Annotated in this window: 106 protein-coding genes, 1 rRNA gene and 2 other annotated features (1 of these 109 running past the window's edge); of the genes, 36 read left to right on the top strand and 71 right to left on the bottom strand. The window is 44.5% G+C overall.

What is annotated here, in order from left to right:
• Both A5870_RS14045 and A5870_RS14040 read right to left on the bottom strand, forming a co-directional pair.
• Nucleotides 1–1205, bottom strand: partial view of a flavocytochrome c gene (locus A5870_RS14045; protein WP_086293539.1) — the 5' portion only. The gene continues 1222 nt to the left of window position 1, outside the view; the window shows 1205 of its 2427 coding nt (coding positions 1–1205); the start codon lies at nucleotides 1203–1205; the stop codon falls past the left edge of the window.
• An 18-nt stretch (nucleotides 1206–1223) separates the two neighbouring features.
• The gene (locus A5870_RS14040) at nucleotides 1224–1829 is read right to left on the bottom strand and encodes an NADPH-dependent FMN reductase (RefSeq protein ID WP_086293537.1); all 606 of its coding nucleotides are present in this window, start codon (nucleotides 1827–1829) and stop codon (nucleotides 1224–1226) included.
• Between the two features lie 263 nt (nucleotides 1830–2092).
• Between A5870_RS14040 and A5870_RS14035 the strand changes: the two genes are divergently transcribed.
• On the top strand, nucleotides 2093–3007 hold the full coding sequence (locus A5870_RS14035) for a LysR family transcriptional regulator (protein WP_086293536.1): 915 nt from the start codon (nucleotides 2093–2095) through the stop codon (nucleotides 3005–3007).
• Nucleotides 3008–3070: 63 nt separating this feature from the next.
• Here the strand turns inward: A5870_RS14035 and A5870_RS14030 are convergent, their stop codons facing one another.
• The 3 genes from A5870_RS14030 to A5870_RS14020 form a co-directional block, all read right to left on the bottom strand.
• Nucleotides 3071–4012: an FAD:protein FMN transferase gene (locus tag A5870_RS14030; protein WP_086293535.1), complete on the bottom strand. Its 942-nt coding sequence runs from the start codon at nucleotides 4010–4012 to the stop codon at nucleotides 3071–3073.
• Between the two features lie 136 nt (nucleotides 4013–4148).
• On the bottom strand, nucleotides 4149–5357 hold the full coding sequence (locus tag A5870_RS14025) for an NAD(P)/FAD-dependent oxidoreductase (protein ID WP_086293534.1): 1209 nt from the start codon (nucleotides 5355–5357) through the stop codon (nucleotides 4149–4151).
• Between the two features lie 31 nt (nucleotides 5358–5388).
• A complete protein-coding gene (locus tag A5870_RS14020) occupies nucleotides 5389–6291 on the bottom strand; it encodes a prenyltransferase (protein ID WP_086293533.1) in 903 nt (300 codons plus the stop codon).
• Between the two features lie 93 nt (nucleotides 6292–6384).
• On the opposite strand from A5870_RS14020, the gene A5870_RS14015 reads away from it, so the two are divergent.
• Complete coding sequence (locus tag A5870_RS14015) at nucleotides 6385–7365, top strand: polyprenyl synthetase family protein (protein ID WP_086293530.1); 981 nt, start codon at nucleotides 6385–6387, stop codon at nucleotides 7363–7365.
• Nucleotides 7366–7419: 54 nt separating this feature from the next.
• Here the strand turns inward: A5870_RS14015 and cydC are convergent, their stop codons facing one another.
• The 5 genes from cydC to A5870_RS13990 all read right to left on the bottom strand — a co-directional run bounded on the left by cydC (nucleotide 7420) and on the right by A5870_RS13990 (nucleotide 14482).
• Nucleotides 7420–9177, bottom strand: a complete 1758-nt coding sequence (cydC, locus tag A5870_RS14010; protein ID WP_086293528.1) for a thiol reductant ABC exporter subunit CydC — start codon at nucleotides 9175–9177, stop codon at nucleotides 7420–7422.
• Nucleotides 9170–10891 carry a thiol reductant ABC exporter subunit CydD gene (cydD, locus tag A5870_RS14005; RefSeq protein ID WP_086293526.1) on the bottom strand — a complete coding sequence of 574 codons (1722 nt, stop codon included), beginning with the start codon at nucleotides 10889–10891 and terminating at the stop codon, nucleotides 9170–9172. Before cydD ends, cydC begins: the two co-directional genes overlap by 8 nt.
• Nucleotides 10888–11907 (bottom strand): cytochrome d ubiquinol oxidase subunit II, encoded by a 1020-nt coding sequence (gene cydB, locus A5870_RS14000; RefSeq protein WP_016619517.1) that lies wholly within the window; start codon nucleotides 11905–11907, stop codon nucleotides 10888–10890. The genes cydD and cydB overlap by 4 nt, the downstream gene beginning before the upstream one ends.
• Entirely contained in the window at nucleotides 11904–13334 is a 1431-nt protein-coding gene (locus A5870_RS13995) for a cytochrome ubiquinol oxidase subunit I (protein WP_005232838.1), read from the bottom strand. The genes cydB and A5870_RS13995 overlap by 4 nt, the downstream gene beginning before the upstream one ends.
• A gap of 182 nt (nucleotides 13335–13516) precedes the next feature.
• Nucleotides 13517–14482, bottom strand: a complete 966-nt coding sequence (locus tag A5870_RS13990; protein ID WP_086293524.1) for a helix-turn-helix domain-containing protein — start codon at nucleotides 14480–14482, stop codon at nucleotides 13517–13519.
• A 95-nt stretch (nucleotides 14483–14577) separates the two neighbouring features.
• On the opposite strand from A5870_RS13990, the gene A5870_RS13985 reads away from it, so the two are divergent.
• From A5870_RS13985 to A5870_RS13975, 3 genes are read left to right on the top strand one after another with little or no spacing between them, the layout of a single operon-like run.
• Complete coding sequence (locus tag A5870_RS13985; protein WP_086293522.1) at nucleotides 14578–15519, top strand: ABC transporter ATP-binding protein; 942 nt, start codon at nucleotides 14578–14580, stop codon at nucleotides 15517–15519.
• Entirely contained in the window at nucleotides 15516–16268 is a 753-nt protein-coding gene (locus A5870_RS13980; RefSeq protein WP_086293521.1) for an ABC transporter permease, read from the top strand. Before A5870_RS13985 ends, A5870_RS13980 begins: the two co-directional genes overlap by 4 nt.
• Before the next feature lie 60 nt (nucleotides 16269–16328).
• Nucleotides 16329–16685: an MmcQ/YjbR family DNA-binding protein gene (locus tag A5870_RS13975; protein WP_086293519.1), complete on the top strand. Its 357-nt coding sequence runs from the start codon at nucleotides 16329–16331 to the stop codon at nucleotides 16683–16685.
• 107 nt (nucleotides 16686–16792) lie between these two features.
• Here the strand turns inward: A5870_RS13975 and A5870_RS13970 are convergent, their stop codons facing one another.
• The 12 genes from A5870_RS13970 to A5870_RS13915 form a co-directional block, all read right to left on the bottom strand.
• Nucleotides 16793–18235 carry a glycoside hydrolase family 1 protein gene (locus A5870_RS13970; protein ID WP_005226517.1) on the bottom strand — a complete coding sequence of 481 codons (1443 nt, stop codon included), beginning with the start codon at nucleotides 18233–18235 and terminating at the stop codon, nucleotides 16793–16795.
• A gap of 221 nt (nucleotides 18236–18456) precedes the next feature.
• The gene (locus A5870_RS13965; protein ID WP_086293517.1) at nucleotides 18457–19770 is read right to left on the bottom strand and encodes a PTS sugar transporter subunit IIC; all 1314 of its coding nucleotides are present in this window, start codon (nucleotides 19768–19770) and stop codon (nucleotides 18457–18459) included.
• Nucleotides 19771–19775: 5 nt separating this feature from the next.
• The gene (locus A5870_RS13960) at nucleotides 19776–21056 is read right to left on the bottom strand and encodes an apiosidase-like domain-containing protein (RefSeq protein WP_086293515.1); all 1281 of its coding nucleotides are present in this window, start codon (nucleotides 21054–21056) and stop codon (nucleotides 19776–19778) included.
• A gap of 46 nt (nucleotides 21057–21102) precedes the next feature.
• Nucleotides 21103–21960, bottom strand: coding sequence for an alpha/beta hydrolase (locus tag A5870_RS13955; protein ID WP_086293513.1), 858 nt, complete (start codon nucleotides 21958–21960; stop codon nucleotides 21103–21105).
• 12 nt (nucleotides 21961–21972) lie between these two features.
• Complete coding sequence (locus tag A5870_RS13950) at nucleotides 21973–23421, bottom strand: FGGY-family carbohydrate kinase (protein ID WP_086293512.1); 1449 nt, start codon at nucleotides 23419–23421, stop codon at nucleotides 21973–21975.
• A 1-nt stretch (nucleotide 23422) separates the two neighbouring features.
• On the bottom strand, nucleotides 23423–24364 hold the full coding sequence (locus tag A5870_RS13945; protein ID WP_086293510.1) for a transketolase family protein: 942 nt from the start codon (nucleotides 24362–24364) through the stop codon (nucleotides 23423–23425).
• Nucleotides 24351–25187, bottom strand: coding sequence for a transketolase (locus A5870_RS13940; RefSeq protein ID WP_086293508.1), 837 nt, complete (start codon nucleotides 25185–25187; stop codon nucleotides 24351–24353). The genes A5870_RS13945 and A5870_RS13940 overlap by 14 nt, the downstream gene beginning before the upstream one ends.
• Nucleotides 25178–26596, bottom strand: coding sequence for an L-fucose/L-arabinose isomerase family protein (locus A5870_RS13935; RefSeq protein WP_060791682.1), 1419 nt, complete (start codon nucleotides 26594–26596; stop codon nucleotides 25178–25180). Before A5870_RS13935 ends, A5870_RS13940 begins: the two co-directional genes overlap by 10 nt.
• A 31-nt stretch (nucleotides 26597–26627) precedes the next feature.
• Entirely contained in the window at nucleotides 26628–26915 is a 288-nt protein-coding gene (locus tag A5870_RS13930) for a PTS cellbiose transporter subunit IIB (protein WP_086293506.1), read from the bottom strand.
• A 156-nt stretch (nucleotides 26916–27071) separates the two neighbouring features.
• Complete coding sequence (locus A5870_RS13925) at nucleotides 27072–28079, bottom strand: LacI family DNA-binding transcriptional regulator (RefSeq protein ID WP_086293504.1); 1008 nt, start codon at nucleotides 28077–28079, stop codon at nucleotides 27072–27074.
• A 117-nt stretch (nucleotides 28080–28196) separates the two neighbouring features.
• Nucleotides 28197–30218, bottom strand: a complete 2022-nt coding sequence (gene pulA, locus A5870_RS13920; RefSeq protein ID WP_086293502.1) for a type I pullulanase — start codon at nucleotides 30216–30218, stop codon at nucleotides 28197–28199.
• A 345-nt stretch (nucleotides 30219–30563) separates the two neighbouring features.
• Entirely contained in the window at nucleotides 30564–31178 is a 615-nt protein-coding gene (locus A5870_RS13915) for a TetR/AcrR family transcriptional regulator (RefSeq protein ID WP_170924053.1), read from the bottom strand.
• A gap of 319 nt (nucleotides 31179–31497) precedes the next feature.
• Here A5870_RS13915 and A5870_RS13910 point away from each other — a divergent pair, with 319 nt between their 5' ends.
• From A5870_RS13910 to A5870_RS17415, 3 genes are read left to right on the top strand one after another with little or no spacing between them, the layout of a single operon-like run.
• Nucleotides 31498–31824 carry a PadR family transcriptional regulator gene (locus tag A5870_RS13910; protein WP_086293498.1) on the top strand — a complete coding sequence of 109 codons (327 nt, stop codon included), beginning with the start codon at nucleotides 31498–31500 and terminating at the stop codon, nucleotides 31822–31824.
• A complete protein-coding gene (locus A5870_RS13905; protein WP_081117611.1) occupies nucleotides 31811–32401 on the top strand; it encodes a DUF1700 domain-containing protein in 591 nt (196 codons plus the stop codon). Before A5870_RS13910 ends, A5870_RS13905 begins: the two co-directional genes overlap by 14 nt.
• Nucleotides 32398–32562: a hypothetical protein gene (locus tag A5870_RS17415; protein ID WP_167822213.1), complete on the top strand. Its 165-nt coding sequence runs from the start codon at nucleotides 32398–32400 to the stop codon at nucleotides 32560–32562. The genes A5870_RS13905 and A5870_RS17415 overlap by 4 nt, the downstream gene beginning before the upstream one ends.
• A 292-nt stretch (nucleotides 32563–32854) precedes the next feature.
• Here the strand turns inward: A5870_RS17415 and A5870_RS13900 are convergent, their stop codons facing one another.
• Nucleotides 32855–33340: a DUF2798 domain-containing protein gene (locus A5870_RS13900; RefSeq protein WP_086293497.1), complete on the bottom strand. Its 486-nt coding sequence runs from the start codon at nucleotides 33338–33340 to the stop codon at nucleotides 32855–32857.
• A gap of 258 nt (nucleotides 33341–33598) precedes the next feature.
• Between A5870_RS13900 and A5870_RS13895 the strand changes: the two genes are divergently transcribed.
• Nucleotides 33599–34972 (top strand): MFS transporter, encoded by a 1374-nt coding sequence (locus tag A5870_RS13895; protein WP_077453203.1) that lies wholly within the window; start codon nucleotides 33599–33601, stop codon nucleotides 34970–34972.
• A 121-nt stretch (nucleotides 34973–35093) separates the two neighbouring features.
• Here A5870_RS13895 and treP read toward each other — a convergent pair whose 3' ends face one another.
• A complete protein-coding gene (gene treP, locus A5870_RS13890) occupies nucleotides 35094–37073 on the bottom strand; it encodes a PTS system trehalose-specific EIIBC component (protein WP_086293495.1) in 1980 nt (659 codons plus the stop codon).
• Between the two features lie 335 nt (nucleotides 37074–37408).
• On the opposite strand from treP, the gene A5870_RS13885 reads away from it, so the two are divergent.
• The 3 genes from A5870_RS13885 to treR are packed head-to-tail and all read left to right on the top strand — an operon-like array spanning nucleotide 37409 to nucleotide 41472.
• Complete coding sequence (locus A5870_RS13885; RefSeq protein WP_086293493.1) at nucleotides 37409–40036, top strand: glycoside hydrolase family 65 protein; 2628 nt, start codon at nucleotides 37409–37411, stop codon at nucleotides 40034–40036.
• A gap of 14 nt (nucleotides 40037–40050) precedes the next feature.
• Nucleotides 40051–40701: a beta-phosphoglucomutase gene (gene pgmB, locus A5870_RS13880; protein WP_086293491.1), complete on the top strand. Its 651-nt coding sequence runs from the start codon at nucleotides 40051–40053 to the stop codon at nucleotides 40699–40701.
• A gap of 54 nt (nucleotides 40702–40755) precedes the next feature.
• Nucleotides 40756–41472, top strand: a complete 717-nt coding sequence (gene treR / locus A5870_RS13875; protein WP_005226457.1) for a trehalose operon repressor — start codon at nucleotides 40756–40758, stop codon at nucleotides 41470–41472.
• Between the two features lie 301 nt (nucleotides 41473–41773).
• Here the strand turns inward: treR and rny are convergent, their stop codons facing one another.
• The 7 genes from rny to yfmF form a co-directional block, all read right to left on the bottom strand.
• Nucleotides 41774–43348 (bottom strand): ribonuclease Y, encoded by a 1575-nt coding sequence (rny, locus tag A5870_RS13870; protein WP_005232891.1) that lies wholly within the window; start codon nucleotides 43346–43348, stop codon nucleotides 41774–41776.
• Nucleotides 43349–43590: 242 nt separating this feature from the next.
• A complete protein-coding gene (gene recA, locus A5870_RS13865) occupies nucleotides 43591–44634 on the bottom strand; it encodes a recombinase RecA (RefSeq protein WP_005226448.1) in 1044 nt (347 codons plus the stop codon).
• A gap of 102 nt (nucleotides 44635–44736) precedes the next feature.
• Entirely contained in the window at nucleotides 44737–45975 is a 1239-nt protein-coding gene (locus tag A5870_RS13860; protein ID WP_086293489.1) for a competence/damage-inducible protein A, read from the bottom strand.
• 127 nt (nucleotides 45976–46102) lie between these two features.
• Nucleotides 46103–46684: a CDP-diacylglycerol--glycerol-3-phosphate 3-phosphatidyltransferase gene (gene pgsA / locus A5870_RS13855; protein ID WP_005226440.1), complete on the bottom strand. Its 582-nt coding sequence runs from the start codon at nucleotides 46682–46684 to the stop codon at nucleotides 46103–46105.
• 132 nt (nucleotides 46685–46816) lie between these two features.
• The gene (locus A5870_RS13850; RefSeq protein ID WP_016608952.1) at nucleotides 46817–47719 is read right to left on the bottom strand and encodes a helix-turn-helix domain-containing protein; all 903 of its coding nucleotides are present in this window, start codon (nucleotides 47717–47719) and stop codon (nucleotides 46817–46819) included.
• A 465-nt stretch (nucleotides 47720–48184) separates the two neighbouring features.
• A complete protein-coding gene (gene yfmH, locus A5870_RS13845; RefSeq protein ID WP_005226432.1) occupies nucleotides 48185–49483 on the bottom strand; it encodes an EF-P 5-aminopentanol modification-associated protein YfmH in 1299 nt (432 codons plus the stop codon).
• Nucleotides 49476–50744, bottom strand: coding sequence for an EF-P 5-aminopentanol modification-associated protein YfmF (yfmF, locus tag A5870_RS13840; protein WP_086293487.1), 1269 nt, complete (start codon nucleotides 50742–50744; stop codon nucleotides 49476–49478). Before yfmF ends, yfmH begins: the two co-directional genes overlap by 8 nt.
• A 161-nt stretch (nucleotides 50745–50905) precedes the next feature.
• Here yfmF and mscL point away from each other — a divergent pair, with 161 nt between their 5' ends.
• Complete coding sequence (gene mscL, locus A5870_RS13835) at nucleotides 50906–51352, top strand: large conductance mechanosensitive channel protein MscL (protein ID WP_005226421.1); 447 nt, start codon at nucleotides 50906–50908, stop codon at nucleotides 51350–51352.
• A gap of 95 nt (nucleotides 51353–51447) precedes the next feature.
• Here the strand turns inward: mscL and A5870_RS13830 are convergent, their stop codons facing one another.
• The 13 genes from A5870_RS13830 to A5870_RS13775 all read right to left on the bottom strand — a co-directional run bounded on the left by A5870_RS13830 (nucleotide 51448) and on the right by A5870_RS13775 (nucleotide 61754).
• Nucleotides 51448–51900, bottom strand: a complete 453-nt coding sequence (locus A5870_RS13830; RefSeq protein ID WP_010748489.1) for a GNAT family N-acetyltransferase — start codon at nucleotides 51898–51900, stop codon at nucleotides 51448–51450.
• Nucleotides 51901–51961: 61 nt separating this feature from the next.
• Nucleotides 51962–52207: a Veg family protein gene (locus tag A5870_RS13825; protein WP_005226417.1), complete on the bottom strand. Its 246-nt coding sequence runs from the start codon at nucleotides 52205–52207 to the stop codon at nucleotides 51962–51964.
• A gap of 87 nt (nucleotides 52208–52294) precedes the next feature.
• Nucleotides 52295–52858 carry a sigma-70 family RNA polymerase sigma factor gene (locus tag A5870_RS13820; RefSeq protein WP_015508689.1) on the bottom strand — a complete coding sequence of 188 codons (564 nt, stop codon included), beginning with the start codon at nucleotides 52856–52858 and terminating at the stop codon, nucleotides 52295–52297.
• Between the two features lie 95 nt (nucleotides 52859–52953).
• A complete protein-coding gene (locus A5870_RS13815) occupies nucleotides 52954–53472 on the bottom strand; it encodes an NYN domain-containing protein (RefSeq protein WP_010748486.1) in 519 nt (172 codons plus the stop codon).
• Entirely contained in the window at nucleotides 53469–54308 is an 840-nt protein-coding gene (gene rlmB, locus A5870_RS13810) for a 23S rRNA (guanosine(2251)-2'-O)-methyltransferase RlmB (RefSeq protein ID WP_010748485.1), read from the bottom strand. The genes A5870_RS13815 and rlmB overlap by 4 nt, the downstream gene beginning before the upstream one ends.
• Nucleotides 54274–54696, bottom strand: coding sequence for a Mini-ribonuclease 3 (locus A5870_RS13805; RefSeq protein WP_005226405.1), 423 nt, complete (start codon nucleotides 54694–54696; stop codon nucleotides 54274–54276). Before A5870_RS13805 ends, rlmB begins: the two co-directional genes overlap by 35 nt.
• Nucleotides 54693–56105 carry a cysteine--tRNA ligase gene (cysS, locus tag A5870_RS13800; protein ID WP_015508686.1) on the bottom strand — a complete coding sequence of 471 codons (1413 nt, stop codon included), beginning with the start codon at nucleotides 56103–56105 and terminating at the stop codon, nucleotides 54693–54695. The genes A5870_RS13805 and cysS overlap by 4 nt, the downstream gene beginning before the upstream one ends.
• Nucleotides 56098–56634, bottom strand: coding sequence for a serine O-acetyltransferase EpsC (gene epsC / locus A5870_RS13795; protein ID WP_026008130.1), 537 nt, complete (start codon nucleotides 56632–56634; stop codon nucleotides 56098–56100). Before epsC ends, cysS begins: the two co-directional genes overlap by 8 nt.
• 65 nt (nucleotides 56635–56699) lie before the next feature.
• Nucleotides 56700–56898 (bottom strand) — a binding site (T-box leader).
• Nucleotides 56895–58352 carry a glutamate--tRNA ligase gene (gltX, locus tag A5870_RS13790; RefSeq protein WP_016608945.1) on the bottom strand — a complete coding sequence of 486 codons (1458 nt, stop codon included), beginning with the start codon at nucleotides 58350–58352 and terminating at the stop codon, nucleotides 56895–56897. (Overlaps the previous feature by 4 nt.)
• Nucleotides 58353–58521: 169 nt before the next feature.
• Nucleotides 58522–59661, bottom strand: coding sequence for a PIN/TRAM domain-containing protein (locus A5870_RS13785; protein WP_005226396.1), 1140 nt, complete (start codon nucleotides 59659–59661; stop codon nucleotides 58522–58524).
• A gap of 35 nt (nucleotides 59662–59696) precedes the next feature.
• Nucleotides 59697–59828, bottom strand: coding sequence for a hypothetical protein (locus A5870_RS17685; RefSeq protein WP_254907659.1), 132 nt, complete (start codon nucleotides 59826–59828; stop codon nucleotides 59697–59699).
• Between the two features lies 1 nt (nucleotide 59829).
• Nucleotides 59830–61200: a DNA repair protein RadA gene (gene radA, locus A5870_RS13780; protein ID WP_005226394.1), complete on the bottom strand. Its 1371-nt coding sequence runs from the start codon at nucleotides 61198–61200 to the stop codon at nucleotides 59830–59832.
• Between the two features lie 44 nt (nucleotides 61201–61244).
• A complete protein-coding gene (locus A5870_RS13775) occupies nucleotides 61245–61754 on the bottom strand; it encodes a dUTP diphosphatase (protein WP_086293484.1) in 510 nt (169 codons plus the stop codon).
• Nucleotides 61755–61943: 189 nt separating this feature from the next.
• Here A5870_RS13775 and proB point away from each other — a divergent pair, with 189 nt between their 5' ends.
• Entirely contained in the window at nucleotides 61944–62759 is an 816-nt protein-coding gene (gene proB, locus A5870_RS13770) for a glutamate 5-kinase (protein ID WP_081117600.1), read from the top strand.
• The gene (locus tag A5870_RS13765) at nucleotides 62756–64000 is read left to right on the top strand and encodes a glutamate-5-semialdehyde dehydrogenase (protein ID WP_086293481.1); all 1245 of its coding nucleotides are present in this window, start codon (nucleotides 62756–62758) and stop codon (nucleotides 63998–64000) included. The genes proB and A5870_RS13765 overlap by 4 nt, the downstream gene beginning before the upstream one ends.
• Before the next feature lie 103 nt (nucleotides 64001–64103).
• On the opposite strand, the gene A5870_RS13760 is transcribed toward A5870_RS13765, so the two are convergent.
• Nucleotides 64104–64505, bottom strand: a complete 402-nt coding sequence (locus A5870_RS13760) for a DUF4809 family protein (RefSeq protein WP_086293479.1) — start codon at nucleotides 64503–64505, stop codon at nucleotides 64104–64106.
• Between the two features lie 150 nt (nucleotides 64506–64655).
• Here A5870_RS13760 and A5870_RS13755 point away from each other — a divergent pair, with 150 nt between their 5' ends.
• Entirely contained in the window at nucleotides 64656–64859 is a 204-nt protein-coding gene (locus A5870_RS13755; RefSeq protein ID WP_008376766.1) for a hypothetical protein, read from the top strand.
• A gap of 55 nt (nucleotides 64860–64914) precedes the next feature.
• Here A5870_RS13755 and A5870_RS13750 read toward each other — a convergent pair whose 3' ends face one another.
• Nucleotides 64915–65733, bottom strand: coding sequence for a ZIP family metal transporter (locus A5870_RS13750; protein ID WP_081117597.1), 819 nt, complete (start codon nucleotides 65731–65733; stop codon nucleotides 64915–64917).
• 208 nt (nucleotides 65734–65941) lie between these two features.
• Here A5870_RS13750 and A5870_RS13745 point away from each other — a divergent pair, with 208 nt between their 5' ends.
• A complete protein-coding gene (locus A5870_RS13745) occupies nucleotides 65942–67564 on the top strand; it encodes an ABC-F family ATP-binding cassette domain-containing protein (RefSeq protein WP_081117596.1) in 1623 nt (540 codons plus the stop codon).
• Between the two features lie 98 nt (nucleotides 67565–67662).
• On the opposite strand, the gene A5870_RS13740 is transcribed toward A5870_RS13745, so the two are convergent.
• The 14 genes from A5870_RS13740 to dnaA form a co-directional block, all read right to left on the bottom strand.
• The gene (locus tag A5870_RS13740) at nucleotides 67663–68538 is read right to left on the bottom strand and encodes a DegV family protein (protein ID WP_086293477.1); all 876 of its coding nucleotides are present in this window, start codon (nucleotides 68536–68538) and stop codon (nucleotides 67663–67665) included.
• A gap of 140 nt (nucleotides 68539–68678) precedes the next feature.
• Complete coding sequence (locus A5870_RS13735) at nucleotides 68679–69971, bottom strand: adenylosuccinate synthase (RefSeq protein ID WP_005226376.1); 1293 nt, start codon at nucleotides 69969–69971, stop codon at nucleotides 68679–68681.
• Between the two features lie 248 nt (nucleotides 69972–70219).
• A complete protein-coding gene (gene dnaB / locus A5870_RS13730; RefSeq protein ID WP_005226374.1) occupies nucleotides 70220–71590 on the bottom strand; it encodes a replicative DNA helicase in 1371 nt (456 codons plus the stop codon).
• 107 nt (nucleotides 71591–71697) lie between these two features.
• Nucleotides 71698–72150: a 50S ribosomal protein L9 gene (gene rplI, locus A5870_RS13725; protein WP_005226371.1), complete on the bottom strand. Its 453-nt coding sequence runs from the start codon at nucleotides 72148–72150 to the stop codon at nucleotides 71698–71700.
• A gap of 15 nt (nucleotides 72151–72165) precedes the next feature.
• Nucleotides 72166–73614 (bottom strand): DHH family phosphoesterase, encoded by a 1449-nt coding sequence (locus tag A5870_RS13720; protein ID WP_015508681.1) that lies wholly within the window; start codon nucleotides 73612–73614, stop codon nucleotides 72166–72168.
• A gap of 240 nt (nucleotides 73615–73854) precedes the next feature.
• Nucleotides 73855–74091, bottom strand: a complete 237-nt coding sequence (gene rpsR / locus A5870_RS13715; RefSeq protein WP_005226367.1) for a 30S ribosomal protein S18 — start codon at nucleotides 74089–74091, stop codon at nucleotides 73855–73857.
• A gap of 23 nt (nucleotides 74092–74114) precedes the next feature.
• Entirely contained in the window at nucleotides 74115–74639 is a 525-nt protein-coding gene (gene ssb, locus A5870_RS13710) for a single-stranded DNA-binding protein (protein WP_005226365.1), read from the bottom strand.
• Between the two features lie 43 nt (nucleotides 74640–74682).
• Nucleotides 74683–74982, bottom strand: coding sequence for a 30S ribosomal protein S6 (gene rpsF / locus A5870_RS13705; protein WP_005226363.1), 300 nt, complete (start codon nucleotides 74980–74982; stop codon nucleotides 74683–74685).
• Nucleotides 74983–75246: 264 nt separating this feature from the next.
• Entirely contained in the window at nucleotides 75247–77772 is a 2526-nt protein-coding gene (gene gyrA, locus A5870_RS13700) for a DNA gyrase subunit A (protein ID WP_010748472.1), read from the bottom strand.
• A gap of 23 nt (nucleotides 77773–77795) precedes the next feature.
• A complete protein-coding gene (gyrB, locus tag A5870_RS13695) occupies nucleotides 77796–79745 on the bottom strand; it encodes a DNA topoisomerase (ATP-hydrolyzing) subunit B (RefSeq protein ID WP_005226359.1) in 1950 nt (649 codons plus the stop codon).
• Between the two features lie 5 nt (nucleotides 79746–79750).
• Nucleotides 79751–80863, bottom strand: coding sequence for a DNA replication/repair protein RecF (gene recF / locus A5870_RS13690; protein ID WP_077453246.1), 1113 nt, complete (start codon nucleotides 80861–80863; stop codon nucleotides 79751–79753).
• A complete protein-coding gene (gene yaaA, locus A5870_RS13685; protein ID WP_077453248.1) occupies nucleotides 80850–81089 on the bottom strand; it encodes a S4 domain-containing protein YaaA in 240 nt (79 codons plus the stop codon). The genes recF and yaaA overlap by 14 nt, the downstream gene beginning before the upstream one ends.
• A gap of 222 nt (nucleotides 81090–81311) precedes the next feature.
• Nucleotides 81312–82442, bottom strand: coding sequence for a DNA polymerase III subunit beta (gene dnaN / locus A5870_RS13680; RefSeq protein ID WP_086293475.1), 1131 nt, complete (start codon nucleotides 82440–82442; stop codon nucleotides 81312–81314).
• Nucleotides 82443–82601: 159 nt separating this feature from the next.
• On the bottom strand, nucleotides 82602–83939 hold the full coding sequence (gene dnaA / locus A5870_RS13675) for a chromosomal replication initiator protein DnaA (protein WP_077453250.1): 1338 nt from the start codon (nucleotides 83937–83939) through the stop codon (nucleotides 82602–82604).
• A gap of 511 nt (nucleotides 83940–84450) precedes the next feature.
• Here dnaA and rpmH point away from each other — a divergent pair.
• The 4 genes from rpmH (at nucleotide 84451) to jag (ending at nucleotide 86687) form a co-directional block, all read left to right on the top strand.
• Nucleotides 84451–84585 carry a 50S ribosomal protein L34 gene (gene rpmH / locus A5870_RS13665; RefSeq protein ID WP_002356012.1) on the top strand — a complete coding sequence of 45 codons (135 nt, stop codon included), beginning with the start codon at nucleotides 84451–84453 and terminating at the stop codon, nucleotides 84583–84585.
• A 147-nt stretch (nucleotides 84586–84732) separates the two neighbouring features.
• A complete protein-coding gene (rnpA, locus tag A5870_RS13660) occupies nucleotides 84733–85068 on the top strand; it encodes a ribonuclease P protein component (RefSeq protein ID WP_015510644.1) in 336 nt (111 codons plus the stop codon).
• An 18-nt stretch (nucleotides 85069–85086) separates the two neighbouring features.
• Nucleotides 85087–85911: a YidC/Oxa1 family membrane protein insertase gene (locus A5870_RS13655; protein ID WP_077453252.1), complete on the top strand. Its 825-nt coding sequence runs from the start codon at nucleotides 85087–85089 to the stop codon at nucleotides 85909–85911.
• Nucleotides 85912–85928: 17 nt separating this feature from the next.
• Nucleotides 85929–86687 carry an RNA-binding cell elongation regulator Jag/EloR gene (jag, locus tag A5870_RS13650; protein WP_005232929.1) on the top strand — a complete coding sequence of 253 codons (759 nt, stop codon included), beginning with the start codon at nucleotides 85929–85931 and terminating at the stop codon, nucleotides 86685–86687.
• A gap of 203 nt (nucleotides 86688–86890) precedes the next feature.
• On the opposite strand, the gene A5870_RS13645 is transcribed toward jag, so the two are convergent.
• On the bottom strand, nucleotides 86891–87220 hold the full coding sequence (locus A5870_RS13645; protein WP_005226284.1) for a heavy metal-binding domain-containing protein: 330 nt from the start codon (nucleotides 87218–87220) through the stop codon (nucleotides 86891–86893).
• A 239-nt stretch (nucleotides 87221–87459) separates the two neighbouring features.
• Here A5870_RS13645 and mnmE point away from each other — a divergent pair, with 239 nt between their 5' ends.
• Nucleotides 87460–88857 carry a tRNA uridine-5-carboxymethylaminomethyl(34) synthesis GTPase MnmE gene (mnmE, locus tag A5870_RS13640; RefSeq protein ID WP_086293473.1) on the top strand — a complete coding sequence of 466 codons (1398 nt, stop codon included), beginning with the start codon at nucleotides 87460–87462 and terminating at the stop codon, nucleotides 88855–88857.
• 33 nt (nucleotides 88858–88890) lie between these two features.
• A complete protein-coding gene (gene mnmG, locus A5870_RS13635) occupies nucleotides 88891–90780 on the top strand; it encodes a tRNA uridine-5-carboxymethylaminomethyl(34) synthesis enzyme MnmG (RefSeq protein ID WP_086293471.1) in 1890 nt (629 codons plus the stop codon).
• Nucleotides 90781–90934: 154 nt separating this feature from the next.
• Here the strand turns inward: mnmG and A5870_RS13630 are convergent, their stop codons facing one another.
• The 4 genes from A5870_RS13630 to A5870_RS13615 form a co-directional block, all read right to left on the bottom strand.
• A complete protein-coding gene (locus A5870_RS13630; RefSeq protein ID WP_086292156.1) occupies nucleotides 90935–92230 on the bottom strand; it encodes an ISL3 family transposase in 1296 nt (431 codons plus the stop codon).
• A gap of 177 nt (nucleotides 92231–92407) precedes the next feature.
• Entirely contained in the window at nucleotides 92408–92926 is a 519-nt protein-coding gene (locus A5870_RS13625; protein WP_005226263.1) for a helix-turn-helix domain-containing protein, read from the bottom strand.
• Between the two features lie 16 nt (nucleotides 92927–92942).
• Nucleotides 92943–93410, bottom strand: coding sequence for a DUF5626 family protein (locus tag A5870_RS13620; RefSeq protein ID WP_081117589.1), 468 nt, complete (start codon nucleotides 93408–93410; stop codon nucleotides 92943–92945).
• A gap of 350 nt (nucleotides 93411–93760) precedes the next feature.
• On the bottom strand, nucleotides 93761–94213 hold the full coding sequence (locus A5870_RS13615; protein WP_081117588.1) for a DUF2188 domain-containing protein: 453 nt from the start codon (nucleotides 94211–94213) through the stop codon (nucleotides 93761–93763).
• Nucleotides 94214–94469: 256 nt separating this feature from the next.
• Here A5870_RS13615 and A5870_RS13610 point away from each other — a divergent pair, with 256 nt between their 5' ends.
• The 11 genes from A5870_RS13610 to guaB all read left to right on the top strand — a co-directional run bounded on the left by A5870_RS13610 (nucleotide 94470) and on the right by guaB (nucleotide 103393).
• Nucleotides 94470–95363, top strand: coding sequence for an SDR family oxidoreductase (locus A5870_RS13610; protein ID WP_008376956.1), 894 nt, complete (start codon nucleotides 94470–94472; stop codon nucleotides 95361–95363).
• A gap of 38 nt (nucleotides 95364–95401) precedes the next feature.
• Nucleotides 95402–95971 carry an alkaline shock response membrane anchor protein AmaP gene (gene amaP / locus A5870_RS13605; protein ID WP_086293470.1) on the top strand — a complete coding sequence of 190 codons (570 nt, stop codon included), beginning with the start codon at nucleotides 95402–95404 and terminating at the stop codon, nucleotides 95969–95971.
• 7 nt (nucleotides 95972–95978) lie between these two features.
• Nucleotides 95979–96170, top strand: a complete 192-nt coding sequence (locus A5870_RS13600) for a DUF2273 domain-containing protein (protein ID WP_005226258.1) — start codon at nucleotides 95979–95981, stop codon at nucleotides 96168–96170.
• A 24-nt stretch (nucleotides 96171–96194) separates the two neighbouring features.
• On the top strand, nucleotides 96195–96965 hold the full coding sequence (locus A5870_RS13595; protein WP_086293468.1) for an Asp23/Gls24 family envelope stress response protein: 771 nt from the start codon (nucleotides 96195–96197) through the stop codon (nucleotides 96963–96965).
• Nucleotides 96966–97262: 297 nt separating this feature from the next.
• Nucleotides 97263–97979 (top strand): 16S rRNA (guanine(527)-N(7))-methyltransferase RsmG, encoded by a 717-nt coding sequence (gene rsmG, locus A5870_RS13590; RefSeq protein ID WP_005226256.1) that lies wholly within the window; start codon nucleotides 97263–97265, stop codon nucleotides 97977–97979.
• Between the two features lie 11 nt (nucleotides 97980–97990).
• On the top strand, nucleotides 97991–98755 hold the full coding sequence (locus A5870_RS13585) for a ParA family protein (RefSeq protein ID WP_005226255.1): 765 nt from the start codon (nucleotides 97991–97993) through the stop codon (nucleotides 98753–98755).
• A complete protein-coding gene (locus A5870_RS13580; protein WP_005226254.1) occupies nucleotides 98745–99635 on the top strand; it encodes a ParB/RepB/Spo0J family partition protein in 891 nt (296 codons plus the stop codon). Before A5870_RS13585 ends, A5870_RS13580 begins: the two co-directional genes overlap by 11 nt.
• Nucleotides 99636–99645: 10 nt before the next feature.
• Nucleotides 99646–99834, top strand: a complete 189-nt coding sequence (locus A5870_RS13575) for a DUF951 domain-containing protein (RefSeq protein ID WP_005226253.1) — start codon at nucleotides 99646–99648, stop codon at nucleotides 99832–99834.
• 8 nt (nucleotides 99835–99842) lie between these two features.
• Entirely contained in the window at nucleotides 99843–100943 is a 1101-nt protein-coding gene (gene ychF / locus A5870_RS13570) for a redox-regulated ATPase YchF (RefSeq protein WP_005226252.1), read from the top strand.
• Between the two features lie 71 nt (nucleotides 100944–101014).
• Nucleotides 101015–101707, top strand: a complete 693-nt coding sequence (locus tag A5870_RS13565; protein WP_086293466.1) for a DUF1129 domain-containing protein — start codon at nucleotides 101015–101017, stop codon at nucleotides 101705–101707.
• Nucleotides 101708–101908: 201 nt separating this feature from the next.
• A complete protein-coding gene (gene guaB, locus A5870_RS13560; protein WP_074535545.1) occupies nucleotides 101909–103393 on the top strand; it encodes an IMP dehydrogenase in 1485 nt (494 codons plus the stop codon).
• A 158-nt stretch (nucleotides 103394–103551) separates the two neighbouring features.
• On the opposite strand, the gene A5870_RS13555 is transcribed toward guaB, so the two are convergent.
• Together A5870_RS13555 and A5870_RS13550 are read right to left on the bottom strand one after the other, a co-directional pair.
• Nucleotides 103552–106257 carry an FtsX-like permease family protein gene (locus tag A5870_RS13555; RefSeq protein WP_086293464.1) on the bottom strand — a complete coding sequence of 902 codons (2706 nt, stop codon included), beginning with the start codon at nucleotides 106255–106257 and terminating at the stop codon, nucleotides 103552–103554.
• Between the two features lie 9 nt (nucleotides 106258–106266).
• The gene (locus tag A5870_RS13550; RefSeq protein ID WP_086293462.1) at nucleotides 106267–106968 is read right to left on the bottom strand and encodes an ABC transporter ATP-binding protein; all 702 of its coding nucleotides are present in this window, start codon (nucleotides 106966–106968) and stop codon (nucleotides 106267–106269) included.
• A gap of 85 nt (nucleotides 106969–107053) precedes the next feature.
• Here A5870_RS13550 and A5870_RS13545 point away from each other — a divergent pair, with 85 nt between their 5' ends.
• Complete coding sequence (locus A5870_RS13545; protein WP_086293459.1) at nucleotides 107054–107680, top strand: TetR/AcrR family transcriptional regulator; 627 nt, start codon at nucleotides 107054–107056, stop codon at nucleotides 107678–107680.
• 69 nt (nucleotides 107681–107749) lie between these two features.
• Here the strand turns inward: A5870_RS13545 and A5870_RS13540 are convergent, their stop codons facing one another.
• The 4 genes from A5870_RS13540 to A5870_RS13525 form a co-directional block, all read right to left on the bottom strand.
• Nucleotides 107750–109270, bottom strand: coding sequence for a polysaccharide deacetylase family protein (locus A5870_RS13540; RefSeq protein ID WP_086293458.1), 1521 nt, complete (start codon nucleotides 109268–109270; stop codon nucleotides 107750–107752).
• Between the two features lie 287 nt (nucleotides 109271–109557).
• Entirely contained in the window at nucleotides 109558–110835 is a 1278-nt protein-coding gene (gene serS, locus A5870_RS13535; protein ID WP_086293456.1) for a serine--tRNA ligase, read from the bottom strand.
• Between the two features lie 57 nt (nucleotides 110836–110892).
• Nucleotides 110893–111090: a binding site (T-box leader), on the bottom strand.
• 35 nt (nucleotides 111091–111125) lie between these two features.
• Nucleotides 111126–112334, bottom strand: a complete 1209-nt coding sequence (locus A5870_RS13530) for a sensor histidine kinase (protein WP_005232945.1) — start codon at nucleotides 112332–112334, stop codon at nucleotides 111126–111128.
• A complete protein-coding gene (locus A5870_RS13525; protein ID WP_008376963.1) occupies nucleotides 112324–113013 on the bottom strand; it encodes a response regulator transcription factor in 690 nt (229 codons plus the stop codon). The genes A5870_RS13530 and A5870_RS13525 overlap by 11 nt, the downstream gene beginning before the upstream one ends.
• Nucleotides 113014–113727: 714 nt before the next feature.
• Between A5870_RS13525 and A5870_RS13520 the strand changes: the two genes are divergently transcribed.
• Nucleotides 113728–115287: ribosomal RNA gene (locus A5870_RS13520) — 16S ribosomal RNA — on the top strand.
• Nucleotides 115288–115343: the final 56 nt, after the last annotated feature.

Genomic DNA, 115343 nt, shown 5'->3' with positions numbered 1-115343 from the left:
GGCGTCGTTTCTGAAAGATACGCAGTGATTTGTGCCTTCAAAGCTTTGAAGTCTGGCAAGTATTCTGCATCGATCTCTTGTTCATCGATCGTCAGCACTTCTTCTAAAGCACTGCGTTCGCCAGGCAATGCGGAGAAGCCGTTTTGCCATTTTGGATCCGCGGCATTCATCGGTCCGCCAGTACGTACGGTATTGCCGCCGATCGCTGGGAATTTTTCTACTAAGATCACGTCTTTATTGGCTTGCAGCACACTGGCAGCTGCACTCAGACCCGCGCCGCCACCACCTACGACAACGACATCGGTGGTATACGTTTCATCTTCTGTTTGCAAAGCACTGGCGGCTTTTGGACGTTTGCGCAAGACATCTGGGTTCGCACCAGCCATTTTCACGGCTTTTGCTACCCCATCAACGACACCGTTACTCGTAACGGAAGCACCAGAGATCGCATCGACATTTAAGGTTTGCCCTTCAATGATCTCTTGAGGGATCCGTACGAAAACGACATCAGCGATCCCTTCGGATTCACCAGACGTATCGATATCGATAGCTTCGATCCGTTCTTCGCTCAATTTGACGACCATTGGTAGATCCCCGTTATGTCCTGGTGCTGTGACGGTGTATTCGCCAGGCTCATAAACGACTTCTTCTGGTACGTTCAACAAATTAGCGACTTCCGTAAACCGAACGAACTTGCGGAAACAGCTTTCCAAAAAGTCGATCGTTCGTTGATCTTTTAAATTGCCTTGTTCATCAAAGGCTTGATGCGCACGTCCCAACAAGAACTCATTTCCTGGCATGACTGTTGCATTGACACCCGGTGCATCAAGGATCTGGCGCAAATGCAGCTGTGCTCGCGAAGAGCCTTGTACATCGTAGGATGCACCGACGATCATCACCGGTTTGCCATCAAAGGGATGGAGATTGAAGGAGAGCCATTCCAAGACGCTTTTCAATGCGGAAGGAATCGAATGGTTATGCTCTGGTGTTGCAATGATCACCCCATCGGCTGCTAAAATCTTGCTATTTAACCGTTGGATCACTTCGCTATTGGTTTGATCTTGTGTTTCATTGAACATTGGGACATCCTTGATTTCCAGCAGTTCAATTTCTGCTAGGGCAGCAAATTCCCGCTGCATAAACGCCACTAATTGGCGATTGGTCGATTTTTTGGCGTTCGTTCCGATTAGGCCGACAAATTTCATGACTAGTTCCTCTCTTTCTTATGCTTGTTCCCACGAAAATTTCTTTGCACGTTCTTTAGCCGTTGAATATTCACTGACCAGACGGTTCGTGATTTCGACAAACAAGACAAATTCATTGAAACAATCTTCTAGTTCGGCAACTTTTTCGCTATCGATCAAGTTTCCTTGTTCATCGAAGGCTTGCATGGAGTGCCCTAACAAAAATTCCGCACTCGGCATGATTCTGGCTTTTACTTCAGGCGCATCTAAGATCTGACGCAAGTGGGCTTGGGCTCTCGAAGAACCTAGTGCACCAAGAGAAGCACCTGTGATCATCACTGGTTTATCGATCAAAGGGCGCGTCGTATAAGAAAGCCATTCAATCATGCTTTTTAACACCGCTGGGATCGAGTGATCGTATTCTGGTGTACTGATGATCACCCCATCTGCTGCTTCGATCTTCTCTGACAAGGCTTGAACTGCCGGTGGTGCCGTCCGATCTTCTGGTTCATTAAATGCTGGCAGATCACTGATTTCGCAAAGTTCGATCTCCGCTTGGTCACTAAAATGGCTTTGAATAAATTGCAGTAAGCGACGGTTGGTCGAACGCGTCGAGTTGGTTCCTACGATTCCAATCAATTTCATTATCATCTCTCCTAATTGTGAATAATTTAACATTTAACAATAAATAAAAAGTTTTTGATCATTGGCTTTGATTTCTTTTTTCAATCGTCTCTCAAGTTGGTTTTTACGACCTACTGAGATGAAAGGCTTCTTCCTAAACAAAAAAATCTTCCCCAAGTACCCATTTAGTGTACGACTGAATTCTTTATTTGTGAAATATTTATTTAATTATCCATCGATAACAAATTTGTTATAATAAGAAAAATGACTAGGAGGACCACGCAATGGCACTTAAAGATTCCCATCTGATGTTGCAATACCTCGATACCTTGCTAAAGCATAGCAACTACACCAAAGCCGCCAAAGACCTCTACATTTCACAGCCTTACTTGACGCAAACCGTGAAACGTGCCGAACAAGAGCTGGGAACGCCCATCATCAATCGGCTGCCGGGACATTTTCAACTGACGGAAGCTGGTAAAATCTATTATCAATATCTAGAAACCTTGGAAACAGAATCTGCCAAATTGAAAAGTCGGCTGTCTTGGTATACCGCGACCGAGAAGCGTTCTTTGCGCTTAGGCATCTTGCCGAGCCTTGGTTCCTATCTGCTGCCGCTCTTTTTGCCTGCATATTATGAACACTATCCCAACGTGCACTTTTTCTTGCGGGAAGACCTGCCGAAGCACAATGAAAAACGCCTGCTGAATGGGCAGCTGGACTTTTTTATCGGACAAAATCCTGAGACGATCGCACCGAATCTAACAGTCCACAATACCAATCAAGAACGGTATCTAGCGATCATTCCGCCTTGTTCTCCCCTGTATCAACCAGAGAAGCGGTATTTAGCACCTGATTCATTGTCCGTCAAAGACTTGCTGCAAAGTCCGTTGATTTTGACCGCCAGCGGCTCGGCGATTCGGCGCCAAATCGATCAATTGCTGCAAAAATACAAAGTAGAGGCGAACGTTCTCATAGAAAGCAGCAATATTTATACAGCAGCGGCATTGGCAGAAAACAACCTTGGGATTGCGATCGTACCAGAAAGCGTGCTACAAGCAGCGACCGCGACCCCTTTTAATCTTTATCCGATGCCAGAGGAACTCTTGTCCCTCACCTATTTTATTGCCCATCAAGCCGAACGGGTATTGTCAAACAGCGAAGTCGCCTTGATCGAGTCCTTTTTGCAACACGTCTAGCTTTCCTTTTTTACCAAAAACAAGCAGCCACCACCTATATTCCTAGGTAGTCGCTGCTTGTTTTCATTCTGCTGTTGGCGTTTCGATCGAACGTGCTAATTCTTGCGGATAGATCAGTTCTCCTTGTTTGGTAATAACTAATCCAGTAATCCCTTCTAACGGCGACAGCTCCTGCAAGATGGCTTGTGGCTCTTTGCCGAATAAGCGGGTCGTCCAAATCTCTCCATCAACCGATCTGTCGGATAGAATCGTGACACTGGCAATGGCTGACTCTAACGGATAGCCCGTTTCTCGATCAAAAATATGATGATAGGTCTTGCCCGCTACCTGATAGGTTCGTTCATAGATCCCTGATGTAACAACTGATTGATTGCGCACCTTCAACGCGGCGACAAAATTCCCTCTCGGTAAGAAAGGGTTTTGGATCCCGATCCGCCAATAGCCATCAGCATGGCTCGGGGCATCGCCGTAAGTCACCACATTGCCCCCAAGATCGATCAAAGCGGCTGTGACACCGACCTGCTTGAAATGCGCCATCAACAAATCAGCAAAATATCCTTTTGCCACAGCCCCTAGATCAAGCTTCATGCCGGCAGCTAACCCGACGGTTTGCAACGTTTCATCCAAAATGATCTTGGCAGGATCAGTTTTTGGCAGCAGCTCCGCAATTTTCTCAGGCGTTGGTAGATGGGCATCTTGGAACCCGATCCGCCATTCCTGCACCAAAGGACCGATGGCAATATTTAAGTAGCTATCTTTGGGCAAGCTATGGGTTTTCCCTAGTGCGATCAATTCAAACAATTCCGGTGCGGTGGCGATCGCTCCTTGTCCTTCCTGCTGATTGATCTGCATCAACTCAGACGTCGGGTCATTGGCACTAAATCGCTGTTCAAAGGCCGCAGCTCTTTGAGCAGCTTCCTCTAAGATCACTTCTGGGGTTTCATGCTGCACCCAAATCGTGATCACCGTTCCCATTCCCTGTAACACTCGTTGGCCTTCTGGCATTGTCCTTGCTCCTTTGTCCTCTTCTTTTGGCTATCATAGCAGTTTCTGGGAGAAAAAAGTAGTCTGCGGGATGCCGCCACTGCTTTTTTTGAAAAAAAACTGCGAGGTCTCCCTCGCAGTCTGCTGTTTCTATTGCTCAATGATAAAAGTCGAAGCGGCCTTTCGCCAATACTTCTTTGACCCCACCAGTTTGGTACAAGGAACGGTCCATAATGGCTTTTTTCACCACGGAAGCGGGATAGCCTTTGATGCCCATTTTCCCTACTAAGCCAAAGGCATGGGTATTGCCGATAGACGCCACTGAACCTAATGATTCAAAGTGGAAATCTGCTGGTTTTTCCCCGTTCATTTGACGTAAGATATTTTTACCCGCATGCTGCCCCATCTTCAAAGCGATTTGAGCCGTTGTTGGATACGGGCGATTGGTCGCTGGGTCCATGACTGCTGAAACATCACCGACAACATAGACGTTACTATGATCAGGGTCTGTTAGGTCTTGATTGACCATCACACGACCCCGACGAGCAGAAAAGTCTGATTCAGCCATCACATGGCTGCCGCTAACGCCTGTAGTCCAAACGATGGTTTGGGCTGATAATTCTGCTGTTGCTCCTGTATCGGCATCATCTTGATAGACAACGACACCTGGTTTGATTGCTTTGATGGGTTTACCAGTCAGGAAGTTCACGCCCCATTTAACGAGATTTTTGATCCCATAATCCGATAGTTTTTCATCAAACATCGGTAATAAACGAGTCACTGCTTCGACACAATACAGTTTGATGTCTTCTGGTTTGACGCCTGCTGCTTTCGCAAAGGTTTTACGGTTTTCCACCAATGAACCTAGCAATTCGATTCCGGTGAAACCAGCACCGCAGACAACGATTTTTAGGTAGTCAGGATTTTGTGTTTCTTTGTATGCCTTCATTTGTTTCAACAAATGATGATAGATGTTTTCTGCGGAGTCGACATCCACCATTTCCAACGCATGCTCCTCGACACCAGGGATCCCAAATGATTCTGATTCAAAGCCTAACGCCACGATCAAATAATCATACGTGCACGTGGATTGATCTTTAAAAACGATCACTTGCTGGTTACGATCGATCGACGCCACTTCCTTTTGAACAAAGCTCGTCTTTTGGGGACGAACAACATCATTGATGGGATAGCAAATGCGGTCTCTGGGTTGCGTACCAGCCGCAACTTCATGAAGATCGGTTGCCTCATAATGATAATCGTTTTTGTCGATCAATGTGATGTGAAACGCTTCTTTTGCTCCTTGCAGTACGTGCAATGCTCGCAATCCAGCATACCCTGCTCCTAAAATGACAACTTCCTTCATGTTTCCTTACTTCCTTTCTTTGCTGTAAAAATTATAAAATCAAACCAATCGCAAAACTCAGCACTTGTACGCATGCTCCGACCGCAAGGATCCGAACGGCACAAATGAAGGTCTCTCTTTTGATTTGTTTTTGCATAAATCGTTTTGTCTGTTGCCAGACAAAGGGCGCCGCGAAAAAGGTCAGAACCAGTGACCAAGGCGCAATGTTGAGGGCAACTGAGGCAATGATCGCAACAAACGCCAAGACGTTCATCGCGATAAATAATTTCAACGCACGGGCTTTACCAAGGTAATGCACCAGCGTATAGCGCTCATTTTTTTCATCCTCTTCCAGATCACAAATGTTGTTTGCCAACATCAAGTTGGCGATCCATAATGTGTTGGGTAATGAGATCAAGAAAATACCGCCAATCGTGGCAACGTTCCATTCAAAGGTTTGATAGGCATTAAGGTAGACACAGATCAATGAGATCATAAAGCCCATCGTAAAGCCAGAAAAGAACTCGCCTAAAGGCAAACTAGAAAGCGGCCGTGGACCAGAGGAATAAAAGATCCCGACTAGGTAACAATACAGCCCCATCCAAAAAAGCGGCCAACCAACTACCATTGCCAAGGCGATTCCCATGGCGGCGGAAACGATGATCATGGAGACCATCAACCAAAAAACCAATTTGACAGACAACTGTTCCCGACCAATGATATTGGTCTTTTCTTTGTAATCATGCCCTTCTGTGGCATGATGGTAATCGTTGTAGTTATCTAAAATATCCACCGCCATATTGAAGATCAGCATGGCAATGAAATACAATAGGACATAGCCAAGATGAATCGTTTGATAATTGTACCAGCTGTAGCAGACACCAATGAAAAATGGCAAAATACTGGCAGTTTTTGCTTTAAATTCGACAAGTTCTAAAAATACAGGTAGCGTCACAACTTCACCTCCTTTAGTGAGTGCATTAAACTAGTCAATCACGCCCCTTTACGCTAGAATAAGGGCTGAATGACTGTTAGAAAGGGTTATACTATGTTTGACTTTTGGATCGATTATCCGACGATCGAACAACGATTGAAAACCGTATGTTCCATCATTGAAGAACACGTTACTGTTCGTAACAAAGAGATACAAGATGTTTTGATCGACTTTACTTATTCAGGTGGAAAAATGCTGCGGCCAGCGCTCTTTTTTTTGTTTGCTGACTTAGGTGATCCCCATTATAAAAAAACCGACCAATTAACAAAAATTGCTGCTTCTCTAGAAATTTTACACATGGCCACTTTGATCCATGACGACATTATTGACGATTCGCCGCTGCGGCGTAGTCAAGTCACTGTTCAAGCCAAATATGGCAAGGATATCGCGGTCTACACGGGTGATCTTCTGTTCACCCAATTTTTTGAGCTTTTGATCGAAAGCATGAATGGCTCCCCGTTTTTAAAAACCAACGCACAAGCCATGAAACGGCTCCTTTTAGGTGAACTTGATCAAATGCACACGCGCTACAACATCCATGAATCGATTGACGACTATCTGCAAAGCATCAACGGCAAAACCGCTGAACTGTTTTGGCTCGCTTGTCTCGAAGGCGCTCATTTTGGCGGCCTCGATACAGAAAACCAAGAACGGGCGGGTGAGATCGGTCGCAACATCGGGATCGCCTTTCAAGTATTCGACGATATTCTCGACTACACCTCTGATAGCGGCACCTTGAAAAAACCGATTCTAGAAGATTTGGCACAAGGAGTCTATACCTTACCGCTGCTATTTGCCAAAGAACAGGCACCTGCAGCATTCGCTCCTTATTTGAATAAAAAAGCAGCACTCTCCTTGGCAGAAGCCCAAGAAGTTGCGGATCTTGTCGTCCGTTACGGCGGTGTCGAAACAGCGCGCGCTTTCGCGGTCACCTACACGCAAAAAGCCTTAGACGACATCGATCTGCTGCCCGAAGCACCTAGCAAAGCCAAAATTCGTTCATTAACTGAACTGCTCTTGCAGCGCAATTACTGAGCCATACAGCAATGAGAAGAAAAGCGTCCATCACTGATTGATGGACGCTCTTTTTTATCGTCGTCCTTGGTCAATGGCCAATAAGTGTTGAAAATGTTTGTTTTCTGCTGCCAATTCGGCAGGTGTTCCGCTCATGGTCAACTGTCCATCTTCAATAAAGAGCACACGGTCCATCATCGAAATTCCTTGCAAGTGGTGGGTGATCCAAATGATCGTTTTGTTCTCCAGCACTTGGAAAAAGGTTTCGAGCACGCCTTGCTCCGTGATTGGGTCTAAGCCGACGGTTGGCTCATCCAATAAGATGATCGGGGTGTCTTTTAGCAAGATCCGCGCCAATGCCAAACGATGCCGTTCTCCACCAGAAAAACGCAAGCCAGCTTCATCCACCATCGTCGCCAAGCCATTAGGCAAAGCTGCCACCATTTCTTTCAACCCGACTTGCTCCAGTACGCGCCAGACTTCTTCTTCCGAAGCCGACTCATTGCCTAGCCGAATATTATTCAAGACGGTCGTATGGAAAAGATAGGGACTTTGATTGATGACACCGATCAAGTCACTGATCGACTCATTCAATGCCGTCACTGGCACGTCATTTAAGGTGATCGACCCTTGCGTCGGTTGCAGATCGCCTCGCAACAAGGAGGCAAAGGTACTTTTCCCAGAACCGCTGCGACCAAGGATCGCTAGTTTTTGATGTGCAGGAATCGTTAGATCCAACCCATGAAGCACTTCTTTGCCTTCAGGATACTGAAAATGCAAGTCCTTGACTGTGATCGACACGAGGCCCGTCACTTCAGGTATTGACGGTTGCTCCATGGAGACTTGGCGATTTTCTTCTGGCAATGCATTGAAGCGATCGATGGAGTCTTTGTAGCGATTGGTTTCTTGAGCAGCTGACGGTAATGGCGCAAATGCATCAACTAAAGGAAAGACACAAAGGACAAAGGCAGCGATCCAGTTGGCTGCTCCTCCGTGGTTACCTGGAAAGCGAATGCTGGTCCAAAGCAGCAATGCGACAGCGATCACTCCAAAGATGCTTTGTAAAAGAAAATCACGCCGGCGATCAAAGGACAGCATCTGTTCATCCACCGCCCGCAACTGCGTTTCCAGTTCCTTATGGGCAGCCACGTACTCGCTCCCTCTTTGAGAGAAGACCCAATCAGAAACCCCTAATACATTATCCGTCAGTGTCGTATACAAGTTGTTTTTCATGTGTTTTTGCTTTTCTTGCCGCGCGCCGTTGATGATCACCGACCAAAGTGGCAAGACAAAGACGATGATCCCTAATAGCAGCAGCATCACCAAAGCAAACCACCAAGAAAAATAGCCGAGTCCAATGATCAAGAACGCATACAAGATCCAAGCGATCACGGTAGGAAAGATCGTCCGCAAATACAGGTTTTGAATATGGTTGATATCTTCTGCCAATAAGCCCAAGATATCCCCCGTGCGATGCGCTTGCTTAAAGAAGATCGCATCTTTTTCTACTACGTTGTACAGTTTCAATCGTAAATTAGAAGTCATGCGCAAGACCCAGCTATGACTGGTCAACCGTTCCAAATAGCGAAAAACTGGACGGCCGATCCCAAACGCTCGGGTCAGTACGATGGGGATGTAAACCAATAGAATGTTTTCTGGGATCGACGCCGAGCGGCTGATCAGGTACCCCGAATTAAACATCAGTGCCCCACCACAGAAAAAGGTCAAGAAGCCTAGGAATAAGGCCAGCGCCAAAACGTTTTTGTATTTTGACAAGAAAGGCTTGACCCAAGTATCAGTTTTCAATGAGCGCAATAAGCCGATTTTATTCAAGCTGTTCCCTCCTCATTCCATTGACTAGTTCTGTAAAAGCACCTTGCTTTTGCTGCAATTGTGCCAAGGTGCCTTGTTCCACGATTCTTCCTTGATCCATCACGATGATTTCATCCATTTCTTCCATCCAGTGCAAGCGATGGGTTGCAAAAAAGACTAACCGGTTTTCCATCAGCGGCAGCATCCGTTCCTTTAAGGCCACTTCGGTTTCAATATCCAAATGAGCCGTTGGTTCATCAAACAAAAGAATCTTTCGTTGCTGGTCTAAAAAGGCACGGGCTAAAGCGATCCGTTGGGCTTGCCCACCACTTAGATGCCGTTCCCCTTCTCCTAACATCGTGTCCAACCCTTGCGGCAGCTCTGCCAAAAGCTCAGTCAAGCCTGCCACTTCAATGGCTTTCAGTACGGCTTCTTTGGTAGCTGTCGGCTGATAAAACGCGATATTTTCCTGCAAGGTCAACCGATAGATATAAGGATTTTGCGGAATATAGATCAGCTGTTCTTGCCAGCTTGCTTGGCGAAAGGCCGTGGTTTGGGCCCCTCCGAGAGTGATCTCGCCACTGTCTGGCACGAGAAAGCCACTCAAAGTATTGATCAAGGTAGACTTGCCAGAACCGCTCAGACCGATGATCCCGATCTTTTTGAAGCCAGTCACGTTCAAGTTGATATCCGTCAAAGCCGCTTTTTCCTCGTAGGAAAACGCCAGCTGATCGATCGTTAACTGGGCGTCTTCCTGCCAACGAGGCACCGTTACTGCCGGTACTTGGGCTTCCGGCTGATGCAAGATCTCCGTCACCGCAGTCATCGCATTTTTCCCGTCTAAGGTTGCATGATAATCACTGGAAAAGTCGCGGATCGGCAAGAAATATTCTGGTGCTAAAATCAAGATAGTTAACGCCGGAAACAGCAAGATTCCTTCATTGATCAGCCGCAAGCCTAGCAAGACTGCCACGACGGCAATCGATAAGGTCGTGAAAAAGTCTAAGGCGAAGGTCGATAAAATACCGACTTTTAATGAAGCCATCGTCGCTTTCCGAAACCGTTCGCTGGAAGCAAAGATACTTTTGCCATATTTTTTACTGACCCCAAATAATTTCAGCGTGTCAATCCCTCGCAGGGAGTCGATGAAATGATTGGACAGTAATTGAAAGGTTCGGTATTGTTTTTCCGCTTTGCTTTGGGCGGCATAGCCCAAGATGATCATAAAAATGATGATCAAGGGGAACACCAACAGCAAGACCAAGCCCGATTCCCAATCCAGATAAAAAACGAGTGCCAAAATGACCCAAGGAATGATCGACATATTCATGATTTTGGCAAGAATCAATTTCAAGTAGTTTTCGACTTGATTGATCCCTTCCAAGACCATCGTTGTTACATTCCCAGTCCCTTGCTGTTGTGCGATCTGAGGACCGACCCGAAACAATTTCTCCAACAATTGATCCCGCAAATCGGCGGCTTGCTGGTAACTGTAATCATCGAGTCTTTTGGAACGGAAATAGATAACAGCTTGTCGGGCGATAAACGAACAAAAGAACAGCAGAATCCAGCCCCACTGTTCCTCTAATGGTCGTCCTTCCCATAAGCCAGTGATGGCACGTGCCAATCCATACGCCTGCCCAATAATGAAGAGCGCCTGCAGGAACGAAAGTCCCGCAAGCAGCCCTAAAAGTTGTTTCATTCCTGGGAGCTTCATGATTTGTTTATCAATCATTTATACCCCTCCAACGCCTCCGTATGACTGATCCGTTTACGGAAGATATAGTAACTCCAAGCCGTATAGGCCAAGACGAAAGGCAAGATCGTCAGTGAAAGATAACTCATGATCTTCAATGTGTAGCGGCTTGAAGACGCATCAGCGATCAACAGGTCATAGCTTGAATCGATCGAACTGATCAAGACTCTTGGGAATAACCCTGTGAAGATCAATGCCACCAAAGCGATCAACGTCAAGCCGCTCGCAATGAAAGCCATCATTTCTTTGCCTTTAAAGACGCCGATATTTGCAATCAGTGTCAGTGCAACGATCACCAGCAACAAACCAAGCGTTGTCGCAAAATGATTCTCAAAGAAATCCGTTTGGAAGTAAAGCATCACAGCAAAGACGACTAAGCCTGCATATAAGATGCCATAAAAAATACTTGCATAGTTGCGTGCCCGTGCCCGAATCGGACCTTCCGTTTTCAAAGCGATATAGTTTAATCCGTGCAAGTAGCACAACAAGGTCAACGCGATCCCGCCAACGATTGAAAAGGGATTGACGTAATCCGTAAAGGTTGCCGTCATGTTGCCATCTTCACCCAAAGGCATTCCTTGGATCATGCTGACAAACATCAGACCGAAGAAAAACGGTACGATCGTACTGCCGATCGTCAACGTCCAGTTCCAAATGTTTTTGTGTTCTTTCGGGAAGTTCGCTCGAAACTCAAAGGAAACACCGCGAATGATCAACCCGACTAAGATCAATAACAAAATCAAATAAAAACCACTGAACAAAGAAGCATACCAGTATGGAAACGAGGCGAACATCGCTCCGCCAGCGGTCAATAGCCACACTTCATTGCCATCCCAGACAGGCCCGATCGTTTTAACGATCTGGTCTTTTTCCTCTTCATTGTGAGCCAATGTCTGCACAGACATCCCCACACCAAAGTCAAACCCTTCTAAGAAGAAGAATCCGGAAAATAAAAGCCCAATCAACGTGAACCATAGTAATTGCAGACCGGTCATCCTTCAAACGCCTCCTTATCAAATGGGTCTTCGTACCCATCTTGGTTGTCTCCTTGGCTGATTTCACCAAAGGCTTCTTTTTCAGGTCCATGATCCATTTCCCGTTTCACAAGATAGACCATCGTTCCACCTAAGCCAGAGAACAAGAGGAAGTAAACGATGTTTGAGATCAAGAGTGAGGTAACGGAAACGTTTGGTGACACACTATCTTCGATCGTAAACAAGCCGTAAACCGTCCATGGGTAACGTCCTAACTCCGTGATTAACCAACCAGCTGTATTGGCAATAAATGGGGTGAACAAAGTGATCGCCACTACCCAAAGTAACCAGCGTTTTTCAAAGAGCCACGGTTTCTTCTTACGCGTAAAATACAACCCCAGACCAGAAACCAACAGCATCAAGGCACCAAAACCAGCCATGATCCGGAAGCTCCAAAAGAGTGTGTTGACCGGCGGGTAGTAATTACGGTCGCCGTAGGTTTCAATCAATTGCTGATTGACCGTATCCATCCCATCAATGGAGCCGAAGGGTTCATTGAAGGCTAAGATACTCAACATATATGGAATCGAAATACCGAAGACTTGGTGATGTTCCGCTTCATTCGCCCAAGCAACGACAGTCCAAGCCGCAGGACTCCCGGTATCTTCATAAGTGCCTTCCATTGCGGCAAATTTCATTGGTTGTTCTTCAACCAAGTATTTCATTTGTTCATCCCCGGCTAGCAAGACGGTGAATGAACCGAACAATGCCACCGCAAAACCGATCCGCATTGATTTTTTGAAGAAGTCGCGGTCAATGTCTTTGTCTTTCTTCAATAGACGAAAGGCTGATAAGCCAGCAACAATGATTCCTCCCATCGTGATGGCTGCGGTGATCACGTGTAAAAACTCATACCACACTTGTGGATTTGCCAATAATGCACCGAAGTCAGTCATTTCTGCCCGGCCATTGTTCAAGGTATACCCCACTGGATGCTGCATAAAACTATTGGCAGCTAAGATCCAAAACGCCGATAGCATCGAACCCAGCGTCACCAACCAGAAAAAGGTGGCGTGCAGCTTGGGACTGACCCGATCCCATGTAAAGATCCACAATCCTAAGAACGTCGATTCTAAGAAGAACGCCAACAAAGCCTCCAAAGCCAAGGGCGCACCAAAAATATCCCCGACAAAACGAGAATAGTCTGACCAGTTCATCCCAAATTGAAATTCTTGAATGATCCCTGTCACGACCCCGACAGCAAAACTCAATAGAAAAATATTTCCCCAAAACTTCGTCATCCGGCGATATTTTTCATCTTTTTTGATCACATAAAGTGTCTCCATAATTGCAACGACGACACCAGTTCCGATCGAAAACGGTACAAAGAAAAAGTGAAAAATCGTCGTCATCGCAAACTGGATTCGCGCTAGTGTCACAATATCCATCCTACATCCTCCTATTTCATAAAAAAGTGCATTAAAATAATTCTAAAGAAAGAAAAATTCCAACTTCGAATATACTCCTCTAATCAGTAAAAAAGAAGCAAATTGCTTGCATTTACTGATTTTTAATCACTTCCTCTCCGATTCTTAAACATAAGGCGCTTTCATCAGCGGAATATAGCTTTTTAGGGCTCTTCCCAACCGTAGCGCGTTCCCTCAGAAAGCAATGGATCACTCAATAAAATTCCCGGAAACTCTTCCTTCAATACAAATGTGCTTAATGATTGATACATAGCAAACGTATTCTTCATCCCTAAGCTTTCCAGCTGATCTAACGTTTGTTGCATTAAATCCGCCGCTTTTGCCTTATTTTGTTTTAATAGATGCGTCCAGCCTTCAAAAAACGGCATAAAGACCGCTTGTTCAATGTGTTCTTTTTCATAAACATGGGCGCGCCATAAATGAAAGGTTTTTTCCGCATAATCCGCCTCATCAAAAACAGCAAAGACGGAAAACACGGTCTCAAACGTGTTGTATAGAATATCTTTGTTGCCGGGGATTTTTGCAAAGCGCTGGCTCTTTTTGATGGCGATCGTCAAACAGCGCCAAAGCAAAGCTGGCTCCATCGAGACTGCTATCCGGGCAAATAGCCGCAGCTCATAAACGCCCCATGTATCGGTATTCAGCAAGTAATGCTTGGCAGAGTTCAGACAGTAATTGTGTTTCAAGTAAGCCTCTTGGATGGGCCCCCCTTTAAAAAGCTCCTCTTTCATCAAGTAGTCAAAACGGATCAGTTGCAAGAAGTGGTCCAGCTCCAAGGAGTAATGCTGTTGAAAGTAGGCGGTCAGCTTTTGATATTTCTTTTTTAATTTAGGTACTTCATCAATGGATTCGATCCCCATCGAACGGACATAGTCGACCATTAGCTTTTGAGCCTCCGAATGATGCTCCCCCGTATGCAGCAGCTGAAATTCGGCAAAACTCACTTCCAATTTATCTAGCAAGCGATGAAATCGTTCGCAGGAAATCGTCGTTTTGCCATTTTCAAATTGCGATAACAAAGACATCGACAATTGTTCATCCACTAATTCCTTCAACAGTAAGCCTTTGCTTTTGCGAAGCTCTTTCACTGTCGCACCATAATTGTTCATTTTTTCACCTTCTTTTTCAATATATTGAAATAAGCAGTTGCTTTTCCCAAAGATCCTTTATAGTTGAATTATCTTATAGAAACGAGGGAAAAGCTATGGATACCCATTTAAAAAAGAAAATGCTTCACGTGAAACATTTACAAAAAAGTTTCAAAGACAAAACCGTTTTGAAAGAGGTCACTTTTGACGTCATTCCTGGCGAAGTATTTGTCTTACTAGGATCAAACGGTGCTGGAAAAACCACTCTAGTCAAAATTTTGTCCACTATCCTGCCTTTTGACCAAGGAACCGCGCTGATCGATGGGATCGACTTGACCAAAAATCCAGCAGCGATTCGCGAGAAAATCAGTCTGACGGGGCAATTTTCCGCCGTCGATCAAGAACTGACCGGTCGAGAAAACTTGCTGATGATTGCTGCCTTGCGCCATGTCAAAAATAAACCGTTGATCGTCCAACATTTGTTAGAGCGTTTTGATTTGGTGGATGCCAGCAACCGACTAGTCAAAAATTATTCTGGTGGCATGCGACGACGCTTAGACATCGCCATGAGTTTTATCGGCGAACCTGACCTGCTCTTTTTGGATGAACCGACGACCGGGTTAGACCCGCAAAACCGCTTAGCCACATGGCACATGATCAAAGAGATCGCCGCTCAAGGACGAACGATTTTCCTGACGACCCAATACCTAGAAGAAGCTGAATTTTTAGCAGACCAAGTCGCCATCTTGCATGAAGGGAAAATCATCTTGCAAGGAACACCAACGGAAGTCAAAGCACTGCACCCTTCGCAAACGATGGAAATCAGCGTATTGACGAAAGAACACTTGCAGACCGTTCGTCAGCATCTGTCTGATTTTCCGCTGCAAGTCAATGAGTCCAGTCTCTCTCTGACATTTCCCGTCAGTCAAGACTTCCAGCATTCCTTCACGCTGTTGCAGGAACTCAATCAACTACCGATCACCATCACCAGTTTTAATCAAAAGAATGCTTCTTTAGAAGATATTTTTCTAACACTTGTCCAAGGAGGAAACCAATGAAAGCAATTATAGAAACCAACACCTTATTCAAACGCAATCTCTTGCTATCGATTCGCAGTATGGAGACTTTACTAAGTGGAATTTTGACCCCAGCGATTTTAATGATCCTCTTCGTCTATGTTTTTGGGGGAGCCATGAACGTCGGCGATACCTCTTATGTCGATTTTGTCGTTCCTGGTGTTCTCGTCCAATGTATCGCCCAAAGCGCCTCCTCCGTTGGGGTAACGGTGACGGAAGATTTGAAATCCGGCATGGTGGAACGGCTGATGACCTTGAATATTTCTAACTCAGCCTTTTTAAACGGCCATGTCTTCGCCGCGACCCTTCGGAGCTTGATCAGTACCTTGGTCGTGTTGATCGTTGCCATGGTCATCGGTTTTCGCCCTCAAGCCACAGTTACAGGCTGGGGACTCGCCTTCCTATTGATCTTTTGCTTCACCTTCGCCTTCACTTGGGTCTCAGTTCTGGTTGGTCTCATCGCCAAAAGCCCCGAGACAGCTACCTTGTTTACTGTCTTGATCACCCTTTTGCCCTACTTAAGCTCTGGTTTCGTCCCTACGGAAACCATGCCGCGCCCGTTAGCCATTTTTGCTGAATACCAACCAATGTCGCCGATCATCCATTCTTTGCGAGGACTTTTGTTAAACTTGAAAGATACCACCTTGATCAGTGCCTTTAGCTGGTGCGGCGGTATCGTAGTGGTGAGCTGGTTCTTGGCACGAATGCTTTATCAAAAACGGTTACGCTAGGTAAAAGGAATCAGTGGTATAATATAAGTAGTTTTCTATTATAAAAAGGCAGGGATACCCATGGATCTTAAAAACCGTCTGATCGCCTTCGCTAAGACCTTCAATGATGTTCAGGTCGACCATCCGTTTGCAAAGTTTCCTGAGTACCAAGTCTTGCGACACCGCAAAAACGGCAAATGGTTTGGCTTGCTGATGACTGTAGAAAAGCAGAAATTAGGCCTGGAAGGAACAGGAATGATCGAGATTTTAGATGTCAAAGCAGCGCCCGAAATGGTTTCGATCATCAATCAAAGTCGCGGTTATTTACCCGCTTATCACATGAATAAAAACCATTGGCTCACCGCATTACTAGATGACTCTGTATCAGAAAAACAACTCCAATCTTTGTTACGAGACAGCTATGAACGTACCCGTTAAACCAAATATCACCAAAAAACCGATCAACGATGCACCTGTATAGGAGCACCGTCGATCGGTTTTCTTTTATAACGGATCCTGTGTCATCCGTGAGTCTAACGAAACACTTAGGCCAACTCTTCTCCGTTTGTTGCAATGACTTGTTTGTACCAATCAAAGGATTTTTTCTTGGAACGATCCATCGTGCCATTGCCTTCGTCATCAAAGTCAACATAGATGAAGCCATAGCGTTTGCTCATTTCGCCTGTTGAAGCACTGACAAGGTCGATACAGCCCCATGGCGTATAACCGATCAAGTCTACGCCATCAGCAATCGCTTCCCCCATTGCTTCAATGTGGCGGCGCAAGTAATCGATACGATAGTCATCTTCGATCTTACCTTCTTCGTTAAAGGTATCAATGGCTCCTAAGCCGTTTTCCACGATAAACAACGGTTTTTGGTAACGATCATACAGTTCATTCAACGCGATGCGCAGCCCTTCTGGGTCGATTTGCCAGCCCCATTCACTTGCTTCTAAGAATGGATTGCGGACACCACCCAACAAGTTTCCTTGCACTTCATCGGCTTCTTCTGTGGTGATATCCACGGCAGAAGACATGTAGTAGCTGAAGCCAACATAGTCAACAGTATGTTCAGCAATCAAGGCTAAGTCTTCTTCGGTAATCTCAAGATCCTCTTTATTGACGCCGTGTTCTTTGTACAAACGATCCGTAAAAGATGGGTATTTTCCACGTACTTGCACGTCGGCACAGTAGTAGTTGAAGGCTTGATTATGGATCATCGTCGCCACTTGGTTGACCGGGTTCGCATCAATGCTGTAAGTCGTTGCATAAATGATCATACAACCGATCTGTAACTCTGGGTTTAATTCATGGCCGATTTTGACTGCTTTACTGCTGGCAACAAATTGGTTGTGCCACGCTTGGATCACGTTTGTAAAGTCGCTGGCACCCGTGCTGTTGACCATCCCTTGACTCAATGCGGAGAAATGGAAAGCAGAGTTGATCTCATTGAAGGTCATCCAGTATTTGACTTTGCTGTGGAACCGTTCCAAGACAACTTTTGCAAAACGTTCATAGAAATCGATCAATGCTCGGTTTTTCCAGCCACCGTATTCTTTGGCTAAATGCAAGGGCATTTCATAGTGAGAGATCGTAACCACTGGCTCGATCCCGTATTTCAAACATTCATCGATCAGCGCATCGTAAAATGCTAGCCCAGCTTCGTTTGGTGTCGTTTCATCGCCTTTTGGAAAGATACGTGTCCATGCGATAGAAAAACGATAGCTCTTGAAGCCCATTTCTGCAAACAACGCAATGTCTTCTTTGAAACGGTCATAATGGTCGATCCCGCGATGATTTGGGTAGGTGTATTTGTCCTCATCGATCGTCCAATCAAACGTATCACTGCCTAAAATCGCTAAACGCTGTTTGCCGCCAGGCATTGCATCCGCCACTGACAAGCCTTTGCCATCGCGATCGAACGCCCCTTCTAATTGATTCGCTGCGGTCGCGCCGCCCCATAAGAAATTTTCTGGAAATTTTGCCATTTGCTCGTTCTCCTTTTGTTTTCTTTTGATAAACCTACCTAGCTGGTTACTGAAAAATCCCCGATAAAAAACAAAAAACCTAAATAAGAGCCGCTGCTAAAACGAGAAGAGCGCTTTCTTATTTAGGTCTTGCCTGATCGAGTCAGTAACAATCCACGTGGGTTTTCTTTCTTTAACTATAGCACTAACTCGTTGGCTTGTCATCATAAAATCGGTTTCTTTTAAACCGTTTCCCCCGTTGCATCGATACTTTCAGTTTGAACCTCCGCTTGCGCTGCTTCTGCTTCCGTTTTTAATTTTCCTTTATCTAAAACTTTAACAAAAGGAATGTACAGCAAGCAGCCTGCCAAAACGCAAACGACTTGTAGAACTGCGACCTGCCAGCCTCCAGCTAGAAACCCATTTAGAAAAATCGGTGTGCCAAAGGGAACTTGTACGCCACTAAGTCGTGGGACGATCCCACTCCAGATCGCTAGGTATGCTACAAGCACTTGAACCAATGGTGTTAATATGAACGGAATCGCCATGATTGGATTCAAAATCAGCGGTAAGCCAAAAATCACCGGCTCATTAATGGTGAACAATCCAGGAACGGCACTCAAGTTAGCGACTGTCCGTGATTGTTTGGATTTCGCCAACAGCAAAATAACGATAATCAATGACAATGTTCCTCCAGCCCCACCAATACCAGCAAACAAATCATAAAACGACTTGCTCAAAATATTCGGCAGCTCGGAACGCGCAACGCCGCTAGCTAAAGCATCCATATTTTCCACATCCATTGGTAAGTACAAAGCGGTGACAAAGCTACCCACCACCAACGAACCATGGATACCGAAGAACCATAGCACCATTTGGATCAGTACAATAAATAACAACGAACCGACACTAGAAGACAAGCTTTGCAGCGGCATTGCCAAGATTTGATAGATGAAATCTGAGAATGAGCCATAAGAAGTAAAACTGAATGCCCAGCTAATGACGATCGCGGTAAACCCAGAAATAATTGCTGGAATCAAACCGGCGAAGGTATCCGTCACAAATTGCGGCACGCCTGCTGGCATTTTGATGGCGATATTTTTTTCTAAAATAAAGCAGTACAAACGAGCAAAGACTAAGCCACAGATCATAGCGGTAAACAAGCCTTGAGAGCCGAGTTTGCTCATGTCGAGAGTCGTTGTTTCCTCCAAGGTGACCATTGGCGTCATCATCAAAAAGGCAAACAACGAAACGATGCCGGCAGGGACTGCCGACTGCTTAAATTCTGTCGCTAAACGGTGCCCGACAAGAAAGGAAGCGTACACTGAGATAACCCCAACGGTCATACTGTAACCGACGGAAAAATAACCGCCAATATTGATCGAGTTGATAAAATCTGTCCACCCTTGAATCGGCAAAACTGCTAACAACAAGGCGATCGAGCCAATAATGTTGATCGGCAGCGTCGCCATCAACCCGTTTGAAATTGCCTTTAAATACCGATTGTTGGAGATTTTATCTGCAAATACTAACACCTTATCCATATACTTATCCATTTTTTTCACTCCTTTATTTGGATGACGAACAATACATCTTCGTGACAATTGTGGGGATGGAAAACAGTGATACCATCAGTAACTGTCAGTTTTGGTTTCAAGAAACGATTGGTGTTCAAATCGATCAATGTGACGGTCGCTGTAGAAAGATCTCCTTGCAGGCGAACTGTTGTATTGCTTGGCAAGTAAAGCAAGGCATCCTTCCTTCCTGCGATAGCTGCCATACGAATCTGTTCATCTGCATCGATCAAGCGCTCTTGGCAAGGCACAAGCTCCTGAATATTTAATAATTCAAATAATTGCTTGATAAAGCCATAGTCATCTGCCCCAGGAAAAGACAAAGCTTCTGGCCAAATCATCGGACGATCAAATGCTTCCCCGATTTCTTCCGCAAAGGTTGCCGTCGAGGTTTGCCAACTCCAGATGCCGTGAGCACCGTACGTGATCCCAGCCGAGCCGCCGGCTAACAATGATTGCCATGCTGCTTTGCGGACATCTTTTTGACCAAATCGACCGTATACGTGACGGGCATAGCCCATTTGTTCATAGCAAGGTTCTGAGTTGATGATCGGCAGCTGCGGTTGTCTTTGATAAAAACGCTCTGCCAAATAATAAGGCATATTCAAAAAGGCGCTGTTATGACCTGATTGGTATAAAAATAAGTCCAAATGTTCGACGATCGTTGCGGGAATCTCTTCAAAACGTCCCTTGATATGAATCGTTTTCAGGGTATTGGGCGAATGCTTTTCAAAGAAAACAAAGGCTTCTAGATACGTATCGATGGTTGGCTGTGTTGGGAAGTCCGTATCGCCACCAATAAAGTAGATCGGATGGAAGGCATCAAACGTCGCAATCACTTTTTGATAGTAGGCCTGGCGGCAATCCTCCGGCAACACGTTGCGTTCTTTGTCCAACTGGCTAGCCCACGTGCCTGCGACATAGTTTGACCACAAGACGACCAACGCTAAAGTAAACCCTTTCTCATCGGCAATTTTACAAAGACGCTGAGCCCGTTCGAAATAGGCATCCTCCCAAACAGTAAAATCAAAGACGCCCGCATCAAGAGGAAACGGCAAGCAGTCAAATTGACCACGGCTGCGATCCCATTGCGGTAACACATTGATTTGAAGGGTATTGAAGCCCTGCTCTTTGCGTTTGTCTAAGTAGGTGATCCAGTCATTTTCTTGAATACTAGTAAAGGCACTCCAGCAAGTATCGGCTAAATAAAAGAAATGCTGGCCGTCTCGCAATAAGGTGCGTTTATTTTGGCTTACGGTGATTTTCACGGTGGTGTTCTCCTTTCATCGGCACAAGTTGTGCACTGGCGGTTTTTTAATCAATATAACTGCTAAGCCAGCCTTCGCACAGCTCAAACCATTTAGCGACATGAGTATTGAGGTGACTTGGCTTGCGTGCCGTTGTTCGATCCGCTAATGCCAGTCCGTGTTCGCCTTTTTCAAAAATATGCAGTTCAAATGGAATCTCTGCTTCTCTTAATTTGACCGCCAGCTTCAACGAGTGTGCCACATCGACTAAGACGTCTTCCGTCGTATGCCAGAGAAACATCGGAGGTGTCCACTGATCGACATGATGCAAAATGTTCATGGATTGAATGGCTTCTTCCGTCGGTTGTTTACTCCCAAAAAAGCGTTCGTTGGCAGTTAAAGGTGTTTCGATCAGACGAGCGGCAAAGCCTAGCTCATCGATTGGGAAGGCATGCTCTTGATAAACCAATGGGTAGCCAGCGATCGCCAAATTCACTTTCAATAAGTCACTGCTAACGCCCAATGCTTCTGCCAGCTCAGCATCGTGCCAGCGCGTCGCTAACTGCAACGCTAGATGTCCGCCTGCTGAAAAACCGCAAACGATGATTTGCTCTTCATCCACCAACCATTCTTGAGCATGCTCGCGAATGATCTTGACGGTTTGGGCGGCTTCCATCAAGGCATTATGGGGAACGTTTTTCACTTGGTCACCGGTGGTGTACCATAAAACAACGCTATTTAGCCCGATACTATTGAATTTCAAGGCAATGACTTCTGCTTCTCGATCACTGGTAAAGGCGTAGCCGCCGCCTGGACAGACGATCACTAGCGGTCGTTTCTTGCCGACATTGTACTCTTTGGATTGGTGCAATAAATAGGTAGCCACGTAAGCCGTTTGATTCAGTTGAATTCGTTGAATCTCCATATAGTTCCTCCTTTATCCTTCACTAAAAGCAGCTGACTTCTCAATGAACCGTTTCCATTTTTCATATTTCAAACGGATCACGGCCTGTTCGGCTTGCGGAACGATCGTGGTTTGCTGAATAGCTGGTTCATTCATGGTTGGATTGGCAACAAGCATCGTGCCGATGGCTGAAAATTCTTCGACTTCGCTGACGATGACGGGTTTATTGATCAAAGTCGCTAATAAGCTCATCAAGGCGCGGTTTTTCGAAACACCGCCATCGATCATTACCTGATTGATCAGTCGTTCAGCGACTTCTTCCATCACATCGATCACTGCTTTGATTTGAAAAATGATGCTTTCTAAAACGGCTTTCAACAGCTCATGAGTCGTCGTCGTGCGTTTCATGCCGACAAAGCTGGCGGTCATCGTATTATCCCAAAATGGGGCACCCATTCCTTGCAATGCTGGGATAAAATAGATGTCTTCTTGACTGTCACTGGTCAGCACTTCTTGACAGATCTCAGTTACATCTGGCAGCGGAGCCACTTGCTCACTGAACCAGTTGATGGCGTCACCACAGGAACGGATGATGCCTTCTAGCGCAAACGCTGTTTCCTGGCTAGTTTGCCAGCCGACCGTCGTCAAAATGCGGCGATCCCGCAACGTCTGCTCCTGCTGCACTTGCATCATGATCGAACAACCGGTGCCCATCGTGATTTTTACATCCCCAAGGCTTTGACAACCTTCCCCGAATAATGCCGCTTGTGAATCGGCTAAGATTCCTTTGATAGGGATTCCGTGATAGTTACCGAAAACCGTATCAGCAGGTTGGATCGCTGGCAAGTCTGCTAAATGGATGCCAAAAAGTTTGACGAGCTCTGCATCCCAACGGCCCTCTTCAATATTGTAAAACAATGTTCGGCAAGCGTTGCTGGCTTCTGTCGCAAATACTGTCCCTTGCGTTAAATTCCACAGGAGCCAACTGTCCATCGTACCGATCGCCAATTCGCCAGTCCCCGACTTTTCCTTGATGGCCGATAATTCTTGGGCCAACCATTTCACTTTGGTGCCAGAAAAATACGGGTCTAAGCGCAAACCGGTCTTTTGATTGATCGTCCTTTCCCAGCCTTGTGCCGTCAATTCTTCACAAATCGCGGCGCTGCGGTTGCATTGCCACACGATCGCATTGTACAGGGGATTGCCAGTCAATCGATCCCAAGCAACGATCGTTTCTCGCTGATTGGTCAATGACAAGGAAACGATTTGATCTGCAGTGATCGCTTGGTCTTGAAACACTTGTGCCAGCAATTCTTGGACATTTTGCCAAATCTCGAGGGGATCATGTTCGACCCACCCGACTTTTGGATAAATTTGGCGATGTCTTTTATCGTAACGCTGCAGGATTTTCCCTTCTTGAAACAGTAAGAGCTTGGTACCGGATGTACTCTGATCTAAAACAAGCTGATAGGTCTTGTCCATCTTAAGCTCCTAGAAACGCAACCGCTGTTTTCGCTATGGAGGCACCGTCTAATCCATAATGGGCAAACAGTTCTGCCGAAGAACCAGTAATCAAGGCTTCATCCGGAAAAGCAATGATTTTTTGTCGAATGCCCGTTTCTTCTGCCAGCGTTTCCGCCACGGCAGCTCCTAAGCCGTTGTATCGGCTGTGTTCTTCCACAGTGATCACGGTGCCTGTTTCTTTCGCTACTCGTTTGACCGCTTCTGAATCAAAGGGCTTCAAGGAATGAACATTTAAAACGGTAGCAGTGATGCCTTGTTTTTCCAATAGCTCAGCAGCATCCAACGCTTGGCGCACGGTTTCACCGGTGGCGATCAATGCGACATCTTGACCGCTTCTCAGCTCAATGGCTTTGCCGATCTCAAAAGGATAATCTGCAGAATCATAACAATCTTCAACAGGATTGCGACCGAGACGGATATAGGCTGGTTGATTTGATGCCGCTAAGGCTTTAAACATTTGGATCGTTTCAAAGCGATCTGCTGGCAACAGCACTTGCAAATTAGGGATCGCTCGTGCCACTGCGATGTCTTGCAAGGAATGATGACTCATGCCTAATGCCCCATAGCTGACACCGCCGCTGATGCCTATGAGTTTGACATTTTTATTCGAATACGCGACATCGACTTTGATCTGCTCAATACTGCGCATGCTGAGAAAACAAGCAGGGGAGGCAACGAAAGGGCGTTTGCCCATATGGGCTAAGCCGGCCGCAATACTGACGATGTTTTGCTCTGCGATCCCTACTTCCACCAATTGTGTCGGTAATTCCTTGGCAAAAGGTGCTAACGAAGCGGAACCACGAGAATCACTGGTCAACACCGTAATCGCAGGATTCTTTTTTCCTTCTTCAATCAATACGTCACACATCGCTTGGCGATTGGCAATATTATTTTTTCCCATGAGTCAAAACCTCCATTTGCTGATCAAGTTCGGCAATGGCTTGTGCAAGCTCTTCTGCCGTTGGCACTTTATGATGCCATTGCGCTTGATTTTCGGCTGCAGAATAGCCTTTGCCTTTGATGGTTTTGGCAATGATCAGCTTCGGTTGATTGGGCTGATGCGGTTTTTCTAATGCAGCCACCAAGGCAGCCATATCATTGCCATCAACGATATGCACATCCCAACCAAAGGCACGCCATTTTTCATCTAGCGGCTCCACTGCCATCACATCTTCCGAGGCGCCAGTGATCTGCAAGCCGTTGCGATCAATGATGGCGGTCAAATTGTCCAGCTGGTAGTTGGCAGCCGCCATGGCTCCTTCCCATACCGAGCCTTCTGCTAATTCGCCATCTCCCAACAACGTATAGGTTTGATACGTGCGGTGATCCAGTTTGCCTGCCAAGGCGATCCCTACTGCGACAGGTAAGCCGTGACCTAGCGAACCAGTATTCATTTCAACACCAGCTACTTTATTGTTTGGATGACCGATCAGTCGTGAACCAAATTGCGAAAAGGTGGCTAATTCTTCTTTCGGCAAAAAACCTTTGTCCGCTAAAACGGCCCATAGTACTTCTGCCGCATGTCCTTTACTTTGGATATACTGGTCACGATCTTGCTTTTTGGGGTCTTTCGCATCGACATTCATTATCCGATAATACAAGGCCACTAAAATATCGGTACAAGAAAGATCCGAACCAGTATGACCCGTTTTTGCTTGATAGATCAGCTCTAACACGGATTTTCGAATCGTTAAAGCCTTCATTTCCAGCTCGTTTATTTCCATGATTGATCCCCTCTCAAGTATGCTTTGACGTCTTCTTCGATTGGATCATAAAAATCTGGCTGCACACCGATGTATTTGCATGCTTCGTACAAGATCGGCACCACATTTTTTCTGACCGCCGCAACGTGATGAATATAAGGGCCCTCAACGAGTTTGAATTCCAAGCGATTCAAATTCGCAAATTCCAGATAGAGATAGGTCCCTTGATTGTATGGTCCATCAATCCCTTTACCAGTGCCCATCAGCAGTGAGTACTCGCCGTTGTCCCCATCAAAGCGACACAGCGTATACTCGTCTTTGATTGCCCGAAAAGCGACTGATCCTGGATAGTCAAAAACAAAATGTCGTTGCGGCAAGATCGGTTTGGTCTCTGCGGTGGAATAAGCAAAAACCCCTAAGTGCTGCAGCAATTCGCCATTCTCGTTTTCTGGATGGCGGCAGTTGACATCCGCAAAGATTGCTCGGTGTTCCCCCAACGAAGCGGCTTCGACCAACAGTTCCGAGATCGCCCCATGGACATCCGTCTCACAGACAAAAGGTAAGCCTTCTTCTTGTAACAGCGACAAGGAGGCATACGGTAAAATACCGATTTCGTCTTGTAAGGCCGTCCAACACTGGATGACCCCTGCATTGCAGCCGTAGCTTTCACATAAGTTTTGCAAAGCCACTTTGAGGGCTGCCACCATCTCCAAATCTCTCGCCGAAATTTGGACTTCCGTATTGGTTTCAAAATAATCAATGACTGCTTGCAATTTATCTGGCTGCTGTTCTTTGACTTTCTTGATTTCCTGCACCACTTCTTGAATCGGTACTGGTGATAGCGAGATATTGAAACGCTCCAATAGTTCGCCTTCGTTGCAGATCACGGTCCAAAAATCAAAGGGGCGCGGGCCAACTTGCAAGATTCGTGTTTGTTTGAAGGTCTTGACGACATTGCAGACTTTGATAAAGTCTTGCAAGCCGCGGGCAAATTCCGGTGAATCAATATCAGAATTTTTGACATAGGTGAAGGGTACCTTGAAACGGCGTAAGACTTTCCCGATAGCGAAAAGACCGCATTGCGTATCCCGCAAACGTGAACCGTCAGCGGCTGGTGTCTCGTCTTTGGGTCCCCATAGTAAGACGGGAACATCTAGTTTTTTGGCTAAACGAGCGCAGGCATATTCCGTACCAAAGTTTTCATTGGCTAGAAAAAGACCGTCGATCTTTGCTGCTTTGAATTTTTCGGCGATTTTTTCAACCCCTTCATCATCGTATAGTAAGCCGTCTTCATTGATATCTAAAATATCTACATAATCAATGGCGAGTTCGTCCATTTTTTGTCGTGTCAGATTGGCGTACTCAATGGCTGCTTCTGCACTAAACAAATTTCTTCTAGTCGGGGCGAACCCGATGGTTACTTTATCCATAAAACCACCCTTTGCGTTTTAGTATATTTAGCTAAATTTTTATTTCTTCGACGATTCGTGTTACATTTTTGCTCAGAAATTCCTCATCCGTCAGTAAAACGATTTTTTTATCAGGAAAGGCTGTGGCGACTTTCGCTTGATTGAAGCGGGTTTGAGGAGCTAAAATCAAAAAATCATAGTCATTCCCCACCATAAATATTTCTGAAAAAGGCGCGGAATTGACTTGGTAATGCTGATCATCCGCTAGTTGTTCTTTGAGCGCTTTGACGAGCAGTGCGCTGGAGAGCCCAGTTGCACAAAAGAGACCGATCTGTGTCATCTATTCACTTCCTCAAAATGTAATCCCTTACTTTTTACACCTTAAATATAGCACAAGCTAAATATTTTGCAATAGTTTTAGATAAATATTTTTGTTTATTAACTAAAAAAGGACAAAACGCTTGCTAAACGTTTTGTCCTTTTTCTTATTTTTATCTTAATTGATGCTTTCACGTTCGACGATCGTCGTGGCGACCAGCATTTTCAGATGGTTTTCATCTTCATTGGTGATTTTCTCGATCAAGCGTCGCACAGCTTGGCGACCAAGGTACACTTTATCTACTTTGACGGTGGTCAGTGGTGGGTTGCAAAATTCCGCCAAAGGAATATCATCGAACCCAACGATGGTCAACGGATGATCGGGAAACACTTCGCGAATGGCTTTCATGGCACCGATGGCGATATTGTCATTGACCGCAAAAAAGGCGCTTGGTAACGGTCGCTGATCGTCACGCAAGGATTCCAAATAGACCTTCATATCTTGATAGGAACCCTCCAGGGTAGGTTCTACTAAGGCTTCCGTCTCTTCATAATGGATCAGATCATGCTCTTGGATCGCTTGGACGAACCCTTGCTTACGTTCACGGAAGTTGTTGATTTGAAAGGTAGAATTGATGATGCCGATGTCACGGTGGCCTTTTTCGATCATCTTTTCAACGATCTCATAGGCACTGTCACGATTATTAATGGCGACAAAATCAAAGTCCTGCGAATTAAATACCGTATCTAAAATCACTAACGGTACTTCCAAATGGCGAAAGACTGCTAAATCTTGTTTTTCTAATTCCGTTCCTAACAATAGCAAACCATCTACTAATTCTGGGCGGATCTTTTCGATCGGATCTTCCTCTGGCGCCAATGTGATATGGGAAATGACCAGTTCATAGCCTAACGCACTGCACTCCATTTCGATTCCTCGGATCAATTCAGAAAAGAAAGGCGTATCCCCTACGACATTTCCTTGTTTGTTCATTATGACAAATTTGATTTTTTGACTTTCCGTTTTTTTAATTTCTCGCTGATCAAAATACCCCATCTCACGAGCGATCTTCAAGATCGCTTGCCGTTTTTGTTCACTGATCCCCTTACGATTGTTGATCGCATTAGAGACTGTTCCGCTGGAAACGCCAGCTTTTCGGGCAATATCAGAGATCACAACTTTCATTTGCTCACCGCTTTCTGCTTCTCATTCTGTTAAAAGTATAGCAAAAGAATTGTTTTTTTACTACCAAAAAAGCTAAAACAAACTAAAAATTTTAGTTTGTTTTAGCTTCTACTTTGATTAGTTACTTTGTGCCGCCAAAATGCAGAAAGACAATGGATCGAGGGTTATCCCTGACGCTGCTACGCCACGAGAAGTGATCCCAGCTCCTTTGGGGTCAGCAACGATGTGCCAAGAAGCATTTTCTGTTGTCGTCGGTAAGTCAAAGGACCAGCTTTCTTCCGTGCTGTTGAGTATAACGAACAAAGAACGCCATGGATGCTGTTTGTCACGATTGGGTACTTGATACGCCAAGCGATTTTCATCCTTTGTCTCATAAAAGACCATGCTTTCAGCCGTTTGGGTCGTGGCATCTCTCAATGGTGCATAGGACTGCCGCAATGCCCACAAGCCCCGATACAGCTCGCGCAATTCTTTGAAGGTTTTGGCACGTGCCCAATCCAGCTGATTGACTGCCAGTGGCGAACGGAAGGAATTTTCATCGCCTTCTTTGGTACGGCCAAATTCTTCCCCTGCTTGGGTCAGCACGGCTCCTTGGCTAGTAAACAAAATGGCTGCTGCTAGTTTGTTGCGGGCTAAAAGCTCAGGATCAAACTCATAATTTCTTTCCTTCGCTGAAGCCTGCATGGTTGCCACCAGTTTGTCCCATAAGGTCAAATTATCATGGACTGACGCATAGGCGATCACTTGGCGGGGCGATTTTGCCCAGCGCTCGGCGCCTTCTTGCCCAGCAACTTTTGTATTTCCTTGAATCGCCGTTGCCAAATTTGCCGCATAAAAGGTTTGCTTGACTTGCGGTTGACCATTCATTCCTTGAATAAACGCGCCGTCTGTTTCTTCAAAGACATCGCCTTTGATACTGTCTCTTAAATCATTACTAAAAACCGCAACGCCTTCTGACAGGGCCCAAACATTGCTTTTATTGGCTGGGATATTCGGCTGAATGATTTGATTACTACCGGCATCCCATGGCTCGCCGTATAAGATCACATGACTGAAGCCGGCATCATCTAGGCGTTGCCGCAACTGGTTCATGGTTTCCACATCGATCAAGCCCATCAAATCAAAACGAAAGCCGTCAATTTTGTATTCTTGCGCCCAATATAAAACTGAATCAATGATAAATTTACGCATCATTTTCCGTTCAGAAGCCACTTCATTGCCGCAAGCAGAACCGTCCGCAAAATTCCCTGCATCATCTTGACGGTAGTAATAATCAGGCACCGTCAAATTAAACCATGATTCTTCCGTGATCGCAGTGTGATTAAAGACCACATCCATCACAACGCCGATGGCTTCTTCGTGCAGCGATTGGATCATTTGCTTGCATTCACGAATCCGCGCCTTGGGATCACTAGGATCAGAAGCGTATCGTCCTTCAGGTACATTGTAATTTTTCGGATCATAGCCCCAGTTGTAGGCAGACGAAGTTTCATCATTGTCAAAATCGAAGATCGGCAGCAGATGAACATAATTGATCCCCAGCTCTTTTAAATAGGCTATGCCAGTTGGTTGACTTTCATCTCCCACCAGATGGGTCTTTTTTTCAGTGAAGGCTAAATATTTTCCGCGATTTTCTGGTGAAATCCCGCTGTTTTCGGCGCCACTGAAATCTTCGACATGTAATTCCCAAATATAGGCATCTGTGATCGACTGCTGACCGACGCCGTGACTTTCCTGCCAACCTTCAGGATCTGTTTCCTTTAAATCAATGATCGCACCGCGGTTTCCGTTGATCCCTACTGCCTTGGCATAAAGATCCACCGCTTCGATTTTCTGCCCACCTCGTTGAAACTCAAAGGTATAAAACAGCTCCTTGACGTTTTCTTCCGTCGTGACTTGCCAACAGTTGTCTTCTTGAACCATTGGCAGCGTCAGCAGACGATCGTCAGTCCCAGCAACACCGCTTTGATAAATCAATACTGACACGGCCTCTGCTTCTGGTGACCAGCATTTGAACGTGGTTTGCTGTCCTTGAAAAGTCACACCAAGATCATTCCCGTGATACGTATGTTCTTCTAAAAAACCGATCCTGCGATCGATCGCAATCTTTTTTTCTCCATACTGCGTGTTTTGTCCCATCAAAATTCCTCCATTCAACGTTGCTAACTATAAAACCCAGTTACTTTTCTGCTATTTCTACCTTCTCATATTTCTTGAAAATTGCCAACAATAAGCCGCCCCTTCTTCGGCCTAAAAAATAAGCCTTAACACTACAGACAAGACCTTTTCTTATTTTGCTGAACGACTCCCGCCTATTTTTATCAAAAGAAAAACCCCCACTCGTTGAACGGCTCTTAAAGAGTAGCTATTGCTTCTAATCTTTAAGATCACTGCTCCGATGGGGATTTTTGAAAAATAGGAAATCAATAATGGCAACGATAGCTGTCACAATATTCAGAAATCTTTTCCTTTCTTTCACGCTATCTATTGATCACTTACAGCTAGACCTGATTCAAGTAAGGTTTTAGGTAGATCATCTTGATAAAAACCAACTGGTTCATGAAGGACTCGCTGCCAATAATTTTGTGTCTCTTTCAAAAAATCAGCGTTATCTTGAGTATTTCCTTCACGAATAAACAGCAATACCAACCCACTAAAAAAAATCAAGGCTTCTTCATGGTACTTCCTCAGATCGTTTTCTTGCGCACATTGAAAAACAGCTGATTCAGCAATTGCTTCTTGAAAATATGCAAAAGAACGCTCTTTTATGTAAGGACCACAACCAATATCATTTAAAAATAATGCAAAAAAGAGGGCCCGATTGCGACTGGCGAACACGTAATAGTCATGCCAAAAACTGTATAAAGGATCTAGTGTCGCCACTGACTCTTTTTTTGCTTCATGAATATCGCGAAACACATCCTCGACCATCGCCTGCTTGAAATTCTGCATGTTTGAAAAATTCAAATAGATTGGTTGAGTCGATGTTCGTGCGTAATTAGCAATGTCGCGGACAGTGAGTGGTCGATAAAGATACTCCACCAGATATTTTTTTAAGCAATTGATCAAATATTTTTTCGTAATCGTTGCTTTTCTCATAATACCCCTTCCTTTCTGGACGTCACCAATTCTTGCTGACGTTCGTCTCATTCATTTTGACTACTTGCAGCTTTTAGAAACACAACCAACGCCCATTTTCTGACTGAAAGTAATCTATATACTTCTACTTTAACAAAAAAGAGCACGTTAACCTATACTTTCTGCCGATTTTCTTAATTTTATTTTTTATTTTTGACCATTTTGTCGAATGAGCTCTTGTTGTCATATGGTGCTCAGACTTAAGGCTGATTTTGACTGGTGCTGCTTGTGGAATGATACTATGTAATGTATAGTATGAGTATGAACAGGAGGAGAGCCTTTGGATGCCCAATTAAAAAAAGGATTATTGGAAATTTGTGTTTTAGCCTATTTGCAGCATGGTGACTCTTATGGCTATGAATTAGTCAAAAACATATCTCCTATACTGCCAATCTCAGAATCAACGCTCTATCCTATCTTGAAGCGCTTAGAGGCCAGCCGAGCGGTTGAGACTTATAATAAAAGCCATCAAGGACGGACGCGAAAATATTACCGCTTGACCAGACTTGGCAAACAGCGGATCGATGATTTTTTAACCAACGACTGGCCCCAATTGACATTGATCCAGCGATTTATTAAAGGAGGAACATTAGATGAACAGAGTTGATTTTATCAAGGCATTGGCTGCAGAATTATCCGAAAAAGTCAGACCTAGCGAGATTCATCAGCTGATCAACTATTATGACGAGATGATCGAAGATTTGATGGAAGAAGGATACACCGAAGAAGAAGCCGTGGCACGCCTTGGCTCCCCAAAAGAACTGATCCAAGCAGTCACCGAAACGGAAGAGGTCGTAGTAGAGATTCCTCGCCGCTTTCATCCCTTTTTGCTTTTGATCTTAGTGCTAGGCTTCCCATTGTGGGGCAGCTTATTGTTAAGTGCCGCATTGCTGATCCTAAGCTTTTTAATAATCATCTGGTGTGTGCCTTTCACCACTGGCATGATTGGTGTCACTACGTTTATCGGTGGGATCGCCAGCGTTGTCTTAAGTCCCATGCTGATGGCGGATGGTTTCTATCTCTTTTTAAGTCAGTTAGGTGTGGGGATTTTCTTATTTGGTTTAGGGCTGCTTTGCCTGATCGCCACTTATAGTATGAGCCGACCTTTTTCACGCCTTACCCACTCCCTTGTCGTTTGGCCGAAATCATTTGTTCAAAACTATCGAAAGAAGGCAGTCCTATGATCAAAATCAATAAGCGCTTTTTCGTTTTTCTCAGTCTGTTGTTTATTATTATCGGACTGGTCATCACCTTTATCGGTTTTTCAATGTCAGGGTACTCACCTGATGCCTACCATATTGAGCATCGTCGCTGGTATCAACTCGTTGGTTTCTATACGGAATAACAGACGGAAAATAATTATAAGTTGATTTTTTCGTCAGAAAAACAATCGATTTTCAACAATTTCATGTTTTGATGAAAAAATTGAACTTTCCTTTTTGATCTCACCATATTACTATATAGGTACATCCTGTATCCTATTTCATAGGGTAACCAGAAAAACCCATACCATCCTATGGGTTTTTTTGCTGTCTATAAAAGCAAAAAAACGTGCCGCAAGTCCAGTTATCGCCAAGCCAGCTATTTTAGCTAACCTTGGCAGAGCCTGTCTGCAGCACGTTTTTTCTAATGATCGATTATTCCCCTAGTGCTGGCTGTTCTTGCACAGTGCCAATAGGAAACAAGGCGCGAAACACCCGGCGAACGATTGGGCCTGCAATAAACAATTGCAAGGGCAATGCGACGATCACATTTTTCCCAATGTTGCTTAGCCAATTGACGAACACCGAGTGATCAGGGTTTGGGTGCATCAACGCACCAAAAAGTGACATACAGATCACCATGCCGGCGATCATCAATGAAGAAATCAAACCGATTTTTTTCCAAGTAGCTGATTGATGGTCCAAAAATCGAAACGCCAAACCTTTTGCCGGACCAGAAACAATGAACCAATCCAAAATAAAGGCGACAAAAAGGGCTAATGGCAATTCATTCCACGCCAATTGGAATGCCAATGCAGAAACACCGACTTGAAACATGAGGTTATAAACACTCATAAAATACACCATGAAAATACACATAAGTGTCGTATAGATCAAACTTTCTTTTTTGTTGATGGGCATGTAACAACTTCCTTTCTCTTTTTCGTACTCGACTATTCTAGCAGAAGAAAATTTTTCGTGTAAGTAAAAGTTTGAAAACTTTCAAAAAAGTTTTTTGCTATTTTTTTATCCACTTCTCTTGACACTTTCTTATGAAGTCAGTAGAATAGCGATAGATTAAATCGTACAGATAACAAGCGGGTTCGCTTGTCGAGAGAGAGGCGGTTTCTATGAGAATAGAAACGGTCTCTTTTTTTGCGAATTTTTAGAGGTGAGAATATGGAAAACAACAAAAAACTCGTGGGGGCGATCCTCGCAACCGGATTGATGTCATTTGCAGGCGTTCTGATTGAAACAGCTATGAATGTAACGTTTCCGACATTGATCGATCAATTTACGCTTTCAACATCCGATGTGCAATGGGTGACGACCATCTACTTACTGGTCATCTCCATCATTGTCCCAATATCGACCTACCTTTTGAAACGATTCTCATTGAGAACCTTGTTTCTAGCTGCCAACGCCTTCTTCCTTGTTGGCTTGGTGATCGACTTTTTATCGCCGACGTTTGCCATTTTGCTGATTGGCCGCTTTTTCCAAGGTGCCAGCACAGGGATCGCACTGCCTTTGATGTTCCACATCATTTTGACTTACTCCCCCTTTGAAAAACGGGGAGCGGCAATCGGCTTAGGGAATTTGACCACTTCCATCGCTCCAGCGATCGGACCGACATATGGGGGCTTATTGACCGCCCATTGGTCTTGGAATGCGATCTTTCTTTTCTTGATCCCAGTCTTGCTGATCTCCCTAGTACTCGGCCTTTACTCGATCCCTAAAACGGCTGGGGCAAAAGACACTTCCCTGGATTTACTGAGTGTATTAGGAATCGTCTTGATGTTCAGCGGCTTCTTATTGTTCTTGAATCAAGTAGGCACCTTAGCGAGTCTACTGCCGCTGCTTTTCGGTTTCATTGGTGCTGGCTTGTTTTATCAACGCTCAAAAGGCTCGAACCCATTGATTCGTTTGGCTGTTTTGAAAAACCGCAGCTTTAGTTTGTTTCTGTTTGGCTTTCTTGTTTGTCAATTCCTTTTACTGGGCATTTCCTTTGTCTTGCCGAACTTTGTCCAACTCGTCTTGGGAAAAGATGCTTTTACTGCAGGATTAGTTATGCTTCCTGGGGCGGCCATCGGTGCGGTCCTTGCGCCGATCTCTGGTCGGTTGCTGGATAAAGTTGGACCGAAAAAACCGATCCTGTCTGGTTTGACATTGATTGCCATCGGTTGGCTTGCCTTAGCCCTCGTTTTGCGTTCGCCTTTCATTTGGAGCCTAGTTGCTGGACATGTCTTTTACATGATCGGGATCGGCTTAGCCTACAGCAATATGATGACCACCGGCTTAAACAAGCTGACTCCTGCGTTGTACGCGGACGGTAATGCGATCTTTAATACGCTGCAGCAGTTTTCTGGCGCAGTGGCGACGGCTGTGGTGGCGACCATTATCAATTTGGCACAAAATGCGGCGACTGATTACACCCAAGGGACGGTCATCGGCTCTCAAATCGCCTTATTCTTTTTGTGGGCCCTGGTCTTACTGACTTTCCTATTAACGATCAACTACTTCCGCAAAAACACCGACAAAAAAGCTGTCAGCTAACTGTAGATTTGCCCATTGAAAAACAACGAAAAAAAGCCGCTCTCTCTTGAGGGCGGCCATAAAAAATCCGCTTCCGATCCCCCTTCTTAGTCAAGGGCGCTCTCGGAAACGGATTATTTTTTTAGTTTAATTCAGCGGAACCAACCGCTGTTTTGGCTGTCACTGTGCCTGTAGTCGTCAATGAAAGCTGACGCACTTTTTCGGCATTCGTGATGACCGTCAAAACATCGGTCTGTTTGCCAGCTGCGGTAACGGCATCTAGATCCATCACTGCAAGCTTCGTTTCTGGTGTGACCGTATCACCTTCAGAAACAAGGACCTCAAATGGCGCACCATTTAATTCCACAGTATCTAAGCCCATATGAACAAGAACTTCCGCGCCACCAGGGGTTAAAATCCCGATTGCATGCTTTGTTTCAAAAATGCTAGAGATCGTACCTGCAACAGGAGCATAAATCGTTCCATTCGTTGGCTGAACAGCAAAGCCGTCACCCATCATTTTTTGAGAAAAGACAGGATCAGAAACTTCAGTGATGGCAACTACATTCCCATCAGCTGGAGCATAAAGGGTTTCTTCTGAAACTTGTGCTGCTTCTGGGGCTGCAGTTGTCGGTGCAGCAGTCGTTGGTGCAACAGCCGCTGCTGCAGCTGTATCAGCAGCCAATTGCGGTTCTAATTTATTTAAGAAGGTAACTTTTCTAAAGATGATGGTGCAAACAAACGTGATCGCAATCGTCACCGCCATTGAGATGAAGACCATTGGATAGTTTTCAATTTTAAATGATAAGAAGCCAGGTAGTCCCCCTACACCAATACCTAATGCACGGGTATTCGTTGCAGTGATCAGCATACCACCAAAGGCAGAACCTACCATTGCTGCGACAAATGGGTAAACATATTTCAAATTGATCCCGAACATCGCTGGTTCAGTAACCCCCATGTAAGCAGAAATCGTTGCTGGAACAGAGACTTGTTCTTCTTTTTTATTGCCACGGTGAAGGAACCAAATCGCCAATACTGCCGTACCTTGCGCAATATTTGACAGCATGATCATTGGCCAAAGGTTGGTTGTCCCAAAATCCGCTACTAATTGAGAGTCGATCGCCAGCGTTGTATGATGCAATCCGGTAATAACCAAAGGCGCATACAGGCCACCGAAAATGAAACCAAATAACCAGTTTAATGGTGAGGTCAAGCCAGCATTTACGACCCAAGAAATGCCTGATCCGATTTGCCAACCGATTGGACCTAATACCATGTGAGCTGCTAAAATAGTTGGCAGCAATGAGAACAATGGAACGAAGATCATTGAAACCGCTTCTGGAATCCATTTCCGGAAGAATCTTTCAAGATAAACCAATAAGAAACCTGCCAGCATTGCTGGGATTACTTGTGCTTGATACCCAATTTTATCAATAGTGAAGAACCCGAAGTCCCACGTATAATTTTGAGCAATTTCTGCAGCAGAAGTTGAACTTACTGAATAAGCATTTAATAATTGCGGTGAAACCAATGTAATCCCTAAAACAATCCCTAATATTTGCGTGGTTCCCATCTTACGTGTAATACTCCAAGTAATCCCTACTGGTAGAAAGTGAAAGATCGCTTCACAGGGCAGCCATAAAAAGCCATTGACACCGTTCCAAAAAGTAGAAGCTTGCGTAATGGTTTGTCCACCTAGAGCTTCTAGCGGTACACCTTCTAAGAAATTTCTCAGCCCTAGCATCAAACCACCGACAATAATCGCTGGTAATAACGGGGTAAAGATCTCAGCTAACGTAGCGATCGCTCGTTGCACGATATTTTGATTGTTTTTTGCAATCGCTTTACTTTGTTCTTTAGAAACACCTTCTATTCCTGATACATCGGTAAAATCATTGTAAAACGTTGAGACATCATTGCCGATAATGACTTGGAATTGTCCCGCATTGGTAAACATTCCTTTGACACTTGGAATTTCTTCAATTGCCTTTTCGTTTGCTTTTGACTGATCGTTCAAAACAAAACGCATCCGTGTCGCGCAATGTGTTACTGCGGCGATATTTTCTTTGCCGCCAACATATTCCAGCAGCTTCTCAGCATCATCACGATACTTTCCCATAATTAATAAACCCCTTTCACATCCACTTGTATATATATGTTTTGATTACGCACTAATCATAACTTGATAGTTTTGATATTGCAAGCGTTTCAAACCAATTTTTTTCACTTTTCTATAAACAATACAAGTGAATAGAAAATATACCGTATTAAAACCTTGATAAATAAACGTTCTTTAAAATATTTGATTAATATAAAATAATATTGCCAATAACTTTATTTACTGTTTATTTGACAAAAAAGAATAAAAAAACAGGTGAGATAAATTGAAATAGCTTACAACTTACGTTATAATCATCTTGCATGTATAGACAAGTTTAAAGGAGGACAACTACTGTGAATACGATTATATTGTCTAAGGAAGAATGGCTATTAACGGATCAAACTGGTACGACCTATCCGTTTTCTGGGACTGACAGTGAACGAGTTGCCGCACTGACCGCGCAGCTGCAGCAAATGGAAGGTGGCGGGATCATCTCTGAATCGCTGGTGTTTACGAATGAAGAAGGGACTTTTTCACTGGACCAATGGTTGACAGAAAAATTGAATCGTCCCTTTGTTTGCACCACGAAAGAACAGTATGAAGAAAAAAGTGCTGAAATTCCTTGGACCCTCGAATACTATGGCTACACCCCTGGTAAAGATGAATACTCGGTGGAGTCACTTTTAACCGTCGGCAACGGCTATCTAGGGCTGCGAGGCACGACGCCTGAGATGACCATTTGTGAAGCGAACTATCCAGGGCTGTATTTAGCAAGTCTTTACAATACGGTAGAATCGGATGTTTCTGGTCATACCATCAGCAATGAAGACTTCGTCAATGCACCGAATCTGCAAAAAATGTACGTGAAGATCGATGATGAAGTGATCGACATCGCCAACAATCAGCTCCTTTCCTTTAAACGGACATTGGATCTGAAGACCGGCTTGTTCCAATCAGTGGCAGAAATTGAAACCAAAAAACAAAAGCGTCTGCGAATCGAAACGAAGAAAATCGCCAATATGCAAGACGTTCACCAATACAGCTTGGTCTATCAGTTTACCCCACTGAACTTTTCCGGCACCGTTACTTTCGTTAGTGAAGCCGACGGATCGGTTTATAACTATAACGTCGCTCGTTACCGTAGCTTAACCAACCAGCATTTGACCGTGAAAGAGGCAGCAGCTGAACAAAACAAAGCGCATTTAGTGGTCACCACTAACCAATCACAGATTACCGTTGTCCAATCCTCTGAACTGTTTTCACAGGACCTGCCATTGGCTGAGCTGCACGCTGAAACAAACGACCAGCTCGTCCGTCAGCAAGTAGCCCTTGAGGTGACGGAAGGCCAAACTTATCGGGTCGAAAAATCAGTCACTGTTGCCGCTTATCGCCAAGAAGAGCCGCAACCGGCATTTACGTTTTCTTCCTTAGCATTACCTGATTTTGCGACGATGTATACCGCCTCAAAACAAGCCTGGGATGAATTATGGGCGAAAGCGGCCATCGAAGTCACTGGTGACTTGATGTCACAAAAAATGCTGAATCTGCATACGTATCATCTGCTAGTCTCCGCAGCACCGAATGCTTATCAGGAGTCCTTAGATGCCAGTATCACTGCCCGTGGCCTACATGGCGAAGCCTATCGCGGTCATATTTTCTGGGATGAACTGTTTATCTTACCGTTTTACATTCTACATTTTCCTGACACCGCCAAAGAAATTTTGCTGTATCGCTACCGCCGCTTAGCTGCTGCCAAAAAAGACGCCCAAAAAGCCGGCTACCAAGGCGCCATGTTCCCATGGCAATCTGGATTGGATGGCAGTGAGCAATCCCAAGAACTGCATTTGAACCCTATCAGCGGCGAATGGAAAGAAGACCACAGTCGCTTGCAGCGCCACGTCTCCTTAGCGATCGCTTATAACATTTGGCAATACTGGCACAACACGCAAGATCGGGTCTTCATGGAACAATATGGGTTAGAATTGATGTTAGAAGTCGCCCATTTCTGGCAAAGTGCTGCCACCTGGGATGATGCTACTCAACGTTACTTTATCGATAAAGTCATGGGACCAGATGAATTTCATGAAAGCTACCCAAATAGTGAACAAGGTGGCTTGAAAAACAACGCCTATACCAATATGATGGTAGTATGGTTGTTTGAAGAGATCGAGAACCTCCAACAACAACTATCAGCAGAGAGCTTCCAAGCAGTATTGGAGAAAACGGCTTTAACCCCAGCGGATATTGCTGCTATGGCAGATATTCGTACCAAATTAGGCTTAGAGATCGATCAAGAAGGTATCATCGCACAGTTTGAAGGGTACTTCCAGTTGGAAGATCTGGATTGGGCCCATTATAAAGAGAAATATGGCAACATCTATCGGATGGACCGCATCTTGAACGCTGAAGGCAAGAGTGCTGACAGCTACAAAGTCGCGAAACAAGCCGATAGTCTGATGATTTTCTACAATTTCTCAAAAGAGCAAGTCAATCAGATTTTGGCAGATCTTTCTTACCAACTGCCAACAGACTATATTGAAAAAAATCTCCATTATTATTTGGCTCGCACCTCCCACGGCTCGACTTTGTCGCGGATCGTTCACGCTCAGTTAGCGGCAATGGTGGATGATCAGGAATTGGCTTGGTCGTTATACCAAGAAGCGCTCTCTTCTGATTACCGTGATATCCAAGGCGGAACCACGGCAGAAGGCATTCACGCCGGTGTCATGGCCGCTACGTTGTTTATTCCGTTAACCACTTTTGCTGGGATCGATATTCGAGAAGAGCAGTTGCAGATCACACCGAACTTGCCAAAAGCCTGGGACAGCTTAGCCTTCCAGCTAGAAGTTCGCGGCACCCACTTTGCAATGAATGTTACACATGAAACATTGACGATCACTGCTGATCAGCCAGTCACGATCTTAGTGAATGGGCAGCAAGTTTCGTTAGAAGCAAACAAAGAAGCAACGATTACTTACTAAAAGGAGTGTTCCACATGAAAAAAGGTTTTGTTTTTGATTTAGACGGCGTTATCACAGATACAGCTAAATACCACTACATTGCATGGAAAGAATTAGCTGCGGAGATCGGGATCGAGATCGATTTGAAATTCAATGAGCAGTTAAAAGGCATTAGCCGCATGGACTCTTTAGAGCGAATCTTAACCCTAGGCAATAAAAATGATGCCTACACAGAAGTCGAAAAAGAAGCCTTAGCGACGAAGAAAAATACCCACTATGTACAATTGTTACAAAGCTTGACTTCTGATGATCTATTGCCAGGGGTGAAGACATTCCTTGATGAAGCCAAAGCAAAAAACATTACTTGTGCCATCGCTTCGGCGTCCAAGAATGCGCCGTTTATTTTGGACAAACTAGGTGTCATGCAAGACTTTGATACGATCGTTGACCCAGCAACCTTGAAAAAAGGCAAACCAGATCCAGAAATCTTTATCCAAGCAGCGCTGGCACTAAGCATTGAACCGGCAGAAGCAGTTGGCTTTGAAGATGCTCAAGCAGGGATCGACGGCATCAAAGCTGCTGGTATGTATGCGGTAGGCGTTTATTCAGGAGAAGAACTACACGGTGCAGATGTGATCGTTGAAAAATTGACGGACCTAAACATTGACGAACTTTTGGCGAAATAGTCGATTGCATTTCCAATTTGGCCTCGCTATAATAGCCAAAGAGGGGGCAATCCGATGAACAAGTTCAAAGAGATATTTTTAGATTTAGAACAAAAAATTCTAGCAAACGAATACCCTCCGCATTCTTTGCTGCCTAGCGAAAACCAATTGATCAAAACTTATGGTGTCTCCCGCGAGACTGTCCGTAAGGCATTGAATTTATTGCGGGATGCTGGTTATATCCAAAAGAAACAAGGGAAAGGTTCAATCGTTTTAGACTTGAATCGCTTTGATTTCCCGATTTCCGGCTTGACGAGTTTTCGTGAGCTGCAAGATACCCAACGCATTCCTAGTGAAACAAAGGTTGTCGAGATCCGTAAGATCGCCGTGTCGCCAAAGCTGCACGAGACCACTGGTTGGCCTGTCGCTTCTGAGGCATGGAAACTGATCCGTCAGCGGAGAATCGATGGAGAAGTGGTGATTTTGGACAAAGACTACCTTGATGCTTCTATCATCGAAGAGTTGCCAGAAAACCGAGCGAAAGTATCGATTTTTGATTACTTTGAAAATGATCTTGGCCTTGAGATCGCTTATGCACAAAAAGAAATCACTGTTGACCCCGTCAACAAAGAATTGCGGGATCTAATGGATCTGCGTCCTGAAGATCAGCATGTCGTTACGGTTCGCAGCCTCGTGTATCTAGAAGACACGCGCTGTTTTGAATATACCGAATCGATCCACCGACTGGATAAATTCCGCTTTGTGGACTTCGCCCGTCGGCGCAAGATTTGATGGACGTATAGACGTGAAAAAGACAAAACAGACCTAGACTTCACCGAGAAGTCTGGGTCTGTTTTGTCTTTCAATAGCCCCCACTCGATGATGCTGGGATCGATACTCCCTCTTTTCGCCTCTGTCGCTAACGATTCATCCTTTGCTTTCCCGGCGTTTAGCTGCCTGCCAAGGAACAAAAAAGGCGCGATCATTTATGGGACTGATAAAATAGAGTTGATCTTGAACAACTCAGTCGTCCTTATTGACAATCAGCCACACAAAAAAGCAGTATCCTCTGAGAGGATACTGCTTTTGCTTGCTATTTGGCGTAATCCGTTGCGCGGGTCTCGCGAATAACGGTTACTTTGATATGACCTGGGTAATCCAAATCATCTTCGATCTTCTTGCGGATGTCGCGAACCAATCGTACAGCATCCAAATCAGAAATCTCTTCTGGTTTGACCATTACACGGACTTCACGTCCGGCTTGGACTGCAAAACTGGAATCGACCCCTTTGAAGCCGTTGGCGATATTTTCTAGGTTTTGCAAGCGGCGAATATAATTTTCCAATGATTCGCTGCGGGCACCTGGACGGGCTGCTGACAAGGCATCTGCGGCTGCAACTAAAACAGAGATAACCGATGTTGCTTCAACATCTCCATGGTGAGAAGCGATCGCATTGATCACCACACCATTTTCTTTGTATTTGGCAGCTAACTCAGCCCCGATCTCAACGTGAGAGCCTTCGATTTCATGGTCAAGGGCTTTCCCGATATCATGCAAGAGTCCGGCACGTTTGGCTAACTGAATATCTTCGCCTAATTCTGCGGCAAGAACACCGGTTAGTTTTGCGACTTCGATCGAGTGGTTCAAGACGTTTTGTCCGTAGCTGGTACGGAAACGCAAACGACCTAAAATCTTGATCAAGTCTGGATGAAGGGTGTGAGCACCGACTTCAAAGGCTGCTTGTTCCCCATATTCACGAATATGTTCATCCATTTCTTTCCGAGATTTTTCGACCATTTCTTCAATTCGAGCTGGATGGATCCGGCCGTCTTGAATCAGTTTTTCAAGGGTCATACGAGCAATTTCACGGCGAATCGGATCAAATCCTGATAAGACGACTGCTTCCGGCGTGTCATCGATGATCAAATCGATCCCTGTCAAGGTTTCAAGGGTGCGAATGTTCCGACCTTCTCTTCCGATGATTCGACCTTTCATCTCATCATTTGGTAATGATACGACCGATACCGTGGTTTCAGACACTTGGTCTGCGGCACAACGTTGGATTGCTAGGGACAAGAGATTTTTTGCTTTTCGATCTGCTTCTTCCTTCGCACGCTGTTCAGATTCTTTGACCATGATCGTTAATTCATGGTTCAATTCCTCTTCTGTTGATTTCATGATCAACTCTTTTGCTTCATCTCTAGACAGCGCAGCGATGCGCTCTAATTCTTTCTGTTGTCCATCGATTAAGTTTTCTACTTCTTTTTCTCGCTCGTCAATTAATTGTTGTTTCTCACTAAGTCTGCCTTCTTTATCTTCAAGTGAGCGTTCTCGTTTTTCCAAAGAATCGTCCTTACGATCAAGTACTTGTTCTCTTTGGAGTAAACGATTTTCTTGTGATTTTAAATCAAGTTTGCTTTCTTTCAACTCACTTTCAATCTCTGACCGATACTTCTGATTTTCTTCCTTAGCTTCTAACAATGCTTCTTTTTTAAGAGTTTCTGCTTCTTTCTTAGCGCTTTCGATAATTCCAGCTGCAGAATTTTGGGCGCCGTTGATTTCTTTCTCATGACGAGATTTCGTCACATAAACTCCTAATCCAAGACCGACAATTAAACCGATGATAGCGAGGAGAATATAAAGTAGTTCCAATGAATCCACCTCCATACTATCTTTTTAAATATTTTGTAATTTTGATTAACAAAGGATAACAAAATTATCAATTCGCTACTTCTTATGTGGAAATCCACATACGTTTATTCTAATGTTTGAACACAAGAGTGTCAACTTTAAATAATAAAGTAAACTTTCGCAACCCTTCCTTTTTACGGATGTTTTTTCAACAATGGACGAATCTGGCAAAAACCACAAAAAAGCCAAACAACGAGGTTGTTTGGCTTTTTCAAGACTTAGTCGTCTAATGGTAATTCTTCTTGCGCTTCCTCAAGGGTTACGGTCTCTCCTGTTCCAATCCCGTAAGCATCGCGGACGCGAGCAGAAACTTCTAGCATCATTTCTTGGTGTTCACGCATGTAGTTTTTGGCGTTTTCACGACCTTGACCGATACGATCCCCTTTATAGGCATACCACGCACCGCTTTTATCGACGATGTCTTGTTCCACGGCCATATCCAGCAATTCACCTTCTTGGGAAATCCCTTGACCATACATCATGTCGACTTCTGCTACTTTAAATGGTGGCGCTACTTTGTTTTTGACTACTTTGATCTTCGTGCGGTTCCCGATGATATCTGTACCGGATTTCAATTGCTCAGCACGACGTACTTCCAAACGGATGGTTGAATAGAATTTCAACGCACGGCCACCAGGGGTTGTTTCTGGATTCCCGAACATGATCCCAACTTTTTCGCGAATTTGGTTGATAAAGATCGCGATCGTTTTCGTTTTGTTGATGGAACCAGAAAGTTTCCGTAATGCTTGTGACATCAAACGAGCTTGCAAACCAACGTGGGTATCACCCATTTCACCGTCGATCTCCGCCCGTGGGACTAAAGCTGCTACCGAGTCAATGACCACGATATCAACCGCACCACTTGAAACTAAGGCGTCAGCGATCTCTAATCCTTGTTCCCCTGTATCTGGTTGTGATAACAAAAGATCATCGATATTTACGCCTAATTTTTGCGCATATTGAGGATCTAACGCATGTTCGGCATCGATAAATGCTGCTGTTCCGCCATTTTTTTGGACTTCCGCAATGGCATGTAAAGCAACTGTCGTTTTACCAGAACTTTCTGGGCCGTAAACTTCTACGATCCGTCCTCGTGGGTAACCACCTACACCTAATGCAACATCCAAGGCCAATGAACCACTTGGGATCGTTGAAATTTGTTGATCAACTTTTTCGCCAAGCTTCATGATGGCACCTTTACCATAGTTCTTTTCAATCTTCTTTAGTGCAGCATCTAAGGCTGCTTTACGATCATCTGCCAAACGGATAATCCTCCTTATATTCATCACTTTCGTGTGTCGTTCATAAGATAATAATAGTCCTTCTGACGGGAAATTGCAAGAAAAAACGAACAAACATTCGCATTAATTTAATAATTCCTTACGTATTTGATTTAAGCCCGCCATGACGGCACTATGCCGAATATAGGCGCGGTCGCGGTTGAAGTGATACAGCTGGCTCGAGACGCCTTTGTCAGAAGCTAAGGCGATCCAAACGGTGCCTTTGGGCTGACCTTCTAACTCGTCTGGACCAGCAACACCCGTAAACGCCACCGCATAATCAGTCTCGGCTTGTTTGCGGGCATAGACGGCCATTGCTTCTGCACATTCCTGACTAACAGTTCCATAGCTTTCTAAAAGCGCTGGATCGATGCCTAAGAGCTTGCTTTTTGTTGCAGCAGAATATGTCACGAACCCACCGGGAAACACCTCAGAGACGCCAGGAATCCCTCCTAGGGTCGCTTGGAACAAACCAGCGGTCAAACTTTCCGCTGCGGTGACGGTTTTCTTTTTCTCGATCAGTCGCTCGACGACTGTTTCTGCCAGCGAATTTTGTTCCCCATACCCATAGAAATACGCACCGACCCGTGCTTGGACGGTTTCTTCTAACGCATCCAATTGTTTGATCCCTTGCGCCTCGTCTGCAGTTTTGACCGTCAGACGCAGCGTGACCTCATTGGGTTTGGCATAAGGAGCGATGGTGGGATTGACTTGATTCTCGATCAAATCGGCCAATTCTGTGACCAATGCCGATTCCCCGATCCCGTAATAGCGCAAAACGCGAGACAGCAAGACCTCTTCTTGGGGAAACTGCTCTAACAGAAGTGGTTTTGCGTGGGTAAGAAACATCGCCTGTAGTTCACTTGGTGGTCCTGGCAGCAGCAAATAACTGGTAGCGGCTGTCTGATAAAAGATCCCGATCGCTAGTCCATTGGGATTTGGCAAAGACACACCGTCCTTAAAAACGAGGGTCTGCCGCAAATTGTTTTCCGTCATCCTCCGTTGACTGTTTTCAAAGAAGGCTTTCAATTGGTGATAGCCTGGTTCATCTCTGACTAACTCTTGTCCCACATGACGGGCAGTGACTTGTTTCGTCAAGTCATCGTCGGTGGGCCCTAAGCCGCCGCACAATACGATCAAGTCGCTGCGTTTGTCGGCGATCGTCAGCAATTCTTCTAAGCGATTGGGGTTGTCCCCGACAACACTATGATAAAAAACATCGATCCCAAGACTTGCCAGTTCTTCTGACAAGAAGGTTGCGTTCGTATTCACCACCTGTCCTAAAAGTAATTCGGTCCCGACTGCAATAATCTCTGCTTTCATTCGTTTACTCCTTCATTTATCAGATACGTAAAAGTCTTTCATATTGACAAAAAAAGTCCAGAAAACTTCTGAACTTTCGTGACTTGTATCCTTGTTTTTATCGCTTCTTTATCTAGATCTAGAACTTTTACATAGAATCTTTAAAAACATTCGTATTTTTTATGAAATAATCGACCCCGGAATAGATCGTGAAGATCAAACATAGATACAACATGATTTGATCGATAGGCAAACCGATCATTGAAAAGGGAATGTTGTTCAAGAACAAGAAAATGATCGCAACCATTTGTGTCGCGGTTTTGATTTTTCCTGGCCACGCAGCAGCCATGACTTCCCCGCTTTGTTCCACTAACAACAAGCGTAACCCTGTCACTGCCAACTCGCGGCAAACGATGATCGAAACTACCCAGCCTGGGGCTTTGTCTAATTCAACCAGCATGATAAAAGCCGTCATGACGAGCATTTTATCTGCTAACGGGTCAGCAAACTTCCCGAAGTTGGTAACAAGGCCTCTGGAACGAGCGATCTTGCCATCTAGCCAGTCTGTAATGCTGGCTGCCGCAAAAAGGATCGCTGCAATAAGGTGCGTGTTTTCTAATTGTGTCGTACCAACGGTCAGCGTGCCAAGATCGATTGGCAAAACCAAGACCAAAATAAAGATGGGGATCATAATGATCCGTAATACAGTTAATTGATTGGGCAAATTCACGAAATAGACTCCTCTCTGCCGACTATTGTACGAAATAATGGCAAATCATGCCACTACTTCTGCTTTTCAATGGTCGGATGCAACAGATAACTTTTTAGCTAATGATACCTCAATAAGGCGCATTTGTCAGATTTATGCCGCATCGTCTTGGTATTCAATCACGAGGCGGACTGTCTTTTGTAACAATTCAAATTGCGGGTCAGAAAAGTCCACTTCCTGACCATTGGCAGTGATGGAGATATTTTGACTTGCGCCCAGGGTCAAGGTCGCATTCGTGGCGCCTTCTGGCAGCGTCATCGATTGCGTTTCTCCCGCTTGAACAGTGTATTGGTACACATAAGCGTTGTCGACTTGTACACCGACCCAACAAGAAGCATCTAGCCCAGTAAATGCTAATTCAATAGGATTTTCCGCATCTTTCATCGTGATCGTGATCGACGATTGCGTCGAATCACTGGCAGTCATCGTCATTTTCGCTTCGCTGGATTCCGTCGTACTTGAAGACTCCGTCGCTTCACTCGAAGTACTGGTTTCTTCCGTACTTGACGTGGTGGAAGCGGTAGACGCTGAATTTTCTACCACAAGAGAAGAGCTTCCTTGGATCATCGGCGTTGTATTCCGGTCTTGCCAAGCCATGTAGCCCACGATACTCACGATCGTAATGGCCACCAGACCTAATAGAATCATCGGCAAATAGCGGACGACAAATGAGCCGCTTTTTTCTTCTACGTGCTGTGCTTTTCGTGAGCCGCTGACGGTTTCAGGCTGCGGTCTTTTTGGTAAGGGGGCGTCTAACGTATCTTTGCCATCAAAAACGGCTACCAATTTGTCGCCGTCTTCTCCAACCGCTGCTGCATATTGGCGAATAAACGCACGGACATAAAAAGTGCCTGGCAATTGATCAAAACGCTCTGCTTCAATTGCTTCTAAATAGCGTTTTTGGATCTTTGTCATTTGTTGTAATTCAATCAATGAAATGTTTTTATCTAAACGGGCTTGCCGTAATTTTGCTCCAATCGTTGTTTCGTTGGCCACTCGATCATCTACTCCAGTCTTTTATTCATCTTTAAAAAAAGCCCTAAAATCGCTTCGCTGCTTGTCGTAAGGTCAGCAAAGCTGCTCTATCATTTTAAAACAGGGGTTCCCTGTATACGTCAATAAAAAAAACTCCGTCACGCCGATTGCCATCTGAGCGCGCCGTCTACTAAATATAACATTTTTTCCGTGATTTTTTGTAAAAAAACAAAAAAAGATTTTGCTTCAATAATTAAAGAATACCATAAAAGAAAAAGTCTGAGGATAGCCTAACCACAACTCGCAAACAAATTTTAATACTTTTCGCCAAATTGGCATCAAAATGCAAGGAAAAACCGTCCTTTGACGCAAAAAAGAAAACACTGAATGACTCAGGAGTTGGCCAGCCCTTGTTCTGTTGGGCGTTCCTCCTTAAATCATTCAGTGTCGCTTAGATGACAGCTGTTTGACAAAACCAGCCTTCGCTTAGGCTTTTTCCGTTGGATACATGTAAAAACGACTAAACGCTTTAGGATCGATAAAGGAACGAGCCGCTTGCTGGACATCTTCCAAAGTGATGGATTGGATCACCTCTGGCAGATCAAAGAGCGTCGTTTCACCAAATAAACTTTGGGTAAACTGGTTTGCGATAAACTCCAGTGAGTTCAGTGATTGGAAATATTTTCCTAGCATTTTCTTCTTCAATAACGTCAAGTTTTCTTCATTGATCTCTGGATCTTGCGGGAAATTCATTACGATCGCTTCGATCTCTGCCAACATTTTTTCTGGCTCTTCAGAATCCCCCGAGAAGTCGGCAAAGTAAAAGCCGCGATCCAAATTCACTTCAAACCCAAATGTGTCGTCGATGATGCCTTGATCATACAAACGCAAATAATTGGCGGAAGTATTGCCTAAAACCAATTGGCAGAAAAGATTCAACGCATTTTTGAAGCGCAAGAGCTCTCTTCCTGATTTCGGCAGTTTGTTCAAGTCCCCTTTGATCCCTAATACGCCTTTGGCACGTGTTACTGGCATGGTAAGACTTGATTCTGCTTGAATATCGGCAAAGGTTTCTTCAGGAAACTGGCGAATGATCGCCTGCGTTTCTGGAAAGGTCTTGGCCGCTTGATTGGTCCGAATCCACGCCATCGTTTCTTCAGGATCGATATTGCCTACCACAAAAAGCGTCATATTGCTTGGGTGATAGAAGGTATTGTAGCAAAGATACAAGTCTTCTGCGGTGATCTGCGCAATGCTTTCCACCGTACCAGCGATATCGATATGCAAGGGGTGCTTCGGATACAGATTTTTGATGATGCCGAAAAACTGCTGCCAGTTTGGATCGTCATCATACATTTGGATTTCTTGACCAATGATCCCTTTTTCTTTTTCGACGGTTTCTTCTGTGAAATACGGAGCTTGGACGAAATCGATCAACGTTTCAAGGTTCAGCTTGATTTGATCGGTTGCCGAAAAAAGGTAGCTGGTTTTCGTGAAACTGGTAAAGGCATTGGCAGAAGCCCCCTGCTGACCAAAGGTTTGAAAGACATCGCCGTCTTCTTTTTCAAACAGTTTGTGCTCTAGAAAATGGGCAATGCCATCAGGGACTTGATGCAATGCTTCGGGTGAAAACCCGAAATGATTGTCGACAGAGCCATAGTTCGTACTGAAAAGTCCGTAAGTTTTATGGAAATCGGCTTTTGGCAGCAAATAAACTTTCAAGCCGTTTGGCAATACTTCTTCATAAAGGGTCTCATTGATTTGCTGATAGACTTTTTTATTCATGGGTCGTCTCCTTATCCAGGAAGAATACAGCTTGTAAGGACACGTTTTGAGCCAATGCTTGGACATCTGCCACGGTCACTTGTGCCAATTTCTGCATAAATTCATCTTCCGTCATTTTCGTATTCGGTACCCACTGATTCAGATAGGCTGTTTCGATCAGTGCTTGTGGGTTATCCAATGAGAGCAAGTACTGGTTTTTCAACATCGCTTTTGTTTGTGCCAGTTCTTCCGCGGTGACTTCGCCACGCTGCAAGCTTTGCAGCTGCTGTTCGATCAATTTGAAGACCTTGTCGCGGTTTTTGCCATCGATCCCCGTTTGGACCGACAAATACCCACGAAACGTATCGATACTGCTAGAAGCATAATACGCCAAACTTTCTTTCTCTCGGACATTCATAAACAGTTTTGAATGAGGGAATCCGCCAAACAACCCGTTGAAGACCATAAAGGCGATCCGCTCGGCTTGGTCATAATACACGCCAGTATGATAGCCTAAGTTCAATTTGGCTTGGATGATTGGTTCTCGCAAGATTTTCTCGCGAATGATGTTTTCCGCCGCTTGCTGATAAAAGACCGGCATTGCTTGGTCTGGCCGATCGGTAAAGGCCATGTTTTGGAAGAGCGCCGCAACTTCTGCTTCAACCACATCGCCGATCACGAAAATATCGATTTGATCATTGTCCATCATTGAGCGATAGGTTTGGTAAAGCTCTTTTGCGGTCACAGCTTCTAAGTCTTGGGGACGGCCAAAGCTCGGATACTTCTGATTCTGATCGTTTTCGAAATACAACTCTTGCAGCCCTAAAGAAGCCAATGCTTGCTTATCTTCTGCCACGCTGTTCATATAGGCGATCAAGTTGTGTTTTTCGATGGTGAAGTTCTTTTCTTCAAATTGTTCCTCGTGGGCATTCGGATGGAACAAAACTTCTGCTAAAAAAGCGGCTGCTTGCGGCAATACTGCTTCATCTGACACGTACTTCCCGTTGACAAAGGACATCGCTGCATTGATTTGATGCAGATTGCCCCGTTTGTTAACATTCATACCAAAGCTGGCACCGTAAAGCTCTGCCAGCTGACTGCTAAATGCGGTCTGTGTCGGATAAGCCAAACTAGTCGTTTCTAATAAACTGGTCAATAAGGTCCGTTTGGCGGTCATTTCAGCCTGCAATGGTGCAGTAAACCGAACGAAAAAACGGATCGTTTTATACTTTTTGGTCGGTAGCACCGTTAACCGAACACCTTTTTTTAATTCAATAGACATGTGACACCCCTTCTAGAAGCAAAATTATCTCTTCAATTATAGCATAGCTGACAAACTTTCTCCTCGGCTCGCTGATCAAACCTGCTGCAGCGAGCGTTTTTTTTTATAAATCCCGCGTTTTTCGCTATACTGTCAGTAAGATTTAGAAGGGAGGATACAGGATGATTAAAGAATTTAAAGAATTTATTTTACGAGGAAACGTCATTGACTTGGCGATCGGGGTCGTGATCGGGAGTGCCTTCACCGCAATCGTCACTAGTTTAGTTGAAGGATTGCTGACACCATTGGTTTCATGGATCTTATCACTCTTTGGTAATGCAGATGCCTTTTCTGGCTTGGTCTTTGAACCAGCCAAAAATGTGGTCTTTGATTTCGGCCGCGTAATTACTGCCATTATTACGTTCTTGATTACCGCATTTGTCTTGTTCTTGATTGTCAAAGCAGTCAACAAACTACGCAATCTGAAACAACAACCTGAGGAAGAAGAAGTACCAGAAGTCACTGCAGAGGATTATTTAGAAGAGATTCGTGACCTTCTAAAAGCGCAAACGCCTCCTGCCAACACTGTTGATCCACGTCCAACATCATTGGATGATACGATCCGATAAAAAAACGGCTCTTAGTCAATAAGGTCGAAAGAAGCGATTCGGATTCATCCGATCCATCAATCATAGCGCTAAAAGAAGCAAGCACGCGAACCTCGCTAGAGAGTCGCTGTGCTTGCTTCTTTTTTCATCCCGACATGCAGGATCCCGTCTTCATAAAAAGGCGGTGTAATGGTTTTAAAGCCATACTGGCCGTAGAATTTTTCTAAGTGGGCTTGTGCTTCGATCTCAATAGGCAAAGCTGGATAACACTGCTCAATGCGATGCAAAACTTCTTTGATCAGACGATGGCCTTCTTTTTGCCCCCGGTATGCTGGTGCCACAATGACCCGACCAAAATGCACCGTTTGTTCCTGCTGGAAAATACGGGCGTACGAAACGATCTGCCCTTCCTCATCAAGGGCCCATAAATGTTTAGCTTGTGCATCGATCGCATCGATCTCTTGATACGCACACGCTTGTTCCACCACAAAAACCGCTGTACGCAAACGGGCAAGCTGATAAAACTCCACCCCAGTCATTTCCCCTAACTCTTTTAGAAAAAACGCCATCCCATCACTCCTTATCTTATTGAACCAAAAAAGAGTCAACAAAGTGTCAACTCTTCTTGTTTCAAACAGCTTCTGATAAAAATTCAATCTCAACAGTTCTAGTTAAAATATCTGAATAACTATAAGAAACCCGCTCGAATGAATTCTCATTTGGATCCAAATCTACAACAAAAACTGAAGGATAAGTTTCTGTCAAAACGCCGCGACGTTCAGTTTGACGCTTACGTCCAGTCTGAGCAACTAGCATAATCTCACTACCGATACGGCCTTCTAAATCTTTCTTGATCGTAGCTAAAGTTGTTGGCATCGCATTCACCTCGAGCATCATCATACCACGAAAAGCAGAAAATTTCAAGTTTACCATAAAATAATTCTACTTTCAATAAGATTTTTGTTAAACACCCTTGATAAGCGCTATCAACTTTGTCCGACCGCGACTGAAAGCGCTTTTTATTTTTTCATAAGGCAGCTTTTCTTGAGCGGCAATCTGATCAAGTTCTAATCCTTTTAAATAATTCATTATAACCATTCGTTCTAAAGACGATAAACTTTTCGGATACTCTGCCAACGATTCATTGACGAACAAGTAGGTCTCTGCAGTTTCCGCACAGCGATTATGATCGGTCAAAAACCGATTGCCTTCTTGTAAAAGCTTTTCTTCCAGCGAGCAGGCATCGACTTGGGCTTTGCGTTTTTGGGCATGCTGCGCCCGCAACAGGCTGCAGATACGGTTCTCAAAGGAACGCTTAAACAAGATACCGATGGTCGTTCCTTTGTCCTTATCGTAAGTCTTTAGACACTTATTAAAAACGATCCTGCCTTCTTGCAGCCAATCGTCTAAGTCATAATCCCGCAGATAATATTTTTTATGCAAAATCTCAACGATCGGTCGATATTTTCTGAACAACTCTTCAAATCTATCTGAACGGTGCGATACTTGTCTTTCCTTTGTGCGCATCGAGATCACTCCTTTTGTTTTTGCTTCATTTGCTACAAAAGGAGCGTATCATAAATGGCTGGGACATCTTCTAATTTACCAGACCAACTTTGTCCCTAACTAAGGTCTTGCAATTTCTTTTCAAGTTCAGCTAATTGTTCAGGTGACCAAGGGGAATTGCGTCGGAAATTTTCAAACCGCAAGTCGGTTTGATGCTCGTGGATGTCTTTTTCCGTTTTTTCCACGCTTTTGTACAATTCCCGTGCCGAAGTTCGCAAAGCACCTTGAGAGAAGATCACCCACTGTTCGGCTAAATCGCTGGTAGCGACGGTGACTTGCGTCAATCGATTGTTTAATTCACCAGCGATTCGTTCGATGTAGCTGTCGGCGGTCTCTCCTTCTTCGGTAAAAATAACTTCCAGCTGATATTTGGTGTAACTTTGGGTCACACCAGGCACCAGTTGGGCATCAAAAACAACGATGATTTTCAACCCTTCATATTTTGCATAATTCGACAGCCGATTCAGTAAGGCTTCTCGGGCATCTTCTAAACGGTCCTGATTTTTCAAAAGAACCAGCTCCGGCCAAGCGCCAATCATATTGTAGCCATCCACGATCAGCAAAGGGGTTTTCATTGGGACGCCCCATTTCGGCTAGTAAAGGCCTGATACATCAACAAACCTGCCGCCACACTGGCATTTAAGCTCTGCACGTGCCCGGTCATTGGGATCGTCAGCATTTGATCCACTTCTTTTTTCAAACCTTCCCCCATTCCGCGACCTTCGTTGCCGATGATCAAACCGACCGCCCCTTGGGCATTCCATGTGCGGTAATCACTGCCACTCATATCCGTACCGAAGATCCAAAAACCAGCTTTTTTCAGTTGCTGGACTGCTTGGGTCAAGTTGGTCACGCGGGCCACAGGGATATGTTCCACTGCGCCGGTCGACGTTTTCACCACGATTGGCGTGATCCCCACCGCACGGTGTTTTGGAATGATGATCCCGTCTACGCCGCTGGCATCAGCGGTTCGCATGATGGAGCCGAAATTATGGGGATCTTCTAGATTATCTAAAATCAGATACAGCGGCTGTTCTTTCGTTTGGGCCAACAATTCATCCAAGGTCAAATACTGATAAGGGGTGATCGCCAAGATCATGCCTTGATGGACCCCTTGGTCACTCATCGTATCCAGCTTTTGTTTTGGCACCCATTTGACTGGAACTGCCTGTTCCCGCGCCATTTCTTTCAAACGATCGATTTTTTCTCCCCGTGCTTCTTCGGAAAGAAACAGCTTGTTGCCTCGCCCTTCTTTCAAGGCTTCAGCAACCGCATGATAGCCAAAGACAAAATTATCTTCGATGGCTTCTCCAGCGGCTTCTTTGCGGCGATCCGGTCTATTTTCTTGTCTGGCTTCTGATCGGCCAGCTGTTTTTTTATTTGGACGCTTTCTTTGCGGTTTTTCTCGCATCTTCTTCTCCTACTTTCTTTATACACCAGTCTATTAGCTCGTCTAAGCGTTCTTGTTGCTGCGTGAGGTGCAAATACCCGATCAGCGATTCAAAGCCAGTAGCGATACGATACGTCGTGACATCGGCATTTTTGGCACCCGTATGGCTTTTACTATTACGGCCGCGGCGGTAAAAATCATGTTCTTCTTCGGTCAGGATCTCTTCATCCAACATCTTTTGGATCAATGCCGCTTGGGCTTTGGCAGACACATAGTGGGTCGCCATATGGTGCAGTTGGTTCGGTCGGGTTTGGCCTTGGGCGACTAAATAATCGCGAATATAGACTTCATAGACCGCATCTCCCACATAGGCCAATGCCAAACCATTCAATTGTTTATAATCTCTCATGCTTCTCGTCTCCATCGGGTTCCTTGCGGGGTATCTTCTAAGATGATCCCTTGTTCTTTCAACTCATCACGGATTTGGTCGCTGCGGGCAAAATCTTTGGCTTTGCGGGCGGCGATCCGTTCATTGATCAGCTGTTCGATTTCTTCATCCAGCAATTCTTCGGATACAAAATAAATCCCGAAAATCGTCAGCCATTCGCTGAATTTGGCTAATCCAGCCGCTAATAAAGCCAAGTCTGTTTCTGGGTCTTCGCTAGCTAAGTTCAGCCACTTCGCCAATTCATAGACCACAGTGATCCCGTTAGCCGCGTTGAAATCGTCGTCCATTTCTTTGACGAAACGTTCTTCAAATTCTTCCAGAACCGCTGCATTGACTTCCTCATCGCTGGCTTGATAATGGCTGCTATTCAAGCGGAATTTGGCATTTTCATAAGTCGTCCGCAATTTTTGCAGGTTGGTTTGTGCTTCATGCAAGGTAGTCTCACTGTATTTGATTGGTCGGCGGTACTGGGTCGTTGCCAAAAAGAAACGCAGCACCTGCGGATCAACTTTTTTGACCATCTCATGCACTGTGACGAAGTTGCCCAGTGACTTACTCATTTTTTCTTCGTCTTCACCGATCGTCACATAGCCGTTATGCATCCAATAGTTGGCGAAGGTCTTGCCCGTTTTCGCCTCGCTTTGGGCGATCTCATTTTCATGATGCGGGAAGGTCAAGTCTTGTCCGCCTCCATGAATATCGATGGTCTCGCCTAGGTGTTTGGTCGCCATCACCGAGCATTCGATATGCCAGCCAGGACGACCGGCTCCCCAAGGAGATTCCCAAGCGATCTCATCGCCTTTTGCCGCTTTCCACAAAGCAAAATCCAACGGATCTTCCTTGATTTTTTGTTCTTCACCGGTCCGCTGGCTTGCGCCGACTTCCAGCTCATCGATGGATTGGTCGCTTAATTGCCCATAGTGAGCAAATTTACGGGTACGGTAATAAACATCGCCATTGACTGGATAGGCATAGCCTTTTTCTACAAGAGCAGCAATAAAGGCAATGATGTCTTCGATATGATCCATCACACGAGGATTCATCGTAGCAGGTTTGACATTCAGCGCTGCGGTATCTTCATTGAAGGCGTTGATAAAACGCTCTGCCACTTCTGGGGCCGTCGTGCCTAATTCTTTTGCCGCACGAATGATTTTATCATCGACATCGGTAAAATTCATCAAATAGTCCACTGTATAGCCGCGGTATTCAAAATAACGACGTACGGTATCAAACGACACAGTACTACGGCCATTCCCGATATGGATGTAGTTATAGACGGTGGGTCCGCAAACATACATTTTTACTTTTTTTTCTTCTAAAGGCTGAAACACTTCTTTTTCCCGTGTCAGCGTATTATAGATTTTAATCATCGTGGGTAACCTTCTTTCCTTTGATTCGAACGATCTTTGCTGGGATGCCGACAGCAGTTGCTTCTGCGGGGATATCCTTCAAAACCACTGCATTGGCGCCGATCTTTGCACGCTCACCGATCGTGACAGGGCCTAAGATCTGCGCATGGGCTGAGAGAAATGCACCAGTTTTGACCGTGGGATGACGCTTGCCCCGCTCTTTACCGGTTCCCCCTAGGGTGACCCCGTGAAACAAGACGACATCATCTTCAATGATCGCCGTTTCCCCGATCACGACGCCCATCCCATGATCGATAAAGACCCCTTGGCCGATCTGCGCACCAGGATGAATCTCGATCCCAGTCAAGAAACGCCAAAACTGGGCCGTCAGTTTTGCCAAAAAATACCAGCGATGCTGAAACAAAAAATGCGACCAACGATGCCAAAACAAGGCATGAAATCCTGGGTATGTAATGATGATCTCCAACGTTGATCGTACCGATGGATCATGTTTTTTTGTTGCCGCAATTGCTTTTTTGAACCAAGTCATCTTCTCACCTACTTTATCCAAACTTCTTGATACGAAAAAAGCGTCTTTCAAATAAGTTTCCTTATTCAAAAGACGCTTTTTTGCGTGGTCCCACTTTTGTTCGCAGTTCGGCACTGCCTTCAAGCGGGTAACGTCCGCTGCTTCGTCTTTGACTTGCGCCAAAGCCACTCCTAGGTGCATTTCCTAGCCTTTTTTGACCACTCTCACCTTCCGTGGTCTCTCTGAAAAAAATCGGCTAGTACTTCGTCTATTCGCTGTGTTTATAACACGTTATTCAAATGATCAAGGGCTTTTTCTTTCCCTAATAATTCAACGGTATCTGGTAGTTCTGGTCCGTGGGTTTGGCCTGAGACCGCCACGCGGATCGGCATGAATAAATTCTTGCCTTTGATGCCTGTTTCTTTTTGGATCTCTTTGATGGCTGCTTTGACTGCCGCAGCCTCAACGACTGGCATCGCCTGTAATTTTTCTTTAAAGGCTGTTAAAACCGTCGGTACAGTTTCTCCTGCTAAGACTTCTTTGGCTGCATCATCTAATTCAGGGTGTTCTTCGAAGAACAATTCCGAAAGGTCGACGATTTGTGCCGCAAAACTCATTTGCGGTTGATACAAGGAAACGATTTTTTTCAACCAGGCAGCTTTTTCTTCGGTCAATGTTTCTTCGATGCGACCGGCTTTTACCAAGTAAGGGACGCACATTGCCGTCAATTCATCCAGATCCATTTGTTTCATGTATTGGTTATTGACCCATTCCAACTTTTTGGCATCGAAGGCAGCTGGTGATTTGCTCAACCGTTCAGGATCAAAGATTTTGATCAATTCTTCTTGAGAGAAGATTTCTTCTTCCCCTACTGGTGACCAGCCTAAAAGTGCAATGAAGTTGAACATAGCGTCTGGTAGATAACCCAACTCACGGTATTGCTCGATGAATTGCAGAATCGATTCGTCCCGTTTGCTTAATTTTTTCCCGGTTTCGCTATTGATGATCAACGTCATATGCCCGAATTCTGGTGCTTGCCAGCCAAATGCTTCATAGATCATCAACTGTTTTGGTGTGTTGGCGATGTGGTCATCTCCACGCAGCACATGGGTGATTTTCATATGATGGTCATCGACTGCTACTGCAAAGTTGTAAGTCGGCATACCGTCACGTTTTTGGATGACAAAATCGCCACCGACATTATCTGATTCAAAAACGATCTCGCCTTTGACCATGTCGTGGAATTTGTATTCAGTATTGCGAGAGACACGGAAACGAATCACTGGTTTCAAGCCTTGTGCTTCTTTTTCGGCTTGCTCTTCTGGTGTTAAGTTGGCACATTTCCCTGCATAATGGGGCATTTCGCCACGAGCTCTTTGGCCTTCACGTTCGGCTTCCAATTCTTCTTCCGTACAATAACACTTATACGCACGATTGCTTGCAAGCAATTGATCGATCAGTGGTTGGTAGATATCGCCGCGTTCTGATTGACGATACGGACCGTATTCTCCTGGATTTTCAGGTGATTCGTCCCAATCCATTCCTAACCATTGCAAGTTTTCAAGCTGGCTTTTTTCACCATCTTCAATGTTTCTTTTTTGATCGGTGTCTTCGATTCGGATAATAAATTCACCGTCATTATGACGAGCAAACAAATAATTGAATAAAGCCGTCCGAGCATTCCCGATGTGTAAATGTCCTGTTGGACTTGGCGCGTAACGTACACGTACTTTTGTCATTGTTTTCCTCTTCCTTCATCTGATTTCCAAGCCAGCCAAGCTGCTTGGGGCTTATTGTTCAGTTTAGTGGGAAAGACCCGCGTAAAAAACAGAACCCTCAAGTTGAATTGTACAATCAATAACCCAATTAGTAAAGGCAGCTGGCATATTTTACGCCAGCTGCCTAGGATTATTTCTCTGATTTCGATCCTTCTTTGTTGTCGATGCCGCGACCAGAATGGGCTGGTTTGGCAAAAATCATCCGCCCAGCTGCCGTTTGCAAGGCGCTGGTGACGATCACTTCGATGTGTTCATTCATGTAATGCTGGCCATCTTCCACCACGACCATCGTCCCGTCATCTAGATAAGCGACCCCTTGCTGGCGCTCCGTGCCAGCTTTCACCACTAAGACGTGCATGCTTTCTCCTGGAATCACCACTGGTTTGACCGCATTGGCCAACGCATTGATATTCAAGACAGGCACATTTTGAAATTCAGAAACTTTGTTTAGATTGTAATCATTGGTCACGACGACACCATCCAGCATCTTCGCTAACTTGATCAGCTTGCTATCAACTTCGGAAATGTCTTCAAAATCGCCTTCATACATCTCCACTGCGATTCCTTCTTCTTTTTGCAAAGCATTCAAAATATCCAAGCCGCGGCGGCCCCGAACCCGTTTCAAACTATCGCCAGAATCTGCGATGTATTGCAATTCGTACAAGACAAAATTCGGGATCAGCAAGACGCCTTCTAAAAAGCCCGTTTTAGCAATGTCATAGATCCGACCATCAATGATCACGCTGGTATCCAAAATTTTGTATTTGTGGAAATGGTCCGCGATCTTTCTTTCCAGCATCTGCTGTTCATCTTGCTCTTGGGGCTCTGCCTTTTTGTTTTTCGGGGCAAAGACTTTTTTCCATTCATCGATCCGTGTCGTCCCGATCTGAAAACCGAGATACCCTAACAGGACCATCACTAAGATTGGGGCGATCCCGTTGATAAAAGGAATATCCCAATTGTAAAAAGGAATCGACACGATCACACCGATCATCAGACCGATGATCGAACCAATTGCGCCAAACAAGAGATACGTTAAGCTCAATTCACTTAGTTTTTCTTCAATTTTGCGAATACCGGCTGCAATATATTTCGCTAATAGTAAAGATAATAAAAAGAAAATAAGGGCTCCAAGCAAACTATTAGTGATGTTATTATTCAGCCATTCATTTTGGGTTTGCCCAATGGCTTGCCATGCGATAGGCATCAGTGAGATCCCCAGACTTGCTCCGGCAAGTACCATTAGTGCGGTAATGACTCGTTTCTGCATACATGTTCCTCCATACTCCAGTAAGTTTCTTTTGTTCAAAAATCCGTGCTGCCAGACAGGCTCCTTCCGCCAGTCAGCGGCTGTCGGTCGGTTGGTTCAACCAAATGAACCAGCAGCGTCAGGGCAAGAGGAGAGGCGATTGCCCCTTGCTCTTGCATTGACTCCACTTTAACGGAAGACTTTCCGCAAGGTTTCGGCTAAGGTAGACACGCCTTCGACTTCGATGCCTTTGGGCGGCTGCCAGCCAGTCAGATTATTTTTCGGCAAATAAACTTTCGTAAAACCTAGTTTTTGCACCTCTTTGACCCGTTGCTCGATCGCGTTGACTCGGCGAATCTCACCCGTCAAGCCAATTTCACCGATAAAACACTCCGTCGGGCTGGTGCCTTTTTCTTTGTAGCTAGACGCGATACTAACAGCGATCGCTAGATCGATCGCGGGTTCATTTAATTTGACCCCGCCGGCTGCTTTTAAGTAGGCATCTTGATTTTGCAGCAGCAAGCCTGCCCGTTTTTCTAAAACCGCCATGATCAGCGAGACGCGGTTGAAGTCTAGCCCCGTCGTCGTGCGTTTGGCATTGCCGAACATCGTTGGCGTGACCAGTGCTTGGATCTCCACCAAGATTGGCCGACTGCCTTCCATTGCCACTACGATCGCCGATCCGGTTGCGCCTTCTAAGCGTTCTTCCAAAAAGACTTGTGACGGATTGGCGACTTCTTTCAACCCGCCTTCTTCCATTTCAAAAATCCCGATCTCATTGGTGGATCCAAAGCGGTTTTTGACGGCCCGCAAAATCCGAAAGCTGTGGTGCTTTTCACCTTCGAAATACAAGACGGTATCCACCATGTGCTCCAGCATCCGCGGTCCTGCGATCGAGCCTTCCTTCGTCACGTGGCCAACGATAAAGATGGCGATGCCATTGGTTTTAGCGATTTTCAGCAATTCTGCGGTCGTTTCTCGCACTTGGCTGACACTGCCTGCCACACTGGTGATATCCGGTTGGGTCATGGTTTGGATCGAATCGATGATCACATAATCTGGACGGATGTTTTCGATCGCTTTACTGATCTCTGACATGTCCGTTTCCCCATAGAGATAAAATTCCGTGTCGATGGCGCCTAAGCGCTGCGCCCGCATTTTGATCTGCTCGGCACTTTCTTCTCCTGACACATACAAGACCGTTCCGCCGATCGCTGCTAATTGCTGGGAAACTTGCAAGAGCAGCGTCGATTTTCCGATCCCGGGATCCCCACCGATCAAAATCAAGGAGCCTGGGACCACGCCGCCGCCTAAGACGCGATTCAATTCAGCCAGTTTCGTTTGGACCCGCGGTTCTTTTTTCGGTACGACATCGGCGATTTTCGTCGGCTGCATCTTTTGACCGGTCAATGTCGTACGTACACGACGATCAGCAGTTTCTTGGATCACTTCTTCTACCATTGAATTCCAGCTGCCGCAATTGGGGCATTTTCCTAAATACTTAGGGGAACTATACCCGCAGTTTTGACAGACAAATTGACTTTTTGCTTTTTTTGCCATTGATCTCCTCCACTACTTCTATCAAACAGACCCCCAGGCAGGATTTACTGATTCGAGGAGCCAAAGCCGCCGGTTCGGCTGGCAGTGGTTGTATCTTGATCAGCTTTTAAGAACGGCAAGAAAATTCCTTGACCGATCCGCTCGCCTTTTTTAATGACGACATCTGTGGGGCCGAAATTGGTAAACTGAAACATGATATGCCCTTCATTATCTGGATTGTCATAGTAATCGCTGTCGATGACGCCGACACCATTCGTCAAGACTAAGAAACGTTTCAAAGGATTGCTGGAACGATTTGTCAGCTGCAAATACTCGTCTTCCCCCATATAGGCTTTGATCCCCGTGGGAATCAAGGTTGGTTTCAACTGTTTTGCGGTCTCTTTTGCCAACAGCGCTTTGACCCCATCGATCACGCCCGCTTTCCAAATGCTTGGCACCACGATTTCTTCCGCGGCTTCAAAATCATAACCAGCCGCATGATGGGTGGCACGTTGAGGCAAGGTGATGTTTTTTTCTTTATATGATGTAATAATTTCAAATCCTCGTAATTTCATGGGTTCCTCCAATAATAAAACATATAGCTATTTTAGCATAGGAAGAACTATTTTCTTCATGGAAAACACAATTATCGAAAAGTCTTTACAATTTCTTCGTTTAAAAATAGCTCAAAAAGAAAAAAGAGCATGACGAAACGCCCATTTGCGAGTACAATAGAAAAAATATCAAAAAATAGGCGGTGGCATATGCGCGCAGATCTTTCAAACAAAAACCGAATCGTTGTAAAAATCGGCACCAGCTCGTTGATTTATCCCAATGGTGCCATCAATCTAGCTGGTATCGATGAATTAGCCTTTGTCTTAGCAGCTTTACAAAACCAAGGCAAAGAAATCATCTTAGTTTCCTCTGGTGCGATCGGTGTTGGCATGAACAAGTTGAATTTGAAAGAACGACCCGTGGAGATCCCGCAGCAGCAAGCCGTGGCCGCCGTTGGCCAATCGGAACTGATGACGATCTACAACCAGCGTTTTCAAAGCTATAGCCAGCAGACTGCACAGATCCTGCTGACCAGAGACATCATCGAATTTCCCCAAAGCCGTCAAAACGTTAGCAACACCTTAGAGCAGTTACTTGCGATGGGGATCATCCCGATCATTAATGAAAACGACACAGTGGCAGTGGATGAATTAGACCATCTCACCAAATTTGGCGACAATGACCAGCTGTCAGCGATCGTCGCTCAGTTGACGAAAGCCGAGCTTTTGATCATGCTTTCTGATATCGACGGCTTTTATTCCGCCAATCCGCTAAATGATCCTGAGGCTGTTTTGTATTCCGAGATCAATGAAATCACCCCGGAACTTTTAGAACAAGCTACGGGAAAAGGCAGTCCTTATGGAACCGGCGGTATGACCAGCAAATTAAAAGCCGCTCAACGTATCTTAGACTTGAACAGTCACATGCTGCTGGCTAACGGCAAGCAGCCGAAAATTATTTTTGACTTGCTCGCAGGGGAACCTGTCGGCACCCACTTTTATCAACGAACGGAGGATGAGCAATGAGCAATTTACAAACGATCGGTCAACAAGCACAAGCAAGCGCCCAGGCATTAAGCTTACTGAGTGCCAGTGAAAAAAACCACCTACTGGCAGCGATGGCCGATGCTTTAGAAAAAGCTACCGAGAAGATTTTAGCTGCTAATCAACAAGATCTAACCGCCGCAAAAGCCAAAGGAACCAGCCAAACGATGCTAGATCGTCTGTTGCTGACAGAACAACGGATCACCGAGATGGCTAACGGCATCCGAGAAGTCGCCCAATTGCCCGATCCAATCGGTGCCGTAGATAAAATGTGGCGCAATGCTGACGATCTTTTGATTGGTCAACAGCGAGTGCCTTTAGGGGTCATTGGCATCATCTACGAAGCCCGCCCTAATGTCACTACTGACGCGGCTAGTCTGTGTTTCAAATCAGGAAATGCCGTGATTTTGCGTGGCGGAAAAGAAGCCTTCCACTCCAATCAAGTCCTCGTGACTATTTTACAAGAGGCATTAGCTGCCAACGGACACTCCCGCCATGCGATCCAGTTTATCGAGGACACGAGCCACGAAACAGCGGCTGAGCTGATGCGGCTGACAGATTACTTGGATGTTTTGATCCCCCGTGGGGGCGCCGGCTTGATTCGACGTGTCAAAGAGACCGCCACAGTACCAGTGATCGAAACCGGCACCGGCAACAACCATATCTACATCGACCAAGCAGCCCAGCTGCCGATGGCTCTGGCGATCGTCACGAATGCAAAGACGCAACGCCCTTCTGTCTGCAATGCCATCGAAACGATCCTCGTCCATGAAGCAGTGGCGGCAGAATTTTTGCCTATGGTAGAACAGCAATTTGCCGATCAAGTCGAATTGCGAGGAGATCAAAAAGCGTTGGCGTTTTTGAACAACGCGCAGCTTGCCACTGAAGAGGACTGGGCAACCGAGTTTTTAGACTATATCTTAGCGATCAAAGTGGTGGCTTCGCTAGAAGAAGCCATTGCCCACATCAATCGCTACAATACGAAGCATTCTGAAGCGATTATCACTGATGATTATTTCGCTTCCCAACGCTTCTTGAAAGAAGTTGATGCGGCAGCGGTTTACGTCAATGCCTCGACCCGTTTCACGGATGGCTTTATGTTTGGCTTTGGAGCCGAGATCGGCATCTCAACGCAAAAACTCCATGCCCGTGGGCCAATGGGGTTAGAAGCACTGACTTCCACCAAATACATTGTTTATGGCGAAGGCCAGATCCGTAAGTAACGATACGCAAAAACAGCCACTTGCTGTCATGACTTCCAATAGTTAGACTAAAAAGCTAACTTTAAAAGGTCGCTACATGCGCAAGCGGCTTTTTTTCGTCCTCTTATGCTTGTGCAGCCCGCAGAACGAAGGAAAGCGGTTCGATGCCGAACAATTCTGTCAGCACTCGATTGGTTGTGGCAAAAACGTCAGCTTCGCAACTCTTTTTCGGACAAGCAATCGTCTGTCCTTTGCTGGAAAACGTATCCTGACGGCTGCCCTCTACGAAAATTACTTCTTGCGTTCCTTTTTGATAGATCAGTCCTTCGTCTTCTTCTAATAATAAGCGAGTCTGCCACTGATTGATCTGGGCAATGGGCATCACCAAGGAAGCAGCATCCAAGTTTTCTAGCGAAAAACAACGACCATCTGGCAGCTGCAGCGTGAAGGTATTGAGTTCATAAGGCAAACAGGCATTGCACCCTCCTTCCGTGATGACTTGGCTCGTGAGGATTTCTACGTTCATTCTTTTTGACTCCTTTCATGAATGATTCATGTTTAGTTTATCACAAACCTATGGCCCACGGCGGAGCAATTATTCCGCCTTAAGTTGGATGTGTTTCTTTTTCTTTCTTGCTATGCTAAGGATAAGAAAAAAAGTCTAGGAGGAGTCACTATGAATACAGAAAGTTTATTAGGAAGAATCGTTACTGTCGTGGCAGTTTTAATCGCAGCATCTCTTGTTTTATCCGTCGTATTAGGCATTGTTGGTGGGTTGATCGGATTGATCTTCCGTTTCGGGATTCCTTTGTTGCTAGCCGTTTTGATCGTTCGCTGGTTAACCTCGATTCGCCAAAAGCCAAGAAAATATTATCGTTAATTGCAGGAAAACCAAAAACACCTGACTTTCCAACAGTCAGGTGTTTTTTTATCGATCAGCCTAATGCGACATCTAAAACCATCATTAAGATAAAGCCTAGCATGACGCCAAAGACCGCAAAATGGCGGCGACTCGTCAAGGTTTGCTGCGCTTCTGGAATCAATTCTTCCACCACTACATAGATCATAGCACCCGCTGCAAAAGCCAACGCATACGGCAAGACAGCGGACATACTCGTTACCAACAAAGCCCCGATCACACCGGCGATCGGTTCTACGATCCCGGACGCTTGCCCATACATAAAGGCTTTGGTTCGGCTTAACCCTTCTTGACGCAAGGGGATCGAAACGGCTGCGCCTTCTGGAAAATTCTGAATCCCGATCCCGATCGCTACCGAAAGCGCCGCTAAGATCGCTGCTCGCGGATCATCGGCACTAGCCGCCGCCCCAAACGCTACCCCTACCGCCAAGCCTTCTGGGATATTATGTAGCGTGATGGAAAAGACCAGCAAGATCGTTCGCTTCAAATGACTGGGCAAACCTTCTGTTTCATGATTTGGACCAAAATGCATATGCGGGAGCGTCTTATCTGCTGCATATAGAAACAAACCGCCCAAACCAAACCCGATGCTGACCACGAGCCACGGAATGTCGCCATTTTCTTCGGCTCGTGCGATCGCAGGATCTAATAACGACCAGAAACTAGCAGCGATCATCACGCCAGAGGCAAACCCCAGCATCGTATTCAGGACATTTTTATTGATTTCTTTGAAGAAAAAGACTAGCGCTGCCCCAAACGCCGTCATACCATACGTAAAGATCGTCCCCGCCAGCGCTTGCTGCCATGGCGACAATCCAACCAACCAATCCACCATTCGTCTGCTCCTTTGTCTAACTATTCTACCAATACTCTAGCATAGGAAGCCGTCAGGTTCTACTAGGAAGGCAACAGCAACCAAAATTTTTCTTTCACCAGGCCTATGCCTTTCCTGACGAAATCCTCGGCTTTACTTGAAAGTTTCAACATTCATCGCTATAATGCTAGGAGACTCCATGTCAATTTATATAAAGTGAGGAAAAGAATTGATTACAGTAAGTGATGTAAGTTTGCATTTTTCAGACCGCAAACTGTTTGATGATGTTAATATTAAGTTTACGCCTGGTAATTGTTATGGTTTGATTGGTGCAAATGGTGCTGGTAAATCAACTTTTTTAAAAATTTTATCTGGTGAGATCCAACCTTCGACCGGGAATGTTTCTTTAGGTCCTGATGAACGGATGGCTGTCTTGAAACAGAACCACTATGATTACGAAGAGTTTCCAGTGATCGAAACGGTCATCATGGGCCATAAACGTCTCTACGAAGTGATGAAAGAAAAAGACGCGATCTACATGAAGGAAGACTTTTCTGATGAAGATGGGATTCGTGCCGCCGAACTAGAAGGCGAATTTGCGGAACTTGATGGTTGGGAAGCAGAGCCAGAAGCAGCCGTTCTTTTGCAAGGCTTGAACATTCCCGATGAATTGCATCATGTCTTGATGAAAGATCTAACTGCTGGTCAACGGGTGAAAGTCTTACTCGCACAAGCCCTTTTCGGTAAGCCAGACGTCTTGCTCCTAGATGAGCCTACCAACGGATTGGATATCCAATCTATCAACTGGTTAGAAGAGTTTCTGATCAACTTTGACAACACTGTCATCGTTGTTTCCCATGACCGCCACTTCTTAAATAAAGTTTGTACCCATATGGCCGATCTAGACTTCGGCAAAATCAAATTGTTTGTCGGCAACTATGATTTCTGGTTGGAATCAAGCCAATTAGCAGCGAAATTACAATCCCAATCAAATGCCAAAAAAGAAGAGCAGATCAAAGAACTGCAAGACTTTATCGCACGCTTTAGTGCCAATGCATCAAAATCCAAACAAGCAACGTCTCGGAAAAAAATGTTGGATAAAATCACCCTTGATGATATTCAACCTTCGTCCCGCCGCTATCCGTTTGTCGGATTTAAACCAGAACGTGAAATCGGGAATGACTTGCTGCAAGTCGACAATGTCAGTGTGACGATCGACGGCAAAAAGATTTTAGACAATATCTCTTTCACCTTGAATAAAGACGACAAAGTCGCTTTTGTTGCCAATAGCGATATCACCACCACGACGCTATTCAAAGTCATCATGGGGGAAATCACTCCTGATACAGGTAGTGTTCGTTGGGGCGTCACCACGCAGCATGCCTACTTGCCAAAAGATACGACCAGCGAATTCGATACGGATACCCCGATCGTTGATTGGCTGCGTCAATACGCAAGCAAAGAAGAAGACGACAATACCTTCTTGCGCAGCTTCCTCGGTCGCATGTTATTCTCTGGTGATGAAGTATTAAAACCCGTCAACGTCCTTTCCGGGGGCGAAAAAGTTCGCTGTATGTTGTCGAAAATGATGCTTTCAAAAGCCAACGTATTGGTGTTGGATGATCCAACCAATCACTTGGACTTAGAATCGATCACCGCATTAAACGATGGTTTGATGGCCTTCACCGGCTCATTGTTGTTTGCTTCTCATGACCACCAATTTATTCAAACCCTTGCGAACCGTATCATTGCGGTCTCTAGCAAAGGCGTGGTGGATCGTGCCGAAACGACCTACGATGAATTCTTAGAAAACAAAGATGTCCAAAAACGCGTAGCAGAATTGAATCAATAAGCTGCTTTTAAAAAAAGAACGCTCCAGTTGCCCGCCACCAAGGCTGCAACTGGAGCGTTCTTTTTATTTTGTCTAATACTTCGGGCATGTTGGGCAGGTTACGCTTGTTCTAAACGGGCTTTGCCGAATGAAAACAGCGCCAAGCAGCCATAGCCGGTATGACTGGAGATCGTTGGACCTAATGGATAATGATGAATAATAATGTCAGGAACTTTTTCGGTCAAACGTTTGATGACTTTCTCCGCTGCTTCGGCATCGCCGGCATTGGCAAAATAAACCGTATTGGTTTTTGATTCGTGAAGATTGGCGATGGTTTGATCCACGATTTTTTGGATCGCTTTGTTGCGTCCCCGCACTCGATCAACGCTGCGTAATTTTCCCGCAGTATCGACGGTAATGATTGGTTTCACGTTCAGCAATCCGCCGATCGCTGCCGCCGTTTTAGAGATTCTGCCGCCGCGTTCCAACTGTTTTAAATCATCGACGGTGACCCATGAATCTAAACGCAGTTTGTTTTCTTCTACCCATTGGCTGACTTCCAGCAACGAACGTCCTTGGGCTTTTTGTTGGGCTGCTTCAGCCACTAAGAAGCCTTCCCCTAAACTAGCTGAGCGCGTATCGATCAAGGTGATCGCAACTTCTTTGTATTCTTCTTTTAGTAAGGCTACGGCTTGGACGGCACTTTGGAATGAGCCGCTCATTCCTGAAGAAAAACCTAAATAAAGGACCGGTGTGCCCGCTTCGACATATGGCCGAAAATATTCCATATAACGTCCGACATTGATTTGAGAAGTCGTCGGTTGCGCATGCTCTTTTAGTTTTCCTAAAAACCATTCCGTATCAAATTCTTTGCCCATATCATCGATATATTCTTTGCCGTCTAATTCAATCAGCATTGGAATATAGGCGACATCTAGCTCCGCTAATCTTACTGCTGGTAAATCACAGCAGGAATCTGTCATGATTTGAAACATGGTTTCACCCCTCTCGTTACCCCCTATTATAGCAAAAAAAGAACAAGACAGAAGAAATTCTCATCAAAAGCAGCCAAACTTATCGTTGACTGCTTTTGACGTAGGAGTTCTTTGTCTTGTTCTGATGCTTTTGCGTCAGGTTAGATTTGCGCCCAAACACTTTCTAAGATGTTGGTTTGGCTGCGGTCTGGTCCTACCGAGAAGGTCGAAATGCGGACACCGACTAATTCAGAGATGCGGTGAACGTAATTGCGTGCATTTTCTGGCAGATCTGCCAATGTTTTACAGCCAGTAATGTCTTCAGACCAGCCAGGAAGTTCTTCGTAGACCGGTTTGCAGCGGTTCAACTCTTTCAAGCTTGCTGGGTAATGATAGATCAATTCGCCGTCTAGTTCATAAGCGGTACAGATTTTCACGGTTTCTAAACCGCTCAAGACATCGATCGAGTTAAGGGATAGGTTCGTAATCCCTGAGACCCGTTTTGAATGGCGCATCACGACGGTATCAAACCAGCCCACACGGCGAGGACGTCCTGTCGTTGTTCCGTATTCACGACCGATCTTACGAATTTGTTCACCTGTTTCATCAAACAGTTCCGTTGGGAAAGGACCATCGCCTACCCGAGAGGTGTAAGCTTTGCAGACACCAACGACTTTGTTGATTTTTGAAGGACCCACACCACTACCGATAGTGACACCTCCAGCAACGGGGTTGGATGACGTTACGAAAGGATAGGTTCCTTGGTCGATATCCAGCATCACGCCTTGTGCCCCTTCAAATAAAACCCGTTTGCCTTCATCTAAGGCATCGTTAAGGATCACCGAAGTATCCGTCACATATTTTTTGATTTGTTGGCCATATTCGTAATACTCTTCAAAAATGTCTTCAAAGGCAATTGGTTTTGCATCGAACATTTTCACGAATTGACGATTTTTTTCTTCTAAGTTGATGCGTAGACGTTCTTCAAAAATTTCCTTGTCTAAAAGATCAGCGATCCGAATGCCGACTCTGGCCGCTTTATCCATGTAGGCTGGTCCGATCCCTTTGATCGTCGTACCGATCTTGTTGTCACCTTTGGCATCTTCTTGCAGCTGATCCAAATGGATATGGTAAGGTAAAATAACATGTGCACGATCAGAGATCTTTAAGTTTTCTGTTATTATATTGTTTTCTTTCAAGTATGCTAATTCTTTAACTAATGATTTCGGGTTCACAACGACCCCGTTTCCAATGACACTGATTTTATCTGCATAAAAGATCCCTGAAGGAATCAAATGCAGTTTATAGGTCACACCGTCAAATTTAATCGTATGGCCGGCATTGTCTCCACCTTGATAACGTGCAATGACTTCCGCGTTTTCACTCAAAAAGTCCGTAATCTTTCCTTTACCTTCATCGCCCCATTGTGTACCTACTACTACTACAGATGACATATAATGACCTCTTTCTTTAATTAGTGCATTCCTTAAGTATTGTAACAAGATTAGCAAGCTCTTTCAATCTAAAATCGAATAATCGTTTTAAATTCTCATTTTTCAGGGGTAAAAAACGAACTATTTTCTTTGGAATAATTATTTATACACGTAAAAACGAATAAAGTCGGCACATAAAAAAAGCCCTACTACCATCAGCGCGATGCGGATGGTAGCAAGAGCTAGTGTTTCTCAGATAGCTAGTTGTCTTACCCGAACTCTTCTCGTGGCGAGACCGAGGAGAATTTATTGTATTCTTTGATGAATAGAAGTTCGACCGTCCCCCGGGCACCACTCCGGTTTTTTTCAATAATGACTTCGATCACATTGTTGTTTTGTTGTTCCTCTGGTTCATCGTCATCGTCGCCTTCACTGCGGTAGTAGTCATCCCGATACAAGAAAGCAACGATATCGGCATCCTGCTCGATCGACCCTGATTCCCGGATATCACTTAAAACAGGACGTTTGTCTTGTCGCTGTTCCACACCCCGAGAAAGCTGAGACAGTGCAATCACCGGCACTTTCAATTCCTTCGCCAGTTTCTTTAATTGGCGAGAGATCTCAGAGACTTCTTGTTGGCGGTTTTCGCGACCCGTTCCTTCAATCAACTGCAAATAGTCGATCAATATCAAGCCGAGATTGCCTTTTTCTTGCGCCAGTTTCCGACAACGTGCCCGAATCTCAGAGATCTTGATCCCGGGGGTATCATCGATATAGATATTGGCGTTAGAAAGACTGCCCATGGCAACGATCAAATTCCGCCACTCTTCTTCTGAGAGCTGCCCCGTCCGCAAGTGACTGGCCTCAATCGAGCCTTCCGCACAAAGCATCCGGTTGACCAATGATTCAGCCCCCATTTCCAGACTAAAGATCGCCACGGAACGATCGGTTTTCGTTCCGACATTTTGTGCGATATTCAAAGCAAATGCGGTTTTCCCTACCGCGGGGCGGGCAGCCAGAATAATCAGCTCTTCTTTTTGCAGCCCCGCCGTCATTTTGTCTAAAGCCGCATAACCCGTAGGTAATCCGGTGATTTCTTCGTTGTTTTGCGCCAGCTGATCGATCGTTTCGATCGTCCGATTCAAGACTTCCGCTATCGATTGGAAGCCATTGCTGTTGCGCTTTTCGGATACTTCTAAAATACTTTTTTCTGCTTGATCAATGATCGACTGCACATCTTCATCTTGTTCAAAGCCTTTGGTTACGATACGGCTCGCTGTTTGAATCAGATTGCGTAACGTAGCTTTGTCGTCAACGATCTTCGCATAATAAGCAATACTTGCTGCTGATGGTGAAGCTTGACTCAATTCAGTCAGATACGTCAGGCCGCCAACATCTTCAAGACTATTGCTTTTTTCAATTTCTGCTTTCAACGTGATCAAGTCGATCGATTCACTACGGTCGTTCAACTGGATCATTGCTTGAAAAATTATTTGATGGCTGCGGCGATAAAAATCTTCTGGGGCGATTACTTCCATTGCATCGATGATCGCATCGGCATCTAAAAAGACTGCCCCTAGGACCGCTTGTTCCGCTTCAATATCTTGTGGGGGAACTTGATTTTGCCAAACTTCATTCATGCCATTCGCTCCTTCGTCCATTCATTCTACAAGATTCCCATCCAAAGTACAAGATTGCTTGAACGTTTGCCGAAAAAAACCCAACATATGACTGTTGGGAGTAATGCTTATTCTTGAATGGTATGAACATTGATCGTTGCTGTTACTTGTGGGTGCAATTTTACAGGTACTTGCGTGAAGCCTAATGCACGAATCGGCTGATCCAATTCGATTTTACGTTTGTCGATCTTGATTTTGTATTGCTTGTTCAAGGCATCTGCGATTTGTTTTGATGGGATCGAACCGAACAAGCGGCCATCTTCCCCTGCTTTGGCATTGATCTTCACAACGGTTTCTTCTTTTTCAAGAAGTGCTTTTAACTCTTTCGCTTCTGCTAAGACTTCCGCATCTTGTTTTTCTTTGGCTTTTTGTTTGCCTTTTAATTCTGCCATGCTTTCATTGTTGGCAGGTTTGGCTAAGTTGTTTTTGATCAGAAAGTTTTGTGCGTAGCCATTAGGGACTTCCTTGATATCGCCTTTTTTGCCTTTGCCTTTGACATCTTGTAAGAAAATAACTTTCATCTTGGTCACTCCTTGTTATTGTTCATTTTTCGTTAATTCCGCTCGCAGCTGGTTTTCTACATCACCAATGCTGCTGTTCTTTATTTGCGTGGCTGCGTTGGTAAAATGTCCGCCGCCGCCTAATGCCTCCATCAAGGTTTGTACATTGACTTTACCAGTGCTTCTAGCACTGATACCGATCAAATCTCCTGGTTGTTTCGTAATGACAAATGCGGCATGGATCCCATTGATCGATAGCAGAGTATCGGCCGCTTTCGCAACAGTGACACTATCGTACACCCGATCTTCATCTGCTGCAGCAATCACGATATCTTCTCGGAAATGCTGGCTGCGAGAAACCAGTTCACTGATCATCAAATAGGAATCGAGATCCGTACTCAACATGTATTGAACCAATGACGTATCTGCGCCTTGGTTTTTCAAATAACCAGCAATATCAAAGGTCCGACCAGTGGTTCGCACCGTGAAGTTCTTCGTATCCACGTAGATGCCCGCTAATAAGGAAGTCGTAATAAATTTCGGGACTTGCGATCTGCGAGAAGCACGATACTGGATCAATTCTGCTACCAGTTCCGATGCCGAAGACGCGGAAGATTCAATATACGTCAATAGTGGCTTATCGGGAAACTCATCCCCGCGACGATGGTGATCGATCACTGCGATTTTGTCAAATTCATCATAGACCGCTTGCGAGATCGACATCGACGGCTTATGGTAATCTACCATCACTAGCACACTTTCTTCATTTGATAAATTAACTGCTTCTTCCCCAGTGATCACAAATCGTTCCAGCTCGGGGTATTTTTTCAATTCTTCCAATGCCCGTTGAATGTCTGCGGTGATCTCTTTTGGATTTAAAATGATGTAGCATTCTTTATCGCTCATCATCGCCATGTAAGCCACCCCAAAAGCCGAACCTAAGGCATCCATGTCTGGGTAACGATGACCCATGATAAAGATCCGCTGGTTTTCAGCAAAAATCTTTCTCAACGCCGTACTCATGGCACGAGAACGAACACGCGTTCTCTTGGGTGTGCCGTCTGTATTGCCACCAAAGAATTGCGGTTTTGCTTCTTCTTTGGCTTCTTTTAAAACGACTTGATCACCGCCGCGAACTAACGCAATGTCGAGATTGTTTTGTGCCACTTCCCCGATCTCTTCAAAAGACTCTTCCCCATAGGAGATCCCCATACTGATCGTTAATGGCAGATCATTTTTTTCCGCAACTTGCCGTACTCTAGTCAAAAATTGGAATTTTTCTTCCTTCATCCGCTCAATATCTGAATACTTCGCGACGAAAAGAAACCGCTCGGAATTGATTCGTTTGTAAAAAACATGATTCTCACTTGCCCAATCAGAAATCAATGTCGTGATCAGCGAGTTCAAATAAGAAACTTGTTTGTCGTCTTTTTTCTCAATCAAATCATCGTAATTATCAATTGAAATCAACCCAATTGCTGCCATCTTTTTTACCCCTCAATGTATCATCCCATTTTTTTGAAGCTTTGTTCCTTATTTTACCACAAAACAATCAAATAGGCGATTGATGCAAAAAAGTTCCACGTGAAACTTTTTTGGTGAACCAACCAGGAAAAAATTTCTATCATTCGTTATTCTATCTATATATAAAATAACAAGTTACTCTTCGATGGATAAAAAAATTGACAAGCTTCAAAAGAAACTTGTCAATGAAAATCATTCGATTTATTCTTCGCCTACGAATGGAAGTAATCCCATGATACGCGCACGTTTGATTGCAATGGTAAGTTTGCGTTGGTTTTTCGCACCAGTACCAGTTACACGACGTGGTAAGATTTTACCGCGTTCTGAAATGAAACGTTTTAGTAATTCAATATCTTTATAATCGATATGTTCAATATGGTTTGCAGCAATGTAGTCTACTTTACGACGTTTGCGTCCGCCTCTTCTTTGTTGTGCCATCCTATTTCCCTCCTATCAATTTCTTAGAATGGTAAATCATCGTCTGAAATGTCGATTGATGAGTTTCCGAATGGATCGGAGTTGTCTCGATCAAAATTAGGCATTCCTGATGGTTGAGAGGATTGAGTTTGATTTGAGTTATTGTTACCAAATCCAGAAGAACTGTTTGAGTTATACGTATTGTTACTGCCAGATCCGCTATCAGTTGTGCGTCTTTGCTCGGAAGCATTCCGCGACTCTAATAATTGGAAGTTGTCAGCAACGACTTCTGTTACATAAACACGTTGGCCTTGTTGGTTGTCGTATGAACGGGTTTGAATACGTCCAGTAACCCCTAATAAAGTTCCTTTGCGTGCATAGTTTGCTAATGTTTCCGCTGGTTTTCTCCAAATAACACAGTTGATGAAATCAGCTTCGCGCTCTCCACTTTGGTTGGTAAAATTGCGGTTTACCGCCAAGGTAAAGGTTGCGACACCAGTGCCATTAGAAGTGTAACGTAAATCAGGATCTTTGGTTAGTCTTCCTACTAGTACAACATTATTAATCAAAGTTCATCATCTCCTCATCGCTTTTGTTTCATGTGAAACAATATTATGCTTCTTCTTTGACAATCATGTGACGGATAATGTCATCATTGATTTTCGCAAGACGGTCAAACTCGTTGATTGCACTTGCAGTTGTTGAAGAAGAAACTTTAACGATGTGATAGATACCCTCACGGAATCCATCCATTTCATACGCTAGACGGCGTTTTTGCCAATCTTTTGATTCGATAACTTCAGCGCCGTTATCAGTTAAGATTGAGTCAAAACGAGCGATCAATGCGGCTTTTGCTTCTTCATCAATGTTTGGACGAATGATATATAAAATCTCATATTTCGTGTTTTCCATTGATTTTTCACCTCCCTGTGGACTTTGGCCCCTAGTTTTTCTAGGAGCAGAGAGAGTGGTCTAATTAGACTACTCACAAATAATTATTATACACTTTTTTCGTCCTTACTGCAAGCTGTTTTTTTGCGTCCCTGCATCTACCCATCACCGCAAACAATCGCTTACACTGATAAATACGTCAGCTGCTGACGATTTTTTGAAAAAGAGTAAGAAGACAGCAAGCTGCAGGTTCGCAGGTTGCTGTCTTCCTAGAAAACGTATTGCTTATTCTTGTGTATCCGTGGTGTCTTCCGTTGCTTCTTCCACAACTGGTACGTCTTGTACCGCTGTTTCTTCAGCAGTCGCTAGTTCTTCTTCGACTTCTGGTTCAACCGTTGCCATCGTCACTACTTTGGCATTGTTTTCCATCTTCATCAAACGAACCCCTAAGGTTGCCCGACCAGTTTGGGAAACAGTCGCTACATTGAAACGAATCAAGACGCCTTTATCGGTGATCACCATGATGTCTTCCTCACCGCTGACCGTCGTCAAGCCGGCTAATGGACCGTTTTTCGCCGTAATATTGGCTGTTTTGATCCCTTTTCCGCCACGACCTTTGATTGGGTATTCAGAGCCTTTGGTACGCTTGCCATAGCCGTTCTCAGTGATGACCAAGACTTCACTGTCTTCTGTGATCACAGCGGCGCCTACCACGTAGTCTCCGTCTCTTAGACGAATGCCTCGCACACCAGCAGCTGTTCGGCCCATATCCCGCACAAGCGCTTCTTTGAAGGTCACAGAGTAGCCATCGTGGGTTCCGATGATCACGACATCTTCGCCGTGGGTTTCAATTACATTGACCAACTCATCATTTTCCCGAAGACCGATCGCAATCAGACCATTGGCACGGATATTTGAAAAGGCCGTCACTGAGGTCCGTTTGACCACACCTAGACGCGTCGTGAAGAACAAGTAGCGTCCTTCTTGAGGCCCACCAGAAGCCGAAATGATCGCTTCGATCCGTTCGCTAGAATCGATCCCTAGGAGATTGATCACAGGGATCCCTTTGGCTGCCCGACCATACTCAGGAATTTCATAGCCTTTGGCTTTGTAAACTTTCCCTTTATTGGTGAAGAACAGTAATGTGTCATGAGTCGAACAAGAAACCAACGTCTTCACGAAGTCTTCATCGTGGATCCCCATTCCTTGAACGCCACGTCCGCCGCGGCGTTGTGCACGGAATTCAGACTTAGCTACTCGTTTGATGTACCCATTGTTCGTCAAGGTAATGACGATTTCTTCTTCTTCGATCAAATCTTCATCTTCAAGACTTAAGACTTCCCCAACCAATAATTCAGTCCGCCGATCATCACCAAAGCGTTGGCCTAATTCTTGCAACTCCGTTTGAATGATCTCTAGGACTCGTTGTGGATTTGCTAAAATGTCTGTCAAATCAGCGATAAATTCTAACAAACCTTGGTACTCGTTTTCGATCTTGTCGCGTTCCAAACCAGTCAAGCGACGCAAACGCATATCTAAAATCGCTTGCGCTTGGCGATCGGACAATTTGAAGCGCTCCATCATGCTATTTTTCGCTTCATCATCAGAATTTGATGCCCGGATCAAAGCAATGATCTCATCGATATGATCCAATGCGATCCGTAATCCTTCCAAGATGTGGGCACGAGCTTCTGCTTTGTTTTTATCAAACTGTGTCCGACGAGTCACCACTTCTTGTTGGTGCTCGATGTAGTTTTCTAAAATTCGTTTCAAGCTCAAAATCTTCGGCACGCCTTTTTCAATGGCTAACATATTAAAGCCAAAAGAAGATTGCAGTGCAGTCATTTTGTAGAGATTGTTTAAGATCACCGACGCACTGACGTCGCGACGAACGTCGATCACGATCCGCATGCCTTCACGAGATGATTCATCCCGCAGATCGGTGATTCCTTCGATCCGTTTGTCACGGTGCAGCTCAGAGATCCGTTCGATCAACTTCGCTTTATTGACCATATACGGCAATTCAGTCACTAAGATCCGTTCTTTGCCGTTGGGCATTTCAGTCACTTCGACTTTTCCGCGAACAGTGATCGAACCTTTCCCTGTTTCATAGGCACGGCGAATACCGGATTTTCCCATCACGATCCCGCCAGTTGGGAAGTCTGGTCCTGGTAGGACTTCCATCAATTCACTCGTTGTGACTTCTGGATTTTCCATCAATAGATCGATGGCTGCAATGACTTCATTCAAGTTATGAGGCGGGATATTGGTCGCCATCCCAACAGCGATCCCAGTCGTCCCGTTGACCAAAAGGTTCGGGAAGCGGGCAGGTAATACCGCTGGTTCTCGTTCTGTATCATCATAGTTGCTTTGGAAATCAACGGTATCTTTGTTGATGTCCCGCAGCATCTCCATCGCCAGTTTACTCATGCGGGCTTCGGTATACCGCATCGCAGCGGCACCGTCACCATCGACTGAACCAAAGTTTCCATGGCCATCGACTAGCATGTAGCGATAGCTAAAGGGCTGTGCCATCCGCACCATTGATTCATAGATCGCACTGTCACCATGGGGATGGTATTTCCCCATGACATCGCCGACGATCCGGGCTGATTTTTTATGGGGCTTGTCTGGTGTGACCCCTAATTCATTCATTCCATATAAAATTCGGCGGTGAACCGGCTTTAAGCCATCCCGCACATCTGGTAAAGCCCTAGCAACAATTACACTCATTGCATAATCGATAAAGGACTCGCGCATTTCACTGGTCAGATTGACGTCATGAATATTTTGTTTTGCTTCTTCACTCAAGCTGTTTCCTCCTCTACGATTGGCTAGATGTCAAGATTTTTCACGTAGTGCGCGTTTTCTTCGATAAAGGCCCGTCTTGGTTCGACGCGATCCCCCATCAGCATTTCAAAAATTTGATCGGCTTCTATGGCATCATCTACGCTGACCCGCAGCATCATCCGGTTTTCAGGGTCCATCGTGGTTTCCCATAACTGGTGATCATCCATTTCACCTAGACCTTTGTAGCGTTGAACCGTTGGTTTTGGTGTCGCAGGCAGTGATTCAATCGTATTTTTCAAATCTTGTTCGGCATTCTTGCCGGGTTGGATATAGTGGATATTTTTCCCTTGTTTGACACCGTACAATGGCGGTTGTGCGATATAGACATAACCAGCTTCAACGATTGGACGCATATAACGATAGAACAGCGTCAAAAGTAGGGTCCGGATATGGGCACCATCGACATCGGCATCGGTCATGATAACTAGCTTGTGGTAACGGGCTTTTGCTACATCAAAATCAGCACCAAACCCAGTTCCCATTGCCGTAAACAATGAACGGATCTCTTCGTTTGCTAAGATTTTGTCCATGCTGGCTTTTTCGACATTTAAAATCTTCCCACGGATCGGTAAGATCGCTTGGAATTCGCGACTGCGGCCTTGTTTTGCTGAACCGCCGGCAGAATCTCCTTCGACGATAAACAATTCGCATTTTTCTGGATCATTACTGGAACAGTCGGCTAATTTCCCAGGTAAGTTACTGATTTCTAACGCACCTTTTCGGCGAGTCATTTCCCGCGCACGTTTGGCTGCTTGACGGGCTTTTGATGCCAAAAGTCCTTTTTCCACGACTTGACGACCCACATTCGGGTTTTCCATCAAGAATTTCGTGAAATGTTCGGAAAAAAGACGATCAGTGACTGTCCGCACTTCCGAATTTCCTAATTTGGTTTTCGTTTGTCCCTCAAACTGAGGATCTGGATGCTTGATAGAGATAACTGCCGTCAATCCTTCCCGAACATCTTCTCCGGTCAGGTTTTCGTCGTTTTCTTTCATCAATTTTGACTTGCGGGCGTAATCGTTGATCACCCGTGTCAAGGCAGTCTTAAACCCGAATTCATGGGTTCCGCCTTCATAGGTATGGATGTTGTTGGCAAAACTCAACAGATTGCTGTGGTAGCTATCGGTATATTGCATGGAAACTTCAACCGTGATTCCTTGTTGTTCTCCTTCTAAGTAGATCGGATCTGGGAAAATCACTGTTTTACTCGCATTCAAATGCTCCACATAGCTCTTGATCCCGCCGTCGTAATGATATTCTTTCAAGACGGGTTTTTCTTCCCGTTTGTCTTCGATCGAGATTTTTAAACCTCGGTTCAAGAAGGCTAATTCCCGAACCCGCGTCGCTAATTTGTCAAAATTGAATACAGTTGTTTCCGTAAAGATCTCTGGATCTGGAACAAAGTGGACGGTCGTTCCGTGGCGGTCGGTTTCATCGATCACTTTTAAGTCATCAACGACTGCCCCACGATGGTATTCTTGATAATACACTTTACCTTCCTTGTAGACTTTTACATCTAAAGTCGTGGATAGCGCATTAACGACGGAGGAACCTACCCCGTGCAGTCCACCAGATACTTTGTAGCCGCCGCCGCCGAATTTCCCGCCGGCATGCAGGATCGTAAAGACGGTTTCTACCGCTGGACGACCTGTCTTGGCTTGGATATCAACGGGGATCCCCCGACCGTCATCGACGACCGTAATACTATTATCTGGTTCAATGATCACTTGAATACTTGAGGCAAAGCCTGCTAGTGCTTCATCGATCGAGTTATCGACGATTTCCCATACTAAGTGGTGCAAACCTTCTGAACTGGTAGAACCAATGTACATCCCAGGTCGTTTGCGGACGGCTTCTAGCCCTTCCAGCACTTGGATCTGACTGGCATCATAGGCTTTCGCACGTTCAACTAAGCTTTTTTCTTCTTCTGTCATTCAGTCTATTCTCCTTTAATATGTCCTTGCTCTACATAAAAAATCTCTGCTTCCACAGACATTTTGTCTTTCACATGTTCTAATGTCGTCGTTGTCAGAAAGGTCTGAACTTTTCCTTCAATGGTCTCCAATAAATGCAGTTGTCGGGAATCATCCAGCTCACTCATGACGTCATCTAATAAAAGGACGGGATATTCTCCCGTTTCTTCTTTCATCAAATCGATTTCTGCCAATTTAACACTTAAGGCCGTCGTTCGCTGCTGTCCTTGCGAGCCAAAGGTCTGAACATTTTTCTCATTGATCAAAAAATCCAGATCGTCTCGATGGGGACCTGCCAGCGTGACTTGCCGAAATCGTTCACGGTCTTTGACTTGTGCCAAGGCTTTGACAAATTGCTGTTGGATCTCCTCCAGCGTATTCGCCTCACCGGGCACATTCGATAAGTAGTCGATCTGCAAGGTTTCTTTTCCTTGGCTGATCTTTTGGTGCAGCTGATTTGCCCAATACGCCAAGCGCTGAACAAACCGTTGTCTGGCTAAAATGATTTTACTGCCGAAAGCCACCAGCTGTTCCGTCAAAACATCTAAATAGATCTCATCGGTCTGTTTTTTTTCATTCAGCTGTTTTAAGTATTGATTGCGCTGTTTCAAAACGGATTGGTATTGAACGAGATCATAGAGATAGATTGGATCGATCTGCCCAATTTCCATATCGAGAAATTTGCGGCGGACTTGGGGACTTCCTTTTACAAGGGAGAGGTCTTCTGGAGCAAATAAAATGACATTCAACTGCCCTATGTAACTACTGAGCTTTTTTTGCTCAATGTGGTTTACTTTCGTTTTTCGTCCTTTTTTTGACAAAAACAGTTCTAACGGGATCGTTGAGCGTCCCCGACTGACACTGCCAGAGATCCGCGCACCTTCTGTGTCCCAGCGAATAAGTTCTTGCTCACTGGAGGTGCGGTGGCTTTTGGTCATCGCCAATACATAGATGCTTTCTAAGATATTGGTTTTTCCTTGCGCGTTTTCGCCTAAAAAAATGACCAGACCTTTCTCAAAAGTCAGTGTCAGCGAATCATAGTTCCGATAATTGCTTAAATGCAACTCATTCAGCCGCATCGGCGTCTTCCTTCTTCACCATAAAAAAAGTACCTTCATCAGGTAGCTCAATACGCATTCCCGCATACAATTTGCGCCCTCGTCGATTTTCTGGCTCGCCGTCGACAAAAACGGTGTGCTCTGCAAGGTACCATTTCGCTTGGCCGCCGCTGCTGATCACACTGACTTCTTTGAGCATTTGTCCAAGTGTCATATATTCCGTTTCTAACGGTATTTGCATTTTCATAATTCCCCTCAATTCTATCAAAGAGCGTTTAGCTCTATTATACTCTTTTTTTGCCAAGAAAACAAATTCATCGGCATATTTTTCATTCTCAGAAGACTTACTGCTTTTAGATAAAAAAGAAGCCAAAATAGAAAAAAGGGCTTAAAAACGATTTTAAGCCCTTTTAACTCATTTATTCATTTTCAGATGATTGTTTCAACTTTTTTCAAAAGACATGAAAAACTAGTTGGTGCGCACCGGTGTGATCAGCTGGATAAAGCTGCCTTTGCTCTCTGTTGGCTCCAACGTAAAGGGACGAATCGCTGAGATAAAGCGGATCACGATGCTGGTGTCACCAAATGCTCGTAGTGCAGCTTTCATATAGTCAGGATTGAAAGAGATCTCTAATGGGTCGCCGGTCACTTTTTCAAAAGAAAGGTCTTCTTCCACTTTCCCGATTTCTGGTGAGTTTCCATATAAGACAACGGCTTCCTCGGAGATCGCCAAACGAACGATGTTGTTACGGCCTTCATGAGAAAGCAATGACGCCCGTTCGATAGCTTGTAACAATTCTGGCACAGAAAATTCAATTTCAGTATTGAAGCTTGAAGGGATCAGACGATTGGTATCTGGGTAAGTTCCTTCCAATAAACGAGAATAGAATTTCATAGTTTTCGTTTGGAACAATACTTGGTTATCCATAATGCTGATTTGGATCGCTTCTTCCTCATCCGTTAAGGAACGAGAAAGTTCCGTTAAGCTTTTGCCGGGAATCACGATATTGAAGGCTGTTTCCCCGCTTTCCAAGGGAATCACCCGTTGGCTCAGACGGTGTGAGTCCGTCGCAACAGCTAATAATTTTTGATTTTCTAAGACAAAGTGGACCCCAGTCAAGATCGGACGGCTTTCGTGTTGCGAAACCGCAAAGACTGTTTCACTAACGATCTTATTCAATACGTGCGCTGGAATCTCGATCGAATCTTGACTTTCGACAACTGGTAAATGTGGATAACTATCGGCATCTAAGCCGTTGACGGTAAAGTTGGCTTTTCCAGAAGTGATCGCTACTTGATTATTGTCTAAAACTTCTAACGTTAAGGTACTTTCAGGCAAACGACGAACGATTTCACTAAAGAAACGTGCTTGTAAAACGATCGCTCCTGTTTTTTCGATTTGCATTTGCGCTTTTTCGTTTTCCACACTTAAAAAAGTTTCAATGGAAATATCGGCATTGCTCCCAGTCATGGTCAATCCTTTTTCTGAAAGGGACAATTTTACCCCAGTTAAGATCGGGATGGTGGTTTTGGTTGAAATTGCCCGTTGGACAGTTTGTAATTCTTGCATGAACTCTGTTCGATTTAAAGTTAGCTTCATAGCGATACTCCTTTAATTTATAGTTATTAAATAAAAGTAATAGTAGTAATAGGCTTGTTAGTAATGTGGATAACTCGAGAAAAGAGTGATTAGACTAACGAAAACGCCTGTGAATAACTTGTGGACAACTTTTTTGGTTTTTTATTTATTATCAACAGATCAGCTGAAGAGGATTTGTTTGATTTCAGCGATCTCATTTTTGATCGTAGGATCTGTTTCGACTAAATGCTGAATTTTTTCGTGGGCATGAATGACCGTGGTATGGTCTTTGCCGCCAAATTCGCCGCCGATTTTTGGTAAAGAACTATCGGTCAATTCTCGAGAGAGATACATCGCGATCTGCCGTGGCACGACGATGCCTTTGACCCGTTTTTTCCCTTTTAGATCATTGACATGAATGTGATAGTATTTTGCGACTTCTTCTTGGATCTGTAAAATCGAAACTTGGGTCGAGCCATGGCTTGATTTCAAGGCTTTGATGGCTTCAGCTGCCAAGCTGGTTGTAATGTCTGAGTTTTGCATCGTAGCAAAAGCTTGTACCCGGACGAGTGCTCCTTCAAGTTCCCGGATATTCGAATCGATCTGTCCAGCAATATAACTTAAGGTATCGTCGGGGATCTCCAAGCGTTCGGCTTCGGCTTTTTTCCGCAAAATCGCGGTCCGCGTCTCTAGATCCGGCGGGGTGATGTCAACGGACAAGCCCCAAGCAAAACGAGAAACCAAACGTTCCGGCAAAGTTGGGATCTCATTTGGCAAACGATCACTTGTCAGGACGATCTGTTTATTATTGCGATACAGTTCTTCGAAGGTATTAAAGAATTCTTCTTGGGTTCCTTCTTTATTTACTAAGAATTGAATATCATCCACCAACAAAAGATCAACATTGCGGTATTCGTTTCGAAAATCTTCCATTTTGTTCTTTTGAATAGAAGTAATGAAATCATTGGTGAAATTTTCACTACTAACATACTTGATTTTTGCATTGGGACGTTTCAGCAACATTTGATGACCGATCGCATGCATCAAGTGGGTTTTCCCTAAACCAACGCCACCATAGAAGAACAGCGGATTATAAATAGACCCAGGATCTTCAGCAACAACTAAAGCAGCAGCATGGGCCATTTGATTGCCTTTCCCGATGACAAAGGTATCAAATGTGTATTTTTCATTTAAAATCGATTTCGGCGGCTGCTCGTTTTCTTCTGCAGTTGTTTTAATAGTAGATGGGGCTGTTTTTAAAGCTTCTGCTTCTTCGACAGTCACAAAACTAGGAATCAATTCTTCACCAGTTTTCATAAATCCCATTTCAACAATTTTGGCAGCTAGATTTTTTTCCCAATAAGATTTATGAAGATCGCTGGGTACTTCGATCAGCAGCTGATTTTTTTCAAACGACAAGACATTGGCAGTCTCGATCCAAGCGCTATAACTGGCCGGATTCAGCTCTTCTTTAAAGGATCGTTGAAGATCTTGCCAAATAGAATCAGCAGATGGCATAAATTGTCCTCCTATAACTAAGAATAGATATAACTAAAATAGCACGGATTGAAAAAGTTTTCCACAGATTACGATAAAAAAGGTTAGAAAAAAATACTTTTCCACAAAACGGGATAAATGAAAAAAGGAAATGCACATGTTCGAAATTCGACTATCCACAGGTAGAAAAAGAATGTGAATAACTGTAAAAAAATCTCCTTTATCCACAGATCAATGTGAAGATCACGCCTTGATAATACTAGGTTTTAGGGTAGTTATCAACAACTTGGAAAACGATTGTGGATAACTTTTCTACAGGCTGTTTGTTTGTGGAAAAAGCCAAAATAACTCTGGGGAAAAAGTTATCCACAAAAATTGGCTATAAACAGCAAACCCACACAAATCAAGGGGATTGTGGATAAAGAATGCCCGATTTTGAGCAAACTTCTTATTGACAAACTAGTACTTGACTCGTTATACTATCAAAGTATGTCTGTGCGCATAAGCATTATCCTGATGGAGGTGGAAATAAATGAAAAGAACGTATCAACCAAATAAACGTAAACGTCAAAAAGTTCACGGATTCCGTAAACGTATGAGTACAAAAAATGGACGTCGTGTTTTAGCTAGCCGTCGTCGTAAAGGCAGAAAGGTTATTTCTGCGTAAGCCACTGAATGCCAGTGGTTTTTTTTTATGCCGTTTTTGCGGAATATAGTGTCTGACTTTTGGCAAATATGGTATTATTGACAGGTGAGTGGTTACGGATTCAATCCGTTTCGCGAAGCTTAATTGAAAGAAGTGAAGGAACCGAAGATGAGAAAATCCTATCGAGTAAAAACAGAGCAAGATTTTCAAAAAGTTTTTCAGGCAGGAAATTCTTTTGCAAATCGGAAGTTCGTGGTGTATGTCTTACCTAAAGAGCAATCACATTTTCGAGTTGGTTTATCTGTAGGGAAAAAAGTCGGTAATGCAGTGAAGCGAAATGAGATCAAGCGCAAGATCCGTGCGAGTTTAACGGAAATGAAGCCGCGGATCGAACCAGCGGTCGATTTCATCGTGATCGCTCGTCCAAGTATCGCCACTTGTTCCTCAAAGGAAATCTACTCGAATTTAGAGCATGTTTTAAAGCTTGCCAAAATTATTCATTAATGGAAAGGAATTAGTTACGTGAAAAAAGGGAAACGCGTCTTACTATTTTTGGGAGTTCTCTCATTAGTAGTTGTCTTATCTGCCTGCGGTGCAACAGGTGAAGTAAATGCACAAAGTACTGGTCTATGGGATCGTTACATCGTTTATTATTTTGCAGAGGCGATCAAAGCCCTCTCCTTCGGCAATGCCGGGATCGGGATCATCCTCTTTACATTGATCATTCGGGTCATTTTGATGCCGTTGATGCACTTTCAAACCAAAAGCATGCGCAAAACGCAAGAATTACAACCGAAGCTAAAAGCGCTGCAGCAGCAATATGCATCAAAAGATACAGAAACACAAAGCAAGTTAAAAGAAGAAACACAACGTTTGTATGCAGAAAACAATGTCAATCCCTATGCTGGCTGTCTACCATTATTGGTACAAATGCCGATTTTGATGGCCTTGTGGCAATCGATCTCACGGGTTCCTGCTTTGCAAGAAGGAAAATTCTTATGGCTGCAGCTGGGTGATCGTGACCCATACTTCATCTTGCCGATTTTAGCGGCGCTCTTTACTTTTGCAAGTACCTATTTATCAAGTATGAGCCAAGTGGAATCAAATGCGAGTCTGAAAATCATGAATTTCGCTATGCCGATGATGATCTTGCTGATGGGGATCAACATTGCCAGCGGTCTTTCCTTGTACTGGGTCGTTTCCAATGCATTCCAAGTTGTGCAAACGTTGATTCTAAATAACCCATTCAAGATTCGCCAAGAAAGAGAAGAAGCCGCCCGCAAAGAACGCGAGCGTGAACGTGCGCTGAAAAAAGCAATGAGTCCTAAAAAGAAACGGAAAAAATAAGAGGAGGTTGCACTGCAATGCCGATTTATGAAAATCTGACAGTAGCTGAAGCAATTCAAGAGGGATTGCAAGTCCTTGGTATCACCAAAGATCAAGCAGTAATCGAAGTCCTGGATGAAGGAAAAAAAGGCTTCTTGGGGCTAGGAAAAAAACAAGCACGGGTCTCCATTGAAAAAAGAATCGTTGAAGAACCGGCACCCGTTGAAGAAGTACCAGCAAAACCGCTGGTAGAACCAGATCCTGTGACGACAGAGGATGCAAGCAGTGTGATGGAGGCGGCCGCGAGCGAACCTGTTTTGCTGACGGATCTTTCCGATGAGGAAGCACTGGCTCAGTTGGGACTCTATCTGACAAATATTTCAAAAGCATTGAATGCACCTGCCTTAGTAAAAACCGCTCGTCAAGACGGCGTGATCGTTTTTCATTTAGAAACGCAAAAACAAGGCATTTTAATTGGGAAGCACGGCAAAACCTTGAATGCATTGCAATATTTGGCGCAAGTTTACATTCACCGCATCGCGAAAAACAAATTATCGATCGTTGTGAATGTCGGGGATTACCGTGAAAAACGTCAAGCGATCTTAGAACGTTTGGCCAGTCGTACTGCTGAAAAAGTCAAACGAACTGGTCGCCCGGTCTTTTTAGAGCCGATGCCGGCGTTTGAAAGAAAGCAGATTCATTCCGTATTGAGTAAAGATGCGTATGTTCAAACTCATTCTGAAGGGGATGAACCGTATCGCTACTTAGTAGTGGAACCTGCGGACAAACGAATTTAATGAAAAAAGGGAAAGGCGCTCTGACAAGCCTTTCCCTTTTTTGATGGGAAAAAGCGATTGACAACAAATTTAAAACCAAGTATCCTTGACTAGAAATCATTCTTATCAAAGTCAACATACGTTACGTAGGTCAGCCTTTGGTATCAAAAAAGAGTCCGTATGCCGCGGACTCTTTTTTGTATTTTTTTTGATGATAGAGGGAATTAGCCGCCGATGGTTGATTGAGTAAATTGAACCACCGTACCATAGGCAAAGATCTCAAGATAGGTTTTGTCGCCTTCGACGATGCGATCGTGTTCGAAATGACAGTTGATCACCGCGTTCGCGCCATAGCTGTGGGCGGTTTCTTTTAAGCGATAAGTCACATCTGCCAACAGGTCGTTCAAGTTCACAGATGTATCAAATAGATCTACTTCGATTTTGTCTGCCGCAAAGACGATATCCCGCACGACATAAGGCCGATTCACGTTTCCTGTCGATAAAATGATTTCCTTAATGCGGGCAGCACTGTTTGATGATTTGATGGTTTCCATAATAGATCACTCTTTTCTTATTTCTTTGCTTTTATTTTAAAGGTTTTTGCCTACAGATGCAAAATTTAAAAGTTTTTCAAGGAAGCTTGCGACTGGCGCCAAAATGTGCTAATCTATTTCCAGAATTTAATTGACAAGCAGTCAAAGTGCTAAGTCTACTCGTTTTTATTGATTTTCAATCAATTTGACGGGTGGAGTGGGCACTTTTTTTATGTGAAAAAATAGGAGGAGTATGCAACATGGCGAATATTACGCAAGAATTTGATACGATTGCCGCAATTTCCACCCCGCCCGGCGAAGGGGCCATCAGTATTGTGCGATTAAGCGGGGAAGAAGCGATCGCAATTGCGGATCGGATTTTTCAAGCAGGCACTAAAACCCTCGCCCAAGTCCCAAGTCATACGATCCATTATGGTCATATCGTGGATCCAGAGGAAAGTCGTTTGATGGATGAAGTGATGCTTTCAGTGATGAAAAAGCCACGGACCTTTACCCGAGAAGATGTCGTTGAGATCAACTGTCATGGCGGGATCGTGGTCGTCAATCAACTCTTGCAGCTGGTTTTACGCCAAGGGGCACGGCTGGCTGAGCCGGGGGAATTCACGAAGCGGGCCTTTTTGAATGGACGTGTCGACCTTTCTCAAGCCGAGGCGGTGATGGATCTGATTCGTGCCAAGACCGATAAAGCGATGAACCTCGCCGTCAATCAGTTGGATGGCAATCTTTCCCACTTGATTCGGACTTTACGCCAAGAGATTTTAGAGACGCTGGCGCAAGTTGAAGTGAATATCGATTACCCTGAATACGATGATGTGGAAGAATTGACGACCCGCTTATTGCTAGAAAAAGCCACGATGGTCAAAGGGCAGATCCAAGCCTTATTAGCGACAGCCCAACAAGGAAAAATTTTGCGAGAAGGTCTGAGTACTGCGATCATCGGTCGGCCGAATGTCGGTAAATCCAGCTTATTGAACCATTTATTAAGGGAAGAAAAAGCCATCGTGACAGACATTGCTGGTACGACTCGAGATGTCATTGAAGAGTATGTCAATGTTCGCGGGGTACCGTTGAAACTGATCGATACGGCTGGTATCCGCGAAACAGAAGATGTCGTTGAGAAAATCGGGGTCGAACGCAGCCGCAAAGCACTGGCAGAAGCGGAGTTGATTTTGCTGGTTCTCAACCAAAGCGAAGGATTGACCCAGGAAGACAAACAATTGCTGGAGCTAACTGCTGGCAGCCGTCGGATCATCTTATTGAATAAGACCGACCTTGAGCCAAAATTAGCACCCGCTGAGTTAGCGCAGTACGCAGCAGATGAACCGATTTTTTCTGTCTCTGTGTTGACGAGTGAAGGCTTGGATCAACTGGAACAAGCCATTGCCGATCTATTCTTTGGGGGGAAGACCACTGATAAGGATGCTTCCTATCTTTCTAACACCCGCCACATTGCCTTATTAGAAAATGCCGTTCAGTCGTTGTCTGAGGTCATCCAAGGGATTGAAGCAGGAATGCCTGTCGACTTGGTTCAAATCGATATGACACGCTGCTGGGACTATCTAGGAGAAGTTGTCGGCGATAGTGTCCAAGATGAGTTGATCACCCAATTATTTAGTCAGTTTTGTTTAGGAAAATAAAGAATGCGCCACTGGCGTAAAAAGGAGAACACCATGCAAGAATATCAAGCAGAAAGTTATGACGTGATCGTTGTTGGGGCCGGCCATGCCGGATCAGAAGCGGCCTTGGCAGCTAGCCGCATGGGGGCAAAAACCCTCTTGCTGACTATCAACTTAGACATGGTCGCATTCATGCCTTGCAATCCCTCCGTCGGCGGACCAGCGAAAGGTGTCGTGGTGCGCGAAATCGATGCTTTAGGCGGAGAAATGGGCAAAAATATCGACAAAACCTACATCCAAATGCGGATGCTCAATACAGGAAAAGGTCCCGCTGTGCGGGCCTTGCGGGCGCAAGCCGATAAACATGCCTATGCGGCTGAAATGAAACGAACGATCGAAAAAGAAGCCAATTTGACACTGCGCCAAGGAATCGTTGAAAAGCTGATCGTTGAAGAAGGCGAATGTCGTGGCGTCGTGACCTCTACAGGCGCTCGTTACCAAGCCCAAGCTGTAGTGATCACTGCAGGAACAGCGTTGCGAGGAGAGATCATCATTGGAGAGTTGAAATATTCTTCTGGTCCAAACAACTCGCAACCATCGATTGGACTAGCCGATCATTTGAAAGAGCTTGGTCTAGAGATCGCTCGTTTTAAAACCGGTACACCACCGCGGGTGAAATCCAGCACCATCAACTATGAGGTAACGGAGATCCAGCCTGGCGATGAACAACCGAATCACTTTAGTTATAGCACACCCGATGAAGCCTACAATCAAAACCAAGAACCTTGCTGGTTGACCTATACGAACGAAGGGACCCACCAAATCATCAACCAGAATTTACACCGGGCGCCGATGTTTACAGGGATCGTCGAAGGAGTAGGTGCCCGTTATTGCCCATCCATCGAAGACAAAATCGTGCGTTTTGCAGACAAATCTCGTCACCAACTATTCTTGGAACCAGAAGGGTTGAACACCGAAGAAGTGTATGTTCAAGGGCTTTCTACTTCTATGCCAGAAGACGTCCAAGTCCAAATGCTGCATTCCATCGCAGGTTTAGAAAAAGCGGAAATGATGCGGACGGGCTACGCCATTGAATATGATGTCGTGGTACCTCATCAATTGCGTCCAACATTAGAAACCAAAGTCATCGAAAACCTCTTTACGGCAGGACAAACCAACGGAACCAGCGGCTATGAAGAAGCGGCCGGTCAAGGCTTGATCGCCGGCATCAATGCCGCTTTGAAAATTCAAGGCAAAGAACCCTTCATTATGAAACGCAGCGACGGTTATATCGGTGTAATGATCGATGATTTGGTGACTAAAGGAACCAATGAACCATACCGTTTATTGACCTCTCGTGCCGAATACCGCTTATTGCTGCGTCATGATAATGCCGATCTGCGTTTGACCGAAGTGGGACATCAAATTGGGCTTGTACCAGAAGCGCAATACGAAGCATATATAGCGAAAAAAGAAGCTGTTGAAGCAGAAATCAAACGTTTATCCAAAATCCGCATCAAACCAACGCCAGAAGTACAAGCGTATTTGACTGCCAAAGGGACGGCCACCTTGAAAGATGGCGTTTTAGCAAATGAATTCTTGCGTCGGCCTGAAGTGACGTATGCCGAAATGCTGCAATTTATCGAAGCCAATGAAGCATTGAAACCCAAAGAAATCGAACAAGTCGAAATCCAAATCAAATACGAAGGTTATATTAAAAAAGCCCTCGAAAAAGTGGAGAAACTCAAACGGATGGAAGCCAAACGTATTCCTGAAAACATCGACTATGCCGCTATCAATGGCTTGGCAACAGAAGCCAAACAAAAACTGCAAAAAATCCAACCCGAAACCATCGCCCAAGCGAGCCGTATCAGCGGAGTAAACCCAGCTGATATTAGTATTTTGATGGTGTATATCGAACAAGGGAAGATTGCAAAGGTTTAAAGACGGTTAATATTCTTTGAAAAACCAATTTATAAATGGTAAATAGAGTGTCAAAAGCCCGCTGCGAAAACAGGCTCTTTGTCAATAAGGACTGATGAGTTGTGCAAAATCAAATCTGGGTCAGAATGAACCACATTCTGGCTCAGATTTTTTGTTATCTCACTTTGATTAATTGATTGATCAAAAAGATTCTAATTCTCATGTTCTCGAATGATTTAAATCCGTAGGATACTCGTTTCATTGTCTTTATGTGGGTATTCTTCGCTTCTATTTTTCCATTGGAATAAGGATAGATCATTGCGTTGGTGATGCCTTCTTCATGGGTAAGAAGGTTTTGAAGCTTTTCCCGAAAGCTGTCATCTAACGTTTCAGGAAGTTCTGTCAATAAGGAGAAAAATAAGTCAGGGTCTTTGTCTCGAAAGGCTTCAACTAATTCATGAAAAAAGGGATACGCCTCCTTCAGGGGCGTAGAAAACTCAAGCAATCGATCAATCATCATTGCTTCAGTAAGAAATGGGTATTTTGGTGCTCGGAAACTTTTCCATGTTTTGTATTCATAATGGTTGATGTTTGCACGATTTTTTAGCAAAAAGCGCCAATTCTTTTTCAGTTTTTCTGCCTGGCTTTTCTGTCCTGCTTTACGAAGTTCATTCATTTCACGGATACGCAACTCATTGAACGCTTGATTCATGTGTTTGACAATATGAAACCGATCAATCACTATTTTCGCTTTTGGCAGAACACGTTTGGTGAGCTGGAAGTAGGCGGCGTTCATGTCTGTCACCAAAAATTCTACTTCTTCTGGATTGGTACACCCTAAGAAATAGCTTGTTAATCGAGGTAATTTACGCGTAGGCAAAACATCGATTAATTTTCCTGTTTCACCATCTGCGCAAATAAAGCTCATTTTATCTTCTATGGAAGCATGCGAACGAAATTCATCAACCATCAATACTCTTGGGAGAATCTTCTTAGATTGTTTTGGTAAATAGCTTTTAAACTCTTTTAATGTACGAATAACGGTGGTCAAAGATACCTGACAGCTTTTCGCAATAAAAGATAAAGATACTTTTTCAGTCAGTAAAGAAGCAATTTTATATCTCACATGATTTGCGATTGAATGTCTGGGTTGGACAAAATAACTTTGAGCAGTCCAATGGGTGCGACAGTTTTTACAGGTATAGCGCTGCTTTTTTAGGCGCATAACCAAAGGCATATGATTGTATTGCTCAAAACGGACAATCGTTTCCTTCTTCCCATTTTTCACTATAATTGATTTCCCGTTTCCATCTACCACAGTAGAACCACAACTTCTACAAGCACGAGGATTAGGCGAGAGAACAGCATCGACGACCAATGTCTTTTTCTTCTGAAGGGTCTCGTAAGAGACCTCTGTAATCATCAAATCTTTCTCTGTTATTCTCAGCATTTTTTTGATAGAATCATTCATATAGCATATCGTCCTCTCAGTTGTTTATTTTGTGGTGATTTAATCATACTAGAGAACGATATGTTTTTTAATACCTAAAATGAAAATGGGGCTGAAGAATCAATTCTGATTCATCAGTCCCATAAATTATAGAGCCCGAAAACAATTCGCAGCGGGATTTTTGTGTTAGCAATTGAATTATTCCACTTTTTCAATCGTAGTGGTTCCCCAATTCATGATGTTGCTGAGATGGACATAGCCATCGTACAAATTCAAGAAAATCGAGAAGGCACAGACGATATAGATCAATACATAAAAATTATTGGCTTTTTTGTTACGCCATAAAACAAAGCCATCTAAGATCAGTCCTAAAGGAAAAAGAAAGGAGCCGATTCCAGCTAACAGTAGCAAGAGCAGACTTTCATCTTTATCTGCTGCCATCGTTCTTTGGAGTAACGACAATTTTTCTTTTTTGTCGTTGATTTCTTGATTATTGGTTTCGATCCGCTCTTTTAAGGCTTCGTTCTCACGTAAAAGCTCATCGATCGAGACTTGATAGAGATCGCTCAACAAAATCAAATTCTCAATATCTGGATAGCCGCGCCCATTTTCCCATTTCGAAATCGACTGGCGTGAAATCTGTAATTTTTCTGCGACTGCTGTTTGCGACAATCCCGAAGACTCGCGACAGCTTTTTAATTGTTCTGCTAAAGCCAATGTATGCTCCTATCTGCTATTTAACAACTAGCTTCCCATTTGAGATCGTGGTTACGACACTCCCATTGGTAGTGATTATACCTGCTTTTTGCTTAAACGTACAGGTGGCTTTGGTGGACGTGTGAGTTAATGAACTAGAAGTGATACTTCCTCTGTGAGCAACTAAACTTAAATTCGAAGTGCCTGTAAATTGATTGCGGCTATTGACCGTTACATTATAACTAGCGGTCCAATTACCGGCGGATGTTTTGGACACACGATACGTTCCCGCTGCCAGATTTGCTCGGAATGACGGCAATTTTTCAATGGTCAAAATTACCTCATTGCCTTCTTCATCTACCGTGATCAGCTGCTCATAGGGACTATCTGATGCTAGGTCATAAACGAGTTCTGGTTCTTCCACTGTCTGGGCGGCAGCTGGGAGAGCAAAGAGGAAACAAATAAAAATAAACGGCACAAAAAATAATTTTTTCACAAACACCACTCCTTGTACTTTTGATAATTCAAGTATACAAGGTTTATTTAGTTAAAGAAAGCACAAGCTAGTTTACAGGGGTAACGGATGGTTTACAGTTGTTGCTAAATCAGCATTTCATAGGCTTACTTTTTAGGATGTCGAGAAATTTTAAAAGTAATAGTTCATTCAAAAGGTCTTCGTTTTTTAGGTTTCTGACAACGAACCGCTGCTTTTAAAGAGAAACGTTAAAGAAGCCGTTGCTTTAGTTTTCACTAAACCTAGCTGTGAAAGGAAACAAAAAAGCGAAAGAGTAGGCAACGTTTCACGCCGTTAAAACGACAAACGTAAGGCCTCCTTCCGCTTTTTTGCAGCCAATTTTATTCTCTCAAATCAATATCCTTTTGATGGTCGCCGTCTTTCTTATAAACGTTCACCACGGATTCTTTGTTTTCGGCGATTTCTTTGGCACGGGCGATGGCGTCTGCTTTCTTATCGAAATGATCACTGGCACGTTTGGCCCCTTTGGAACGGACTTGCCATTGGTCGTCTTCATACACAACTTCTACATCCGCATCCATTAAGTTTTTCGCATTCTTATTGGTTTGATGGGCATCGTCTTTTTGCGGATTTTTCTCTTTCTGAAAAGCTTTTTTCTCCTCTTCATCTGCATTGTCATACCATTTTTCTGCTTGACTCGTGGCGATCGGGATCGCCCGATCGTCAGAATAACCATCGGCTAGTAGCGCATTGGCGATATCGATCGCTTTTTTACGAACTAAGGGGTCTAGATTCTTCATTGATGCAGGATAATCACGGACATTCCAAGGCATTGTTTGTTTCCTCCTTTTTCTTGATCCAAGGTCTTTTTCTTAAGAGGCGTCCTTTTTCAGGTGCCACCAGTTACTACTCATTAGTTTACGCCCTTCTATAAAAAAGGGAAATCATTTGCTTTTGGTCAAAAATGAGGGCACTTTCTTTTTTCATTTTCTAATAAACGAGGATTTATTTTTGTTAACAAAGCGTTATATTTCCCAAAAAAAAATGAATGGTTTAGAATTTTATTATAGAGAAAAGGAGGACGTAAGAATGAGTGAACCTATTTTGACTGATCCACGGGAACTTTATCACACGGGTAAATACAGCAAACAGGAACAAGATACGCCTGCTTTACAAGAAGAAATGCGACCAAAACCTGATTGTGGCGAAGACTCTTATGAGGGAAGTCAGCAGTTAGAAAACCGGCGGGTACTAATTACCGGTGGGGATTCTGGGATCGGACGAGCAGCAGCGATTGCCTTCGCCCGAGAAGGAGCAGACATTGCTCTACACTTTTTCCCAGGTGAAGAAGAAGATGCCGAAGAAGTTGCAGGGTACATCAAAGAAGCCGGACGTAAAGTGATCTTGCTACCCTATGACCTGCGAGACGAAGCGGCACCACAAGAGATCGTTGACAAAGCGGTAGCAGCATTAGGTGGGTTAGATACATTAGTATTGAACGCAGCACAGCAAATCACGCGGCCATCGATTGCAGAATTACCGATTGAACAAGTGAAAGACACCTTTATGGTAAACATTATCTCAATGTTTGCATTAGTGAAAGCTGCTGAGCCACACTTACCGGCTGGGGGAGCGATCGTGACAACGACTTCTGTCCAAGCCTTTAGTCCAAGTGCTCATTTAATGGATTATGCGGCAACCAAATCGGCGATCGCCAGTTTTACAGTTAGTTTGGCGAAACAATTTGCTGAAAAAGGGATTCGCGTCAATGGGGTAGCTCCAGGACCAATCTGGACACCACTACAATTAGACCATGGTCAACCGCAAGACAAGCTGCCTGAATTTGGTCAGCAAGCATTACTGGAGCGGGCAGGACAACCAGCTGAGCTGGCACCCGTCTATGTCTTTTTAGCTTCCAATAAAGCTAGCTATGTGACAGCACAGATTTATGGTGTTACCGGAGGAGAAGCTATCAACTTATAAGCTTATCAAAAAATCGGAGAAAAAGGAGGAGGTGTCCTATGAGTAAAGTGTGGAAAATCGTATCAATCATCGTTTCGTTGATCTTTATCACTGTCTTATTACCAATCGTATTAATGAGTAATCCTTATATGCAGCTGCCATTTGGTTTGGACAGCAGAGGCAATGTCGTCACGTATTTCTTTGACAACTTGTTTATGCGTCAATATATGTTTTGGGTAGCCGTTGTTTTAATCGCCGTATTCTTGATTGTGATCTTAGTCGTGCTGTTTTATCCAAAAACTAAAACAACCTTTGTTTTGAAAGAGGATAAGGGCGCATTGACGATCGATAAGAAAGCGATCGAAGGACTTGTACGTACGAAAGTAAATGAAAAAGAATTTGTTGAAGGACCAAAAGTGCATGTCAAGGCGACCAAAAATCGAATTTTGATCAAAATCAAAGGCCGCTTGAAACGGACGTCCGCCTTAGTTGGCAAAACCGAAAACTTAATGGCGGAAATCCAACAAGATGTCCAACGAGTGCTTGGCTCAAGTGAAAAAGTCAAAGTCGAAGTCAATTACGCGAATTTTGAACAAAATGAGACTCCGGAAAACCCGCGAGTAGAATAGGAGGGCTATGATGAACGAACTACAACAATACAAAATCCCATTGATTTTTGGAGCAATCGGCCTTGTTCTGGCTGTGTTGTTTGTAACGATCGGTTTTTTCAAAACATTGCTGATTCTACTCCTAACAGGTTTGGGTTTTGCGCTAGGATTGTATCTCCAACGTACCGGTATCATCGACGAATTTTTTAACCAACAATAACGTATTTTATAGGAGGAATTTTTAATGAATAACGATAAAAACGAATTAAACAATGAAAAAAATGTCAGCGCACATCCAGATCCAGTGGTTCCCAACACCAATCATCAAGCCAATGAAAATGCAATTCCAATGACTGAATCACCTGATCCAGTCGTGCCAAATGCTGAAAAAGCAGTAGCAGGACAACAAAACGGACCAAAACCAGGGGATCATCCAGCACCAGGAAATCCAAATCCAGCCGGACATCATCCAGCACCGCCAAAACCTGACCACAACGATTTTGAAGGACCAACCGGGGATGCACCCGTTCATGGTTCATTGACCTATGATGACAAAGTGATCCAAAAAATTATCGGGATCGCATTAGAACACGTGGATGGTCTGTTGACGGTCGATGGTGGTTTCTTCTCTAACATTGCGGAAAAATTAGTCAATACAGACAATGTGACTGCCGGTATCAATACCGAAGTAGGGAAAAAACAAGTAGCCGTTGATTTAGATATCGTGGTTGAATATGACCGCAACATCCCAGAAATCGCTGACCAAGTCAAAGAAGTCATCCAAAAAGAAGTAACAACAATGACCCAATTAGAAGTGATCGAAGTCAACATCAATGTTGTAGATGTAAAAACGATCGCTGAATACGAAGAGGAACAAGAAACGGTTCAAGACAAAGTATCGTCAGCTGCATCTAAAACCGGCGACTTTGCTTCACGTCAAACCAACAAAGCCAAACATGCGGCTTCCCGCGCGTCTGATCGTATCGAAGAATACAACGAACCTCGCGTGAAATAAAAAGTTTCATATGAAATAAAAACAAGCATTGATCCTGAGATCAATGCTTGTTTCTTTGCGAAGAAAAGCTGACCAGCAAGGTTGGCAGCCTTGCGGGTCAAGGAAAAATGAAAAAAGTTTTTTGGATTGAAATGAGTATAATTTCTATGCCTTAAACCAACCTTAAAGCCCCAGTTAAAAAATGGTAAATTCTCCTAGAAAGCAATCTCTGGCTATTGCATCACATTGCTTTTTGCGTTAAAGTAGGAACTAGTCTGTGAAACATTTTTCTGTTTCACAAAATAGAAAGGATTCGTTATGCTACCTGAAGAATTTCATGAAGAATTACGCAAAAACGGGATCGTTTTAACCGAAGAACAAATGGAAAAATTCGCTGTCTATTTCGAGCGTTTAGTCGAATGGAATCAGAAGATGAATCTAACCGCAATCACGGAAAAATCAGAAGTGTATTTGAAGCATTTCTACGATTCTGTTTCCTTAGCTTTTGAAACCGCCTTTGATCCGCAAAGTCATTTGTGCGATGTCGGTTCAGGTGCTGGCTTTCCAAGTATTCCACTAAAAATCGTGTTTCCTGAATTAGAAGTGACGATCGTCGACTCTTTAAATAAGCGCATCACCTTTTTACAAACCCTTGTGACGGATCTACAATTGGAAAATGTCCACTTGTACCATGACCGTGCAGAAACATTTGGTCAAAACCCGCAATTTCGTGGGCAATTCGATTATGTGACCGCTCGTGCGGTTGCCCGTTTGAATGTGTTAACGGAACTCTGTGTGCCATTGGTGAAAAAAGCAGGCTATTTTTATGCGCTCAAAGCTGCCAAAAGCGAGGAAGAACTGGTTGAAGCCAAACCAGCGATCTCACTCTTAGGCGGCAAATTTATTGAAGAAAAAAGCTTTACCTTACCGGTCAGCGGCGATGAACGCCATCTTTTGATCATTCAAAAGAAAAAAGAAACGCCAAAGAAATACCCCCGCAAACCGGGAATGCCAGCGAAACAACCAATTAAATAGGAGGAAAATCAATGGCCCGTATTATTTCTGTTGCAAACCAAAAAGGCGGCGTAGGCAAAACCACCACAACGGTGAACCTAGGTGCGTCCTTAGCATTTGTCGGCAAAAAAGTGTTACTCGTAGATATTGATGCCCAAGGCAACGCCACAAGCGGTGTCGGCATTCGCAAACCAGATGTGGAACAAGACATCTATGATGTATTAGTTAATGAAACACCGATCGTTGAAGCGATTTTACCTAGCAGCCGAGAAAACTTGGATATCGTTCCAGCGACGATCCAATTAGCTGGTGCGGAAATTGAATTGACCTCCATGATGGCACGGGAATCTCGATTGAAATCGGCTTTGAATGAAATCAAAGAACAATACGATTATATCTTTATCGATTGCCCGCCATCTTTAGGTCATTTGACGATCAATGCCTTTACCGCCAGTGATTCGATTTTGATCCCAGTCCAATGTGAGTACTATGCATTAGAAGGGCTGAGCCAACTATTGAATACCGTGCGTTTAGTACAAAAACATTTTAACCCTGAGTTAGAGATCGAAGGGGTCTTACTGACGATGTATGATGCCCGTACGAACTTAGGCGCGGAAGTCGTGGAGGAAGTCCGCCGCTATTTCCAAGAAAAAGTATATGAAACCATTATTCCGCGGAATATCCGGTTGTCTGAAGCACCTAGTCATGGATTGTCGATCATTGATTATGATCCACGCTCAAAAGGAGCCGAAGTCTATCAGACGTTAGCAAAGGAAGTGTTAGCCCGTGAAGAATAAAGGGAAAGGATTAGGGCGTGGGATCGATGCGTTGTTTCAAGACCTGCAAGGGTTAGAAGAAGTCGATATCAAGACAGAAAAAGTCGTTGAACTGCCTTTAAACGAATTAAGACCCAACCCTTATCAACCGCGAAAAACCTTTGATGAGCTTTCATTACAAGAACTAGCCAATTCGATCCAACATTCGGGGGTCTTTCAACCGATCATCGTGCGGCAATCATCCGTCAAAGGCTATGAGATCATTGCTGGTGAACGCCGGTTTCGAGCATCCAAATTAGCTGGCAAGGAAACGATCCCCGCCATCATCCGCAATTTTGATGAAGAAGCGATGATGCAAGTCGCCGTTTTAGAAAACTTGCAGCGGGAAGATTTAAATCCTTTAGAAGAAGCAGAAGCCTATGACATGCTGATGAAGAACTTGAAATTGACCCAAGCACAAGTCGCTGAACGTTTAGGGAAAAGCCGCCCGTATATCGCCAATTATTTGCGGTTACTGTCCTTGCCGAAACTCGTCAAAGAAATGGTTCAAGATGACCGTTTGTCTATGGGGCAAGCTCGGACATTATTAGGCTTGAAAAACAAAGAACAGATCTTAAAATTAGCCAATCGTTGTGTCAAAGAAAATCTGACAGTCCGCCAATTAGAACAAATGGTCGCTGAGATGAACGACACGAAAAACGAAAAGAAAAAAGTGCCGCGTCTGATTCGGGAAAAACCGTACTATTTACGAGAAAGCGAAGAACGGTTAATGGATAAATTCGGCACGAATGTCGAGATCCGCGAAAAAGAAGGCAAAGGAAAAATCGAGATCGAATACCTGTCACAAAAAGATTTAACCCGTATTTTAGATTTATTGAACATTCAATTTGATGAAGCTTGAGGTGATAAAGATGTATGATCTTGGGGATATTGTCGAAATGAAAAAACCGCATGCCTGCAAAGCCAATCGTTGGGAAATCATCCGCATGGGGGCAGACATCAAAATAAAGTGTACGAATTGCGGCCACATCGTCATGATGACGCGCCGAGAATTTGATAAAAAGATGAAGAAAATCCTAGAAAAAAAAGAGAAAGAGTGAAGTGAAGCATGGCGTTAACTGCCGGAATCGTTGGATTGCCAAATGTGGGCAAATCTACTTTATTTAATGCAATAACCAAAGCAGGAGCAGAAGCCGCAAACTACCCGTTTGCGACGATCGATCCGAATGTAGGAATGGTGGAAGTGCCAGATTGGCGCTTACAGCGTTTAACAGAATTAGTCCGTCCGAAAAAGACGGTCCCAACCACCTTTGAATTTACGGATATTGCCGGAATCGTCCGCGGTGCCAGCAAAGGGGAAGGATTAGGCAACCAATTTTTGAGCCATATCCGCCAAGTGGATGCGATCTGTCATGTCGTTCGTTGTTTCGACGATGACAACATCACCCACGTAGAAGGCCGCGTGGACCCATTAGCTGATATCGACACCATCAATTTGGAGTTGGTTTTAGCAGATTTAGAATCCGTCAACAAGCGCTATACTCGGGTCGCAAAAATTGCCAAAACCAAAGACAAAGATGCAGTTGCGGAACTGGCCGTTCTTGATAAGATCAAACCGGTCTTAGAAGAAGGGATCTCTGCTCGTTCGATCGAATTTACAGACGAAGAACAGCGCATCGTCAAAAGTTTGTTTTTACTAACGACCAAACCAGTCTTATACGTTGCCAACGTAGCAGAAGAAGACGTGGCAGACTATGAAACCAATGACTATGTCAACAAAGTGAAAGAATTTGCAGCAAGCGAAAATGCGGAAGTGATCGTCATCAGTGCTCGTGCTGAAGAAGAGATCGCTGAGCTGGAAGAAGAAGACAAAGCAGAGTTTTTAGAAGCATTAGGAATTGAAGAATCAGGGTTGGATCAATTGATTCGTGCCGCCTATGATTTGCTGGGTCTAGCAACGTACTTTACTGCTGGTGAACAAGAAGTGCGTGCGTGGACGTTCCGTAAAGGCATCAAAGCACCGCAAGCAGCGGGGATCATCCATACGGACTTTGAGCGCGGCTTTATTCGTGCGGAAACTGTTTCCTTTGAGGATCTGAACCAATACGGCACGATGCAAGCGGCCAAAGAAGCCGGTCGGGTACGTTTGGAAGGAAAAGATTATGTCGTGCAAGATGGCGACGTGATGTTGTTCCGTTTTAACGTATAAAGGGCTTTCTTCCCAGTGAATTTGTGGTAAAATGTCCATTGTGAAGAAAACGCAGAAGGGAGAATCAATTCATGGAACCAGAAACTCTGCGAAATTATGTTTCCGAAAATCGTGAATTAGAACAACAATTAACAAAACGAAACCAACAATATATATTTGATTTAAAAAAATCGCTAGAGGCAGCCAACCTTTCTGAAGAAGAAAAAACGATTGCCTTGCATGAGATGCTGCCGGTCTTAGTCAAAGAACAAAAAGGCGGCAAAACGGCCCGCCAATTATTTGGTACAGTGTCTGAACGTACCGAAGCCATCATCAACAAACCCATTGAGCAAAAAGAATCAGGCCCCTTCTTGATGTGGTTGGATAACACCTTGCTGATTTTAGGGATTTTTGGGTTGATGTTAGGGGTTATGGGAATCTTTACTAGAGGACAAGCACAACCTTATGGCTTATTGACCCTCTTCTTGATGGCGATGCTTGCTGGTTGGGTCTTCTACTTGATGTACAAATACATGTATCAATATGAACGCCCAGGTGCCGATAAGAGCAAACGGCCGAAGATGTGGAAGATCATTTTGATTTTAGTCGCAGCCTTCATGCTATGGATCGTTGTGATCTCGCTTTCTGCGATGATCCAACCACCATTGAATCCACAAGTGGATCCTGTGATTGAAGCCTTGATCGGGGCAGTGGCATTAGCAGCGAAGTACTACTTGAAACGCAAATACAATATCATCAGCAGTCTGTCTGTTCCTAGAGGCTGATGGCTACACGTTGATCGTGCGCCTTCTTTTGTTAAAAAAGACCGCACGATCAGCGTGTTTTTTAGAAAAAATGGCGAATTATGAGATTTGACCAAAGGTTTGAAGAGGATTATTAAGAAAGCTTTCCGAATGGTTGACTTATGAAAAAATCTTTGCTATTTTTTTTAAAATACCTAAAAACTTTAAGGAGTGGTTACAAAAATGTCCAACTGGGAAACCAAATTTGTAAAAAAAGGGTTAACGTTTGATGATGTCTTATTGATTCCGGCAGAAAGTCACGTCTTGCCAAATGACGTGGATATGAAAGTGCAGCTTGCCCCGAATATTACACTAAATATTCCAATCATAAGTGCCAGTATGGATACCGTAACTGATAGTAAAATGGCGATCTCAATGGCGCGTCAAGGCGGACTTGGCGTGATTCACAAAAACATGAGTATCGCAGCGCAAGCAGATGAAGTGCGCAAAGTAAAACGTTCTGAAAGCGGCGTGATCATCGATCCGTTTTTCTTAACACCAACCCACTTAGTTGCTGATGCAGAACATTTGATGAGCAAGTACCGCATCAGTGGGGTACCGATCGTAGAAACGATGGAAAACCGCAAATTAGTCGGTATCATCACGAACCGCGACATGCGTTTTGTCACGGATTATACGATGCCGATCAATGATGTGATGACCAAAGACCAATTGATCACAGCACCTGTCGGTACTTCGTTGAAAGACGCGGAAAAAATCTTACAACAACACAAGATCGAAAAATTACCGATCGTTGATGAAGCAGGGATCTTAAGCGGGTTGATCACTATCAAAGATATTGAAAAAGTGATCGAATTCCCGAATGCAGCCAAAGACACGCATGGACGTCTATTAGTGGCAGCGGCAGTCGGTGTTACCAGCGATACCTTTGAACGAGCACAAGCATTATTGGATGCAGGCGTGGACGCAATCGTTATTGATACTGCCCACGGACACAGTGCCGGTGTTTTACGCAAAATCTCTGAAATTCGCGCGCATTTCCCAGAAGCAACATTGATTGCTGGAAATGTTGCCACTGCCGAAGGCACGAAAGCATTGTATGATGCTGGTGTCGATGTCGTAAAAGTCGGGATCGGTCCAGGATCGATCTGTACTACTCGGGTGGTAGCCGGTGTCGGAGTTCCTCAATTGACCGCGATCTATGATGCAGCCTCTGTGGCACGTCAATACGGAAAAGCAATCATTGCTGATGGTGGGATCAAGTACTCTGGCGATATCGTCAAAGCTTTAGCAGCTGGCGGTCATGCCGTAATGCTAGGCAGCATGTTGGCAGGAACCGATGAATCACCAGGTGAATTCGAAATCTATCAAGGCCGTCGCTTCAAAACGTACCGCGGAATGGGTTCATTGGGGGCAATGGAAAAAGGCTCCAGCGACCGTTACTTCCAAGGGGGCGTAAACGAAGCCAACAAATTGGTTCCAGAAGGCATTGAAGGGCGTGTCGCTTATAAAGGCAGCGTTTCTGATATCATCTTCCAAATGATCGGCGGGTTGAAATCAGGGATGGGTTATGTCGGTGCTGGCAATCTACAGCAATTACGTGATGAAGCACAATTCATCCAAATGAGCGGCAACGGACTAAAAGAATCACATCCCCACGATGTTCAAATCACGAAAGAAGCACCGAACTACTCTGTAAAATCATAAAATGTTTCACGTGAAAACAAACGACCCCCTCTGTTCAAAAGCGGACAGAGGGGATTATTTGTTCAAAAAAGGACGTCACTCTCAGCTATCTAGGCAAGAGTGGCGTCCTTTTCTTTAAAATCACTGCTGGATGATCAGCAAATCGCTTTAGCAGCAGCTTATTCGTTTGATTTCAATGCATCGATCATGTTGACATGAGTCAGCTTCACATGGGTGACGTACATCACGATGATCGTAAAGAGAATCGTCATGCCGCCGGCTAAAGCATAGGCCGGCCAATTGATCACTAATGGAAAGACCATGTTTTCCATCGAAGCTTGGATCAAAATAAAGTCAGTCAAGAAGTAACCTACCACGTAGCCTGCGAGAATCCCAAATAACGTAAAGACGATATTTTCCCGTACGATGTACATGGTGACTTCCTTATTGTAAAACCCTAATACTTTAATGGTAGAAAGCTCGCGAATCCGCTCGGAAACATTGATGTTGGTCAAGTTATACAAGACGACAAAGGCTAATGCCCCTGATAATACAACTAAGATCAAGACAATGGAGTTCAAGTTGCCCATCGAATCATCCTGCATTTTGATCTGAGTGGAAAGGAACGTCGTGTTTTTGACTTTGTCGGTATCTAACAAGGCTGTTGATAAAGCTTCCTCTTGCTTTTTCGTCATCGTCTTGCTTTTGACTAAGAACACATTCGGTTCAAAGGTACTATTGGTGATTTCTTCGTAAACGGTTGGTGACAGATAAAGAGAATTGCCTAAATAATTTTCTGCGATGCCACTAATAGGTACTTCAAAGGCTTCTTGATCGCTGGTATAGAAGGTCAATGTATCGCCAACCTGCAGATCATACAATTCTGCGTACTTCATAGTCAGTACGGCGCCCTCTGTTAATGACAGCTTCTGTCCTGCCGTCGTTTTCAAATGGACATAGTCTGCAAAAGCATCCTGATCTGCCGGAACCATCAAGGTCAAACTTTGTTTTCCTTGGTTAGCCGGTCGAATCTCGATCGTTTCATTGTAGACTAGCATCGAATGGGTCACAAGAGGCTCGTCTGTTAAAACCGTTTCAGCGGCAGCAACGGTTTCTTCCTTCGCATCATTTAAGGTCACGACGGCTTGATAATCCGTAATGGGCCCAAATTGTTTTGCAGTCACGGCACTTAGAGAATCTTTCAACCCAACGCCTGCCACCATCAGTCCCGTACAACCGGCGATGCCAATGATTGCCATGATCATTCGCGATTTGTAGCGGAAGATGTTACGGAAGCTGACTTTTTGATTGAAGCTTAAACGGGACCATAAGGGGGTAATTGCTTCTAATAAAATCCGTTTCCCGGGCTTTGGTGCGCGAACTTGCAGCAGCTGAGCGGGTTTTTCCCGCAATTCTTTGATCAGAACAAACAGACAGGCACCAAGCGTCGCCAGTAAAAAGGCGATTGCGGCCAAAATAATTGGCGACCAGACATAATAGACGCGAATCCCGTCTAAAAGATACCGTTCGCTGGATAGGAAATAGATCAAACGCGGCAACAGTTCGGTTCCTAATACGGCCCCACTAATAATGCCAATGGCCGAAGAAAGGAGGGCATAAATCAAATATTTAAGGGAGATCTCGACTTTGCCATAGCCCATCGCTTTTAAGGTACCGATCTCTTTACGGTTTTCTTCTACCATCCGCGTCAGTGTCGTAAAGGTGATCAACGCAGCGATAAAGAAGAAGAAGACTGGGAATACATTGGCAATCGCGGCGATACGATCAGACAGCCCGCCATATTCTTGGAAACCGGGATTGTCTTTGCGCTGGTTGTAAAGATACGTGGGCTCTGCCAAGTCTTCGATCTCTGCCCGTTTTTCTGCCAGTGTTTGTTGGGCATCAGTTAGTTCTTGTTGCTGTTCATCTAATTGGGCTTGCTGCTGTGTCAATTCTGCTTCCCCAGCTGCCAATTGGCCTTCGAGGGCTGCTTGTTGTACGGGCGGCAGCTGTGCTAAGGCGGCTTGCTGTTGTTCTAGTTCCGCTTTGGCCTGATCCAGTTGGGCTTGTCCATCAGTTAACTGTTTTTGTCCATCGCGGACTTCTTTTTCTGCAGGGGCTAATTCATCAAAAGCGTCTTGTTGAATTTCTGCTAAGCGTTCTTTAGGACGGTCCGCAAACAGTTCCTCAATCGTTTCTTGATGGGCTGCCATCTTGTCGGTGTACGCATCGGAGTATGTTTCAAGCCCGGCGACATCATCAAAGGCGAGATAGAGGATCGATTTGACCTCCATCGTGAACTGTTCTTCCGGTACATAAGCAAAATACGTCACGACACCGCTGCCGACATTCGCATAGCCCCGTTCGGCAGCACTGATATAAATCGGAGAAGTGGCAAACCCAACGATCGTATACTCTTTGTCCGACAGATTATCGGCATCATCGATCGTAAAAGTATCCCCTATTTGCCAGCCATAATTTTTTGCTTCGGTGTCCAGCACGATTTCATCGGCTTTTTCTGGCAGTCGGCCATCCTTCACCAGTAACTGGTTGAGTTCCTGTGAGGGATCATAGGAGGTCACTTGCACGACTTCATCTGAGTTGGCAGCGTAATAAAATTGATAGGCGGCTTCTGTGTGAGCACCACTTTTTTTCGCCGCATCAATGTCGTCCTCCGTCAATCCCAGCGTGGAAGTGACTTGCAGATCTGCTAAATGCTGGCTGTTGACATATTCACTTGCGGAATGATTCAGGATCGGGCCGGTCGCTTTGACACCGACAAAGAGAAAAGTTCCTAAAAAAATGATCAAGGTGATTGCGATAAAGCGGCCTTTTGATTGGCGAATCTCTCGCAAACTTGCTTTAAGATAGGTCTTATTTTTCATCAGATCCTCCTACCAAACGATTTCATCGATCGAGATGGGATGAGGATTCTCTTCAATGGAACGGACAGTGGCATCGTTGATATGGATCACCCGATCGGCGATCGGGGCAATGGCGCTATTATGGGTGATGATCAACACCGTATTGCCATTTTTCCGGCTAGCGTTTTGCAAAAGCTTCAACACTTGTTTTCCTGTTTCAAAGTCCAAGGAACCAGTCGGTTCATCGCATAGCAGCAGTTTCGGGTTTTTGGCTAACGCCCGAGCGATCGATACCCGCTGCTGTTCCCCACCAGAGAGCTGCGAAGGAAAGTTGTTTTTGCGGTTTTCTAACCCGACTTGGGCTAAGACTTCATCAGGATCGAGTGCATTCGGTGAGACTTCTGTTGCCAATTCAATGTTTTCTTTCGCTGTCAAATTCGGGACTAAATTATAAAACTGGAAGACGAACCCGACGTCTGTGCGGCGGTATTCCGTCAGCTGTTTGTCGTTAAACTTCGCGATATCGACATTGTCGATAATGATTTCTCCTTCATCTGGCGAATCCATCCCGCCTAAAATATTCAAAACGGTCGATTTTCCGGCACCACTGGGTCCAAGGATCACCACTAATTCGCCTTCTTCAATGGCAAAGGAAAGATCGTTGTTGGCAGTGATGGTGGTTTCGCCCATCTGATAGCGTTTATATTCATTCTTTACTTCAACATAACTCATTAATAAAGCCTCCATTTTTTAAACACGTGTTGATTTAATCACATGGTGTTAGTATACTAAGAAAGAAAAGTAAGAGCAATCCTCAATGCTTACGTATTTGTCATTAAATAGACAAATATTGATCAAATGTACAGAGAAAAGGGGAAACGATATGGTAGGGACTGTGGGGAACCGTCGAACGATCTACTCGAAAAAAGTGATCCGGCGCGCCTTTCAGGAGTTATTGTTGGAAAAAGAGTACCGCAAAATCACGATCAAAGAGATTGCGGAACGAGCAGATATCAATCGGGGAACATTTTATAAATATTATAAGGACACAGCCGCTTTGTTGGAGGAGATCGAAGGGGAGCTCGTTGAGCAGATCGCATCGAACTTGCAGCAGGAAAATTTGTCATTGGATCTTTGGCTGGAAAAGCTATTGACGATTTTGTATGAGAATCCTAGTACCACCCATTTGATTTTGTTGAACAACAGCCATTTGCTGAATCTTTTGTTGTCTGAGATTAAACCGGAGACCTTGAAACGGTTTGCCCAATACTTTCAAGATGCTTCCGAGGAAGAATTGGAGCTGTGCCTGAGCTTTTTTGTCTGCGGATCTATCGGGTTGATCGAACGCTGGCTCAAAGATTTTTCAACGATGCCGCCAAAAGCTGTCGCTGATCTATTGATTCAAATTTTTGTGACTAATGTGTATGAAGAAAAGAAGGGCTAAAAAAGAGGGAACGATCCAATAACCAAAAAGGAACGCAGCAAGAGACAATTTGCTGCGTTCCTTTTTCTCTTAATCAACGAGGCGTTCATCGTTCATCCCAAAGTATTGATGCAGCGGTTTTTGCCGTGCGCCTAATAATTGATCGACGGTCACGAATTCGTAGCCTTCGTTTTTGAGCGTTTTAATGACTCCCGGTACAGCTTTCACAGATTTCGGGTGGATATCATGAATCAAGATCATGGCACCATTAAAGACATTTTGTTGAACCAAGGCATTGATTTTCTTCGGATCCTTCAATTTCCAGTCTTGAGAATCGATGTCCCATTGAATGATCGGCATGCCGATGGTTTCTGCGCTTTGTTTGTCGATAGCGCCATAAGGGGGCCGTAAATTCCTAGGTAGTAAACCCGTCGCATTGTAAATGGCTTTATTGGTTTTCGTGACTTCTGCCTGCAAATCTTCCGCTGAAAGAGTATTCAGCTGCGGATGAGAGTAAGAATGACTGGCGATCTCGTGTCCAGCTTCTTGGACTTTTTTGGCAGCTTGCGGATATTGCTCAACCATTTGTCCTAGCATAAAGAAGGTCGCTTTGACATCATTTTCTTGTAAGATGTTCAACAGATCCATGGTGGAGGTGTTGTTGGGTCCATCATCAAAGGTCAATGCCACGTATTTTTTATTGGGGTCAAGACTTGGCAAGGCATTGTCGAGTTGGTCAGCAGCCACGAGATCAGGATCAATGAATGGGGCGATCTCGCTGTAAGACAGGGTGATTTCCGTCGCTCCCGTCTGATTTTTTGGCAATTCGATGGTCAGCTTTTCCGGATCATAAGTAAATTTCGAATCGAAGGTGATCCGCTCCATGGCCAAGACGGCGTCGATGATTTTTGCGGGTTCCTTAGCTTGATCCAGCAGTTTCTGTTGAATGACTTGCTGAATACCTAATAAGCTGCCTTCATCAGGAACCAGTTCTTTCAAAGACAATTCGGTTTGTGTCTTCTCTGAAACAAAGATCGGTGCATCTGTTAAACGATCAGCATCTTCAAAACGACCGGTTTCTCGATTCCATACATAGCTGTCGGCTTTTAATGAATAGGTAGAGACTTTTGCAGCTACCGTTTGTGCTTGGATACGGGCAACGGTGACGACTTCTTTTTCCGTTTGTTTTTTGCGCAATGACTCAGCGGCTTTCGTCAACCGATCTTTGATATCTTTGATGGGAAACGTATCGAGGTCTTGCGGGCGGTAGATCAGTTCTTTGTTTGCTCCTTCTGAGAGCACTTCAGGCGTTGTTTTTAACCCATTTTGGCTTTGTTCTGCTTGGATTGATGCCAATAATTTCTCCGCAGCTGCCTCATATTTTGCTTTGGCGGCAACTTCTTGTTGGTGCAACGTGTAAAGGACTGAGCCAGCCGTTGCGATCAAAACGATCAATAATAAGGCGAATAAGGAAAAAATTGCTTTTCGATACGGCTTCTTTTTCGAGGGTGGTCCTTTCGGTCTTTCTTCAGCGGATGCTGTTCGTTTTTGATTATTGTTTGGTTTCTTGTGTAAGTCACTCCGACGGGCATAGGTCTTTCGTTCGGGCATTGGTGAAGCTCCCTTCATTCCATCCTAAATTATGCCCACGTTACCATAAGTCACAGGCACTTTCAACGATCATGCCCGGTTTCTGATAGAGGATTAAAAAGACAAAGGGATTTTTCTAATTATTCGCTTAAAAATTACAACCTTGTTGCGTTGTTTCTCTTGCAAGAAGCGATCAAAGTGGCTAGGGGGGATTGAAACCACTACAGGCGACGTGAACAAGAAAACCCCTAGGGAACGTTCACGCGGTGTGACTGTTCTCTAGGGGTTGCTACTGAGGTTACTAAGGCTCAGGCTTTTTCAATTTTTGTCAGTCCGCCCATGTAAGGAACCAGAACTTCCGGTATCGTTACACTGCCGTCTTCGTTTTGATAATTTTCAAGCACTGCAGCCACCGTCCGACCGACAGCCAGACCAGAGCCGTTTAGTGTATGCATGTAGTGAATCTTGCCCTCTTGATCGCGGTAACGGATCATAGCACGGCGTGCTTGGAAGTCTTCACAGTTTGAGCAAGAGCTGATCTCACGATACATCTCTTGGGCAGGGATCCATACTTCTAAATCATAGGTCTTCGCTGCAGAAAAGCCCATATCTCCTGTACACAAGCTAAGCACACGGTAAGGCAAATGGAGTTTTTGCAAAATGTCTTCGGCATTAGCCGTCATTTTTTCTAATTCTTCATAAGAATGTTCTGCATCACTGAATTTCACCATTTCGACTTTATTGAATTGATGCAAGCGAATCAAGCCGCGAGTGTCACGGCCAGCGCTGCCGGCTTCCGAACGAAATGATGGGCTCAAGGCAGTGAAGTAGGCAGGGAGCTGCTCTTGTTCTAAGATCTCCCCTTGATAGTAGTTGGTCAAAGGTACTTCCGCAGTCGGGATCAAAGTCAAATCAGTGTCTGCCAATTGGAAAACATCTTCTTTGAACTTCGGAAATTGCCCAGTACCGAACATTGCTTGGCTGTTGACGATATACGGGGTGATCATCTCTGTATATCCATGCTCATAAACATGCTGATCCAACATGAAGTTGTATAAGGCACGTTCCAAACGAGCACCTAAGCCTTTGTAGTAAACAAAACGGCTACCAGAAACTTTGGCACCCCGCTCAAAGTCGAGGATCCCCAAGTCTTCTGCGATCTCCCAATGGGGTTTTGGTTCAAAGTCAAAGGTTTTTGGTTCTGCCCAGCGGCGGACTTCTACATTGTCGTCTTCATCTTTGCCCACCGGAACAGAATCATTCGGCAAGTTCGGCAATGTCGTGGCGATCTCTTTGATGTCTTCATCGATTTGGGCGATTTCTTCATCCAATTGCTTGATTTGGCTACCGACTTCTTTCATTTGGGCAATTTTATCTGCCGCGTCTTCTTTCGCCCGTTTCAAGGCAGCGATCTCACCAGAAACATCGTTGCGCAATTTCTTGCGTTCTTCCGTTTGGACTAAGAGTTCTCGGCGACGTTCGTCAAGCGTTAAAAAGCGGTCCAACACTTCTTTTTGCACGCCGCGTGTTGCGAGTTTGCTTTGTACTTCAGCAAAATTTTGGCGAATCATTTTTACATCTAACATAGTGATACATCCTCCTTTGATTTTTCCATAGAAAAAAGGCCATTCCGATCCCGTATTGCTTGGGACGAAATGACCATTCGCGGTGCCACCCAAGTTCAGCTTGCGCTGCCCTTGCTGCTCGTATCGTGAGCCAACGATTTTTCTTTCGAAAAATACACGTTAAAGAACTGGATTCTATTTTTTCCAACACTGATTTTCACCAACCATCAGCTCTCTATACAGATGAAAAAAATATACTAGGTTCTGTGCCTTGATTATTTTCTCTAGCATACCCAAAAAATGTTGGGTCGTCAACCATAGGTTTGTGTGTTGGATAAGTTGTTGCGTTTCAACGGGAGATGGATAATAAAGGACGTCCATTCCGGCGTTGACTTGGCATAGATATAGCCGCCATGTAAGGCGACGATGCTTTGAGCGATCGCTAGACCTAAGCCAGTTCCTCCTGTTTCTTGAGAGCGGGATTCTTCCACTCGGTAGAAACGGTCGAATAGAGAATCAAGGGCTTGCTTAGGGATCATTTGCCCATTGTTTTTGACTGTTAAGATCGCTTCGGTCCCGACTTTCTCGACTTCCATGCGGATCTTATCGGCGCCTTTGCCGTATTTCAAGGCATTCGAAAGCAAGTTATTGAAGACCCGCACCAGTTTTTCGGTATCGCCATCCATCTCGATATGCTCTGGACGGGTGTACGTTTCAATCTTGATACCTTTTCGGCTAGCTTCTAATTCAAAGTCCGCCGCCAATTGTTCCACTAGCTGAGCCATATCAAATTCCATCACATTGATTGGCACGCTAGGCTGGCGCACTTTTGTGTATTCAAACAAATCATCGACGAGGGATTTCATTTGCTTGGCTTTGACATACGCCGTATGGGTATATTTCAGCAATTCTTCTTCTGAATGGTATTGTCGATCTTCAATTAGACCTAAATAGCCGATGATCGAAGTCAATGGTGTTCGAATGTCATGACTGACATTGGTGATCAGCTCATCTTTGGATTGCTCGATCCGCCGTTCATCTTCGATCGCCGCCACCGTACTGTCGACTAAGCCGTTGATATTAGAAACGATCCGACTTAAATCGCCCCGTAACTCGAAGGGGATGCGATGATCGTAATTGCCTTCCGCAATAAAATGAAGCTCACTGATGATGTGACGTAGCTGCATTTGATGGTAGCGGCGAATCAAACGCCAATATAAGACGATCACATCTAATAGGAAGAACATCGGTAGAATGAAGTTACGCCCACTGCGGAAGATATCCGTATTAAAGGCAGACGTGAAAGCATTCTTCGATGCGTAGATGGCATCAACTAAATCTGGTGAGTTTTCAACGATTGAGGTCAAGATGACCAAAATAGCGATATTTAATAGAAGTAAAAGAACAATCGTTACAATTCCTTCGGCAAATAACTCACTGATTTCCTTTGAGGTCAACGTGATCCGTTTCTTTTTTTCGATTGGTGTGTTGCGCTTTTTTTCAGTTGGTTTACTTCGCATCTATTTTGTAGCCGACCCCCCATACTGTTTGGATGACTTTTTCACCATCCGTGGCTTCTTCGATCTTATCTCGTAAGTGACTGACATGGACCATAACTGTTTTGGCAGAAACGACACTTTCTTGTTTCCAAACTCGTTCAAAAATCTCATCGGCGCTAAAGACACGGTTGGGATGCGATGCCAGTAAGTAGAGGATACCAAATTCTAATGCAGTCAATTGAATTTCGTTGCCATCGACGGTTTTTACTTCATGGGAATCGCGATTGATAATAAGAGAGCTTACTTCCAGAATCTCTGGTTGATTTGAAGCAGCCTGCATCTTGGTTCTTCTCAATAACGATTTTACCCGGGCCATAACTTCTAATGGGTTGAAAGGTTTTGTGACATAATCATCCGCACCGGCGACCAATCCACGAATCTTATCCATATCGGTTGTTTTAGCGGTCAGCATAATAATAGGGATTTGGGATTCTTTTCTCAATTCTTTCACGACTTGCATGCCATCCATTTCCGGCATCATGATATCTAAGATCAATAGTTCGATATCAGAAGTGGTGCGGATCTTGGTCAGTGCTTCTTTTCCATCATATGCTTTGACCGATTCATAACCTTCATTGTGTAAATAAATGCTTAATAGTTCTACGATCTCTTTGTCATCATCTGCTACAAGTATTTTCATACTGGGTCCTCCTAGGAACAATATTCTTTTCTCCATTTTAGCAAATATTCCACAAAATAGATAAAATCATACTTAAATTTATAAGAATGATAGGAATTAAGAAAACACAAAAAGGAAAAAGACGAACGATAGGCAAATAATAACGGAAAAAGTCCTTAAAAAAGGCGGAAATCACGGACTAAAAATCACGAATCATCTTTGGAAACGGAGTAACTAGAAACGTTGGTCTATCAATCATTTTATGGTTGACGAATAGCGCAAGTCTTGGTATATTATTACATGTGCCAAATGACTAATTGAATTCCTAAAAAGAATTGAAAAAAGTAGTTGACGCACAGCTCGACAGATGATATTATAACGAAGTCGCAATTTTAAAATAGTTAATTGATGTTGATACATCAACAAAATTAATTGAAAAAAGTTGTTGACAAATAACAAATCATTTGTTATTCTAATTAAGTCGCTGAGACAGCCGCTACGAAGTTGAAAAACAACGAGCGAAAAAAACTTTTAAAAAAGAGTTGACAATTAAATGTCACTCTGATATGATATAAAAGTTGCTAACACAGCACGGTAGACCTTTGAAAACTGAACAAAGCAAGCAAACGAACCAATGTGTAGGACGTTTCAATTTATTGAAACAAATACATGCAAGCAATAGCTAGCAAAGTTAATTTTTATGAGCTTAATGACCGTATGGTCATTCAAACAAATCATTATGAGAGTTTGATCCTGGCTCAGGACGAACGCTGGCGGCGTGCCTAATACATGCAAGTCGAACGCTTTTTCTTTCACCGGAGCTTGCTCCATCGAAAGAAAAAGAGTGGCGAACGGGTGAGTAACACGTGGGTAACCTGCCCATCAGAAGGGGATAACACTTGGAAACAGGTGCTAATACCGTATAACACTATTTTCCGCATGGAAGAAAGTTGAAAGGCGCTTTTGCGTCACTGATGGATGGACCCGCGGTGCATTAGCTAGTTGGTGAGGTAACGGCTCACCAAGGCAACGATGCATAGCCGACCTGAGAGGGTGATCGGCCACACTGGGACTGAGACACGGCCCAGACTCCTACGGGAGGCAGCAGTAGGGAATCTTCGGCAATGGACGAAAGTCTGACCGAGCAACGCCGCGTGAGTGAAGAAGGTTTTCGGATCGTAAAACTCTGTTGTTAGAGAAGAACAAGGATGAGAGTAAAATGTTCATCCCTTGACGGTATCTAACCAGAAAGCCACGGCTAACTACGTGCCAGCAGCCGCGGTAATACGTAGGTGGCAAGCGTTGTCCGGATTTATTGGGCGTAAAGCGAGCGCAGGCGGTTTCTTAAGTCTGATGTGAAAGCCCCCGGCTCAACCGGGGAGGGTCATTGGAAACTGGGAGACTTGAGTGCAGAAGAGGAGAGTGGAATTCCATGTGTAGCGGTGAAATGCGTAGATATATGGAGGAACACCAGTGGCGAAGGCGGCTCTCTGGTCTGTAACTGACGCTGAGGCTCGAAAGCGTGGGGAGCGAACAGGATTAGATACCCTGGTAGTCCACGCCGTAAACGATGAGTGCTAAGTGTTGGAGGGTTTCCGCCCTTCAGTGCTGCAGCAAACGCATTAAGCACTCCGCCTGGGGAGTACGACCGCAAGGTTGAAACTCAAAGGAATTGACGGGGGCCCGCACAAGCGGTGGAGCATGTGGTTTAATTCGAAGCAACGCGAAGAACCTTACCAGGTCTTGACATCCTTTGACCACTCTAGAGATAGAGCTTCCCCTTCGGGGGCAAAGTGACAGGTGGTGCATGGTTGTCGTCAGCTCGTGTCGTGAGATGTTGGGTTAAGTCCCGCAACGAGCGCAACCCTTATTGTTAGTTGCCATCATTTAGTTGGGCACTCTAGCGAGACTGCCGGTGACAAACCGGAGGAAGGTGGGGATGACGTCAAATCATCATGCCCCTTATGACCTGGGCTACACACGTGCTACAATGGGAAGTACAACGAGTTGCGAAGTCGCGAGGCTAAGCTAATCTCTTAAAGCTTCTCTCAGTTCGGATTGTAGGCTGCAACTCGCCTACATGAAGCCGGAATCGCTAGTAATCGCGGATCAGCACGCCGCGGTGAATACGTTCCCGGGCCTTGTACACACCGCCCGTCACACCACGAGAGTTTGTAACACCCGAAGTCGGTGAGGTAACCTTTTTGGAGCCAGCCGCCTAAGGTGGGATAGATGATTGGGGTGAAGTCGTAACAAGGTAGCCGTATCGGAAGGTGCGGCTGGATCACCTCCTTTCTAAGGAATATTTCGGAAGACTACACATCGTTTGCCTTTGTTCAGTTTTGAGAGGT

The organism is Enterococcus sp. 2G9_DIV0600 (assembly GCF_002140615.1).
Lineage (GTDB): Bacteria > Bacillota > Bacilli > Lactobacillales > Enterococcaceae > Enterococcus_D > Enterococcus_D innesii.
Note: the sequence above shows the minus strand (reverse complement) of the source record. Positions and strands in the feature narration are given on the sequence as shown.

Bases quoted from the DNA above. Each gene is read 5' to 3' on its own strand.
- A5870_RS14040 (WP_086293537.1), bottom strand. From the start codon at position 1,829: ATGAAATTGATTGGAATCGTAGGAACCAACTCGACGCGTTCGACCAAC.
- A5870_RS14035 (WP_086293536.1), top strand. From the start codon at position 2,093: ATGGCACTTAAAGATTCCCATCTGATGTTGCAATACCTCGATACCTTG.
- A5870_RS14030 (WP_086293535.1), bottom strand. From the start codon at position 4,012: ATGCCAGAAGGCCAACGAGTGTTACAGGGAATGGGAACGGTGATCACG.
- A5870_RS14025 (WP_086293534.1), bottom strand. From the start codon at position 5,357: ATGAAGGAAGTTGTCATTTTAGGAGCAGGGTATGCTGGATTGCGAGCA.
- A5870_RS14015 (WP_086293530.1), top strand. From the start codon at position 6,385: ATGTTTGACTTTTGGATCGATTATCCGACGATCGAACAACGATTGAAA.
- cydD (WP_086293526.1), bottom strand. From the start codon at position 10,891: ATGATTGATAAACAAATCATGAAGCTCCCAGGAATGAAACAACTTTTA.
- cydB (WP_016619517.1), bottom strand. From the start codon at position 11,907: ATGACCGGTCTGCAATTACTATGGTTCACGTTGATTGGGCTTTTATTT.
- A5870_RS13995 (WP_005232838.1), bottom strand. From the start codon at position 13,334: ATGGATATTGTGACACTAGCGCGAATCCAGTTTGCGATGACGACGATT.
- A5870_RS13990 (WP_086293524.1), bottom strand. From the start codon at position 14,482: ATGAACAATTATGGTGCGACAGTGAAAGAGCTTCGCAAAAGCAAAGGC.
- A5870_RS13985 (WP_086293522.1), top strand. From the start codon at position 14,578: ATGGATACCCATTTAAAAAAGAAAATGCTTCACGTGAAACATTTACAA.
- A5870_RS13980 (WP_086293521.1), top strand. From the start codon at position 15,516: ATGAAAGCAATTATAGAAACCAACACCTTATTCAAACGCAATCTCTTG.
- A5870_RS13975 (WP_086293519.1), top strand. From the start codon at position 16,329: ATGGATCTTAAAAACCGTCTGATCGCCTTCGCTAAGACCTTCAATGAT.
- A5870_RS13970 (WP_005226517.1), bottom strand. From the start codon at position 18,235: ATGGCAAAATTTCCAGAAAATTTCTTATGGGGCGGCGCGACCGCAGCG.
- A5870_RS13965 (WP_086293517.1), bottom strand. From the start codon at position 19,770: ATGGATAAGTATATGGATAAGGTGTTAGTATTTGCAGATAAAATCTCC.
- A5870_RS13955 (WP_086293513.1), bottom strand. From the start codon at position 21,960: ATGGAGATTCAACGAATTCAACTGAATCAAACGGCTTACGTGGCTACC.
- A5870_RS13950 (WP_086293512.1), bottom strand. From the start codon at position 23,421: ATGGACAAGACCTATCAGCTTGTTTTAGATCAGAGTACATCCGGTACC.
- A5870_RS13945 (WP_086293510.1), bottom strand. From the start codon at position 24,364: ATGGGAAAAAATAATATTGCCAATCGCCAAGCGATGTGTGACGTATTG.
- A5870_RS13940 (WP_086293508.1), bottom strand. From the start codon at position 25,187: ATGGAAATAAACGAGCTGGAAATGAAGGCTTTAACGATTCGAAAATCC.
- A5870_RS13935 (WP_060791682.1), bottom strand. From the start codon at position 26,596: ATGGATAAAGTAACCATCGGGTTCGCCCCGACTAGAAGAAATTTGTTT.
- A5870_RS13930 (WP_086293506.1), bottom strand. From the start codon at position 26,915: ATGACACAGATCGGTCTCTTTTGTGCAACTGGGCTCTCCAGCGCACTG.
- A5870_RS13925 (WP_086293504.1), bottom strand. From the start codon at position 28,079: ATGAAAGTTGTGATCTCTGATATTGCCCGAAAAGCTGGCGTTTCCAGC.
- pulA (WP_086293502.1), bottom strand. From the start codon at position 30,218: ATGGGACAAAACACGCAGTATGGAGAAAAAAAGATTGCGATCGATCGC.
- A5870_RS13915 (WP_170924053.1), bottom strand. From the start codon at position 31,178: ATGAGAAAAGCAACGATTACGAAAAAATATTTGATCAATTGCTTAAAA.
- A5870_RS13905 (WP_081117611.1), top strand. From the start codon at position 31,811: ATGAACAGAGTTGATTTTATCAAGGCATTGGCTGCAGAATTATCCGAA.
- A5870_RS17415 (WP_167822213.1), top strand. From the start codon at position 32,398: ATGATCAAAATCAATAAGCGCTTTTTCGTTTTTCTCAGTCTGTTGTTT.
- A5870_RS13900 (WP_086293497.1), bottom strand. From the start codon at position 33,340: ATGCCCATCAACAAAAAAGAAAGTTTGATCTATACGACACTTATGTGT.
- A5870_RS13895 (WP_077453203.1), top strand. From the start codon at position 33,599: ATGGAAAACAACAAAAAACTCGTGGGGGCGATCCTCGCAACCGGATTG.
- treP (WP_086293495.1), bottom strand. From the start codon at position 37,073: ATGGGAAAGTATCGTGATGATGCTGAGAAGCTGCTGGAATATGTTGGC.
- pgmB (WP_086293491.1), top strand. From the start codon at position 40,051: ATGAAAAAAGGTTTTGTTTTTGATTTAGACGGCGTTATCACAGATACA.
- treR (WP_005226457.1), top strand. From the start codon at position 40,756: ATGAACAAGTTCAAAGAGATATTTTTAGATTTAGAACAAAAAATTCTA.
- rny (WP_005232891.1), bottom strand. From the start codon at position 43,348: ATGGAGGTGGATTCATTGGAACTACTTTATATTCTCCTCGCTATCATC.
- A5870_RS13860 (WP_086293489.1), bottom strand. From the start codon at position 45,975: ATGAAAGCAGAGATTATTGCAGTCGGGACCGAATTACTTTTAGGACAG.
- yfmH (WP_005226432.1), bottom strand. From the start codon at position 49,483: ATGAATAAAAAAGTCTATCAGCAAATCAATGAGACCCTTTATGAAGAA.
- yfmF (WP_086293487.1), bottom strand. From the start codon at position 50,744: ATGTCTATTGAATTAAAAAAAGGTGTTCGGTTAACGGTGCTACCGACC.
- mscL (WP_005226421.1), top strand. From the start codon at position 50,906: ATGATTAAAGAATTTAAAGAATTTATTTTACGAGGAAACGTCATTGAC.
- A5870_RS13830 (WP_010748489.1), bottom strand. From the start codon at position 51,900: ATGGCGTTTTTTCTAAAAGAGTTAGGGGAAATGACTGGGGTGGAGTTT.
- A5870_RS13825 (WP_005226417.1), bottom strand. From the start codon at position 52,207: ATGCCAACAACTTTAGCTACGATCAAGAAAGATTTAGAAGGCCGTATC.
- A5870_RS13820 (WP_015508689.1), bottom strand. From the start codon at position 52,858: ATGCGCACAAAGGAAAGACAAGTATCGCACCGTTCAGATAGATTTGAA.
- A5870_RS13815 (WP_010748486.1), bottom strand. From the start codon at position 53,472: ATGAAAACCCCTTTGCTGATCGTGGATGGCTACAATATGATTGGCGCT.
- rlmB (WP_010748485.1), bottom strand. From the start codon at position 54,308: ATGCGAGAAAAACCGCAAAGAAAGCGTCCAAATAAAAAAACAGCTGGC.
- A5870_RS13805 (WP_005226405.1), bottom strand. From the start codon at position 54,696: ATGAGAGATTATAAACAATTGAATGGTTTGGCATTGGCCTATGTGGGA.
- cysS (WP_015508686.1), bottom strand. From the start codon at position 56,105: ATGATTAAAATCTATAATACGCTGACACGGGAAAAAGAAGTGTTTCAG.
- epsC (WP_026008130.1), bottom strand. From the start codon at position 56,634: ATGACTTGGTTCAAAAAAGCAATTGCGGCAACAAAAAAACATGATCCA.
- gltX (WP_016608945.1), bottom strand. From the start codon at position 58,352: ATGACAAAAGTACGTGTACGTTACGCGCCAAGTCCAACAGGACATTTA.
- A5870_RS13785 (WP_005226396.1), bottom strand. From the start codon at position 59,661: ATGCAGAAACGAGTCATTACCGCACTAATGGTACTTGCCGGAGCAAGT.
- radA (WP_005226394.1), bottom strand. From the start codon at position 61,200: ATGGCAAAAAAAGCAAAAAGTCAATTTGTCTGTCAAAACTGCGGGTAT.
- A5870_RS13775 (WP_086293484.1), bottom strand. From the start codon at position 61,754: ATGAAATTACGAGGATTTGAAATTATTACATCATATAAAGAAAAAAAC.
- proB (WP_081117600.1), top strand. From the start codon at position 61,944: ATGCGCGCAGATCTTTCAAACAAAAACCGAATCGTTGTAAAAATCGGC.
- A5870_RS13765 (WP_086293481.1), top strand. From the start codon at position 62,756: ATGAGCAATTTACAAACGATCGGTCAACAAGCACAAGCAAGCGCCCAG.
- A5870_RS13760 (WP_086293479.1), bottom strand. From the start codon at position 64,505: ATGAACGTAGAAATCCTCACGAGCCAAGTCATCACGGAAGGAGGGTGC.
- A5870_RS13755 (WP_008376766.1), top strand. From the start codon at position 64,656: ATGAATACAGAAAGTTTATTAGGAAGAATCGTTACTGTCGTGGCAGTT.
- A5870_RS13750 (WP_081117597.1), bottom strand. From the start codon at position 65,733: ATGGTGGATTGGTTGGTTGGATTGTCGCCATGGCAGCAAGCGCTGGCG.
- A5870_RS13740 (WP_086293477.1), bottom strand. From the start codon at position 68,538: ATGTTTCAAATCATGACAGATTCCTGCTGTGATTTACCAGCAGTAAGA.
- A5870_RS13735 (WP_005226376.1), bottom strand. From the start codon at position 69,971: ATGTCATCTGTAGTAGTAGTAGGTACACAATGGGGCGATGAAGGTAAA.
- dnaB (WP_005226374.1), bottom strand. From the start codon at position 71,590: ATGAATGAAGTTTGGCAAAATCAAGTTCCCCCACAAGATATTGAAGCG.
- rplI (WP_005226371.1), bottom strand. From the start codon at position 72,150: ATGAAAGTTATTTTCTTACAAGATGTCAAAGGCAAAGGCAAAAAAGGC.
- A5870_RS13720 (WP_015508681.1), bottom strand. From the start codon at position 73,614: ATGGCAGCAATTGGGTTGATTTCAATTGATAATTACGATGATTTGATT.
- rpsR (WP_005226367.1), bottom strand. From the start codon at position 74,091: ATGGCACAACAAAGAAGAGGCGGACGCAAACGTCGTAAAGTAGACTAC.
- rpsF (WP_005226363.1), bottom strand. From the start codon at position 74,982: ATGGAAAACACGAAATATGAGATTTTATATATCATTCGTCCAAACATT.
- gyrB (WP_005226359.1), bottom strand. From the start codon at position 79,745: ATGACAGAAGAAGAAAAAAGCTTAGTTGAACGTGCGAAAGCCTATGAT.
- recF (WP_077453246.1), bottom strand. From the start codon at position 80,863: ATGCGGCTGAATGAGTTGCATTTAAGCAATTATCGGAACTATGATTCG.
- yaaA (WP_077453248.1), bottom strand. From the start codon at position 81,089: ATGAAAATGCAAATACCGTTAGAAACGGAATATATGACACTTGGACAA.
- dnaN (WP_086293475.1), bottom strand. From the start codon at position 82,442: ATGAAGCTAACTTTAAATCGAACAGAGTTCATGCAAGAATTACAAACT.
- dnaA (WP_077453250.1), bottom strand. From the start codon at position 83,939: ATGCCATCTGCTGATTCTATTTGGCAAGATCTTCAACGATCCTTTAAA.
- rpmH (WP_002356012.1), top strand. From the start codon at position 84,451: ATGAAAAGAACGTATCAACCAAATAAACGTAAACGTCAAAAAGTTCAC.
- rnpA (WP_015510644.1), top strand. From the start codon at position 84,733: ATGAGAAAATCCTATCGAGTAAAAACAGAGCAAGATTTTCAAAAAGTT.
- jag (WP_005232929.1), top strand. From the start codon at position 85,929: ATGCCGATTTATGAAAATCTGACAGTAGCTGAAGCAATTCAAGAGGGA.
- A5870_RS13645 (WP_005226284.1), bottom strand. From the start codon at position 87,220: ATGGAAACCATCAAATCATCAAACAGTGCTGCCCGCATTAAGGAAATC.
- mnmE (WP_086293473.1), top strand. From the start codon at position 87,460: ATGGCGAATATTACGCAAGAATTTGATACGATTGCCGCAATTTCCACC.
- mnmG (WP_086293471.1), top strand. From the start codon at position 88,891: ATGCAAGAATATCAAGCAGAAAGTTATGACGTGATCGTTGTTGGGGCC.
- A5870_RS13630 (WP_086292156.1), bottom strand. From the start codon at position 92,230: ATGAATGATTCTATCAAAAAAATGCTGAGAATAACAGAGAAAGATTTG.
- A5870_RS13615 (WP_081117588.1), bottom strand. From the start codon at position 94,213: ATGCCTTGGAATGTCCGTGATTATCCTGCATCAATGAAGAATCTAGAC.
- A5870_RS13610 (WP_008376956.1), top strand. From the start codon at position 94,470: ATGAGTGAACCTATTTTGACTGATCCACGGGAACTTTATCACACGGGT.
- amaP (WP_086293470.1), top strand. From the start codon at position 95,402: ATGAGTAAAGTGTGGAAAATCGTATCAATCATCGTTTCGTTGATCTTT.
- A5870_RS13600 (WP_005226258.1), top strand. From the start codon at position 95,979: ATGATGAACGAACTACAACAATACAAAATCCCATTGATTTTTGGAGCA.
- A5870_RS13595 (WP_086293468.1), top strand. From the start codon at position 96,195: ATGAATAACGATAAAAACGAATTAAACAATGAAAAAAATGTCAGCGCA.
- rsmG (WP_005226256.1), top strand. From the start codon at position 97,263: ATGCTACCTGAAGAATTTCATGAAGAATTACGCAAAAACGGGATCGTT.
- A5870_RS13585 (WP_005226255.1), top strand. From the start codon at position 97,991: ATGGCCCGTATTATTTCTGTTGCAAACCAAAAAGGCGGCGTAGGCAAA.
- A5870_RS13575 (WP_005226253.1), top strand. From the start codon at position 99,646: ATGTATGATCTTGGGGATATTGTCGAAATGAAAAAACCGCATGCCTGC.
- ychF (WP_005226252.1), top strand. From the start codon at position 99,843: ATGGCGTTAACTGCCGGAATCGTTGGATTGCCAAATGTGGGCAAATCT.
- A5870_RS13565 (WP_086293466.1), top strand. From the start codon at position 101,015: ATGGAACCAGAAACTCTGCGAAATTATGTTTCCGAAAATCGTGAATTA.
- guaB (WP_074535545.1), top strand. From the start codon at position 101,909: ATGTCCAACTGGGAAACCAAATTTGTAAAAAAAGGGTTAACGTTTGAT.
- A5870_RS13555 (WP_086293464.1), bottom strand. From the start codon at position 106,257: ATGAAAAATAAGACCTATCTTAAAGCAAGTTTGCGAGAGATTCGCCAA.
- A5870_RS13550 (WP_086293462.1), bottom strand. From the start codon at position 106,968: ATGAGTTATGTTGAAGTAAAGAATGAATATAAACGCTATCAGATGGGC.
- A5870_RS13545 (WP_086293459.1), top strand. From the start codon at position 107,054: ATGCTTACGTATTTGTCATTAAATAGACAAATATTGATCAAATGTACA.
- A5870_RS13540 (WP_086293458.1), bottom strand. From the start codon at position 109,270: ATGCCCGAACGAAAGACCTATGCCCGTCGGAGTGACTTACACAAGAAA.
- serS (WP_086293456.1), bottom strand. From the start codon at position 110,835: ATGTTAGATGTAAAAATGATTCGCCAAAATTTTGCTGAAGTACAAAGC.
- A5870_RS13530 (WP_005232945.1), bottom strand. From the start codon at position 112,334: ATGCGAAGTAAACCAACTGAAAAAAAGCGCAACACACCAATCGAAAAA.
- A5870_RS13525 (WP_008376963.1), bottom strand. From the start codon at position 113,013: ATGAAAATACTTGTAGCAGATGATGACAAAGAGATCGTAGAACTATTA.